The organism is Bacillus sp. JFL15 (assembly GCF_001184225.1).
Classification (GTDB): Bacteria; Bacillota; Bacilli; order Bacillales; family Bacillaceae; genus Bacillus; species Bacillus siamensis.
Map to the genome: position 1 here is coordinate 1,147,137 of NZ_KQ236689.1, position 114,010 is coordinate 1,261,146.

Below are 114,010 nucleotides of genomic sequence, written 5' to 3' on the forward strand. Positions count from 1 at the left end.
CTTCGTTTCATTAAAAGACGGCGTGGTAAAAGAAGCCAAAAAACGGGGCATGAAGGTCATCATTGTCGATGCCCAAAATGATTCATCAAAACAGTCGAATGACGTAGAAGACCTGATCCAGCAGGGAGTCGATGCGCTGCTGATCAATCCGACCGATTCATCAGCGATTTCAACCGCCGTCGAATCTGCAAATTCCCTCGGCATTCCCGTCATTGCGCTTGATCGTTCAGCCGAACACGGCAAAGTCGAAACGCTTGTCGCTTCTGACAATGTCAAAGGAGGAGAAATGGCGGCCGGCTACCTCGCCGATCAGCTCGGAAAAGACGCCAAAGTCGCGGAATTGCAGGGAGTTCCGGGCGCATCCGCAACCCGGGAACGCGGTACGGGCTTTCATCATATCGCCGACAAAAAGCTGAATGTCGTAACGAAGCAAGCGGCCGATTTTGACCGTACTAAAGGATTGACCGTCATGGAAAACCTGCTCCAGGGCCATCCTGACATCAAAGCCGTGTTCGCCCATAATGATGAAATGGCGCTCGGTGCGCTCGAAGCGATCAACAGCTCAGGCAAACACATTCTGGTTGTCGGTTTTGATGGAAATAAGGATGCGATTTCCTCCATTAAAAACGGGAAGCTGACAGCCACGGTCGCCCAACAGCCGGAGCTGATCGGAAAACTGGCGGCGGAAGCGGCGGAACAGGTGCTGAAAGGAGAAAAAATCAAAAAAACCATTTCCGCTCCATTGAAACTTCAAACGCAAAAGTAACCGTCCGATGTTTAGATTTCCGGAAAAACGTGAAAAGAAGATGTAAAAGGAGAGATAGAGATGAAGAAAACAGCCAAAGCGGCATCCATCCTGACCCTTGCAGCGGGGATATCAGCGGCTTCAGCTGCCGGAATAACGCCTCTTCCTGAGACACACGCGCAAGAAGCGGTCAAGATTGACGATCTGTACAGCTATCCGCTTGACTCTTATCTCGTTTCCGCGGAAGCATTGAACGTCAGAACAAAAGCATCGGCTGTCAGCCCGAAAGCTGATGTCCTTCATTTAGGCGAAAGCTTAAAAATCGTTTCATTCCAGAACGCAGACTGGGCAAAAATTCATTATAAAAACGGAAAAACAGGATTTGTATCTACTCATTATATTGTTAAAGCAGCAACAACCGTAAAAACGACCGCAAAAACTAAAGTATTTACAGAAAACCGAGCAGTCAAAGCTTCCCTTGCTAAAAATACGAGCGTTTCTTTCTTAGGATGGAAAAAAACTGCCGGCGGCGGCATTGATTTTGGCTGGGCGCTTGTCGATTACGGCGGCGCAACTGGATACATCAGCACAAAAGATCTGCAAAAACTGACATAATTTCAAAAACGGATTTCGCACATTCACCGCGAAATCCGTTTTTTTCTTTCTGACAGTCAAAATTGTCGAGAATTCGAAATATTTCTCAGGAAATATTGTCACATAAAGACGAATGCATACTGCATCAGCGGATCATTTTAAAATGATTTCTTTATGTAATCCGCCAGACTTCTCGCATTGTCACGAATATCTGCCGCACCCGCCCCATTTACACCGTACAGCGCGAAAGCCGGCAAATAGGTCATACCCGTAAAATTAGCCATTGCCTGAAACGGCCTTAAAAGCTCGCTCAATGTAAAGTGGTTGGAACCGCCTGCCTGGTATGCATCCTCTCCGGCACCTACGGAAACAGCCAGCAGTAATTCTTTGCCGTGCAGCGCCTTGCCTTTGGAGCCGTAAGCCCAGCCGTACGACAGCACATGATCCATCCATGTTTTTAAAAGCGGAGGCGCACTATACCAGTACAGCGGAAATTGAAATACGATCCGGTCATACTGTTCACACAGCTGGCGTTCCTTTTCCGCATTGATTTTCCCGTCCGGATATTCTTTATAAAGCTCACGGACCGTAATGTCATCGTGATTTTTTAACTCTTCTGTCCACGCCTTATTGACCACTGAGTTTTCCATGTCAGGGTGAACCGCCAATACCAAAACTTTCACAGCTACCACACCTTTCCCTTTTGACTGTATTTTACCTAATCATTGCCGATTCAGCCAAATAAAAAGAAAGCCCGGGAGAAAAACGGGCTTTCTTTTTTCATTTATTCAGGGCTTCCTTCGGTTGTTTCAATATCCTTCGCGAAATTCGGATTATCTAAATTCGCGTTGAAAAAGTCCGCCGTATTCGGAAGCTTGAGATTCATGTTCATTTTTTGAGAAATGGTCACTTTGCAATCTTTAATGATATAGTCAAACACATGTCCGCCGGAATTGCGGCCTTCATCAATGAAGTGCAGGTGATACCCGGAAACAGCGATGCCGTTTGCGTAGCCTGGCGTCCAGAAGCCGGCAATCGTTCCCTGAATGTCGTCAAAGTTGAACACAGGCTGTGTTTTCACCGCTTCGATCATCGGAACGTACGGTTTCTCCTGACGTTCTACCGTTCTCGTCTGCACCTTTTTAAATACACCGTCTAAACGGATCGCATAAAATAAGTTTTTACTAGGGAGAAGGCTTGCCATTTCCTGTTCGAATTCTTCACGGGTCATTTCGCCGTCGATCGTATGCGTCATATCCGGTGTAAAAAATGTGAATGAACAGAATGGTGACAGGTCCCCGCCTTTCACAGGCGTAGCCGTTCCGTCGCCGCGCAGACGGTAAAATTGTCCGTCAAATCCGATTAATTCCCCGTCCAGTTTGTTGAAAGTGCCGATTCCGAAATCACCGAACTTCGGAATGTCAGCCATATCAAAATCTCCGTCATATACTCCGTCCAGCAGAGATGTCATTGTTGATACTTGATAGATCTGATCCTCAGGTGAGCCTTTTTCTCCGCGGCTCATCACTTGGATGTCGTTTGCATTTTTCATTCTCTTCACTCCTTTTAAATTAGGCTGTTTTAGAAAACAGGTCATGGTGCGCAGAGTGCTAGAGAGCTTTTGCTTTCATTCTTTCTTTGAATTGCTTCGGAAGCATGTCACTTGATAAATGAACGTTGTCACTGTAATCGACAGGAATGTCGATGATGACAGGGCCTTCTGTGTTCAAGCCTTTTTGCAGCACGTCTGCCAGCTGTTCCGGTGACTCGACACGCAAGCCGGTGGCGCCGAAGCTTTCTGCATATTTTACGATGTCAATGTTTCCGAAATCTACGCATGATGTACGGTTGTATTTTTTCATTTGCTGGAATGCGACCATATCATATGTGCTGTCATTCCATACAAGGTGAACGATCGGCGCTTTTAAGCGGACTGCCGTTTCAAGTTCCATTGCGGAGAACAGGAATCCTCCGTCTCCTGAAACGGATACGACTTTTTCACCCGGATTCACCAATGTGGCGGCAATCGCCCAAGGAAGCGCTACGCCCAATGTCTGCATGCCGTTGCTGATCATCAGCTTCAGCGGCTCATAAGCGCGGAAGTAGCGGGACATCCAGATCGCGTGAGAACCGATGTCACAAGTAACGGTCACATCGTCAGCAATTGCGCTGCGAAGTTCTTGGACGATTTGCAGAGGATGCACTCTGTCGGATTTATGATCGCTTGGCGCCTTCTCGCTGTCTGTCAGCATTTGTTTTAATTCGCTCAGCACTTCTTGTTCACGGCTGCCCATATCGAATGTCACCGCATCGTGCTCGATTTGTTTAACCGTTGCGGCGATATCCCCTAATAACTCTAATTCCGGCTGATAGGCATGATCGATATCGGCCTGAATTTCGTCAAGATGGATAATAGCACGGTCGCCGTTTACGTTCCAGAACTTCGGATCGTATTCAATCGGATCATAACCGATCGTTAATACGACATCCGCCTGTTCAAGCAGAAGATCGCCAGGCTGGTTGCGGAACAGTCCGATCCGGCCGAAATATTGGTCTTCAAGCTCTCTGGACAATGTGCCGGCCCCTTGGTACGTTTCAACGAAAGGCAGTTTTGTTTTGGCAAGCAGTTTGCGGATTTGTTTTACCGCTTCCGGTCTTCCGCCTTTCATGCCGACTAACAGAACGGGAAGTTTCGCCGTCTGGATTTTGGCGATAGCCGCGCTGACCGCTGATTCCGGTGCAGGGCCTTGTTTCGGCGTCGGCACGCTGCGTACGTTTTTAACATTTGTGATTTCATTCACAACATCCTGCGGAAAGCTCACAAAAGCCGCGCCTGCCTGACCTGCTGACGCTGCCCTGAAGGCGTTTGTTACCGCTTCTGGTATATTCCCTGTTTCCTGTACTTCTACACTGTATTTTGTGATCGGCTGAAATAGTGCCGCATTGTCTAATGATTGGTGTGTCCGTTTTAACCGGTCCGCGCGAATCACGTTTCCCGCCAGTGCCACTACCGGATCACCTTCTGTATTAGCCGTTAACAAGCCGGTCGCTAAGTTGGATGCCCCCGGGCCTGAAGTAACGAGACAAACGCCAGGTTTTCCTGTCAGTCTTCCGACAGCCGCTGCCATAAACGCAGCGTTCTGTTCGTGACGGCATAAAACCAGTTCAGGTCCTTTATCTTTTAACGCATCAAATACTGCATCAATTTTTGCACCCGGAATGCCAAAAACATGTGTGACACCTTGCTCCACTAAGCAATCAACAACAAGCTCCGCCCCGCGATTTTTTCCAGAGGTTCTCAGTTCATTTGTTGCTTTTGCCAACACCCTCACTCCTTATTATGCATATTAAATATAAAATTTTAAGTAATTTGTGATATTATTCACTATACACCCTTTGGAAATTGACCTCCAATATCAATTCGCCGTATGATTAATATGTTTCACGAATAATTAACAAAGGGAAAGGAATGGATAAGGATGGAGCTTCGCCATCTTCAATACTTTATTGCTGTTGCTGAAGAACTTCATTTCGGCAAAGCCGCGCTTCGGTTAAATATGACACAGCCGCCTCTCAGCCAGCAGATCAAACAGCTTGAGAAAGAAGTCGGCGTGACTTTATTAAAGCGCACGAAACGGGTTGTAGAGCTTTCTGCTGCCGGAGAAAGTTTTTTGAAACACAGCAGAAACGCGATCGAACAAATAGAAAAAGCGATTGAAATGGCGCAGAGGACAGCGCGGGGAGAGCTCGGCCGGCTTGTCGTCGGTTTTGTCGGCTCAGCCACATATGAATTTCTGCCGCCGATCATTCGGGAATTCCGCGAAAAATTCCCCTCCGTCAAGCTTGATCTGCGTGAAATCTCTTCTTTCAGACAGCAGGAAGAGCTTCTGAAAGGCAACATTGATATCGGCATCCTTCATCCGCCTTTACAGCATTCGGCTTTACATATGGAAAAGGTGCAGAGCAGTCCTTGCATTCTGGCCTTGCCGAAGCAGCACCCGCTTACCGCCAAAGAGACAATCGACATTCAGGATTTAGAAAATGAACCGATTATCACACTGGCGAAAGAAACATGGCCTACTTTATACCTGGAATTTGTAAACTATTGCGAGCAGGCGGGCTTTAAACCGAAAATTGTTCAGGAAGCGACGGAGTATCAAATGGTGATCGGATTGGTAAGCGCCGGAATCGGTGTAACCTTCGTGCCTTCTTCAGCTAAAAAACTGTTTAATCTCGAAGTCGCCTATCGCGACATCAATCAGGTTCAGCTTACCGCCGATTGGGTCATCGCCTACCGCAAGGACAACCAAAACCCGATCCTGAAACATTTCTTGGAGATTATCAATAAACGCCAGGCTTTATTGCAGGCGGATAAGGAAAAAGTATAAAAAAGAGGACGCCGAGAAGCAGCCTCTTTTTTTTTGTGCTTTAATGGAATTTTACTAAATTAGTAGAAACGCTCAGTACACCTTTCGGCCTGTACTCGTATACATACAGTACAACTGATCAGGAGGGATAAAAATAACGGGGCGGCAATGACCCATCCAAAAAGGAGGCAGAACATATTACACATATTAGCGTCATATTGACCCTGATTTCTTTCTTTGTGACCATTATTCTTATTTTTTGGAGACCCCGGGGATTAAATGAAGCCGTTCCGGCATCGCTGGGCGCCATTTTCGTTTTGTTATGCGGAACCGTTTCCTTTCATGATTTAGGAGATATAGGGTCTAAAGTCACCGGAGCATCGATCACCATTATTTCCACAATGATTATGGCGATCGCGCTCGAAAGCTTCGGTTTTTTTAATTGGGCGGCAGCCAAGCTGCTCCATCGCGCTAGAGGATCAGGCATCCGGCTGTTTTGGCTGACCAACCTGCTTTGTTTTTCAATGACGCTCTTTCTGAATAATGACGGCAGCGTCTTAATCACCACTCCTATTTTACTGTTGGTATTAAAGTATCTCGGACTTAAAAAACATCATAAAACGCCCTATTTAATCAGCGGCGTCTTAATTGCGACGGCGGCAAGCACTCCTATCGGCGTCAGTAATATCGTCAATTTAATTTCTCTCAAAATGATAGGCATGGACCTTTATTTGTACACCAATATGATGTTTATCCCCGGCACGCTGGGGCTCGTGTTTATGGCCTTTCTGCTGTTTGCTGTTTTTTACCGCCGCTTGCCGAAACAGCTCCCCGATATTCCGGTTCATTTTGATTCACTGGAACACAAAAGATATCATCCGCTTCAGCCTCCGCCGGATCAGGCCCAAAACAGCCGTACGAAAATCATGTTTTGTGTTTTAGCGTTTGTATTGTTAGTGCGGGTCAGTCTGTTTGCCGCTTCATACAGCGGCATTTCCGTTTCACTTGTGGCAGTCATCAGTTCAGTCATCCTGCTTGCCTGGAGATGGTTTCATTTAAAAATCGGCCCAGCAGACTTATTAAGGAAAGCGCCCTGGCATATCTTTGTTTTTGCCTTCACGATGTACATTATCATCTACGGACTGCATAATATCGGACTGACCGCATTGCTTGTTCAGTATATTGAGCCTTATGTCTCACAGAGCATTGCCCACGCGGCTTCTATTATGGGTATTGCTACATCCGTCCTCTCTAATTTGTTTAATAACCATCCTGCCCTAATGATCAGCACCTTGACATTAACTGAAATGTCAATTGACCCATTAACCGTAAAAATCATTTATTTAGCTAATATTATCGGCAGTGATATCGGATCATTGCTTCTGCCGATCGGGACATTAGCCACGCTGATCTGGATGCATATCATCAGACAGCACGGCGAAAAAGTCTCTTGGTCAGAATATATCAAAACGACCATTGTCGTTGTCCCTCTCACCGTTGTATTTACCATTACCGTTTTATATGTTTGGATCAGCTGGATCTATCTTTAGCTCCGATGAAAAAAACTGCCTGCTGTATAAGAGAGGCAGTTTTATTATTTATGGGAGGTGCATGGTTTTTAAATGATTCAATTTCCAAAAGACCGTATCTCCGTTCGCATTGGTCAATTCAAGAATGTTATCTGAGACGTCCTGTAACAGCCCCACTTTATTCGGTATATCTCCTAAATCCAGAATAATCAATTTGCCGGTATATTTTTTTAATTGCTCCTCAAAATTCCGGACAAGGGGCACACTGGCGGGAACGACCGGCAGTTCTGAGCTGTTTAATGTATACGGCGTCTGCTCATCGGAATATGGTGTCAGCCATTTTAAATGATGCATTGAGATGAAAAGCGTCTTATAAACCGGAGAGAAGAAAACAAAATAATCGTTTAAAACACTTGTTACATAGCCATGAATGGACCGGTCTCCCGTAACGAATATTTCTGTAAATCTGCCTTTTATATGCTGGAGGGTATTCCGGTAAGAAAATGAATGTTCCTGTTTTTCAGGATGCGGACTTTCTTCTCTTGTGTGCGGCCCTTTATTCTCATCGTCCGGCACAGTCAAAGTCATCCGCTGCAGATGCAGCAGCGGGATATAAAGAAACGTCCGGCCGTCATGGATCACAATGATATCATGCCCGATATCCAAAAGAGTTCCTGAAAATGTTGTATTTCCCGATATCTCAATATCGACTTGTTTATCCAGAAATCTGCTTAACCCAGCCATTTCATTCCCCCCTCTCCCGCGTTTACGGACAATCTTTCCGGTCATTTACGGCCGCGTTTCCACCGGTAATCTATTGTTCTTAATACAGTGGCGTAGCTATAAGATTCATCTTCTTCCCGTTTTGAGGATCGTACGGACTTTGATGATCTTTTCGATTTTTTAGAGGACGTCTGCTGCTCTTCATGTGATTCTTCTTCAGTGCACTCTTTCTCATCTTTATTCTCGTCTTGATTCTCGTCTTTTTTAGCCGCTCCTTTTGCCCCTGCGCTGATGCTCTTAATATGAAAAGGATAGATCCGCAGCACTTCTTTATCTTTCACAAGAGTATAGTGGCCGTCAGAATTATCCACAAGTATACCTTCAACGGCTTCAGGACCTCCGCGGTTGATGGAAACCCACTTGTGGATCAGGCGTTTAAATATGCCGTGAAAATCATCAGCCATTTCAAATTCCGGGCGCTCCTCCTCTTGGCCGTCCTCTTCTTGTTCCGCGCTGATGCTTTTGACATGGTCGGCATTAAAATAGACGATTCCGTCATCTTCTGTTTCCAGCACGAGAAAATCATCCCCTGTTTCGTGAAGCTTTCCTCTTTTCGATTCCGGACCTCCCTGATTCAATTGCACCGTGCGATTGGTCATCCTGCTGATCAGGTCTTGAAAATCATCAGCTCTCTCGCATTCTGCCGGCTCAACCGGCGATAAGGTCTCACTCGTATTTTCCGTAACGCTTTTCACGTGCTTCCATTGATAGTAAACGATTTTATTATCAACCTGAAGAGCGATATAATCCGATTGAATGTCTGCCAATCTTCCTGTCTTGGACTCCGGGCCTCCCCGATAGACAGTAATCACTTTTCCTTCCATCGCATGCAGAAAGTTGTCATCAGACCGATGCCGATTCGTATTGCGTTTCATCTATTGTCCTCCTAGTCATATTTCTCATTAATGTCAAACATAATGCATATATACGTATCACGATTCTTTTCGGGAACTGGTTCACCAGCCTATTTGTAAAAAATCTTTCTTCCTCCCCAAATCAGATATTCCACTGCTCTAACTCGCTGCTGATGAAAGCAGACCGTTCCTTAATGTATTCGCAAATCACATCAGGCTCCCGGTCAAAGCGGTCAAGCTCATCTTTTTTATAAGGGTCCTTCGCGACATGCGGCCTGATCTGCTCATACAGCGACATGACCTTCGGCTTCATATGTTCAATGGTAAACCGGGTCTGAAGCGTCTCTTCCAAAAGCCGTTTGTACGCTTTGCGGAAATACGGTTCATCCAGAAGTCTTGCGGTCAAGGTATTAAACCCTTGTATTCTGACATAATCAGCCTCCATCCGGTCACCGTGAATGTCTCGTCCCCACGTCGCATCGTAATCCCACGGAATGACTTCAAAAAGTCCCGTTTCATGGCTGCGGTACAAGGCGTAATTATGAACAAACCCATCGTAGTTTGAGGTAAACACGATGCCCGCAAGCCACCGCAAATACTTATCCGCGTCCAAGTGTTTGATAATCTCCCCCTTGAACTCTGACTTCGGCACGGTATTAATTTTATAAATCATATCCTGCAGATAAAAATCGTCTTCTTTCGTTCCCGTTTTCTTTTCATAGCCAAGTTCGAGCGATGTTTTCGTATCCCGCTCCAAATCACTGACGAGGGAGAAATTTGCATCATCATCCACCGCGTAAAATACAGCGCCGTCAGCTAGGTTCCGTTTCGCCAGATAATATTCATCTACTGACTCCAGCTCAAGGTACACACCCTCATATTTGCCGTTGATCTGCAAGGATACGAAATTCGCCTTTGGCGACAGCGTTCCAAGCTCCGCGAAGAAATCGAGAGACAGCTTATTCCGCATCATCGACGGATCTTTGTACTCGGCGTTTAAATGTATTTCTTTAGCCCTGCGAAATGTTTTCGGCGAATAAAAAGTGACGTGATACGATTTTTTCTTAAAGTCTCTTATATGAGAGCCGCGGTACGCCAGATCAATGTCAAGGCGTTTTTGATTCACTCTCAGCACCGCGGGCACCGGATCATCATCCCAAATGTCTTTTTTCAGCTCCAACAAGTCCTTCGGGTGAATAAACAGCTGATATAAAGGCAATGCTGATTGGTCTTTCACCTGAAAACCTCCTTGTATTAATTTAGGCTGTGCTTTTTCGATAAAACTCAGCGGAACACACATACACTTTTTTTATCCATGCGTACTATGTGGTAGTAAGGATCGCATCCTTAAAACATATATCAAGAGGAGGTTTCAAAATGGGCCACTATTCCCATTCTGATATCGAAGAAGCAGTAAAGTCCGCAAGCACCGAGGGATTGAAAGATTATTTGTACCAAGAACCAAAAAGCAGTAAGAAAAGAAAGTCCCGCAAAAATAAAAAATCTCGCAGCCACAAGAAATCACGTTCTCACAAAAAATCTCGCAGCCATAAAAAATCACGTTCTCACAAAAGATCCCGCAGCCATAAAAAATCACGTTCTCACAAAAGATCCCGCAGCCATAAAAAATCACGTTCTCACAAAAAATCCCGCAGCTGTAAAAAATCACGTTCTCACAAAAAATCCCGCAGCCATAAAAAATCACGTTCTCACAAAAAATCTCGCAGCCGTAAAAAATCGTGCCGTTCTCACAAAAAATCACGCAGTCAGAAAAAATCGCGTTCTCACAAAAAATCTCGCAGTCAGAAAAAATCGTGCCGCCGCAAGAAAAAACGCACTCAGAAAAAACCTTACCGTTCTCATAAAAAACAAAGCCATAAAAAAGACGATTACTGCACCAAAACAGAGTACTGGAAAGACGGAAATGTCTGGGTTGTAAAGAAAAACTATAAGAAGTAATCCCCCAACAACCTAATATCACTTGTAAATAGGCTGCCGGCTAAACGGAAGCCTTTTTCCTCAAACAGATATATGCCACGAAATAAGATATGCATCCGGGTTTCTTTTGTTGTGCTTCCGAATTTTCTTTCGGTATAATCAGGTCATACGAAAAAGAAAGGCGGCTGACATGATGCATATCTTACGAGCAGACGAATTGAACGCGAAAGATACCTACAAATTGCTTTCGGGCACAGTAGTTCCCCGGCCGATTGCATTTGTCACTACGCGTTCATCTATCAACGGCGCCGTAAACGCGGCGCCCTTCAGTTTTTATAACGTTGTCTCCGCAGATCCGCCGCTTCTTGCCATTTCTGTAAACCGCGCGGAGGGACCGCAGAAAGACACTGCGAGAAACATAATCGCTCATCGGGACTTCGTCGTGCATGTCAGTGATGAGTCCATCATTGAAGACATTAACAAAACGGCGGCAAGGCTTGGCCCTGATGTCAGCGAGCTTGACTTGACAGACCTTTCCGTAACAGACAGCACCTGCATCAGCGTTCCCGGTATAAAAGAAGCGAAGGTCAGGTTTGAATGTATACTCGAACGCCACCTTCCGTTCCAAAATGACGGCGGAGAAACGACGACAGACCTCATCATCGGCAGAGTCGTTTGTTTTCATTTGAATGATCAAGTATATGATGCCGATAAGGGCTACATACGGACCGATGAACTGCAGCCTGCGGCGAGGCTCGCGGGGAATGAATACGCCAGACTCGGGAAGACATTTACACTTGTCCGCCCGACCTGAAACAGGAGCCAATATAATAGAAGAAACTAGTCAAAAAGCCCCCTTTTAAAAGGGGGCTTTTTTATCTGTTGACCGTTTAACTCAGTCTAATGTCTTATAAAAGATTGAAACTTACAAGGTCCTAAACGAATGACCAGTTTTTAGGGGGCAGACGATCGATTTCATTCAGTTACTGATTTTTTCAGCCGTATTTATTTTGCTCAGCCTTATGTTTCACGTATTTGCCGTCAAAGTTCTCCATTTGCCAAAGCCTGTTAAAAAGCAGAAGCCGATAAACGGCACACATCAATTAATCGAAATCACACTGCTTATTTCGGGCATCGCAGCGGTGTCATTATTCAATGAATGTACGTATTTGCAGGAGTTATTTCTATGCTTTTCTGCTGCAGCGGCTTAATGGAGCGGCGGCACCGGCGGGAGAAAAAGCAATATGTGTACGATTCGTTTTAGGCGGGTCTATCGGCCGCACTCGGCGTACTTATTTTTTTCATCCGTTAACGGATCATGCTCTATACCCCTGCGGCCGCTCCGTCGCCGCGCGGGTCGGCCCCGCCTTGGAGAAAACCTTCGTCATCAATGACGATCGCTGCCGCATGTCCCATGATCCGGTCAAAATCGCTAACCGTCTCAACGCGGTGGCCGCTTTGCTTTAATGCTTCTCTCGTTTCACGGCTGATCCGGCTTTCGACCCTCAGCCCTTCATACGCCTCTCCCCATGTCCGCCCCCACACCCAGCGCGGCTCACTGACCGCCTGCTGCGGGTCCATGTTGTAATCAATGATGCGTGTAATCAGCGCCGTCTGAGTTTGCGGCTGGCCTTCTCCTCCCTGGGTGCCGTACAGGATGTGCGGCTTCCCTTCTTTACAGGCCATCGCCGGCATGAGGGTGTGGAAGGTCCGTTTGCCGGGTTCGAGCGTATTGACATGAGATTCATCCAGCGAAAAAAATGACCCGCGATTTTGCAGCAGAATGCCCGTCTCCCCCGCCGTAACGGCTGATCCGAACTCAAAATAAAGGCTCTGTATAAAGGAAACGGCATTTCCTTCCGCATCTCTGACGGCGGCATAAGCAGTGTCGCTTCCGACCGGACGGCTTAGCGCCGGCGCAGCCGTGTAACCGATGTCTTCCGCCAGCTGCTTTGCATACCGTTTATCAAGTAACCGATCCAGCGGAATATGAGAAAACGCCGGATCAGTCAGCACTTCATTCCGATGCTGAAAACTCTTTTTCAGCGCCTCGATCAGCAGATGATAATATTCAAAGGAGCCGTGTTCGATCTTAGAAAAATCATAGTTTTCCAATATATTGAGCGTCATTAAGCCTGTAAACCCCTGTGAATTCGGGGGAGCCTGATAGATGCGGTACCCGCGGTAATCGGAGGATACCGGGTCCGTCCACTCGCCGCGATGGGCTTTAAAGTCATCAAGCGTCAGACGGCCGCCGTTGTTTTGCAAAAATGATGTGATGCTTTGGGCGATATCCCCTTCGTAAAAAGCGCTCCTGCCTTTTTCAGCAAGCTGCTCCAAGCTGGCCGCCAGATCCTTCTGGACAAACCGCTCGCCAGGCATGGGCGCTTTTTTGTTTCTCGTAAAAATGGCTGAGGTATAAGGTGTTGAGGCTAAAAGAGCGAGATTTCGTTCTGTGTGGGCGCACTGGTCGGCGGACACCGGGAATCCGTCTGCCGCATAATCAAGGGCGGGCTTCAGCACCTCAGCGAGCGAAAGACGCCCGTACGCCGAAAGCACGGCATCCCAGCTGTCCGCCATTCCCGGAACGGTAATGGCGCTTTCTGTCCCTCGCATCGGTATCGCTTCTCTGCCTCGATACAAGTCTCTCGTCACATGTTTTCCTGAGCGGCCGCTCCCGTTGTAAGCTTTGATTCGCCCCGTTTCTTGATGGTATGTAAGCCAAAATGAATCTCCGCCAAGCCCCGTCATATGCGGATAAACGACTGCCAGGCAGGCGCTGACCGCCACCGCTGCATCAAACGCGTTTCCCCCCTTTTCAAGAATGCCGGCCCCCGCCTGGGAAGCAAGATAATGCGGACTGACGACCATTTGTTTCGTTCCGATGGTAGAAGTATTCATGGCAAGCCCCTTTACAAATTTTCTCAAGTATAAAAAGCGGCACCGACGGCATCCACTTTTCTGAGAGAAAATCTCACACACTATTTTCTTTCCGATAATAAAAAATCAATATTTATTACGTAACGAAAACAATTAAAAAATTTATCCTTCATACCGTAAGATTTCATGATACAATAATGTCTACCAGATGAAGGAAGGTGAAGCCGATTGGAACATGAGTACAGCATTCCGAACCTTGTACTTGATGAAACGGATAAACATATTCTCTCGATTTTGCACGAGGAAGGGAGGATTTCCTATACAGACTTAGGAAAGCGGGTTAATCTGTCGCGTGTGGCGGTTCAGCACCGCATCCAGCATTTAATGGATGCCGGCGTAATTGAAAAATTCACCGCTGTCATCAACCCGGCGAAAATCGGCCGCCATGTGTCCGTGTTTTTTAATGTGGAAGTGGAGCCGCAGTATTTGGAGGAAACAGCGTTAAAGCTTGAAAAGGAGCCGGCCGTGACAAGCCTTTATCACATGACCGGACCGAGCAAGCTGCATATGCACGGCATTTTCGCAAATGATCAGGAGATGGAAGAGTTTTTGACAAAACGGCTCTATACGCAAAAAGGCGTCGTCAGCGTCGATTGCCAAATGCTGATTAAACGGTATAAAAGCAGAATGGGCATGAAGCTGTAAGGAGGACACGGCAATGAAAAACCCCTATTGGGACATTACCGCGGCAATGGTGCGAACAGGCATTCTCGGATTCGGGGGCGGCCCGTCCGTGATTCCGCTCATCCGCCATGAAGCCGTCAATAAATACAAGTGGATAGATGATGATGAATTCGGAGAAATATTAGCGATCGCAAATGCGCTTCCCGGACCGATTGCCACAAAAATGGCCGCGTATCTGGGCTTCAAGCTGAAAGGCACGTTAGGCGCAATCTTGGCAGCCCTCGCCCACATTCTGCCTACATGCCTTGCGATGGTAGGCTTGTTTGCCGCTGTAAATGTGTTAAGCCACTCAGCGGTTGTTGCCGGCATGATTGGCGCCGTCACGCCGGTTATCGCCGTCATGCTCGGCATTATGGCGTACGAGTTTGGCCAAAAAGCGCTAAAAGGTTTCGGCTGGGTCACCGGCATCTTGTTTTTTATCATCGCTTTTATCGGCCTGCAAACGCTGCAGATCAATCCCGGCTTTGTCATTATTATTTTCTTAGCGTACGGCGCGTTTCATTTTAAATTGAAAGACAAAATCACAAATAAACGTTCAAAAGATAAAGGAATGTCGGCTTCATGATGATGATCTATTTATTTATGGCGTTTTTTATTGCAAATGTACTCGGATATGGCGGCGGCCCTGCGTCTATTCCGCTCATGTTTGAAGAAGTCGTCAACAGATACAGCTGGCTCTCAAACGATCAATTCTCAAACATGCTCGCCCTCGCGAACGCATTACCCGGCCCGATCGCCACAAAAATCGCCGCGTATGTAGGCTACAGCGCAGGCGGATGGCCCGGCTTCCTGATTGCGCTGATCGCAACCGTCGTACCGTCGGCGCTCGCATTGATCGTGCTTCTTCGCATCATTCAGCGCTTCCGCCAATCACCCGTCATCAAAGGCATGACGCTGTCCGTCCAGCCCGTCATCGCCGTCATGATGCTCATTCTTACGTGGCAAATCGGCGCAGACGGCATCAAAGCGATCGGCTGGATTCAATCACTAGTCATTGCGGGGATTTCTCTCCTTGCCCTGACAAAATTCAAGCTGCATCCGGCCTTTCTGATTATCGCAGCGTTTTTGTATGGAGGCCTTGTGGTTCCTCATTTGTAGAAAAAAGCACCTGGACAGGTGCTTTTTTATTTAGGCCCGGAAATGCCGTTTGATATGACAGTTATTTCTTCTCCTGCATCACTCTTGATGATGTGCTTGACTTGCAGCGTAGTTCCTGCCATTCTCACAGATTGCTTCAACTGAGGCGAATTGGTTTCAACCTGTATCCAAACAGGAGGCTGGACCTTCCAAAATAAAAACAATGCAAGAATCAGCATGCCAGCAATGACCGACAGCAAAAACTTCATATCTCATCGCTTCTTTTCAGTAAGCTGCTCGCAGCGTTCAGCGCCTGATGATCATGAAGAATATCACCGGGACGATTGCCTTCTCCCAGCACATAGCCTTTAAAGGGCATCCCCATAAAATGAAAAATATGTTCAAATTGCTGAATCAGCGGCAGCCCTTTTAGTTTAGGATTGTCTCCTCCCACTGCTGTTACATAGGCCTGCTTCGCTGACATTTGCTGTATAAAATCAGGAAATCTCGGGTCTCTCAACGTCTGTGACCAGCGATCAATAAACAGCTTTAATGTCCCTGACATGCCAAACCAATAAATTGGGGTGGCAAAGACGAGAATATCACACTGCAATATCCGTTCAATAATAGAATCGTATTCATCTTGAACAGGACGAAAGCCGCCTTGGGCGTGGCGCAGATCTTCAATTGGCCGGATCTGATATTTCCGCAAATGAATGTGCTCCGCATCGAATCCTTGAACAGCTTTATCCGCAAGAATATCCGTATTTCCGCCAGACCGAGTTCCGCCATTAATAACCGCAATTTTCATGATGCATCTGCTCCTTTGTTTACGAATGATTTTCTTCATCATATAATGGATTCATCAATCAATACAGATGATTATTTCGATTGTTTCAATCGATAAAACCGATTTAGAAAGGGCGAGATCAAATGGAATTGAAGCAGCTGATCACCTTTATTACCGCAGCAGAACATGTAAACTTCACCCTAACCGCCAAGATGCTTAACTATGCACAATCAAGCGTTACCTCTCAGATCAAATCACTTGAAGAAGAAATCGGGACTCCTTTATTTGAACGGCTCGGCAAGCGGCTTATCTTGACAGAAGCCGGCAAAACATTCAAATCCTATGCGGAGAAGATCATTGCGTTAACAGAAGAAGCAAAAATGGCCGCAAATCAAGTAAGAGAAACAACCGGAACCTTGAAAATCGGGGCGACGGAAAGCCAGTGCACATATCGCCTTCCGCCTATCATAAAAGAATTCAAACAGGCTTTTCCTCAAGTAAAGCTCATATTCAAACCGTATATTTCCAACGAACAAGCGAAAGAACAGCTCTTACAGGGCCAGCTTGATATCACCTTCATTTTAGATGTGAACCGAACGGAAGACGCACTGCACGTTGAATCTTTGATTCAGGATGAGATCAAAATGGTAGCCGCCAATGACCATCCTTTTCCAGCAGACTCACCAGTAACATTGAAGGATCTTCAAAACGAAACCCTTCTGCTGACAGAGGACGGCTGCTCATACCGCACGCTCTTTGAGGACACTTTACAAGACGCCGGAGTCTACCCTAATAAATTAGAATTTGTCAGCATAGAAGCCATCAAACAATGCGTGATGGCCGGACTTGGAATTGGACTATTGCCTGAAATGACAGTAAAAGACGATATTGCAGAAGGACGGATGAAAGAGCTCAACTGGCAGAATGAATGCCCTGTTTTTACTCAACTGGCATGGCATAAGGACAAGTGGATGTCTGCACCATTAAAGGCTTTTATCGATTTGACGCGAAAAACATTCAAATAGAAACCTTATCCGCAAGGTCGACAAGGTTTTTAATAAAGCAGACACCAGGCATACAAAAAAACACTTGGCGGCTTAGAGCCCCAAGTGTTACACGTGATTTTTCTGATAAAACGTTCGCAAGACATGTGTTTCAAGGTCAGCCAGACGAACAGAGACCGGCAGTCTGCTTTCATGATTGATCAAACTCATCGTGATGTGATAGCTGCTTTCTAAATCAATGTTATGTCCGCAAGACAAGAAAATAGGCTTCACATCCCGCCGCGTCCGCAGCGCCCGGCCATATACTTCGCCGTCAATGATAATATCGGTGTATGCGCCGACTTCATTTTCAGGCATCTTGAAATCACAGCCTTTGATTTTGAGATAGGTTTTCGCAATCCCGATCGTCGGCTTCCCCAGAAAAAAAGCCGCATGGGTGGCAACGCCCATATGATTGTAATGCAGATACCCGTTGCCATCAAACAGAAACACATCCGGCTCCGTCTCCAGCTTTTTCGCCGCCTCGATGATCAAAGGCAGCTCACGAAACGCAAGAAAACCGGACACATACGGCACGCTGATTTTCCCCATACTGTGCACCTTTTCAATGACTTCTTTTGTATCAGCGTCAATCACGATGATACTGCACACCCCGTACGGTTCCCCGTCCTGCTCCCAATAAGCGAGGTCGACGCCTGCGCAGGTGTTGATGGAGTTTGGATGGATGACGGGGGATAGGTTGATTTTATGTATAAGGGATTGTTGTATTTGACTAAAATCCGCTTCATCATTTAGATCAAAATCGTGAATTTGATGTATTTTCATTTCATTGGTTTTCCTCTCTTCGCGCTCAATTGTCCTGCATGTCGATTCTAGCAATGACTCCAAATTATATCATTGAAAAAAGCAGATAGTATAAGCTGCTTTTTTATTAATATTCATTTTTCATTTCTTTCATAAAAATATAATCCAATTGTTTAATTAATTCTTTACGTTCAGTACACATCATATCCTCTAAAGGATTTTCCCAATCTTCGTTTTTTATCAGTTCAATGCCATAACTTCCAGTGGGATCCCCTTCTGGGTACCATCCTACGTCAAGCAGCAAATTTTTTGTCTTATGAGAAATCTGCAGGAGATCTTGATTAAAGTCAAATAACCAAGCATCATCATTTTCCTCTAAAGTTTTAGGATCAGTATCTTTTAATGTAATATAATCAACAGTCCAACCCGCCGGTATCTTAAGCCTTAAGAAATTGGGAACATGTTGGTTTAGCGGCTGCAAACCCTCTAAAACCCCGCTTCCCACAGTCCAGATTTGATATTCTAACTCTTCTAATAATTGTTCTATCTCATCAAAAGATTCATCTTCATAAATCTTATCTGTTTTTAAGCCCGTTACTATGACATGGTATTGATCATTTTCATAAATTACCTTAATTAAAGCGTTACGTTTTTCATTTTGCAGTTTTAGTAGTTCATATTTTTCTTTTTTTTCTGGGTTTAAATTATTTACTACCACAGTCCATCCATCTAGGAACTTTAATGGTTGTATTCTTAAAAAGTCAGCAATTCTCAAAGCGTATTCACTTCCTATTTTGAATATACTCTTCTCTCGAAATCATTTTGTTTAAATAATTTTTTATTCTGTCATCATTCATTGGATGTCCGTGATATTTTCCTCCACTTGTTAATTCTGCTCTTACCCAGTTACATGGTTTTCCTAAGTCATAACCAACAGGCTGGTCAAAGCGATGAAAAAAGTAAATAGTTCCTTTTCCTTCATCAACAATTTTACCTTGTTGTAAAACTAATTTCTCTAAAGTCTTATTATCTACAGACGCTAAATACTGTGCTTGTTTCTTTCCAGTCTCACTGAATTGTTTTGCCTGATCATCAGTCTTAGCTTTTATGTGTTTTTTTCCATGATCAAAGTATTCTGCTTCGTTTATCATTCTTCTAAATTTTTTAGAGCTATAATAATTATTATGAGCGACATAATCATGAAGTTTAGAAAAATTAGGAGTTTTACCACCGACCATCTTCACAATCCCAAGATCCTTAACAGCCGTCTTTTCCACATCTACACGTACTGTCGGGATTCCGAATGTGAAGCCATCAGGAGTTACAGGGCGTTCTGCGTACACGCGGACGTTTGTTGGGACTTTGAATTGTTTTACTTTTTCTAGTGTCTTGTTAGCTGTTTGAACTTTTGAATGGGTTGCAAGCGGGATGCCTTTGTTTACATGCTTCGCCAATACACCAGCACCAACCAAACTCAACGCCGCTTCCAGCGCACCCGTTTTCCGCTTCTCCTCAGACACTTTGTTTCCGAACATATCTCTGCCTGTGACGGCTTCTGAGAAACCGTTTGAGGCGACGAGGCCGTATGCGCCCATTTCTGTCATTTTGAGAATGTCTAAGGATTTTCCGGTTTTATAGACGTCTAAAGCGTGTTCTGCGGCCATGACGGTTTTTCCGGTTTTGTAGATGGCTTTTCCGCCTTTGAAAGCGCGGCCCGCCCAGCCGACGACCGGTATGAATCCGGCGGCGGCCATCGCTCCCGCTGTGACGCGTTCGGCGGTGGAGAGTTTTTCTCCGGTCACCGGATCGACGCCTTCGGCTGCTCTTTTATAATCATAATAGCCAGTGACTTCTCCGGTAAAGTTGCAGATACCGTCCCATGTTTTCTCGTACCATGGTTTATTGGCTTCTTTTTCAGCCTTTTCCTGAAGCCGTCTTGCTTCGGCCTGCTGGGCTTTTGCATCAATATAGTCCGTTCCCTGCTTTTCTGCTTCAATGACGCTTTTGTAGATTTCATTGCTGTGGAAGGCTTTTTTGTCATAGTACATAGGGGATGCGCTTTTCCCGTTGCTGGTGGCTTGCATGAGAGCGGAATATTTGCTGAGAACCGCGTTGTCCAGAGATTCTAAATTTTGATATTCAGTGGTCAGGGATTCATCAAGCTTATCGACTGCCGTGATCGTGTCACGTCTGGTTTTCTGGGCATCGCCCATTTTATCTGCGTAATCATCAAGCGTATACGTGTCGAGATGAATAATATCGCTGATGCCTGACAAGATGGAGTCGATTTCGGCTTTATGGGCGGAGACAATTTCTGAAGCCTTCAAGTCCGCGTTGGGCAGCTCATGCTCCAAAAACGAAGTCTCCACATATGAATCGCTGAGTTCTTGATCTTTAATATCACCTGAAATGCCGTTTAAAAACGCAATTTGAGCAGAAACAAGCGTCAGCCAGCTTTCGGCGATTTCCGCTTGTCCCTGAAAGAAATCCTTTATATTGTCTGCGCCTTTTCCTTTCAAAGCATCACCCAGATCAGCCATGCCTTGAAAGGCTTTTTTGAGCGCATTCAGCTGTTCTTCAAGAGCTTCGTATTGTTTCTTTCTCTTGTCTGCTTCATCCGTTAACGATTGTGATTCAAACACTTTGCTCATCGGCAAGTCCTTTCTTTCGTTATTTTACGGCGATCGCCTCGTCCTGTTCTTTCAGGGAGTCTACATTGTCTTTTACGTCCGAGATGTTCTTATGAACGGCTTGCTTATATTCGCTGATCATGGATACAAGCTTTGCCTCGCGGGAGTGGTACTTGGAGGTATAGTCAAGCTTGTTTTTCCCGTTTGAACCCGCATTCCCGATCGAAACGGCCTCCAGCGCGCTGCTGACGGATTCAAGCTGTTTCATGACGGCTCCGTATTTGAGTTTTATTTCTGTCATTAAAACCAACTCCAGCTTCTTTTGATTGATTGTATTTTGTCTCCCACGGCGTCAAGGGCTTCTTCACCAAGCGTCAGCAGGTGCTCTGCTTCTCTCGCGATGCTTCTGGCGGCAAGGAGCCCTCCTTTTTCAATTTCAAGCTGTGTCATCTTTAAGCCGATCCGATAAATATACCCGTCGTATTTGTCTGTAACGATTCTGTATGCCTCTGTATGGGCCTGATCGCGCCGCTCATCAAATTCCTCAGCGAAAGTGCCGGTCCAATGATGATCCAAGTGCGGTCTGAGGATGTCTTTGATTTCAGACATGCCCTCTTCCTGCAGAGATTCTATATCTCTCTTCGCTTCTTTTAATTTATCAATTTGGTGTTCGATCTCGCCCAGTTTATGGCTGATTGTGCTGTTAATATGGCTTAATGTGCTTGAATGGCTCATCTGTTTTCACCTCGTCTTACGCAAAAAGTCGTACAAAAAGCACAGACTTTTCCATACTATATTTCCATATATTATATTTTAAAATAGACAGAAAGCAGCTTAAATAGGTTAAATGGCTTATTTTCAGCAGCCGAGGTGCTCTTTATTAACGCCAAAAGACTCATGCAATCGGCACGTTCATTCACAGACCTCCTCTATATATCCATGATAAATTCCCTAAAAAAAGGAGCCGGTTATCAATAACCGTCTCCTTTGCCGTGTATCATCATTATAAATATAATAAAGGCCGGCGCGGAGGCCGGCCTTTCAAGTGACAGAATCAGTCTGAGGCAGGACGGCTCTTCTTCCGATTGAGATATATTCCACGCCCGCCTGTTCCGCTTCTTTAAGCGAGTGGCAGTTTCTCCCGTCGAAAATAACCGGAGTTTCCATCAGCTCTTTGTAGGCTTCAAGCGGAAAATGCTTAATATCTTCCCAGTCTGTCAAAATCAACACGGCATCAGCTCCCCTGACCGCTTCTTCTATAGACTCCCGATAGGAAACCCCGGCCGGAAGCAGCTCGGAAGCCCGGAATGAAGCGATCGGATCGTACGCTGTCATCCGGGCGTCAAGAGCCGCCAGACGATCCGCAATGACAATGGACGGCGCATCCCGCATATCATCAGTATTCGGCTTAAAAGACAGCCCTAATAACGCTATGGTTTTTCCCGTAACTCCGCCGAGCCTGTTCAGCACTTTATCAACCAGCATGGACTGCTGGTTATTGTTGACTTTAATGACGGACTTCAGCAATTCAAAATCATGCTCCACATGTCCCGCGATCTGCACGAGGGCGTTTGTATCCTTCGGAAAGCAGGAACCCCCGTAGCCGATGCCGGCTCTTAAGAATTGATTGCCGATCCGTTTATCCAATCCCATTCCGTGTGCGACTGATTCCACATCCGCACCGACTTTTTCGCATATATTGGAAATTTCATTAATAAAACTGATCTTTGCCGCTAAAAAAGCGTTCGATGCATATTTGATCATCTCGGCGCTTCTGATATCCGTATGATAAACCGGAATGGCAAACGGCGCGAAAACCCGGTCAAGCGTTTCTCCCGTCTGCCGGTCTTCAGTTCCGATTACGATGCGGTCGCCGTGAAAGGTATCGTGAATCGCCGAACCTTCACGGAGAAATTCCGGGTTCGAGGCGATTGAAATATTTACGTCCGATTTCAGCCGTGAATGAATAACTTCGCTGATCCTGTCATTCGTTCCCACGGGAACCGTGCTTTTTGTCACGACGATCGCATCTTTAGAAATAGATTCGGCAATCCGTTCGGCGACATTTTCAATATAGGTAAGGTTTGCGTGCCCGTCTTCTTTTTGCGGCGTTCCGACCGCTATAAAAATAACCTTTGCTTCCGCAAGCCCTTTTTCGTAGCTCGTTTCAAAGGCCAGCCGATGCCGGCCGATATTTCGTTTCATCATATCTTCAAGGCCCGGTTCAAAGATAGGGGATATTCCCTTTCTCATCTGCTCAACCTTACGTTCGTCAATATCTATGCATGTTACGTCATGGCCGATTTCTGAAAGAGACACTCCTGTCACAAGACCGACGTAGCCTGTTCCGATCACTGTTATTTTCATCGTGTTCCCCCAACCGTTTAGAAATTGCTGCTGGGCAGCTTACCGTTATTAGCATATGATCCCGGCGCCGGCAGAATGCCGGAAGCCTGCGGTCATGATAGAAAAAACGGCGCCGGCCGCTGATTATAGCATAAGCATAAAAAGATCATCTTGCAAAACAGCCGCTTATGCTTCATTTAAACGGGGTAGGGAAGATGGTTAAAAAAGACCCCAGCGCTTACGGCGGGCCACAGGCAGCGGAGGTTCCTTATAAACGGCTTTGTTTTCAACGAGAAGCGCAGCGTTTTCCGTAAGCATGTAAACCAGCTCCGCCCCGGCTTCTTTTTTCAGAACGCCGAGCGCCTCCTGATAATAAAAATTTCTCGACCCGAGATTATGAGCGTCAGATGCGAGAAAGTGGATCAAATTCGCTTCAATAAGCTGCAGTGAAAAGCTCTTCGCTTTCCGCCCGAATGCTCCGGCAAGGCAGCCGGCCGTCACTTGGGCAGCAGCGCCTTTCTTTACAAGACTGTAAAGGACGGACGGATTTTCGCGGATTTCTCTGTTCCGCTCCGGGTGGGCGATGACAGGGACATATCCCCTCAGCTGCAATTCATAAAAAAGCCGTTCGGCGTAGGCCGGAACATGATCGGCCGGAAACTCCGCCAGTACATACTTTGTATCATGGAGCGGGATAAGCGGGCCGCTTTGAAGACCTGCCAGCAGATCTCCGTCTGTTCTGATTTCCTGGCCGGGCAGAACGGTGAGCGGTATGCCTTCCTTATTCAAACGTTTGTTTAACAGTCTGACCGCTTCTTTGACCGTATGCCGGTCCGTGTCATAGCGGTATTTCACGTGATGCGGCGTCGCAATGATCGTATCAATTCCCTGTCTGACCGCTTCTCTCGCCATCTCGAGGCTTTCTGTATCATCCGCCGCGCCGTCGTCTATGGAAGGAAGGATGTGACAATGGATATCTATCATATTTTAATCCCTCCTTCTTAAAAAGAATGGACCGCGCCCATTATGACATTACTGTCCATAATAGGCGTAGCCCGAGTGTTTCGTTTGTTTTTTCCCGTTCATCACGGCCCCGAGGAGCTTGCACGGGCAATAATCGAGCGCTTCTTTCGCCTTGGCCGCTTTTTCCTTGTCCGTTTTCCCGCTTGAGATCACCATAATGGCCCCGTCAGTATAGCTGCCTAATATTTTCGTATCGGCTACGGCCAAAACGGGAGGCGTGTCCAAAATCACCTTATCGTAAACAAGGGCTGCTTCTGACAGAAGATCCCTCATGGCCCCCGTCGATAAAAGCTCCGCCGGATTGGGCGGGATCGGCCCGCTCGTTAAAATATCGAGATTGGCTTCCTCAGCCCGCAGGACGGCTTTCTGAAACGGAATCTGTTGTAACAGCAGCGACGTTAAGCCGGTTCCGTTATCCAATTTGAAGGTGAAATGAACCGTCGGTTTGCGCAGATCCGCATCAATTAAAAGCACTTTTTTCCCCTGCTGGGCAAATACGACGGCAAGATTGGCCGCGGTAGTCGACTTTCCTTCTTCCGGACCTGCGGATGTGATTAAAAGGGACTTCACCTCCGTATCGACGGAAGAAAATTCAATGTTTGTACGGATCGTCCGATATTGTTCTGAGTTGATGGACTTCGGCTCTGACATCGTAATCACGCTTCGTTTTGCCGGCTTGTCTTTTTTACGCGTCAACTTGTCCGCCTCCCGCTTGTTTGGTTTCTGCCATCCTCAAATTTTTGGCAACGCTGTCTTTTGCGCTGATTGAAGTAACCGTTCCCAAGACCGGGATGCCGAGCAGCGATTCCAGCTGTTCCTCCGATTTGATCGTATTATCCAGATGTTCCAGCAAAAAGGCGAGACCGATTCCGCCCAAAAGTCCGGCAGCAAACGCAATCGCGATGTTCAGCTTACGGTTAGGCTCTGCCGGTGACTGGCTGTCCGCCGCTTCGGCCTTTGAAAGAATGCTGACATTATCCACATTCATGATGGCCGTGATCTTGTCCTGAAAAACGGCTGCAACCGTATTTGCCATAACGGCCGCCCGCTTTGCATCCGTATCCCGCACGGCGATCGTCACGACTTGTGAATCCTGCTCGCTGGATACCGTGATTTTCGATTCCAGCTCTTTCGAAGTCATGGACAGATTCAGCTCTTTAATCACCTCATCGAGGATGACCGGGCTTTTGATGATGACATTATACGTGTTGATTAATTGGAGGTTGGTTTGAACGTCATTGAATTGGACTTCTTTTTGATTGTTTTTGGATTGACTGACCAAAATTTGCGTTGAATTTTCATAGACCGGCGTAAGAGCGAAGAAACTGATGAGTCCGCCTGCGGCAGATGCCGACGCGGTGATAATAAGTATAAACAGCAGACGCTTTCTCAGTATTGCGAATATTTCTTTTATGCTTGCGGATTCTCCCATATAACCTCCATATCACTTTCCGTGTATTCCTATTCCCTCCAATGAACTTTTCCAATTACGATTATACAGATTTGAACTGTCATTTCTAACCTTTTCAAATGACAATATTCGACAAAAATATATAAACACTTCTATTCGGTTTATTTTTGTAAGCGTTTTACACACTGTTATTACAGGAACAATAAAAAATCCCGCGGTCAAGAGCCCGCGGGACTTTATGTTGCATATCCATTTTTAATATGAGAAATCAAATTCTCAAGCATTTCTTTTGTGGTCATCTCAGAGGACTGCTCACCGATGTCGTGCGCATGCATTAAAATCTTCAGAAACTCCTCTTGATCTAACTTCGTTTTCTTCATCATTCGTTTCCTTTCGGCTTCCATTAAATTGAAAACAAGATTATTATATGCTGTCGGGTGCTGTTTTGCAATCTCTAATACATCATTCGACACACTCAGGTTTTTATGTCCTTTTTTAGGAAAAACTTTTTCCGGACCATGTGTTGCGATATAATAGAGGAATTGGAATCTTTTTATTTTGTGACTCGTTAGGAGCGATAATCATGCTTCAGGATATGATTGCTAAAGAAGATGTGCTCGCAGCGGCTGAACAGCTTAAAGAACTTCTTCCTTACAATGAAGACAATGTTCAGCTGATGAAGAAAGCACTCATTTTATATCGGCAGGATTCCGTCTATCGTATACAGGTTCAAACCCCGACAGAGATTTCCGCGTATGTGCAGGATGTTGTGCCTGTAAGGGTCACGCTGAACTTATTTTTCATGGTGAAAAGCGGCTGCGCATGCCCGTCTGAGGCGATCTGCCGCCACGTGCTGGCCGTTTTTCTTTACGTATATGCCCAATTTGAACGGGTCGGTTCCTTTACCGAGCATTGGCTGGAAAGAGAAAAGCTTGAGGAAAGCAAGGAGCTTGTCCGCAGGCAGTTTCAGGAAAAAGTGCTGCCGAATGAAGAGTCGCTGTCAAGCTGGCTCGCTTTTTTTGATTCGGAATTCTCGCTGTGGGAGGCGCGGACGCCGGCCGGAAGCCAGACGATGCAGGGGCTTTATTACGGCTATTTGTCAGCGCTCAAAAAACACGCCCCGAAAAAACCCGAGCTCAAAAGCTTATATCAGATTCACTCGGCGCTTGCCGTCTGGCTTCATATGTTTACTTTGATTGAGTCAGGCAGACTGGATGCCGAAAAAGATTATTACAGCATCAATCCATACGTCGAACAGCTGATGGATACGATTTACTCCTCCATTGACAGACTGAAAACGTATGCCTTGTCTTTCTCGCTTGATCCCTTTTTGGACCGGACGCCTCCGGTGATCCGCAGGCTTCTGCTGAAAGAGGAGCTTTTTCAATACGAACGCCTCCGGGTATTCGGTGAAGTTTGGAGCTCGCTTTTGAACCGGCCGAAATGGGTCGCGCGTGAACAGGAGATTCTCGCACAGGAAAGCGGCCGCCGTTTTTCGCCGGAAGTACGGTTCGGACGGCTTCATTTGGCCTTTTTGCAAAAAGATGATGCAGCGGTCTTTGAAGATATGTCTCGCTTCCCTTCCGAAGCGCTGCCTTATACCTTTCAATGGCTCAGTGAGCTCACCGCCAAAAAAGACTGGAAACGGCTGAAAACATGGTACGGTCAGATCGAACCTCTTGCCGTGAACTACACGAAACTTGATAAGCCGTTTAAAGAAATGCGCGATATTATCGGAGAGCTGTTTGTGCTGCTGGCGGATTATGCGCGGCACTCACGGGATGATCAGCTGTTTGAACGGTTTGCCTCCGGCTGCCTTCCCTATACCTTTACAGAATACAGCCAGTATCTGTACGAAAAACGGCGGTATGCGGAGTGGGTGGAGATTCACAGCCTCGTCGGTTTTTCCGTATGGGAAATCGAAAAAGACATTTTGAAGGAGATTGCCGCCAGTGATCCGGAAGCGCTCATCCCCTCCTATCACCGAGCGGCGGCCTTTTTTATCGATCAAAAAAACCGCAGCGCCTATAAAGAGGCTGCGCGCCATCTGAAAAAACTGCGGACGCTTTATAAAAAGGCAAAAAAACAGCAGGTTTGGGAGCGGTATATCAGCCAGCTGAGCGCAAGCTACAAGAGGCTGCGCGCCCTTCAAGAAGAATTGCAGAAAGGAAAGTTGATTGATGGCGAGTCTTAAGGAAATTTTCATTCATGTAGAACAAATGGAAGATTGGACATTTACGCTGTCAAGCCATGATGAGAAAGAACAGCCGCTTACGCTCAGTCAGATGAAGACTCATCTGTTCCAATGGCATGAGTCCACCTTTTACGGAACGTTTCTTGAAGACGTCAGCTTCATCGGCACTCCGGCTGTTCTGCTCAGCCCGTGGATGACCGTCGAGCTGCTCGGAAAAAACTCGTTCAATTCATTCAGCACCGTTCAGCTGACAAAGGAAACGGAACCATTAATCGAAGCGGCTTCGACGATCTACGAATTTATAGCCGACGGCGATTTTCTTCCGGATTATGAGGCGTGGCAAAACGGCGTCCTGCGCTTCAAAGACCGCGAGCTTTTGCTGGAAGGCTTTACGGCAGACTGGTTCTCGGCCGCGGTTCAGGACTACATTCAGTACAATGATGACCTGCGGGAAAAATGGCAGCAGATCGAAACCCGTTCGCCGGCCGTTCATACGTTTAAAGGCTCCTTTTTGGACGAAGATGATTTTCTCGAGGGAATCGGCTGGAATGATGACCTGACGCCGTTTACCGTCGGGCTGCGATTAAACGAGCCTGATTTTGACGGTGACGACTGGAAAATCGAAATGTTTTTACGCGAGAAAAAAACCGGAGCCATCACCTTTTTCGACGGACTGAAGGGGCTGAAAAAAGCGTGGCAGGCATACAGCGGAAAAATCGCGCGTGAACAGGACCGCTTCCGCCGAACAGTTCCCTGGCTTTCATTTGATTCGGGAACGACGCTCATTTCTGAAGAAGAAGCTTGGATCTTCTTATCGGAAGCGAGTGAGACGCTTGTCGATATGGGCGTGGAGATTCTTCTTCCATCGTGGTGGCAGATTGTCCGGGAAAGCAATATGATGCTCAAAGCAAAAGTGTCATCCTCGCCGCGGGGCGAGTCCTTCGTCGGCATGAACGCCCTGCTTGATTTCAACTGGAGATTCGCCACAAACGGAATTGAGCTGACAGAGGATGAATTCAATGAGCTTGTCGCAAACAACAGACGTCTCGTCAACATCCGCGGCCAATGGGTGAAAATTGATCCGCAATTTATTAAACAGATGAAAAAACTGATGGAAAAAGCGGAATCTGAGGGTCTCCACATGTCCGACGTGCTGGCGCGCGAACTGATGGATCACGGGGAAAACGGAGCCGAGGACACGGACATCATTGACTCATCGGCATTTGCCAGGATCAAGATCGAATTATCAAAGCAGCTCAGAAGCCTGATCCGCAAACTGACGGATGCCCGGGATCTGCCGGAGCATGAAGTCAGCTCCGCGTTTCAGGGACAGCTCCGTCCTTATCAGGTGTACGGCATGAACTGGCTTCTCTTCCTGCGGGAAAACGGCTTCGGCGCCTGTCTCGCAGATGATATGGGACTTGGAAAGACGATTCAGATGATCGCCTATTTTCTTCATGTGAAAGAAAGCGGCCGGCAAAAAGCGCCTGCCTTAATCATTGCGCCGACATCGGTGCTCGGCAACTGGCAGCGTGAGCTCCAGACCTTCGCGCCGCAGCTGAAGGCCGTGCTTCATTACGGACCCCGCCGGCCGAAGGAGGAAGCATTTGTCCCGGCCTATCAAGACGCGGATGTCGTTCTTACTTCTTACGGCCTCTCGCACGCCGATCAGGAAGAGCTTTCTTCCGTGACATGGAGCACCATCTGCCTTGATGAAGCGCAAAATATTAAAAACGCGCATACGAAGCAGTCCCGGGCGATCAGAAAACTGAAAGGCGTCCATCATATCGCGCTGAGCGGAACACCGATGGAAAACCGCCTGACAGAGCTTTGGTCGATCTTTGATTTTATGAACAAAGGCTATCTCGGCAGCCTGACCGGCTTTCATAAACGCTATGTGCTGCCGATTGAAAAAGACCGTGACGAAAAAAGAATCAACCAGCTTCAGCAGTTAATCCGGCCGTTTTTACTGCGCCGGACAAAACGGGATGAAGAAGTGGCGCTTAATCTCCCTGACAAGCTGGAACAAAAAGAGTTTATCCCGCTCTCGGCCGAACAGGCCTCCCTTTATGAGCAGCTTGTCAAAGATACATTTGAACATATGGCTTCTCTGACCGGCATGCAGCGGAAAGCGCTGATTTTGAGCATGCTCGGCCGCTTGAAGCAAATATGCGACCATCCTGCCCTCTATTTGAAGGAAGAACAGACAGAGCTGTTAAACGGGAGATCCGTCAAACTGGAAAAGCTGCTTGACTTAATGGCGGCGATCCGCGGACAAGGGGAAAGCTGCCTCATTTTCACCCAATACATTCAGATGGGCAACATGATGAAGCGCCTCCTGGAAAAAACATTTGGAGAGCCTGTTCAGTTTTTAAACGGAAGCCTGTCCAAGCAGGAGCGCGATTCCCTTGTGGAACGGTTCCAGAAGAAAGAATACCCGACGCTGATTTTGTCACTGAAAGCGGGCGGAACCGGTCTGAACCTGACGGCTGCCAATCATGTCATTCACTATGACAGATGGTGGAATCCGGCTGTGGAAAACCAGGCGACCGACCGCGCCTACCGAATCGGCCAGGAGCGGTTCGTCCACGTGCACAAATTAATTACGACGGGAACGATTGAAGAAAAAATTGATGCCATGCTCGAAACGAAACAAACGCTGAACGATCAGATTATCCAAAGTGAAAATTGGATTACCGAGCTGTCATCCGATGAGCTTGAAGAATTATTCACCCTCAGCGCATCGGCGCAATCACATTAAACGCAAAAAGACCGGCTCTCTCGGAAGAGCCGGTCTTTTAAAATGCCGTCCTTACTGTTACGCCGCATTTGCCATGAATGCGTCACGCCAGTCGTGAACAGTATCGCCAAACCTTTTAAAGTAAATTCCTGATCATATGCGCAACGCCGTTTTGATCATTTGTCAATGTAACGGCGTCAGCGATCTCTTTAATGTCTTCTCTCGCATTTCCCATCGCTATGCCTTTTCCGGCCGCTTGAAGCATTGAGTAATCATTTAAGCTGTCACCGACCGCTGCGGTTTCAGCCATCGGAATGCCGAGCTTTTGCGCCAGCCGTTTAAGCGCCTGCCCTTTAGAAGCATGTCGCGACGACAGTTCAAAATTGTGATCGGCAGAGCTGACAAGGGTGAGGTCTTTCTGATCGCTGAATCGGTCCCAGCCCGCTTTCAGCTTCCGCTCATCAAACGAAAACCCGAGAATGTTGTAAAAATCCAGACGTTCTTCTTTCTCAAAGAGCTCACGGTATGATTGAATGTAAGCAAAGCCCGACTGGCTGTATTGCACAGAAGCCGCCTGCTCCAAAATAGAAAGGTCGGTTTCCGGATTGGCGCTTTTTACGCGATCCATTTCGATATCGAGCAGCTCCCTGCCGGTTTCAGGCGTATAGATGGCTTTGTTTGTAAACACCTCATAGTAATATTGGTTCTCTTCAAGCCAGGACAAAATCCCCCGGGCCCTTGTTTCTTCAATCGCATCACAATGGTACAGGCTGCCGTCAGGAGCATGAATGGCGGCTCCGTTTGCGCTGATAATCCAAGTTTTTATGCCGAGCGGTTCGAATATGGAGTGCACGTCAAAATGCGCGCGTCCCGTGGACACCACGATTTCAATTCCCGCTTGCCGGGCTTCTCTTAAAGCCCGCTCGTTTTCATCGCTTACTTGATGACTGCTGTTCAGCAGTGTGCCGTCCAGATCTATGGCAATCAGTTTCACATGTCCTCATCCTCTTCTTCAGAATCAGTTACAAGCAATTCTACGCCGTGCCGGTCGAGCAGATCGCAAAAATCCTGATCAGGCAGCCGATCGGTGATCAGCAGGTCAACCTCGTGCAGGTCTGCATATTGATAAAAACTCGTACGGCCAAGCTTGGAATGATCGCTCAGCGCAATCACCTGTTCCGCCTGCCGGATCATTTTACGCTTGACCATGCCGTCTTCTTCATGCGGTATCGTCAGACCGTTTTCCGAGATGCCGACAACGCCGATCAGCACCTTATCGGCGTGATAATCCCCCAGTTTTTCTACCACAGAAGCGCCGTATAAAAACCGGTGTTCCTTTTGCAGCTTTCCGCCGAGCAGATGAATGTCAATTCCCTCTTTTGCAGAGAGGATATCGGCCTGATTGATCGAATTTGTAATAACAGTGCAGCCGGTGACATTTAAATGTTCGGCGCAGGCCTGCACGGTTGTGGAGGTATCCAGGATGATCCGGTCTCCTTTATGGATCAGGGAGGCGGCCAGTCTGCCGATTTTGTTTTTCTCTTCAGAAACGGTTTTCAGCCGGCCGGAATAGCCAGGCACTTCCTGATGCACAGACGGCAGAATCGCGCCGCCCCGTGTTCTGATAATGGCCCCGCGCTCTTTCAGCTTGACAAGGTCCCGTCTTGCGGTGTCTCTTGAAATATGAAGCAGCGAACATATCTGTTCAGCAGTGATCCGCCGATGCTGTTTCAAATATTCCATTATCGCAATCAGTCTTTCTTCTTGATACACGTCCTCATTCCTTTTTTCGTCACTTATCTGTAAGTAATTATAAGTTTTTATCTTAAAACATTCAATTATTTTAAGTGTTTATAAGCGAAATCACTTCTTTTTAACCATCTTTTAGACCCCGAACCAAAAAAACCAGTCTTTCGACTGGCGTATAGGAAGGGGGTATTGCGGGGCCCGCCAAAAGGCGGGAAAAAGAGGAAAAAAAGCATGTTATTCAGCCAGCGGCTCTTTCCGTTTTTGATCCATAAACCGAACGGTATCAGCCATGACCTCGGTCACATAAACTTTTACGCCGTCTGTCTTTTCATAGCTTCTCGTCTGGATTCTGCCGCTCACACCGACCAATGACCCTTTTTGGCAGTACAATGCCGTGTTTTCAGCGCTTTTTCTCCAAATGGTGCAGTTGACAAAGTCAGTCCCGGTTTCACCTGACGCGCTTTTAAAATTGCGGCTGACAGCCAAGGTAATATGAGCCACGGCAATGCCCGCTGATGTAAATCGGAGCTCCGGGTCTTTCGTCAGCCGGCCGACAAGCATCACGTGGTTAAACAAGCCGTATCCTCCTCTCTTTTCGAGGGTGGCTTCATTGTAGTACAAGAGCTCCTGAAAACAAAAAGCGGAAAAAACCGTTATCCGTTTATGCCTCTCTTATGATTTCGCTTTTCTTTCAGATAAAAAAAACTTTTTCTTTTGACCGCTTATGTAATATGTATTTTTGAGCAGCCGCGAAAAAAGTTTCGTTTTAAGCCAGTTTTTCTCAAACATCCTGACAAACTTTCCGCCGTCCCATGCGAACCAGTAAAAACTCAGCTTTTTATCAGCCAGTGAAAGCTGAATTTTATACTGTTCCATGCGGTCTTTTGTTTCATACAAAAAGACGACATTCCCTCTTCTGTTAAGATGCACCTCGCACTCTTCCTTTTTGGATACTAAGTAGGAATGATCGTCTTCCCGCCTTAAGCCGTCTTCTATATAAATTTCCTTCAGGCGCAATTGATTCATAAGCATCTCTCCATGACTATATTCTTTTACATTATAATGAAAAAATAGAAATGATTAAATGTTGACCGCCTACAAAAATGATGAAGCATGTCTTACAGCATTTTCCCGGAAAAAGTGATATGTGTTATAATAAATGAACGAAAAAACATGGACAACAGGGGTGAAAATAGAGATGAAAACCTTTAAACTGGTTGATCTGAATGTGGAACGTTTAGATAAAGACGATCGGCCGATTGAACAGTTTCCCCTTTTAGACGGATTGATTATCAATAAAGAAGACGGTGAAAACCATTGGTTAATTGAAGCTCTGGTCCCGGCCGAACACTTTTCTTTTTTTGACATGCTGATGAAAAGCCAGAAAGAAGCGAAGGTGTTTGTAACGATTACGAAAAAAAGCAACCGTCCCGCCCAGCTGACGGGAAGCATCAAAAATATCGTCGAGCTGGAAAAGAGTATACAAGTTTTAATTTACGGTCAAATGGTGTCAAGAAATCACCCCGGATCAGAAAGCATTCTGGAGTCGCTCGTGAAAGAAGGATACTCAGGCAGCCGGCTGATTGAAGCGTTCAAACAAAAATTATAATCATGAAAAAGGCCGGACGTTAATCATCCAGCCTTTTTTTATGCCCTAGTCATTGTGATGCGCCCGCTGTTTCAGCAGATCTCTGATTTCAGTCAGCAGTTCTGTCTGCTGATCTGTTTCTTCAGCTTCTTCCGCCTCTTCTTCAGCTTCTTTTTTACGTCTCAGCTTGCCTAATGTGCGAATCACAATAAAAATAGAAAATGAAATAATGAAGAAGTTCACAATCGTTTGTATAAAGCTTCCGTACTTGATATGGGCGTCGCCGAATGTCACTGCCAGTCCTGAAAAATCAAGGCCGCCAAGAAGAAGACCGACAAGCGGCATAATGATATCTTCAACGAGTGACGTCACGATTTTCCCGAAAGCGCCGCCGATGACAACACCGATTGCCAGATCCATGATATTGCCCTTCATCGCAAAGCTTTTAAATTCTGACCACATTACATTCACCCCTTTCTACACGAAATGGGCTTTTTTATAAGCCCATTTGTTTATTTTTATTCTCCGAGTGCAAAGGTTAATTCGGCTTCACACACGAGCTCGCCGTCAACTTTGGCAACGCCTTTGCCGCGTCCGATCGTCCCGCGTGCACGTGTAATGTCCACTTCAAGCTCCAGCTTGTCACCCGGTTTTACCTGCTTTTTGAAACGGCAGTTATCAATCCCCGCAAAAAACGCGAGTCTGCCCCTGTTTTCTTCTTTAATCAGCATCGCCACAGCTCCGACCTGCGCCAAAGCCTCTACGATTAATACGCCCGGCATAACAGGGTATTCAGGAAAATGGCCGTTAAAAAAATCTTCATTCGCCGTCACATTTTTATATCCCGCCGCCCGTTTTCCTTCTTCGACTTCCGTAATTCTGTCTACCAGAAGAAACGGATAGCGATGGGGAATAATTTCTTTAATTTGCTGAGTATCAAGCATTCTCTTGACATCTCCTTCATCGACAATAGTATGTATAGAAGGTATAAGTGGTAACCAATCTGTACATTTGGAAGTATATTATGAATCAATTTCTTTTTCAACCGCGCTATAAACTGTAACCAGCTGGCAATGAGCCTCGTCCATTAATGTGTTATGATAAATAAAGATTTTTACCCTAAGCAAAGAGGTTGGAAGATGATTGCTAAGTTTACTGAAAAACGCACGCTGGTGATGCTGAATGAGTGGTATGACGCCATGGGAAAACGCCAATTCGATCTAGCCCGTTCCCTTCACGAACAAATCAATCAGCATCTCCCCAAATTACAAAAGAATGCAAAGCTCAATCTCAGATATCAGCTGTTTTTTGCACGGTTTCAGCTGCTGTTTGAGAAAAAAGACGGGCTGGTTAAACTGTTCTGTGAGCTGAAGCGGCGCAAAGATGAGATGGATCATGAATTAACTTATTATTTCCATTTTTTTAAAGGATTATTCCATATGGTGAACGGCACTCCGAACCGGGCTGTCTGCCGCTTTAAAGAAGCCGAACAGTACCTGCCGGCCATCCAGAACCGTATCGAAGCCGCTGAATTTTATTATAAAACAGCGGGTGCTTATTACATGATGAAGTCGCCTCCGCTTTCCATTCAATATGTCAACAAAGCGCTGAAGATCTATCAAAATGAATTCGGCTACATCAAAAAAACGCTCAGCTGCCAGCTGCTTCTCGCCGTAAATTACATAGACGAGGCACGCTATGAAGACGCTGAACAGCTCTTCAATGAATCCATAAAAATAACAGACCGCATCAATGACAATAACCTGCTGTGCCACGCTTATTACAATTTTGGTTTTTTAAAGACCGCTCAGAAAAAAGATAAAGAGGCGCTTCCTTTTTACAAAAAGGTATTGGGCAATCAGCGTTTTGAAAAGGAGTCTCCCGTTTCCTACCTTCATTGTGTATACGAAGCGGTCAGAGCACTTTTTAAAACCGGATGCCCCGCCGAAGGACAAACCGTGCTGCAGAAAGGATTATACATAGCTGACAAAGTGCAGAACAACATCATGAAACTGAAGCTGGCCGCGCTCAAAACACTGTATACCTCTCAGGAAGATCCGTACGACCGATTGCAGAAGCTCGTGCTGGAGCTGCAGAAAATTGAAGCGTGGGTGGATTTGGAAGTGCTGCTTCAGGATATTACGGATTACTACAAAAAAAAGGGCGATTTTGAGAAAGCCGCATTTTTCATCATGCGCGGCTGATCAAAACGCCCCCTTCTTTTATTATCTGACTGAGTTGATTAAGCCCAGCATTTGGTCTCCCAATGTAATCGTGCGGCTGTTCAGCTGGTAAGAACGCTGCGACACGATTAAGTCGGTCATTTCCTTAGACATATCGACATTTGAATTTTCAAGCGCCCCCTGCTCCATGCCGATCCCCTGCCGGTTTGCGCCGGTCAGCTCTTCAATCGCTGAAGCTCCCGCACCGTTTACGGAAAACAGATTATCCCCTTCCGCATGAAGCGCCTGAGGATTATTGACATTGACGATGCCAAGATTAAACGTCTGAGAACGGGTCCCTGCCTGGTCTGAAGCTGTCAGGGTTCCGGTTTTGCTGATTTTCAGCTTAGTCAGCGAGCTGTCAATTTGGATGGGCTGACCGTTCTCATCGAGGATGGGATTGCCTCCCGCCGTCATCAGCTGCAGAACCCGGTTATTTCCGCCGGCCGGCTTGAGGGTGAGTGAGCCGTCCCTTGTATACACCCGCCGTCCGTCCGCTTCTGCCTGGAGATATTGATATGGTGATGTGAACGCGATATCAAGGTCACGGTCGGTTTTTTTGATGCTTCCCTGCCCTGAATCCAGCTGCGGCGTCATCATCGCTCCGGCGCCGAGACGCAGGCCGGGCGGTGTTTTCCGCATGTTCGGCGAATTTTCCTTTTTATCATCTATTTGATCATACTGCTGCCTGATCAGCTCGGAAAAGCGGGAGTCCCTCGCTTTATAGCCTGTCGTATCACTGTTTGAAAGGTTGCTGCTGACTGTATCCATCTGCTGCTGAAGCTGGTTTAAGGCTGTTGAAGCCGTCAGCATTGATCTGAGCATCATAATTGAACGTCCCCCATTTTATTACACTTTGCCGATTTCATTTGCGGCTTTATCCATGCTTTTATCGTAAGCCTGAATGACTTTCTGATTGGCTTCAAATGATCTGTATGCTTCCGTCATTTCTGTATACGTGCTTGTCACGTCCACGTTTGAAAGCTCCGAGACGCCTTGTTTTAAGGTATACGAGACTTGGGGATTCGCCGCCGCACTCGGCAGTTCAGAGCCGTCGGCCGTGCTGTATAGGTCATTGCCGTCCCGTTTCAGATTGCGCACGTCTTCTTCCATTCTGATGTCAATCTGTCCCGCCGGCCGGCCGTTTGTTGTGACCGTGCCGTTTTCTGATACGGTGAATTTTTCATTGTCGACTGTAATCGGCTGTCCGTTTGTTGATAAAACAAGATTTCCGTTTATCGTAAGCTGATTGTTTTCATTTAATGAGAAAGTGCTGCTTTTTGAATAGCGGACGCCGCCCGCAGTCTGAACCGGATAAAACAGCTCGGCGTTTTCATTCGTTTCAGCATTCTTGGGAACTTGATTCTCCATAAGCGCGATATCCGTCGGCTGATCGGTCGTTTTCAGGCTGCCCTGCGTGAACAATGGTTTCAGCTCCTGCATATACACGCCTGTGTTGACGGAACCGATTTTCGTTTTTTTGTCGCCTTCTATTCGGCTCAAAAGCATTTCGGGAAAAGCGCGGATTGAACCTTGATCCTCTTTGTACCCTGATGTATTCGCGTTTGCGATATTATTTGACAGCATTTCCGTTCTTCTCTGCTGTGTAATCATTGCGGACGTTGCGGTATATAATCCTTTTAACAAGTCTTCCACCTCTGAAATAGCATGATTTCCAGTTGTCTAACCGGAACATTTGTTCTATAATGAAGATCAGCATTTTTTCTTATTATCGGATTTACATTCCCTTTCGTGAAGGGTTTTACAGAAAAAACCTCATTCTTTTTCAAGAATGAGGTTTTATGATCAGCTCAGTTTGCGTTTTGGAAGCTTGTCCATGTTATCAAGCATGACGCCGGTTCCGACCGCAACACAATCCATCGGATTCTCAGCGACAAGAACAGGCACCTTCAGTTCTTCGGCAAGAAGCTGGTCAAGTCCGTTTAAAAGCGCTCCCCCGCCGGTAATGATGACGCCGCGGTCGATGATATCAGCGGACAATTCAGGCGGTGTTCTTTCAAGAACCTGCTTGGCAGCCTGCACAATGACGGCAACTGATTCACGAAGGGCTTCTTCCACTTCTTTGCTGTTTACTGTAATCGTTCTCGGCAGACCGGAAACCATGTCACGGCCGCGAATGGTGATTTCTTCATGACGTGCGTCTGGGAAAACCGTTGCGACCTTCACCTTAATATCTTCAGCGGTACGCTCACCGATCAGCAGCTTGTACTCGCGTTTGATATAATTTAAGATTTCCATGTCAAACTTGTCCCCAGCCATCTTAATAGAAGAGGAGGTGACAATATCGCCCATAGAAATAACTGCGATATCCGTCGTACCGCCTCCGATGTCAACAACCATGTTACCGCTCGGCTGGAAGATTTCCATACCTGCGCCGATAGCGGCAACTTTCGGTTCTTCTTCAAGGTACACATGCTTTCCGCCGCTTTTTTCTGCGGCTTCTTTAATCGCTTTTTGCTCAACGGACGTAATATTCGTCGGGCAGCAGATCAGCATACGCGGTTTTGAGAAAAGTCCTTTTACATTCAGTTTATTAATGAAGTGTTTCAGCATGGCTTCTGTTACTTCGAAGTCTGCGATTACGCCGTCTTTCAGCGGACGGATCGCAACAATGTTCCCAGGTGTACGTCCAACCATTCGTCTGGCTTCTTCGCCGACCGCCAGCACTTTGCCGCTGTTTTTATCAAGCGCCACAACGGACGGCTCATTCAGAACAATTCCTTTTCCTTTTACATGGATCAGTACATTTGCAGTACCGAGGTCAATTCCAATATCCCTTGCAAACATCTATTTATATCCTCCTTGATATCTGTTTCACAGTAAAATATCCACATTGTGCCCTAATTATATATATTATCATAATTTATCAAAAAAAAGCTGCTGAACGAGATAAGTTCTTGACAAAATTTTGCGGATATTCGCGAAACCGCCCGGAGGAAAAAAAGGGAGCCGGCAGACGTCAGACGCTACGGCTGCTGAACGGGCTCCCCTTCTAGAATTTCATCTTTTTTGTACTTTAATTTTGTCGCCTCTCCTCCTCTTAAATGTCTGATGGATTTATGATAATCGAGTATTTCTTTTACTTCATTCGCCAAGTCAGGATTGATTTCAGGCAGGCGCTCTGTCAGATCTTTGTGTACGGTACTTTTGGAAACACCAAACTCTTTCGCAATGACACGAACGGTTTTTTTCGTCTCCACGATATACTTGCCAATCTTGATTGTTCGCTCTTTGATGTAATCGTGCACACCACTCGACCTCCCCAGTTGGATGTGAGAAGTGTGAAATGAGATCCGTATTCTGTAACAGATTCACTGATGATGCAGCTTCTTTGTTGTCCGATTATATAAGAAGGTTTTTGAAATATGCCCACGATCCCTCACCTCAAACACTCTCTTTGATAGGTTTGTAACAGTGTATTAGCAATGAATTGGGAATATGCTAAAAACTCAATAAGGACAAGGGACGGATCGCAATTTTCTGCTTTTTGAACGGGGGGCTTTACATCCGCGCGATCCTGCTGTAGAATGAAACAGCGCAATTAGTTACTTAGGTAAGTTTTTTGAAAAGGAGAACGGAAATGATCCCCGTCAACAGACGCCTCATTCATCAAATCAATCAATGCGCCCGCCTGATTACGAAGAAAGCCAATGAGCGGCTGGAACCATTCGGCCTGTACTCCTCTCAATGGTCAATCCTATATTGCTTGAAAACGATCGGACCGATGACCCAAAAAGAAATCTGGTCCTATCTGAATGTGGAGGCGCCGACCGTTACCAGAACGATCAAACGCCTTGAAGAAAACGGCTGGATTCAGCGGGAACAGGGAGAAGACAAGCGGGAAAAGCTCGTCGTCTTGACGAAGGAAGCTGAATTGAAATACGACTGCATCAATCAAGAGATGCTGAAGTTCGAGGAAGACATGCTTGCGGATTTCCAAGATGGAGATAAGGAAGCTTTTTCTGAGTTTCTGAATGTGTTTTTAACGAAATAAAAAAGAAAGGGAAGTGCTGTACTTTTGAGTAAATCTGACTCGATCTGGACCAAAGATTTTATTATGGTCGTACTCGTGAATTTATTTGTCTTTGTGTTCTTTTATACATTTTTGGCCGTGCTGCCTATTTATATGATTCAGGAGCTTGGCGGCAGTGAATCGCAAGGAGGGCTTTTGATCAGCCTGTTCCTGTTATCTGCTATTATTACCCGTCCTTTTTCAGGGTCGATTATTGAACGGTTCGGCAAGAAAAGAATGACGATTGTATCTCTGGCGCTGTTCGCCCTGTCTTCTTATCTGTATTTGCCGATACACAATTTCTATCTGCTGCTCGGACTGCGTTTTTTCCAAGGCATCTGGTTCAGCATTTTAACGACGGTCACGGGTGCAATTGCCGCTGACCTTATTCCCGCCAAGCGGCGCGGCGAGGGACTCGGCTATTTCGCGATGTCTATGAACCTTGCCATGGCGATCGGTCCGTTTCTCGGACTGAGCCTTGTGAAAGTCATTTCATTCCCGGTTTTCTTTACGATTTTCGCCGTGTTTGTTTCTTTAGGCTTGTTAATTGCTTTCATGATTCGCGTGCCGGATCAAAACAACAGCGGAACGACTGTCTTCCGTTTTTCTTTCTCCGACATGTTTGAAAAAGGCGCGCTTAAAATCGCGATTGTCGGGTTGTCCATTTCTTTCTGTTATTCAAGTGTGACTTCATATTTATCTGTTTATGCAAAGACGATCCATCTGTTGGATGTCAGCGGCTATTTCTTCGTCTGTTTCGCCGTGACGATGATGGCAGCCCGTCCTTTCACAGGAAAGCTGTTTGACAAAATCGGACCGGGAATCGTCATCTACCCGTCGATTATCGTGTTTTCCGCAGGGCTTTGCATGCTGGCAATGACAAACAGCGCCCTCATGCTTCTCTTATCAGGCGCCGTCATCGGTCTCGGCTACGGCTCTATCGTACCGTGTATGCAGACTTTGGCGATTCAGAACTCGCCCGGACACCGTTCAGGCTTCGCAACGGCTACCTTCTTCACTTTCTTTGACAGCGGGATTGCCGGCGGGTCCTATGTATTCGGCCTCTTCGTCGCTTCGGCCGGATTCCATTCGATTTATCTGGCAGCGGGGCTGTTCGTCCTGATTGCTTTACTTCTGTATGGCTGGAGCCAGAAAAAAAGAACGCCGCTTGAAGCGGACGGAAACGTTTCAATCGCAGACTGATATGACAAAAAGCCGGGGGCAGCCCCCGGCTTTTTTTATTCTGCCGCTCTTTCCCGCACCATTTGTCCCGCCGCTTTCGCATAAGGCGGATGGAAATACATAAGCGCCGTATAACCGAGACATGACACAATCACACCCGCAAACCAGGAAATATCGTAGATGCCGGCGAACGCCGGGACGTACATCCCGATTAAGGAAATAAACGCGCCGAGAAAGGTCGCGGCAAAAGCCCGGTAATTATAGCCTTTGTAATAAGTGTACTGTCCGTTTTCCGAATAAAGGTCTTCAACTGAAAGCTGTCTTTTTCTGATGAGAAAATAATCAGCCATCATCACCCCGGCTACCGGTCCGAGCATCCCGCCGATGAGTCCGAGAAACGCATATACATTCGTGGCGCTCTCCATCAGCTTCCACGGTATTGTGAACAGGGCCAGAACGGCGGTCAAATACCCTCCCCTTCTGAACGTAATATATTTAGGCAGGGCATTCGCCAAGTCATAGGCCGGTGACACGATGTTTGCCGCCACATTGACCGAGACGGCGGCGATGCAGAGTGTGATGACCGAAAGAGCGATAACGAAAGGATTATCAAACCGGGCCAAAATCTCCACCACATCCCAAATTGGTTTCCCGAATGCAACCTGTGATCCGGATGTCACTGTAATGCTTGCAAACGCAAACAGGGCAAACGTTCCCGGCAGGCCGTAAAACTGGCCGCGGATCTGTTCTTTTTGCGACGCGGCGAACCGGGTGAAGTCAGGAATATTCAGAATCAATGTCGCCCATATTCCGATAATGCCCGTTACTCCCGCCGCAAACGGCCAAAACGTTTCAGAAAAGGTATGAAATTTTCCTGGCTGCGAGTAAATCGGACCGAGCCCGCCGGCAATATCTATCGCCCACCAGACCATGCCGCCGAATACGAGATAAACAAGCGGACCCGCCCACACTTCAAATTTTTTGATCGATTCCATGCCGTGCCTCAGCACAAGCAGATGAATGCCCCAAAAGAAAATAAACGACAGAAAGCCCGGCAGATGAAGCCCGAATATATTCCAATCTCCGCCGAGGCTTCCCCAGCCCGGCCATATGTTCAGCAGCAGAATGTTTAAAGCCGTGCTTCCGGCAAATGTTTGAATTCCGAGCCACATAATGGCCGTAAACGCCCGGAGAAGCGCCGGAATGTTTGCGCCGTATATTCCGTAAGAAGCCCTGATGATGACCGGAAAGGGAAGCCCGTATTTCGTTCCGGCATGTCCGTTTAAGGCGAGAGCGGCGAATAAAATGAGTGATGCTGTCACGATAATGGCGAGCACCTGCCATGGAGAAAGGCCGATCGCAATGAGCCCGCCTACAGTCGCATAGGTCGGGATGTTATGAATGCAGCCCATCCAGATAGATGCAAAATTCACCGCTTTCCATGTCCGTTCTCCTTCTTCTAAAGGCAGTAAATCTTTGTTGCTGAGCCGATCATTCGTTGGTTTTTTCATCTTCACCCTCCTGTATGTACGGTTTCCTCACATACCATGTTAAAGAATATAACTGAAAATTCCGTAAATAACATTGGGCGCTATCGACAATTTTCGTTTTGATTTTTGAGCACATTGCACATAAAAAAAGAGACGGGAAGTACCCGTCTCTTTTTGATGCGGCTGTTAAGAGGCCTTTTTGAGAAGAACCGAAAACCGGAACGCCATCAAAAGGCTTACGGCGCCGACAATGATAAGAATCGTGCCGAGCATATGAAAATGGCCGGCGGTTATTTCTTTCCCGAAAAGAATGCCCAAAATGACGGAAGATAAAATCGAACCGAGATACCGGCAGGTCTGAAACAGGCCGGACGTTGTTCCGACCATGTCTGCTGGACTTGTTTTCAGCATGGCCGCCTGAAACGTCACATTGCCGAAGCCGTAACCGACACCCAGCACGGACAGAATCAGCCCCTTTCCTATCATAGGCGCCTGAAGGAAAAAGAACGTTAACAGAACAGCCCCGATCGCGGTCAGGCAGGTTCCGGCAACAATCGGCTGAAGAACCCCTTTCTTATCTATCCATTTTCCGGTCAAAGGCGACACCAGAATGCTCATGCCTGACATAAACAGCATAATCATTCCGCTTGTCTGGACGGACAAATGCATTTCATCCTGAAAATAGCTCGGAAGTCCGAAAAAGATGCAGTAAAAGAATATATTCAGCAGAATAAATTGAATATACACCGACGATAGTTTCCGATGCGTTTTAAACAGCCTGACATCAATAAACGGCTTCTCCGTTTTCAGCTCGCGCCAGATAAACAGCCCGACAAACAAAAGCCCGAATACGCCTTCTGTATAGTGAGGCTTCGTACTGAAGGACAACAAAAATGACAAAAGCAGAATAATCGCCCCGGCAAACAGGAGTATCCCGATCGTATCAAGCTGGCGGAGCACGGCTTTCAAGCCGCCGATCTCGCGCTTTTCATCTTTCGGAAACATATACATCCCGAGAAAAAAGCTGAGAATGATAAACGGCAGATTGACGAAAAAGATCGCGGGCCACCCTCCCCAAACGATCAGAAAACCGCCGAGCGTCGGACCGAGCGCCGTCATAGCTGATGCAAAGATCGACAGGACGGCAAGCGCCGACGCCTGCTTCTCCTGTATATTCGAACGGATCAACCCGACGCCGGACGGATATATCGCGCTGCTTCCGATCGATTGAAACAGTCTCATCATTAACAACGTCATGAAAGTCGGCGCAAACGGCGCGCCGACGGCCGAGACGGCAACAAGCAGAAGCCCGATCAAAAACAGCTTCTTCCTGCCGAGCATATCACCGAGCTTTCCGGTAACAGGCTGCGCCACCGCACTGGCCAGATAAAAGGACGATATCAGCCAGGACACCGTTGTAAACGACAGGTGAAATTCATGCTGAATACTGTGAAGCGCAAGAGAAATCATCGACGAGTTCAATGGGTTCAGCATCGTCCCCGAAGCCACGGCTGTCAAAAACAGAACGCGGCTTTTTTTGGAGATTGTCATTTTGTCTGTGCGATAAATTCTTCCGTCGTCCGGCTTCTGCCGATTTTCGGGAAGATAAACTTGAGTGTCGCTTCATGCTGTTCATCGCTGAACGTCGCCATCGCGTCAGTCACGAAAACCTGCTGATACCCGAGCTGAAAAGCTTCCCGCGCCGTGCTTTCCACACCGATGTTTGTCGCAATCCCGCATAATACAATCGTGTCGATTCCCCGTCTTCTGAGCTGAAGATCCAGATCCGTGCCGAAAAACGCGCCCCACTGCCGTTTTGTCACCGTATAATCATCTTCTTTCACTCCGATTTCAGGCACAAATTCAGCCCAATCCGCCGCCGGAGCCGAATGGCCCGCCGCCCCTTCATCCGTCAGCGGCTTCAGCGCATCAGCCCCGTCATGAAAATCAACGTTCACAAAGCTGATAAAACCGCCTTTTTCCCGAAACACATCAATTAATTTTTTCGCGTTTGGCACAACGGCCCCGCTTTTATCCATCGGCACAATGCCTTTTTGTAAATCAATAAGGACCAAAGCCGTTTTTTCAAATTGCAGATTCAAAGTTGTCATATTCAATTCCTCCTGATGCAGTTAGTGTTTCTCACCCCGATTATTTTACTCTTTCCCGGACAGGATTTCTTCTTCCGTGCTCCGATGCTCTTTTTATGGATATAAAGTCACATGACGTTCATTTGAAAAGCGACATGATGAACGCAAAAAACCATGTCAGATAACCTTACACGAAAATGTTTTATCATTCTTTTTTCTCTATAATAATGAATTAATCACAATTACATTCTGAATGAGACGGAGGAATACAACATGCAGATGGGCGATACAGTATTTATGTTCTTTTGCGCTTTACTCGTGTGGCTGATGACCCCCGGGCTGGCTTTATTTTACGGCGGAATGGTAAAAAGCAAAAATGTACTCAGCACGGCGATGCACAGTTTTTCTTCCATTGCCATCGTATCCGTCGTTTGGGTTTTGTACGGATATTCACTTGCTTTTGCTCCCGGCAATACATGGCTTGGCGGCATTGAATGGGCGGGGCTGAAGGGAATCGGTTTTGACCCCGGAAGCTACAGTGATACGATCCCGCATTCATTGTTCATGATGTTCCAAATGACATTTGCAGTCCTGACGACGGCGATTATTTCCGGAGCATTCGCTGAACGCATGAGATTCAGTGCTTTTCTTTTATTTTCCTTTTTGTGGGTTTCCCTCGTATATACACCTGTTGCGCACTGGGTATGGGGCGGCGGCTGGATCGGCCAAATGGGCGCCCTTGATTTCGCGGGCGGAAATGTTGTTCACATCTCTTCCGGAGTTGCCGGACTCGTTCTGGCGATTGTCCTCGGGAAACGCAAGGACGGCACGGCGGCTTCTCCTCACAACTTAATTTATACGTTCTTGGGCGGGGCGCTCATTTGGTTCGGATGGTTCGGCTTCAATGTCGGCAGCGCTCTGACGCTTGACAGTATCGCGATGTTTGCTTTCATTAATACAAACACCGCAGCTGCGGCCGGAATTATCGGCTGGATTTTAATCGAATGGATGCTGAACAAGAAACCGACTATGCTGGGCGCTGTATCAGGCGCTATCGCCGGACTTGTCGCCATTACGCCGGCTGCCGGGTTCGTTACGCCGTTTTCTTCTATCGTGATCGGTTTTATCGGCGGGCTTGTCTGCTTTTGGGGCGTGTATTGGCTCAAAAAGACTTTCGGATACGATGATGCGCTTGACGCTTTCGGCCTGCACGGAATCGGCGGGACATGGGGCGGCATCGCGACCGGTTTATTCGCCACCACTTCCGTCAATGACGGCGGGGCAAATGGGCTGTTTTACGGCGATCCGGGACTGCTTTGGAAACAGATTGCGGCCATTGCGGCAACCTATGTATTTGTATTTATTGTCACTTTCGTTATCATTAAAATTGTAGGTCTGTTCATTCCCCTCCGCGCCAGTGAAGAAGAAGAATCACTCGGGCTTGATTTAACGATGCATGGGGAAAAGGCATATCAGGACTTATAAAGTGAGGAGTGACTTAGATGAGCGGTCAAATGTTCAAGGTAGAAATCGTTACGCGTCCGGCTAAGTTTGAAACATTGAAGCAGGAACTCGGTAAAATCGGAGTCACATCGCTGACTTTCTCCAACGTACACGGCTGCGGCCTTCAAAAAGCCCACACCGAACTGTACCGCGGAGTCAAAATTGAAAGCAATGTGTATGAACGGCTGAAAGTGGAAATCGTTGTCAGCAAGGTCCCCGTTGATCAAGTGGTGGAAACGGCGAAAAAAGTGCTGAAAACGGGAGAGCCCGGCGACGGCAAAATATTTGTCTATGAAATCGGAAACACGATTAATATCCGCACCGGAGAAGAAGGACCAGGAGCTTTATAAACATACAGAACGCCCGGAGACAGCATGTCCCGGGCGTTTTTTTTCGGGCTTCATTAAAAAGAAGAAGCCTTTTTTTCATGCGGGACAGGCCGCTTATGCCGTACGGTTTGTTTTTTTGAATATGTACTGATATTGACCAGTATGCCGCACAAAAACAGTGTCATAATCAATGAAGAACCGCCGTAGCTGATAAACGGAAGCGGCACACCCGTAACCGGGAGGAGTCCGCTCATCGCTCCCAAATTCAATACAACCTGAAACATCAATTGGAACGTAATTCCGATGGCGAGAAGCTTCCCGAACGGATCATCAGCACGCATGGCTGTTTTTACGCCGAGAAGCATTAACGCGAAATATAATCCCAAAACGATCAGAACACCGAATATCCCCAGTTCTTCGCTGATCACAGCCATAATGAAGTCAGTATGCGCCTCAGGCAGGTAATTCATTTTTTCAACACTGTTCCCAAGTCCTCTTCCGAAAAATCCGCCTCCGGAAATGGCGAAATAAGATTGAATCAGCTGATAGCCATCCCCGTTCGCGTCACCAAACGGATTGGTAAAGGAAACAAGCCGCTTCACACGATAGGAAGCAGAAAATGCGAGATAAACGACTCCCGACACCGCCGTTGCGCCGAGCACAAGCAAATGGCGCTTTTTCAAGCCGGCACATAATAAAATTGACCCGCACGCCGCCAGAATTAAGGAAGCCGTTCCTAAATCAGGCTCCGCCAATGTCAGCAGAAAAGCGGTTCCCAAAATGACTAAAGGCGGCAGAACCCCCTTCACAAATTGATGAATGTACGGCTGCTTTTTCGTGTAAATCGCAGCGAAATACAAAATCATCGCGATCTTCGCCAATTCAGACGGCTGTATGACAAGCGGCCCCGCTCCCAGCCATCTGCGGGAAAAATTCCGCTCCAGCCCGATTCCCGGTATCAATACGAGCAGCAGCAACACCAGTGATCCGACCACAAACAGCGGTACAAGCCGGGCATAGCGCTTATACGGCAGACAGGCTGCAAATAAAAATAAGCATATTCCGATCAGCAAAGAGGTTCTCTGTTTATGGAAGAAATAGGATGGATCTCCGTATCGCTGAGACCCCATCACATCACTGGCGCTGTACACCATTAACAAACCGAATCCGCAAAGCAGCATGATGACAAACACAAGCGGCAGATCGGCGTTTTTCAAACGTTTCAGCAACGGACAAAACTCCTTCGGCTATTCTTTTCCCTCATACTTGACGCACAGTAATACAGTCACGTTTCATTCTGTTTACTTTTTTATAATTATTTTTAATACCAATTGTGTCTCATAGAAAAAAGCATTACACTGTTCATATAAAATAAAGATAAAAGGTGATATTTGTGAATTACGAACTGTTTAAAGCGATCAATGGTTTGTCGCACCATAGTGCCATTCTCGACTCTATCATGGTATTTATAACGGAATACGCCCTTTACGCCTACGCCCTTTTCCTGCTTGCCATGTGGCTGTTTGGAAACACAAAAGGCAGACAAAACGCTCTGTACGCAGGCTTTACCGGTATTGCAGCGCTTATCGTCAACTACATCATCACAAAAATCTATATCGAGCCGCGCCCCTTTGTCGATCATACGGTTCATACGCTGATCCCTCATGCCGCGGATGCTTCTTTTCCGAGTGACCATACGACAGGCGCTTTGGCCATTTCAATTGCGATTCTGTTCCGCAACAAAAAACTCGGCTGGCCGCTGGTGATTTTCGGCCTTTTGACCGGCTTCTCAAGAATTTGGGTCGGCCACCATTATCCGATTGATGTACTCGGAAGCATTATCGTTTCCCTCGTTGTCGGATTCCTGCTGTTCAGATTTTCAAATGTGCTTCGTCCGATTGTCGACCTGATCGTGCGAATCTACGAAAGTATCGTTCATAAAAACAAATCGACAAACCATCATATATAAAAAAAAGCCGGCGTCTTTCACAGACTGCCGGTTTTTGTATGTTTGGCGGTATGTTTTTTCCTTTGTAAAACACAGAATACAGCAATGCCGAGACTGTCAATCAGCACATCACGGAGACAGCCGTTTCTGCCGAAAAAGAGCTGGACGATTTCTGTCAGGAAGGCGGCGGCCAATGCATAGAGCACCGCCCTCTTCATGCGTCTGCGCTCCCTGAAAAACAAACAGGTGAGCACAAAAAAGGAAAACGCGTGCCCGAGCTTTTGAATCACCGCTTCAGGTACGGTGAGCTCCGCCATATCGAACACAAAGAAACCGGATGCATCCGGATGGGGCGTGAAACGGAAGGCCATCGTCTGCGTCACAATCATATCGTGAAAGCTTTCAGTCAAAGCAGAAATGAAAATAAAGACGAGCCATCCCGCCGCCAGACATTTATTCATTCAGCATCTCCCTCGTTTTCTATTAGTATAAAGGCATATGAGACAAAATGAAAAGCGCCTATCAGAGCTGATAGGCGCTTAGGGATCACAGTTACTTGCCTGAATCTTTCATTGAACCGTCATCTTTACCATCTGTCTTGTCTTTTGTGCCGTCTTCTTTACCGCCGGGTTTTTCCTCGGTTTCTTGTTTAGGCGTCACATCTTTTTTCTCGGAAGACTGCTGAATAGCCCCTTCCGTTTCTTCTGTTACAGCGTTTTTCTCTTCAGCTGCCGCTTTTTCAATAGATGTTACCGGTTTGTCCATAAAGTTCAGCGGATTCATTGCTACGCCGTCTTTGCGGATTTCAAAGTGCACGTGATTTCCGCTTTCTTCACTGTAAAGGTTTTTTCCTGATTTTCCGATAACCTGGTTCTGCTTCACTTTGTCGCCCTGATCGACGCTGACTTCAGATAGAGACTGATAGACAGTAGACAGGCCGTCTGAGTGTTCAATTTCAACCACATATCCCAGTACCGGATCTTTAGCAGCTTTCACAACCGTACCGCTCAGAGAAGCGGAAACGTCAAATGATTTTCCGTCTTTCTCAGCTAAGTCAATTCCTTTACTTAGGCTGTACGTGTTATTATAGTTAACAAGTGCTGCTTCTTTCTCTTTTTTTGCGGCATTCGTTTCATAAAACTTTTTCACAACAGAAACATTTTCAGAATGAGCAGCCGGCATTGCGACGTTTTCCATTGACTTTCCTACTTCGACGGCATCGTCTTTGCCGCTGTCATACGCGGAGTTTCCGCCGTTATTCGTCAGATTGTCCTTCACATCATTTGAAACGGATTGATACCAAAGGACAGCTGTTAAAATGACGGCCGCACTGACTAAGTAAATTGCAGGGAATATCCAGCGTTTGCGAAAGAACCGCTGAAGTTTTTTGACTTGAGAAGTTTTCTTTTCTTCCTCTCTCATTTGTTCATCACCTCAGCAACATTCTGAACACTTTTCTGAAAATATATACACATCATAAAAAAACTTTTTTGGAAGTAGTATGTGCAGATTGCTCATAATTATGTAATGAAATGTGAAGGGAGATCCCGGAATATGAATTTGACCCTGCGCAAAGCCGTATTGGAAGATTTAGATGCGGTTGTGGCTATATACAACTCGACGATCGCCTCACGGATGGTAACGGCTGATACGGAAGAAGTGACGCCCGAAGACCGGATGGATTGGTTTTTGCGGCACACGGACAGGCGCCCGCTGATGGTCGCGGAAGATGAAAACGGAAAAGTGGCGGCCTGGATCAGCTTCGAAACGTTTTACGGCCGTCCGGCCTATGACAAAACGGCGGAGATCAGTATTTATCTGCATCAGGATTGCAGGGGCAAAGGAGCGGGAAGCTTTCTGCTGAAAGAAGCCCTTGAGATGGCTCCGAAAATCGGCATCCGTAATCTGATGGCTTTTATCTTCGGCCATAATGTGCCGAGCATTAAGCTGTTTGAAAAATTCGGTTTTACCGAATGGGGCGTATTCCCGGGTATCGCCGAAATGGACGGAAAACGATATGACTTGAACATTTTAGGGAGAGAACTGTCATGATCAGCATCGATAAAGAAGAAAAAGACGGTAACCAGCCGCTCAATAAAAAAGCCCGTTCCCTTGCTGACATAGCCAAGTGGGGAAAAATCACCGCCGTGTTTCTTATCATTACGGGCTCTCTTTCCGCCCTGTCAGCCATTGTGACGCTGCTCGGAGCCATACCGGGTGTTTTGCTCATCATTTCCGGCGTCATGCTGATGCGCTCGGCAAAAGCCGCAGCCGCCCTTCAGGAAGAATCAGAAGAAAACGCGGAAGAAAATATGCTCGAACATTACGCATCCTTTATCAAAATGCAGTTTTTTTACGCAGTATCGAGTGTGGCATTGGGCATTATCGCTTTTATTTTATTCGTCATTTTCGCTGTCATCGGAATTGTGGCTTACCACAGCACTGATACGTATGACGCGCCTGATTCATATTACTATGAGAACAACCCTGTGTTTGAATGACAAAAAGAGCTGATCGCGCGTCAGCTCTTTTTTAATACAGCATTTCTTTTTTCCGGTCTTCTTCTGTTAAGAATTCAATAAAGCTTTTCATCGCAGACGGCTCCTCCGCTACCAATCGGGTATAGGCGCTTTTCCGTTCCTCGGACAGAATATTGCTTTTTCTGATTCTGTTCAGCATATACAGGCGGATCGTTTTTTGCACCTGTTTCCGCTGGTAGCCGGCTTCCTTGAAAAACGCAAGACCCAGAGCCGCAAGGAGTGCAAAAATGCCGGCCGACACGAGGGCTCCTCTCCCGGAAGGGGCCTGAATCAAAAGCGATGCCAGATGAAACAGACTAAAAGCGGCGAGCGGGAAAGCGAGAAAACGGTAAATGATGCTTTTTTTCATCAGCGGTGCGATAGCGATTTGTATTTTCTGAATTTCTTTTTTTATGAATCCCGGCAATTGTTCCGCATGTTCCAGCTTCATACCCTCTCCCCTTTGCTGTCATTTTTGTCTTCTTTTTCATATATGCTTATTCTACCGCACCCGGAACTTTCTTTGAAAGAAAACTGCATCCATCTTTGATTCCGGCTCTTTATTCTTTTAAAATGTCAATGTTATAATTTGAAATGGGAATCAGATTGCTGCACTTGTCGGAATACTAATGGGCACAGTCTTGATAAATATGATATAGCGGGGTTGCAAAGTGAGCATTTCATTTATTTTATTCGGATTTTTTTTCGTTTTAAATATACTTTTGGCCGTCATCATGATTTTCAAAGAAAGACGCGACGCCAGCGCTTCATGGGCTTGGCTCTTGGTTCTTTTTTTTATTCCCATTTTAGGGTTTATTTTATACCTGTTATTCGGCCATAACCTGAGACGCAAGCACCTGTTTCAATGGGAAGACCGTAAAAAGATCGGGATTGAAAAGCTGCTGAAGTCTCAGCTGAAAGATCTGAAGTCGAGGCAATTCCAATTTAACAACAGGGCGACCGTGGATAATAAAGATCTCATCTATATGCTTGTCATGAACAACCACGCGGTTTTTACAGAGGATAATTCGGTTGAGATTTTAACGGACGGGCGCGATAAGTTCAAACGTTTAATGCAGGACATTTCCAACGCAAAAGATCACATTCACCTTCAATACTATATTTATAAAGGTGATGAGCTGGGAAAAAAATTGCGTGACGCCTTAGTGAAAAAAGCACGGGAAGGCGTAAAGGTCAGAGTGTTATATGATGAACTCGGTTCACGATCACTCAGAAAAAAATTCTTCAAACCGCTTCGGGACGCCGGCGGCCATGTGGAAGTCTTCTTTCCTTCCAGGCTTCGGCCGATTAATTTGCGGCTCAATTATCGGAATCACCGCAAGCTCGTGATTATTGACGGCGAAACCGGCTATGTCGGCGGCTTTAACGTCGGAGATGAATATCTCGGCCTGAATCCGAAATTCGGCTATTGGCGGGATACGCACCTCAGGCTTCAAGGTACGGCGGTACATGCCATTCAGACACGGTTTATCCTCGATTGGAACCAAGCCTCCCATCACCATACGCTCACTTACGTTCCGAATCATTTTCCGGAATGCAAGCCGAAGGGCAATGTCGGGATGCAGATTGTCACAAGCGGACCGGATTCAGAATGGGAACAAATAAAAAACGGCTATATCAAGATGATCTCAACGGCCAAACGGTCGATCCTGATTCAGACGCCTTACTTTATTCCTGACTCCAGTCTTCTAGACGCCCTCAGGATCGCCTGTCTGTCAGGCATCGACGTCAAAATCATGATCCCGAACAAACCGGATCACGCTTTCGTTTACTGGGCGACTTTATCTTACATAGGCGATCTTTTGAAAGCCGGGGCCTCGGTCTACATTTACGATAACGGCTTTATTCATGCGAAAACGATTGTCGTCGATGATGAGACGGCTTCTGTCGGTACCGCGAATATCGACGTCAGAAGCTTCAGGCTTAATTTTGAAGTCAACGCCTTTATTTATGACGTCACCATCGCGAAAAAGCTCATTTCCTCATTTAAAGAAGATCTGCTCGTCTCCAGAAAATATACGTATGAAGAATATCAGGAGCGTTCGCTGTGGATCCGCATTAAAGAATCGGTTTCAAGGCTTCTGTCGCCGATTTTGTAATTCCCGGGTGCCTCCCGGGAATTTTATCATATAGAAACGGATACACGGCAGGAAAAAACACATTTTATATTCAAAAGAATGACCGAATAGTGTATAAATGAAAAGTGAGTATTTTTTTGTAAAGGAGTGCCATGTTTTGAAACCTGAATCAGTGAACCGTTCGCTTATTTCTATTTCGAAATGGGGAAAAGCGACAGGTATTTTATTCATTATTATGGGCGCATTTGCGGCGCTGGGGGGTGCGTTTTTCTTCTTAATCGGAGCCATTCCCGGCGTTTTGCAGATTATTGCCGGCATTTTTCTGATGCGCTCGGCAAAAGAAGCGGGACAGATGGCGGAACAGTTCAATGAACTGACAGAGGAACATATGCTGGAGAATTACGCAAAATTCGTGAAAATGCAGGGGATCTACCTCATTGTAACGATCGGCCTGTCCGTTCTCGGCATCATTCTCTTCATTGTCCTCATGACATTCGGCATTGTTGACGGTATGTTTGATAACATTGATGCAAATACATATTAAAAATCCCGGCGCGTGAGCCCGGGATTTTTTCTTATCCGGCTTGCAGCTCCATTATTGCCCTTTAACGAGGCTGGCCATTCCTCTGCAGGTATCGGCGATTAAATCCCCTCTTATATCGAATACAAAGTAAAACATGACAGATGACTCCGTCAGATTCAGAAACAAGAATTGTGATTCTGCGCAAAAAGAATAAGGCTATGGCGGAACAGGACCGCCCATAATGTATTTTTTGGGCCTTTGTAATTAAATTACAAATACTCATAATCTTCACTTATGCATTCGTGATATGATATTGAAGGGAGCGGTCAAAAGCTTTGGCGTTAGTCTTTAAGAAAGTTTTAAATATATACGGGTGCTGCCTCACGTCAAAGTCAGAAAAAATATTATAGGAGGTCACATATGTTTAAATTTAAAAAGAAGTTCTTAGTTGGATTAACGACAGCTTTAATGGGTATTAGCTTGTTTTCGTCAACCGCGTCTGCAGCCGGCACAGACTACTGGCAAAATTGGACTGATGGAGGCGGAATCGTAAACGCTGTCAATGGGTCTGGCGGGAATTACAGTGTTAATTGGTCCAATACCGGAAATTTCGTTGTTGGTAAAGGCTGGACGACAGGTTCCCCATTCAGAACCATAAACTATAATGCCGGAGTTTGGGCGCCGAATGGCAATGGATATTTGACTTTATATGGCTGGACGAGATCACCTCTCATCGAATATTATGTAGTGGATTCATGGGGTACTTACAGACCTACCGGAGCGTATAAAGGTACTGTAAAAAGTGATGGAGGTACATATGACATCTATACAACGACACGTTATAACGCACCTTCCATTGATGGCGATAACACTACTTTTACGCAGTACTGGAGTGTCCGTCAGACAAAGAGACCAACTGGAAGCAACGCTACAATCACTTTCAGCAATCATGTTAACGCATGGAAGAGTCATGGAATGAATCTGGGCAGTAATTGGTCTTACCAAGTCTTAGCGACAGAGGGATACCAAAGCAGCGGGAGTTCTAACGTAACAGTGTGGTAACACATTATCTTTAATCAGGGGCAGCTAACGGGCTGCTGATCGTTCCTTGAGAAATTTTAAAATCATTATGATTGTGAGTGCTAAGAGGCGACGGTCTTTTAGTTGGACTCCCAATATGGAGCCAAAACCGCAGCCTCTTGATCTTTTACGTTTGATACATGTCTCCGATGGCTGTCATTTCATGCCTGCGTTCCTTCGCTTCTATCATAAAGGCTCTTCCCGTTCTATCCCTCCTTATTCCCTGTAACCATTTTCGTTACACTCTTGACGGCATGAAGCCATCTCTTTTTAACAAAAGAGATGATTCATTACATCATAAAGAGATTTGTTCGCCAGTTCATTCTCCATTGCCCGCTGTACGCTTCCGAACGTCTCATCAAGCGCGTGCTGAATATTTTTGCCGACCGGACAGTCCGGATTCGGATTGTCGTGAACCGCAAAAAGCTCTTCCTTATTTTGTACCGCCCTGTAAACCTCTAAGAGGGTAATCTCCGAGGGATCTTTTTTCAGGCTGGCTCCCGCAACACCTGCCCGGGATGTCAGAAGACCTGCTTTTTTCAGCTGGCTGATCGTTCTCCGCACTACGACGGGATTGGTGTTTACGCTGTCCGCAATCATATCTGACGATGCCCGTTCATCCGTTGAGATCAGCGAAAGAATGTGAATGGCCACAGCAAGACGGCTGTTAATCATGTTTTTCACCACCGGTGTAACCACAATGGTTACATTTCATTTGTTTTTCAATTATTAATATACACTAAAATACGCGGCAGGATGAAATCAAGTTGACAATAGAGGTGTAAATAGGCCGGCGGAAACCGGCCGGAGAGGGATTAAAATAAGAAATAACGCTGTCCGAGCGGAACATAGCTGACAGGCTGGCATGCCAGTTCTTCACCGTCGGCGAACACCTGATAGGTTTTCGGATCGACTTGTATATTCGGCATCGCGTCATTCAGCTTCATGTCGAGCTTACTCAGCTTGCGGATATTCCGTACGGGGGAAATCATTTTTTCAAGCCCGAGCTTTTCCGGTACGCCGTTTGCGATACCAGCCTGGGACATAAATGTAATAGACGTATTGCGGTTTGCTTTCCCGTAGGATGCGTACATCTGGCGCATAAACACAGGCTCAGGCGTCGGAATGGAAGCATTCGGGTCTCCCATCTGGGCGCGGGCGATCATGCCCCCTTTGAGCACAAGTTCAGGTTTGACGCCGAAGAAAACCAGATCCCACAATACGAGGTCAGCGAGCTTTCCTTTTTCAACGGAACCGACTTCATGACTCAGGCCGTGAGTGACGGCAGGATTGATCGTGTATTTGGCGACATAGCGTTTGGCGCGCACATTATCATTGCCGCTTTCTCCTGAAAGAGCGCCCCGCTGCTTCTTCATTTTATCGGCAACCTGCCATGTCCGGATAATCACTTCTCCCACCCTGCCCATCGCCTGCGAGTCAGATGATGTCATGCTGATCGCGCCGATATCGTGCAGAATATCCTCCGCCGCGATGGTGGCCGCTCTGATGCGTGAATGACTGAACGCCACGTCTTCAGGGACTTTTGAATCTAAATGATGGCAGACCATCATCATATCAAGATGCTCGTCCATCGTGTTGACCGTATACGGAATCGTCGGCGTCGTAGAGGACGGCAGAATATTGGCGTAAGAAGCGAGTTTCATAATATCAGGTGCATGGCCTCCGCCGGCTCCCTCTATGTGATATGTATGGATAACCCGGTCGCCGATCGCATCAAGCGTATTTTCTAAAAAGCCCGCTTCATTAATCGTGTCTGTGTGGATCGCCACCTGAATATCCGCCTCATCCGCGACTTCCATGCACGCTTTAATGGCGCTTGGCGTTGATCCCCAATCTTCATGCAGCTTCAGGCCGATCGCGCCGGCTTCTGTCTGTTCAATGAGAGGCGCTTTATCAGAGGCATTCCCTTTCCCTAAAAAGCCGACATTGATCGGAAACTGCTCAGCCGCCTCCAGCATTCTCGCCATGTACCATGCGCCGGATGTACAGGTCGTCGCTTTACTTCCCGTCGCAGGGCCCGTTCCGCCGCCCAGAAGCGTGGTCACGCCTGAAGAAAGCGCGACTTCCATCTGCTGCGGGCAGATGAAGTGAATGTGCGTATCAACGCCGCCAGCCGTTACGATTTTTCCTTCGCCGGAAATGACTTCTGTTCCGGCGCCGATGACCATGTGCGGGTCCACCCCATCCATAATATCCGGGTTGCCGCTTTTCCCGACGCCGACAATCCGGCCGTCCTTCACCCCGATATCCGCCTTGACGATCCCTGTATAATCCAGGACGACGGCGTTTGTGATGACCAGGTCAAGCGCTCCGTCTTTCCCTGTGATACGGCCGTTTTGCCCCATGCCGTCCCGGATTGTTTTTCCTCCGCCGAAAATCATTTCTTCTCCGTAATTCGTGAAGTCTTTTTCGACTTCAATCCATAAATCCGTATCTCCGAGTCTGACTTTGTCTCCCGTTGTCGGTCCGAACAGCTCTGCGTATTGCTCACGTGACATTTTCATCGGATCGCTTCCTCCATCCATCCGGCTTTTTTAAGATTCGACAGAGTCTTTTCTTTTCCCCGCTCATCCATATACGTATCGGCCATGCCGTTCAGGCCTCTGACCGTTTTTCGTCCTCCGATTTCCACGAGTGTGACGGTTTTCTCTTCTCCCGGTTCAAAACGGACTGAGGTGCCTGACGGGATGTCAAGACGCATGCCGATTGCTTTCTCCCGATTGAAGGACAGAGCGCCGTTGGCTTCTGCAAAATGAAAATGCGACCCTACCTGCACTGACCGCGTTCCATGATTGGTGACTGATACCTCCAGCGTCTTTCGGCCTTCGTTAATAGTGATGGTCCCCTTTGCGACTTGAATGGCTCCCGGCTTCATGACTTCACCTCCGCTTTGATCGGCTGATGAACGGTGACAAGCTTGACCCCGTCCGGAAACGTCGCTTCCACCTGAATGCTGTCCAGCATTTCCGGAACGCCTTCCATAACGTCTTTTTCCGTCAATACGCTGCGGCCGGATTCCATCAGCTCAGCAACGCTTTTTCCGTCTCTGGCGCCTTCCATCAGGTAACAGGTCAAATATGCGGCAGCTTCAGGATAATTCAGCAGAACGCCGCGCTCTTTCCGCTGTTTTGCGAGCTCTCCCGCTGTGAAAATAAGCAATTTTTCTTGTTCAACCGGTGTCAGTTTCATCTGTATTCCCCCTTAGTGATAGTCAAACGCAATCCACATGGTCATACCGAGACGATGCAGGCGGTTACCACCCCCTTCACCTCATGAAATGTTAAGTGATAAAAAGTATTCGACGGTGAACAGCCTGATTCCTTTTGCAGAAATTCCAGATTTCTTATTTTTTTAAAACAAACGTTTAATCAAATGTGAAGAGAGATCACATTCTTTGTGAATATTATAAAGAAATTATCGTAAAATTTATAGAATATTTAAAAAGTTAGTGAATATTAACCAAACGAACTGGAATTTTTGTCATTTCTCATAACAAAAAGCCCAAAATATTTTGGGCTTTTGCTTTGTTTCGATATCAAATTAATCGTCACTGAGTTTATCTTTCGTTTCGCCGACACCCTTTTGCAGGCTGCCTTTCGCTTTGTCCTTCTTACCTTCCGCTTTTAAGTCGGACTTGTTTGCCATGTCACCTGCTTTGTCCTTCGCTTCCCCTTTCATTTTGTTCATGCCGCCTTTTACTTTGTCTTTTAACCCGTTATCTTGACTCATATCTCTTCAGCTCCTTTTTTGTTCTGTGTACTTGTTTTCTTCCCTTTCAGCATTATCGCAAACATGTAAACTCTCAATTATTGATTTCACAGCGCTCCCCGTAGCGGAGCACTTTGTAAACGGCCAATCCGTCTGACAGCTTATTATCCCCGTGTTTGACCGGCAGAAGGGCAAAGAATACATAATACGTTGAAAAATAGACAAATTGGTAAAAAAATAAGTTTGGCTCGAGAACATCTTTCATGATCAGCAGATTTATTATAAAAATAGAAGCGAGATTAAACAGACAGCCTCCGGAATAGACGAGCGCGCTCGTCAGACGGTTATCTATCCGCAATTCGCCGAATTGGCAAAAAGAATCTATAAAGTAGATACGCCGCACCTGAATCGGCCCCACTTTTAAAAAACGTTTCCCCATACCGATATCCAATGACGCCTTGCCTCCGAACAGCATTGCCATAAAGCTGTGGCCTGACACATGGATGACAGACACCATCGGTAAAATGATGAGAAAGGATACGAAAAACTTTATCATATCATTAAATCCGAACAACAAATCCCTCCTTTCAATCGTCCGTTTTTCCCTCTTTTGCGATTTTTCCGATTTCTTCAATGATCAAACCTCATAATGTGCATAAAAAAATAACCATCTGCCGATCAGATGGTTAGAAAATTTATATATCGTATAAACATTGTTCTTTTTGAATGTTTTCTCTCATGTGAATCACTTTTTCATAAAAATACGCCGCTTCTTTATATTGCTCATGGGCGCTTGTGTATATGGCAGCCTCCAAGGCGAAATCTTCAATATACACATACAGCGATTTTTCATTCATATAGTCAAACACTTCATGGATTAAGTCCATATTGAGGGATTCCAGGTAAAGCGCTTGTAAAAACTTATATTTCTCTAAACTGAATCGGTCGCCGCGTTCTTTCGCGATCGTGACCCCTTTTTCATAATAAGTAAGGGCCGCTTCGTCATCACGCAGCCTGAAAAGGGTGTGTGTTAAGCTGAACAGCGCCTTCGGAAGCTGTTCAAGCTGATGTTCTTCAAAAACGGGCACCGCTTTTCTAAAATAACGGGCCGCTTCAGCCAGATCACGCTTTTCAGAATAACAATTCCCCAGATTGTAAAGCGAAGACCCGATCAGGCGGGGCTGTCCTTCAAGCAAAGAAAGGCGGAGCGCTTCGTCTAAATGCTCAAGCGCTTTGTCGTAGTTTTTGCAGTCGATATAGTTTCCTGAGATGACGAAATGGCACTGTATTCTCCGCACTCTGTAAAAATCGTGTTTCATATATGTATCCAGCGCCTGAATCCCGTGATTCATGGAGAAATGAGTCTGCTTCATGACGTAAAACACTTCAGACATCTTGAAATGGAATTCCGCCCTCTCTATATCATCCTCGACAAATGAAAGGAGTTTTTCCGCTTTCCGGTAAAAAGAAATAGCCGCAACATAGTTATTCTGATCGAACTCATACATTCCTCTGAACAAATGAAAATAATACTCGGACAGTCCCGATATGCTGTCCGTGCTTTCGATCGTCTTTTGCAGCTCGCTGTACTGAATTTGAGATTGTTCGGTGAAATCCGGCTTGACGTAATCAAGCATAATATGATGGCGGTAGCTGATCAGCTGGTAATATAACAGCAGCAGCTGGTCTTCCTCCATACGTTGTATATCCTCATCAATTTCCTCTTTCAGCTTTATGGCATCAGCCGCTTGAAACGCTAAAATGTGCTTGTACCATTTGTTGATCTTGACTCCAACTTGAGATGACGGAATCTCGTATGCGGTCATGCCCCTTTCACAACCTTTTCTAATTTCTATTGGTTATATTTTAACATATTGTATGGCTTTGGAATTGAATAACTTGATCGTCCTGCATCAAAATTCCTATCATATATTTCGGCCGGCATCGGTTTTTTTTGAACAGGCCGGAGCTTCATTTGAATAAAAAAGCCTGCCCTTGTTCGGGCAAGCCTTTATTCATCCGCCTATATACGACATTTCCACTTTCTTTTTCCCATCTGTTTTAGAAAGCGCGCGGTCAATTGAATACTGATCCGTGCGATTTCTCCAGACAGAGGCGATGGATTCCGTCAATTCGTCATCAGTCAGGCCGCCGCGCACAAGCTTCCGCACATCGAAGCCGCTAGAAGCGAACAGGCACGTAAAAAGCTCGCCCCTTGCCGACAGACGCGCTCTGTTGCAGGAGGCGCAGAATGCATCCGAGACGGAGGAAATCACCCCGATTTCGCCGGAACCGTCGAGATAGCGGAATCTGGAAGCGACCTCTCCTTTATAATTCGCTTCTATCGGCTCCGCCGGCATGTGCTGATTGATCAGATCAATGATCTCAGCCTTCGTGATGACGTCTTTTTTATTCCATTGATTTGTATTGCCGACATCCATAAATTCAATAAACCGAAGAATATGACCCTTTTCTTTAAAATAGCGGGCCATCGGCAGGATGTCTTTTTCATTGACGCCCTTTTGAACAACCATATTGATTTTCACACCGAGTCCGGCTGCTTTTGCCGCTTCAATGCCCTCGAGCACCTTGTTCACCGAGACGCCGCGGCCGTTAATGGCCTTAAACCGCTCATCCTCTAAAGAATCAAGGCTGACGGTCACGCGATGCAGCCCCGCCTGCTTCAGCTTTTCCGCATACACGGGAAGCAGAGAGCCGTTCGTCGTCATCGCAATATCGTTAAGCCCCGGGATGCGCGAAAGCTTTTTGATCAATTCAGGCATATCTTTTCTCATCAGCGGCTCCCCGCCCGTCAGCCTGATTTTTTCAACGCCGAAGCGGCCGACAAACAGTTTGGCAAGCCGTTCAAGCTCTTCAAATGAGAGCAGTTCCGTCTTTTGCAGAAATGGATAATCCGGTCCGAACAGTTCGGCTGGCATACAGTACGTGCATCTGAAATTGCAGCGGTCGGTTACAGAGATACGGAGATCCCTGAGCGGCCTTTCCCTTTTGTCTGACACGCGGCGCGTTTCTGTATTCATAAGCCCCAAGACCCCTTTCTATTGTTCAACCCGTTCAGGATGTGTGTATACGTTAAACGATCCGTTTCTGACAAAGCCTATCGCCGTCATGTTCAGCTCTTCCGCCATTTGCAGCGCAAGCTCCGTCGGCGCCGATTTTGAAATGACAATCGACACGCCGATTTTTGCGGCTTTCAATAAAACCTCTGAGGAAATCCGTCCGCTGAAGACAATCAGCTTGTCACGGACCGGCATTCCGTTTTTCAGGCAGTTGCCGTACAGCTTATCCAGCGCATTGTGGCGCCCGATGTCCGTCCTCATGAAGAGCATCTTTTCCGTATCGCACAGCGCCGCATTATGGACGCCGCCCGTTTCCTGGAATGTGCCGCTTTCGCTTTGCATCTCCTTCATGAGGCGAAGACACGTTTCAGGAGTTATAGTGATGCGGCTGACGGCGGTTTTGGCCGTTTTTACATCCTGCTGAAAGTAAAAATGGCGGCCTTTCCCGCAGCATGAACCGATCACTCTCTTCGTATAGTCTTTTTGCTCAAGCACTTCGGGATTCGTCAGCTCCACATATGCAAATCCGAGACTTTCATCTATCGTAAAGCTTTTGATCTCTTTTTCAAAACGAATGACGCCTTCTGACGCGAGAAATCCGATAACGAGTTCCTCTAAGTGGTCGGGCGTGCAGACGAGCGTAACAAATTCCTGCCCGTTCACCATGACAGTCAATGGATACTCTGATACCATCCGATCTGCCGTTTTTGTTAATACCCCTTTTTCATAGCGGTATATTTCTCTTACCGCCGTTGTTTTTTCATCCACTGTTTTCCCCTCCGCAGTATCCTTCTCTTTTATTCTTCCATAATCCCTGTATTTTGTCGAATTTGCGGTTTAAAAAAAGAGCCCTCTTCGGACTCTATGTTTCGTTGCGATGATGTCTGCTCAAAATGGTGAATAAAATAACTGCGGCGATAATGGCCAATATACTGACAAATATGAAGGCGGCAAGCTTCAGAAAAATTCCCATCAGTACAAAAACGACTGCCGCCAGCACTAATATAATGCCTGCTCCTTTTAACAACAGCATTCATCTCCTTTTAGTCGTATCATTCCCGCGGTTCCGTTTTCTAAACAAAAAAGACGCCGCGCGGGCGTCCTTTTTCAGCCTATTCTTTTGCTAAATCCTTTGCAGCGTCTTCCCAAGCCTGTTTGAACTCGTCCGCGCTGTCAGCTGAGACATACGTCCCGCCTCCTGCTTCCGCCGCTTTTTCAAGGCTTTCGCTTCCTTTCATGCCGAAGTTGAAGCCGATGATATTGACGATTGTGTTGACGTTCGCTTTACGGAGCTTTTGAATTTCAGCCTGAGGATTACCGCCGCATGTTTCTTCACCGTCTGTAATCAGGTATACGACGTTTTTCCCTTTAGCGCCGGCCCGCTCAAATTCTTCGCGCGTATCAGAAAGCGCTTTTGCTATCGGTGTCCAGCCTGTCGGTTTAATTTTGCTGAGTGATTGCTCAAACGGAGTCACGGCGTACGGCTGAAGTCCGTATAACGTTTCTGTCGCATTACATGATACGGCTTTGCCGGAGTTTTTATTATTGCCCTTATGGCCGAATACCCGAAGCATCAGATTCGTGTCTTCAGGAAGAACTTTCGCAAAAGAGGTGACAGAATCTTTCGCAACATCTATTTTACGTTCTCCCCCCGTTTTTTGTATCATGCTTCCGCTTGCATCGAACAGCACAGCGACGTTGGTTTCCTCTTGCTTTTTCTCAGCCGCAAAAACAGGTGATCCGAGTGAGAGCGTCAAAAGTCCGACAATCCCCGCAGTAAACATTTTTTTCATTTCCTTCATTCCTCTCCATTTGTTTTTGCCGATGGGCCCCGGCTCTTCTCTATGCTAGTTTAGCTATTTGGAAAAAGATATAGGGCGTGATGCCTTTTGTGGAACGGCGATATATGACCAAAAATGAACAGAATTATGCGCATCATCCTAAAAAGATTGGCTAAATGATGACAGTTTTAATGCCTTTTTCGCCCTTTTTGTAATATAAGTCCGGGATCTGATTCTTTTTACAGTTTTCTCTTCATCTCTTCATGAAAATTTTGTTAAATCAAACATAAAAAAAGGGCCGATAAACGGCACCTTTTTCTTATTCCGCTAATGATCTCGCTTCCATTGTAAAGATACGGTTCATATCCTTTTGGCTGTGAGCTTCGTAATATTTTCCTCCGCCCGCTCCGGCAATCGCGTGCAGCTGGCCGTTGAAGCCTTCCTTAAAGTCAAAACCGATCACGTTGACTTTAATATGATGTTTGCGAAGTTCTTTCGCCGTCTTAATAGGATCTCCTCCGCATGTCTCTTCACCGTCCGTCAACAGGTAAACGGATTTAAAGCCGAATTTATGAACACCGTTAAAAGAAGCCTTCGCATCTTCTAATGCTTTGGCAATCGGTGTCCAGCCTGTAGGCCCGATTCCGTTCAAAGAGTTGAGGAAGCTTTGTCTGTCAAACTTTTGGAACCCGTACACACCGCGAATGGCTTCACATGATTGAACTTTTCCGGAATTTTTATTATTGCCTTCCGAACCGAAAACCGTCATTCTGACTTGTGATGTAGACTTAATTCGATCCGCAAAACGGATGATTTCATCTTTTGCCATATTGTATTTAGATACGCCGTCTATCCGTTTCGCCATACTGCCGCTCGCATCAAGTAAAATGGCGGTATTGTTTCTGAATAAAAGTGTGTTCTCGTCTGCTTTCTCAGCAGCAAAAGCAGGAGATGCAGCAGTCAGCATCAATCCGAACATAAGTATGAGTGAAAATGTTTTTTTCATTGCTTTTTCCCCTTTTCAATAGATTTACGTTCAACGCCGAACAATATTTATCGTAAATGAGATGAAAAGGGAAATAAATAGGACGGGCTTCCTCATTATTTTTGCGTACATTCACATAGAAGCGGCATTTTTATCAGTGATTTTCACCCGATGCGCAGCCATCTGTCCGCAATTGTCAGCCTTTAGCCTTTCGTTATATGAGTCCGTTGGTTGTTTTACCGTTTATGGAATAGTTTTCCGAAAAAAAGACGCTGATGACAGCGTCTACTTTTTCGCCATATATTTGTTTAAAAATGAAGCGGCCTCGGAAATGTTCACTCCCTGATAGTAATGCTTGACGATGTCCGCCACGGATTTTCCCTGCTCCGCCATGTAATTGGCTCCGTACTGGCTCATACCCACGCCATGGCCGAACCCCTTTGTCGTAATGGTGATGCTGCTCCCGTTTCGTTTCCATTCAAAGTCGGCAGAGCGGAGTCCGAGTTTTTCCCGGATGTCTCTGCCCTTCAGCTTCTTGCCGTTTATGACGGCCGTCGCCACTTGATGCCCCGGTGTTCTGGCCGTAATCTGCCCCACCGTGCTTTGTCCTGAAAGCTGCACGCCGAGCTTCTGCTGAAACTCAGACACACTGAAGGTCTGGGTGGCGAGATATTTAGGCGATTTCTTATCCCAAGGGCTTTTCACACTCTTTAAATAAGGAATGGCGCTTGTCCAATAGGCTTCCGCATTTTCCGTATAGCCGTTGCTTGTAGAGAAAAAAGATGCCTCAATCGGTTTGTTGTCATACGTTAAAATCTTTCCTTGGGTGCCGGCCACCGCATTTGTGATTTTCTTAAGCTTTTGAGCATACTCAGAACCCCATTCTTTTTTCAGCTGGCTCTTGCTTTGATAGACTTGGAACATCTGTGTGTCATCCACCAGCGATCCTTTAGGCGCCTGAACGGCTGAGTCAGCGACCATCAGTCTGACAATAAATGTCCGGGCAGCGAGCGCCTGGGCTTTTAAGGCTTCCGGTTTAAAGTCTGCGGGCATTTCGGAAGCTACGACTCCGGTCACGTACTCTTCAAGCGGAATGTTCTCTACAGAATGTTTGGATGTCCGATAAACCGGAATGGATACAGGTGATTCTTTCAATGTTTCTGCTCCTTTTGTCTCTCGTATGGTGTGTGCTGTTTTGTGTCCGGGCTCTTTGTTCACGGCTGCTCCTTTTTCTGCCTGAAACGGAAGAACGAGAATGGTGGGAACAAGAAGAATAAGTACACATAGCCCGGATAGTAGAAATACAATGGGTTTCATATATCAGCTGCCTCCTGCTTGGGATTCGACTCTACTTCATCTTATGGGCAGGGACAAGCTAATATGACTTCCTTTTGGACAGAATCTTTATTCGATTTTTCACGTCAAAAACGTATTCTTTTTTGAAAATCAGAGCATAATAATGATGATAAACCCTATAAAAAAACAGTATGCCAGATTGACATACTGTTTTTATAACCTTTATGCGTTTAAGTCAGTAACGGCTTCTTTGCTTTCTTGTTCAGCGGCCGTTTCATCAACGACACGCTCGATGTCAGCGCCGAGAGCCGCAAGTTTTTTATGGAAATCCACATAACCGCGATCCAAGTGCTTCAGTTCCGTAACGCGTGTATGACCTTCAGCCACTAATCCCGCAAGAATCAGCGCCGCGCCCGCACGCAGGTCCGTAGCGGCAACTTCTGCGCCTTGCAGCTGTACAGGACCGTTAATGATCACAGAACGTCCTTCAATTTTAATGTCGCCATTCATCCGGCGGAATTCTTCAGCATGCATAAAACGGTTTTCAAACACAGTTTCAGTAATCATGCTTGTTCCGCTCGCACGGAGAAGCAGCGCCATCATTTGCGACTGCATGTCAGTCGGGAATCCGGGGTGAGGCATCGTTTTGATGTCGATCGGCTTCAGCTGGGCAGGGCCGATGACACGAAGGCCTTCTCCTTCATCCGTAATTTTGACTCCCATTTCTTCCATCTTCGCAATTAAAGACGTAAGATGCTCAGGAACCGCACCTTTTACTAATACATTTCCTTCCGTGATAGCCGCAGCCACCATAAAAGTACCCGCTTCAATACGGTCAGGAATGATATTATGTCTTACGCCGCGAAGCTTCTCGACACCTTCAATTTTAATGGTGCCTGTGCCGGCTCCGCGGATTTTTCCGCCCATTGCATTGATATAGTTCGCTAAGTCAACGATTTCAGGCTCTTTTGCCACGTTTTCAAGCGTTGTTGTTCCTTCAGCTAATGCAGCTGCCATAATCAAGTTTTCTGTCGCACCCACACTTGGGAAATCTAAATAGATTTTTGCGCCCTGCAGACGGCCTTCCACTTCCGCTTCAATAAAGCCGTTGCCTACTTTGATTTTTGCACCCATTGCTTCAAAGCCTTTTAAATGCTGGTCAATCGGTCTTGAGCCGATAGCGCAGCCGCCCGGAAGCGCTACTCTTGAATGACCCGTACGGGCTAATAGAGGGCCCATTACAAGCACTGACGCGCGCATTTTACGCACATATTCAAAAGGTGCTTCTGTTTCTAAAGCGTAAGAAGCGTTTACCGTAACTTCATTATTCTCAAAATGCACATCTGCTCCTAAATGACGCAACACTTCATTAATTGTATATACATCGGAGAGCGTAGGTACATCACATATTACGCTTTTTTCTTCACTTGCTAATAAAGATGCAGCGATAACAGGTAAAACGGCATTTTTTGCTCCTTCAACTTTCACTGTGCCGTTTAACTTCTGACCGCCGCGGACGATGATTTTTTCCAAGGTATTCCCCTCCGCGTCCCTATATTCTCTATATTAATATTCAGTTGTCACGATTGGTGTGCCAACCGTAACGGTATGTTTTTCGCCCATTCCCGCACTTCTAAGCGCAATTTGCACATTCATCTTATGTTTAGATGTCATGATGTACTCTGTCCACTTATATGTAAATGCAGAAACAGAAACGAAATGAGGCTCAACTACATGTTCAACTGGACTTGCTTCAAATTCTTTCATGAGCTGTTCTGCTTTTTTTTGCAAAACAATACTCATATTATCATTTAAATGACCCTTTAGACAAGTAAAAATAAATACTTTATTTTGAAATATGTCTTGTGCCTGCCGTTCAAACTGTTCATATGTATTATTCCAGTTTTCCGGTTGCTCCGGGCTCATTTGCTCATATAATAAATACGAAGTTGGGTTCTGGTTTTTGAGGGTAGTGACGAGCTGCAGTTTAAAAGTTGTATGATTTTTTTTGTCAGAATACGTGCCGACAGCCTTTACAATCTTATCTTCTTGAGCGATTTCCCACTGATATTGCGGATTCTGCGTCTTCAGTTCTTTCACCTTGTCATCAAATTCACTCAGTGACAGGTTCAGATTTTCTTTCGCATGAAGCGTCCACTCATCTACAGTGACATGCTGCCGCTCCATTCCTTCAGCGATCTGGGCAAGCGGAGACAGCTCACTTGCATGAATGGAATGAAATACCGCAATTAAGGCGCTTAAAAAAACAAAAAACAAGATGATACGGCCTGCTCTTTTTTTCTTCATATCGATCTCTCCCCCTTACTCCCATTTTTGCCGGAGCCGGGGAAAGCGATACATGGAAAACTTCGTCAAAACTCGCCAAACGGGTGAAGAAAAATTGGTTTCTCCCCCAGCGATTCCCTTCATTTCAACTGACGAAACACCTTAAAACAAGTATGGAAGCTGCTTCGAATAGGTAAGATAATCTAAAAAGAAGTCAGCGACTGCCGTTCCGATCGCAATGGTAAGAAGAATAATCAGCAGCCTTGCCTGCACTATTTTTCCTTTTCGGATCAGCGGATCAAAGTTGACGGCCTGTAGCGCCCACCATGTCACCGCAATGCATACCAGATGAACCAGAATGCTGATTGCGGCCTGCTGCCCCAATACATTCACACATTCCATCTCCTTTCATTTTTTCCGCCCCTCATATCCTCTCTTATTATATAAGAAGAAAAGAGAAAGATGATCATTTTCACAGCAGAATTTTTATCCAAAATTAGGGGCAATCCCCGCTTAAATGTCCGTTCTCCCGCATGGTATACTTTTTTGGAAAGGAGATGGGAATATGAATCATTCCTTTTTTCATCCGGAAAAGCAGTATGGAGAATCACTGCCCGTATTTGACCACGAGTGGGAAGCGATAGCATTCTACTATGATTATAGACAGTCTCAAACAGAGGAACTGAAAGAATTATGTCAGTTTTTCAACATTTCTCTTGATTATTCACACGGAAGCCTGAAGAAATTAGAAGCTCTCTACTTCCGCAGCATAAAAGAACTGCTATTGGCGGACTGGAATCTGCCGATTGACGAATTTGAGAAAATGCTCAGTGTGTATGTCATTGATTGCGCCATCAGACACCATGACGATGCCGAATGGATCGTTAAACCTTATCCGTATACGGACGGCGCCTATACGACGGGCGTGCGAAGAGGAAACAAAACGTGGCACACCGACAACTGCTGTGAACATTTATATCTGCAAAAAGAAGAGGATCATCCGCTTATCGGCGTCTATGAATCTCTTATGCGTTAATATAGAAAAAGAATCCTTCTCAGACAGCCGAGAAGGATTCTTTTTTAGTTTCCTGCAACATCCAATCTGTTTACAGCCCGCTGTAACGCAAGCTCAGCCCGACGAATGTCAGTATCATCTGATCGTTTGTTCAAACGGTCTTCCGCCCGCTTTTTCGCAGCAAGGGCGCGCTCTTTATCAATGCTGTCCGCAGTTTCAGCGGCTTGTGCAAGGATAGTGACCTGATCAGGGCGGACTTCTAAAAATCCGCCGCTGACAGCCGCCAAGTCAGTCTGTCCGTCTTTTTTAAGGCGGACAGCGCCGATTTTAAGCGGAGCCACGGTCGGAATATGGCCCGGCAAGATACCGAGATCACCGCTCTCGGCTCTTACGCTTACCATTTCAATATCAGCATCATATACTGGGCCGTCGGGAGTAACGATATTGACTTTAACGGTCTTCATGCTTTTACCCTCCTAGGACCAGATTAAACTTCTACACCCATCTCTTTTGCATTCTCAATGACTTCTTCAATGCGTCCCACAAGACGGAATGCATCTTCCGGAAGATGGTCATATTTACCGGAAAGGATTTCTTTAAAGCCTTTAACTGTTTCTTTAACAGGCACGTAAGAACCCTTTTGTCCCGTAAACTGCTCAGCTACGTGGAAGTTTTGAGAAAGGAAGAACTGGATACGGCGTGCGCGGTGAACGACAAGCTTGTCTTCTTCACCCAATTCATCCATACCGAGAATTGCGATAATATCCTGCAGTTCTTTGTAACGCTGAAGCGTTGACTGAACTTCACGCGCCACCGCATAATGCTCTTCTCCGACAATTTCCGGAGCAAGCGCGCGGGAAGTGGAAGCCAGCGGATCAACCGCAGGGTAGATACCCATTTCAGTTAATTTACGCTCAAGGTTAGTCGTTGCGTCCAAGTGAGCGAACGTCGTCGCCGGAGCCGGGTCAGTATAGTCATCGGCAGGCACGTAGATCGCCTGGATAGATGTAACTGAACCAACGTTTGTAGACGTAATACGCTCTTGAAGCTGACCCATTTCTGTCGCAAGCGTCGGCTGATAACCAACCGCAGAAGGCATACGGCCGAGAAGCGCGGAAACCTCTGAACCCGCTTGTGTGAAACGGAAAATGTTATCGATAAAGAACAGTACGTCCTGTCCTTGTTTATCACGGAAATGCTCAGCCATTGTAAGACCAGTCAGTGCTACACGCATACGTGCGCCCGGCGGCTCGTTCATTTGTCCGAAGACCATGGCTGTTTTCTTGATAACGCCTGAATCGCTCATTTCGTAGAAAAGGTCGTTCCCTTCACGAGTACGCTCTCCTACACCGGCGAATACGGAAATACCGCCGTGCTCTTGCGCGATGTTGTTGATTAATTCCTGGATTAATACGGTTTTACCTACACCGGCACCGCCGAACAATCCGATTTTACCGCCCTTGATGTAAGGAGCGAGCAGGTCAACGACCTTAATTCCCGTTTCAAGAATTTCAACCTCAGTTGAAAGCTGATCGAATGAAGGAGCTGATCTGTGGATCGGGTCCTTTTGAGCATCCGCAGGCAGCGGTTCATTTAAATCAATTTTATCTCCCAGTACGTTAAATACGCGTCCGAGAGTCACATCACCGACAGGAACGGAAATCGGAGCACCTGTATCAACTGCTTCCATTCCGCGCTGAATTCCGTCCGTAGATGCCATGGCAATTGTACGGACTGTATCATCGCCTAAATGAAGAGCAACCTCTAGCGTTAGATCGATGCTTACTTCATTTTCGCCTGTAGCTGGCTGTGAAACTTTAATCGCATTATAAATCGCAGGCAAGTGGCCGTCCTCGAAACGTACGTCGACAACCGGTCCAAGCACCTGACTTACGCGTCCTTTCTTCATCGCTATCCCTCCTGACAAAATCTTTCTATTCTAAAGCGGCTGCACCGCCGACAATTTCGGTAATTTCTTGTGTAATCGCCGCTTGACGCGCGCGGTTATATGAAAGCGAAAGTGAATCAATGAGTTCTTTCGCATTATCAGTCGCATTTTTCATTGCTGTCATTCTCGCAGCGTGTTCACTTGCTTTACTGTCAAGAAGCGCGCCGTAAATTAAGCTTTCCGCATATTGAGGAAGCAGCACTTCGAGCACCTCTTCTTCATCCGGTTCGAACTCGTAAGAAGCCGTGCGCTTCCCGCCGCTCGTTCCGAAATCCGTTAAAGGCAGCACTTTTTTCTCCGTCACTTCCTGTGAAATCGCACTGACGAAATGGTTATACACCAAATGCAGTTCATCAAAAGCGCCGTCGATAAACATTTGAACCGTCTGACGGGTCAAATCTTTAATCTGAGCAAAAGTGACCTCGTCGCCAAGCCCCACTAACTCAGACAAAATCGGCATCTCCCGTTTTTTGAAGAAATCGCGGCCGACTCTGCCGATTGCAATCACCGTGTATTCATCTTTAGACTGATGGCGTTCTTGAATGGTGCGGTAAGCGTTTCGCAAAACCGAACTGTTAAACGCACCCGCAAGCCCGCGGTCAGACGTAATGACGAGATACGCCGTCTTTTTCACATCTCTTGAGACAAGCATCGGGTGTTTCGCGTTTTTCGCGCCTTTTCCGACGTTAAACACAACCTCCTGGATCTTATCCATATACGGAGCAAATGACTTCGCGTTGGTTTCCGCACGGTTCAGCTTCGCAGCGGATACCATCTGCATGGCTTTTGTAATCTGGCTTGTTTTTTTCGTTGACGTGATCCTTGACTTAATATCGCGTAATGAGGCCAAAGATTTCACCACCTTTATTCTTCATTTGCGTAAAAAGAGAGAAAAAGAGAACCTTTTTCTCTCATCTTCTAAGGGTTAGTTGCTTGGTGCAAATGTGCGTTTGAAGCCTTCGATTGCAGCTTTGAAGTCTTCATCAGCAGGAAGGTTTCCTGTTTTCGCAATGCCGTCAAGCAGATCTTTATGGTTTTGATCAAGGTACATGTAGTACTCTTCTTCAAAACGTCTGATATCCGCAACCGGAATATCATCAAGATATCCTTTTGTCAGCGCATAAAGAATGGCTACCTGTTTTTCAACCGGAAGCGGCTTATTCAAGTCTTGTTTCAGCACTTCAACTGTACGCGCACCGCGGTTCAGTTTCGCCTGAGTCGCCTGGTCAAGATCAGATCCGAATTGGGCGAATGCTTCAAGTTCACGGTATGAAGCAAGGTCAAGACGCAATGTTCCCGCTACCTTCTTCATCGCTTTGATTTGGGCTGATCCGCCGACACGGGATACGGATAATCCGGCATTGATCGCAGGACGCACACCTGAGAAGAATAAGTCGGATTGAAGGAAAATCTGTCCGTCAGTAATGGAAATGACGTTTGTCGGGATATAAGCGGAGATATCTCCTGCTTGTGTTTCGACGAACGGCAGCGCCGTAATTGATCCTGCGCCTTTAGCGTCACTCAGCTTGGCTGCGCGCTCAAGCAGACGGGAGTGAAGATAGAATACATCCCCAGGGAATGCTTCACGGCCCGGCGGACGGCGAAGAAGCAATGACAGCTCACGGTAAGCGGCCGCTTGTTTGGATAAATCATCATATACGACGAGAACGTGCTTGCCGTTGTACATGAATTCCTCACCCATTGTCACCCCTGCATACGGTGCAAGGTAAAGAAGCGGAGCCGGCTGTGAAGCAGACGCCGTCACGACAATCGTGTAATCAAGCGCGCCATGCTTACGAAGTGTTTCCACCACGCCGCGTACTGTAGATTCTTTTTGACCGATCGCTACATACACACAGATCATGTCTTGGTCTTTTTGGTTTAAGATTGTATCAATCGCAACAGATGTTTTACCTGTCTGACGGTCCCCGATAATCAGCTCACGCTGTCCGCGGCCGATCGGAATTAACGCGTCGATCGCTTTGATACCCGTTTGCAGCGGCTCATGTACCGATTTACGGTCCATTACGCCTGGTGCCTGGCTTTCGATCGGGCGGGTTTTGCTTGTCAGAATCGGGCCCATTCCGTCTACCGGCTGTCCGAGCGGGTTGACGATACGTCCGATTAATTCTTCACCTACAGGAACTTCCATGATGCGGCCCGTTCTTTTGACCTCATCACCTTCACGGATATCTCTGTAAGGTCCTAAGATAACGATACCTACGTTGGATTCTTCAAGGTTTTGAGCCATACCCAAAACGCCGTTTGAAAACTCAACAAGTTCACCGGCCATACAATTGTCAAGGCCGTGCACACGCGCAATACCGTCTCCGACTTGGATGACTGTACCTACGTCATGAACTTCAATTTCAGATTGGTAATTTTGAATTTGCTGCTTTATCAGCGTGCTAATCTCTTCAGCTTTGATGCTCACTTAGGTTTCACCCCTTCTATCGATTTCCTCCGGCAAGTTGACGTTCCATGCGCTCAAGCTTTCCGCTCACGCTTCCGTCATAAATCCGGTTTCCAATGCGGACTTTAATGCCGCCTATTAAATCCGTCTGCACTTCATTTCTGATTCTGAGCGAAGCGATTCCGGCTTTTTTTGCAAACACTTGAGATAATGATAACATTTCCGCTTCTGACAGCGGTTTTACTGAATAAACAACCGCATCCTCCGTCTGACGGGCCTGATTGGCAAGTTTGATAAACTCGTCTGTGAGATCAGGCACAATCGAAGACCGGCGGCGGTCAATCAGAAGAAAAATCGTATGCAGCACAGACTCAGACAGTGCGCCGAACGATTGCTGAATCAGCTCTTTTTTCTTAGCAGCCGATACCTTCGGATGGCTTAACACTTCCTGTAATCCGGCTTCGTTTCGGAAAACTTCTTTTAGTACGGTAAGCTCTTCTTCGATTTCATTGATTTGAGAAGTCTCAACGGCAATGTCGAAAAGCGCTGACGCGTATCGTTTAGAGACAGCAGATCCACTCATCGGCTCTCTCCTACCTCTTTAAGATAGTCTTGAATCAGTTTTTCCTGGGCTTGTTCATCAAGCTCTTTTTCGATCACTTTCGATGCGATTAAGACAGAAAGTGATGCAACTTGCTCGCGAAGTGCGGAAACCGCTTGTTCTTTTTCTTTGACAATTTCGGTTCTCGCCGCTTCTTTTAATCTTTCAGACTCGGCGCGCGCAGCCTGGATAATGTCTTCCTTCTGCTTTTCACCCAGTTTTTTCGCATTTTCAATAAGTGATTGTGATTCCTGTTTCGCTTCTTTTAAAAGAACGCGCTGCTCTTCAATCAGCTTCTGCGCTTCTTTATTTCTTTCTTCAGCGGACGTAATTTCGCCGGTGATATGATCTTCACGCTGTTTCATTATATTTAATAGCGGTCCAAGAGCGAATTTCTTGAGAAGCGCTAATAAAACTAACATAGCTAACAATTGGAATAGGATATCTCCGCCGTTAAACGACAGTCCTAATTCAAGAGGTAATTGAGACATCTACTACGGCAACTCCCTTCTGCAGGTTTTCTCTGCTGATAAAAGCCGTTTCAAGACGGCCTGCTTATCAGACATAAAGCAATGGCGAAGGTTCTCTTAGAGTGATCTTCGCCATTTTTAGTTCATATAAGGCTTTTATGCTTAGCCAAAGAACGCTAAGAACGCGATAACGACAGCGATAATTGGAAGGGCCTCAACCAATGCGATACCCATGAACATAAGAGTTCTAAGTTCTTTTCCTGCTTCCGGCTGACGGGCAATTCCCTCTACCGTACGTGAAACAATCAAACCGTTACCAATACCTGCACCAAGTGCACCTAAACCGATTGCAATCGCAGCTGCTATTAAATTCATGAAAAAGTTCCTCCTTTAAAATGTTATCCGAATTGGATATATGATTTTAATGATCATGACTGATTTTGTGTGACATGTACACCATCGTCAGCATCGTAAAGATAAATGCCTGGATGGTACCGATGAACAAGCTGAACGCCTGCCATGCAAGCATCGGAATAATGGCTCCGACTGTACCGACCAAACCGAGAAAGAAACTGTTTGAGTAGAAATTCGTCGCCAGATTTGCAAGAAGGCCAAGAAGAATTTCCCCGGCGAAAATGTTACCGTAAAGACGAAGTCCGAGTGTCAGCGTATTCGCAAACTCCTCGATGATCTTCATCGGGAACATAAGCGGAACCGGTCTGAGGTAATCCTTAGAATATTCCTTCAAACCTTTCATCTTCACGCCGTAATAGTGTGTTAATGACACGACCATAACGGCTAGAGTCAGAGTAATAGCCGGATCGGCCGTCGGTGATTTCCACCAAAGCTCGTGTCCGACCGTTACAGAAAACGGCAGCCCCAGCATATTTGATACAAATATGTACATCAGCAAGGTTACACCAAGCGCCAAGAAGTTAGCCCCTGTCTTTAAATCCATTGTACTGCCTATAATATTGCGGACAAAATCAACAATCCATTCCATGAAGTTCTGGGCTTTTCCCGGACGGATGGACAGCGTTCTCGTAGTAAGAATCGCAATCAGCAGCACAATCACACTTGCCACAGTAATCATCAGAATGTTTGTCAGATTAAAAGTAAGACCATACAAATCAATAGTTCTGTAATCGTGATTCAATGGGTTTTCACCTCTCTTCCATTGATGAACGTTTGAGCTGAATAATGGAATCTATCATAATGACGGGATAAATTGTCATTAATCCAATAATCACACTTGCCACACTGACTTTGTCGGGATATTTAAAGGCGATAGCCATCGCAAGTATCGCATTGCACCAACGCGCTGCGCTCCCGAGTGATCGTATGGACTTTCCTTTCGCTACGGCCTTGTCAAAAGCATTCATTCTTCTGGTCAAGAGCCACAGATTAAACAAACTGAAAACAGTTCCCAAAAAGAGGCCTAGAAAAACAGTTTTATACGCCGTAAGACCATATCCCAGCAAATAGATTGCCAAGATCACAAATACATATCTCCGTTGTCTGCTGAATGTAAGATTGGGATCGTCCATCAACTATCTGTCTCCTGATGAAAAAGTAATATAATTCCTGGATACGGCATACATGCGGTTAACCCTTTGCAGAAGGCCTTTTTTGTCCCGCAAAAAAACGGCCTGTTCGAAAAAACCACTCATCCTCCTGATGCGGGATGCTGTTTCATTCGCTTAGATAAATCCTCATATAACGGGTTTTTTTGGAGGATTTAAAATGAGGATGGATACTAGAAATGAAAGGAATGAAAACCTTCTCATAATACCCTCGTTTAGCATACAATAGCCCCTAACATGTGTCAATCTGTTTAAAGTTAAAAAACTTTTTATACCGGAAGCATACACAGAATGTTCACAAATTCACCTATAAATGTATGAACTCTCCCCTTTCAGCAAAAATTTGGATAAAAAAAGAAAACCTCTGAATGAGGTTTTCCGATTTATTTTGTTCCGTACAGTCTGTCACCCGCGTCACCGAGACCCGGAACGATATAGCCTTTTTCATTCAGCTTTTCATCCAGGGCCGCGATGTAAATATCAACGTCTGAATGGTGTTTCTGCAGCTCTTCCACGCCTTCAGGAGCCGCTACGAGACACATGAAACGAATGTTTCTCGCCCCGCGTTTTTTCAGGCTGTTTATTGCTTCAACCGCAGAGCCTCCCGTTGCAAGCATCGGGTCCACGACAATAAAATCACGTTCTTCCACATCAGAAGGAAGCTTAACATAGTATTCCACCGGTTTTAAGGTTTCCGGATCACGGTATAATCCGACATGTCCCACTTTGGCCGCAGGGATTAATTTCAGCATGCCGTCAACCATTCCGAGACCCGCTCTCAGGATCGGCACGATACCGAGTTTCTTCCCTGAAATCACTTTGGATGTCGCTGTTTGAACAGGTGTTTTCACTTCCACTTCTTTAAGAGGAAGATCACGTGTAATTTCAAACGCCATCAGTGATGCAACTTCGTCCACAAGGTCTCTGAAATCCTTTGTGCCTGTATTTTCATTCCGAATATATGTCAGCTTATGCTGGATTAAAGGATGATCAAATACGTAAACCTTTCCCATACTGTGTTCAGCTCCTTTTTTGTTGTCCGAGTGACTTTTTCACACTTCTATTGATTCTACAGAAAAAGACAAACAGTTTCAAGAAAATCATAAAAAAACCCGCCGGATTAGGCTTCCGGCGGATTTCTTCCTTATCAATAGTCCAGTTCTTTATATAAAGGAAACTTTTCAGTCAAGGCAGATACACGCTGTCTTGCTTCTTCAAGCTTTGCTTCGTCTTCGTGATTTTTCAGCGCAAGGCCGATGATGGCGCCGACTTCTTCAAGTGCGTCACCGTCAAATCCGCGGCTTGTCACAGCTGCCGTGCCGAGACGGATTCCGCTTGTGACAAACGGTTTTTCCGGATCATAAGGGATCGCGTTTTTATTAGATGTAATGCCGATTTCATCAAGAACATGTTCAGCGACTTTTCCGGTCAGACCGAGAGAACGGAGGTCGACAAGCACGAGGTGGTTATCCGTTCCGCCTGATACGAGCTGAATGCCCTCTTTGGTCAGAGATTCAGCAAGACGCTTCGCGTTCGAGATGACGTTTTGCGCATATGTTTTGAAATCTTCTTCAAGCACTTCCCCGAAAGAAACGGCTTTGGCCGCGATGACATGCATAAGCGGTCCGCCTTGGATGCCCGGGAAAATGGATTTATCAATCTTTTTGCCAAACTCTTCACGGCAAAGGATCATTCCTCCGCGCGGTCCGCGAAGTGTTTTGTGAGTCGTTGTCGTTACAAAGTCAGCGTAAGGAACCGGATTCGGATGAAGGCCGGCCGCGACAAGACCCGCGATATGCGCCATGTCGACCATGAAGTAAGCGCCGACTTCATCAGCGATTTCGCGGAATTTTTTAAAGTCGATCGTACGGGGATACGCGCTTGCTCCGGCAACGATCAGTTTCGGCTTATGCGCCAGCGCTTTTTCACGCACATCTTCATAATCTATATATTGCGTGTCTTTATCGACACCGTATTCAACAAAGTTGTATTGAACGCCGCTGAAATTAACCGGGCTTCCGTGTGTTAAGTGGCCGCCGTGGGAGAGGTTCATCCCGAGCACCGTGTCGCCGTGCTCTAAAATCGTGAAGTAAACAGCCATGTTCGCCTGAGCGCCTGAGTGCGGCTGAACGTTTACATGCTCAGCTCCGAAAATCTCTTTCGCGCGGTCGCGGGCGATGTCCTCGACGACATCAACGTGCTCACAGCCGCCGTAGTAGCGTTTGCCGGGGTAGCCTTCAGCATATTTGTTTGTTAAAACCGAGCCTTGTGCTTCCATTACCGCTTCCGTTACGAAGTTTTCAGAAGCAATTAATTCGATATTAGTCTGTTGACGCTTACGCTCATTTTTAATGGCGTTAAACACTTGTTGATCTTGTGCAGGTAAATGTTTCATCAGCGAAATCCTCTCCTATCCGTTTCCTGTTCTTTATTTTTACCACCCTTATTGTACATGGTTTTTCAGGTGAATGTAACAGCTTATTTAAAAAAATCACAATATTTAATTGGAAAACACGAACATTATATAGGAAAAGCATTTTCATCATTCGCATTCATAAACGGCGCGAATTCCGCCGATCAGCTTCGGCCTTGTCCGGGCCATCGTCACATGCGCTTCTCCGAGCTCACGGCTTGATATCCGGACAGGGACGGCAACGGGTTTTAAATGCATGCCGATGAACGTATCACCGATGTCAATTCCGGCGTCAGCCTGGATCGATTCAGCGAGCACGGGAGATTGCATCTGCCGGTATGCATATGAAGCCATCGCTCCGCCCGCTTTCGGGACGGGGACGGCTGAAACGATGGGGAGCCTGAACCGCTCGGCCGTTTCCGCCTCAATGACAAGCGCCCTGTTTAAATGCTCGCAGCATTGAAAAGCAAGATGAACACCCGTTTTTTCCTTGAACCGGGCAAGTCCGCCGTAAATCAATTCAGCCCAATCGCCGCTCCCCGCGGTGCCGATCCGGCTTCCCGCGGCTTCACTCGTACTGCACCCGATGACCAGCAGACTGCCGGCCTTAAGTCCGGCCTGCTCTTGAAATTCAGTCAGCATGTCCGTCCATTTTCGCTTCATCTCTTCCATTGTCCAGCACCTCTTACAGATTTTTTTCTTCGTAATCTGCGATTTTGCCGATCCGCCGTTCGTGGCGGCCGCCCGTAAATTCAGTCGTCAGCCAGATTTTTGCGATTTCGCGCGCCAGCCCCGGGCCGATGACGCGCTCCCCCATCGCAAGAACATTCGTATCATTGTGTTCCCGCGTCGCTTTTGCGCTGAAGGTGTCATGCGCAAGCGCACAGCGTATTCCTTTTACCTTGTTTGCGGAAATGCTCATGCCGATGCCTGTGCCGCAAATTAAAATTCCCCTGTCAACTTCACCGTTCACCACTTTTTCCGCTACCGGAAAAGCGTAGTCAGAATAATCAACAGAACCGCTGCCGCATTCACAGCCCATATCAATGTATTCAATCTGCAATTCATCCAGCAGACTTTTGATTTCTTCGCGGATATGGACGCCGCCGTGATCTGACGCAATAGCTACTTTCATTCATTTACCTCCTAGGTGTGGCTGGGCGAAGACAGCCCAGTGTGCTTGTCCTTTTTTACGAAATCCGTTGATTTTATTCTACTCTTTCATATTCGTTTTGCAAATGACCTGTTTGCAGATTTTCTGACAGATTACTTGCTTTTTCCGTCAAGCAATTGGTCAGCCAAAAGGGTCAGCAGTTCCTCCAGTTCGTCCCGCGTCCTTTTATAAACATCAAGCGGACCGCCGAACGGGTCAGAAATATCGCCGCTTTTTCCCGTTACGTATTCTTTAATGGTAAATACTTTACCATGACTGTTTCGATATCGGCTTTTGATCAGCTGTTTATGCTGTTCGGTCATCGTCAGCACCAGATCGGCCGTCTCGATATGTTCTTCCGTTAAGGGAGATGAACTGTGATTGAGAGCGATCCGTTTTTCAAACAGCGCTTCCACGGCATGAGCCGACGCTTTTCCGTTCGGGGACGCGAATACTCCGGCAGAGCTTGCGCTGACGTCCAGCCCTTTCGTTACTGCAATGGATTTAAAAAGAGCCTCAGCCATGGGACTGCGGCACGTATTGCCTGTACAAACAAAGATTATTTTCATATCCGTCACCTCTTACTGCCTATTATAAATGAAGAAAAAAGAAACGGCATCTTCGTTTCTTTTTTACTCAGCCCTATATCGGTAAAAGCAGTTTCAGCCCGAATCCGATCAAAATGGCTCCGCCGAGGGCTTCGCTGTAGGAGCCGAGCCATGATTGCACCTTTCTTCCGGCCAAGAGCCCCGCCCATGTTAAAACGGTGCTGAAGATTCCGAACAGCGCAACGGCCAGCATCGGGTTGGAGCCGTTCATCCCGAGGCTGAGCCCGACAGAAAAACTGTCAAGACTGACACCGACCGCGAATAAGAACAGTCCCGAGCCTGCCGGAGATATGAGCGGCCCGTCCGATTGTTTAAACGAAGCGATGATCATTTGCACTCCTAAAATGAAAAGAAGAGACCCGCCGATGTAAACGGCAAGCATCCCCAGAAAACCGGACAGCAGATGCCCGGCCGCCATTCCTGCCAGCGGCATGATGACATGAAACAGCCCGATGACAATTCCTATATGAAAGATTTGTTTTTTCTTCAGCTGAATCATTCCCATTCCGAGCCCGACGGAAAAAGCATCCGTCCCCAAAGCAAATGCCATGATGCTTAAGGAGACAAGCTCCCCGATGAATAGATTCGACATGAAATAAAAAACCCCCTTGGACGTGCCCGCTTGTTTAGCTTATGCATGTCCGATAAGGGGTAGAACAAGTTAATGGATAACGGTGCCGCCCGCAGCCTTCATCAGCCTGTTCATAATGGCGAGTCCCACTCCGGTGTCCGGAAAGGATTCAGAAATAATCATATCCACTTTTGCATCATCAAAGCTGCGGAGCGCATCGTACAAGGCGGACGCCACTGTTTCAAGGTCGGCGCGCCGGCCGCATACCTTAATAAAATCAGCCTCGTACCTATCGGCATTCTCCTCTGTTGTCAGAATGCCGATCCGTTTTCCCCGGCTTTTATATTCGTCAGCCAGCTCTTGAATTCTCAGGGCGCCGCCGTCGGCAATAGCCATCGGCGCAGAAGGCGCATAGTGTGTATATTTCATACCGGGAGAAATAGGAACCTGATCTTCTTCGGTCAGCCCTTTATCCACAAGAACCGGACCGGCTGCGGATTCAATCTGTTCTTTTGTCACGCCGCCCGGACGAAGCAGCACGGGCTGTTTCCCCGTACAGGACAGAACGGTTGATTCCACTCCGATCCCGGTCGCTCCGCCGTCCACAATGCCGGCAATGCGGCCGTTTAAATCATGAGCCACATGCTCGGCCTTTGTCGGGCTCGGTTTTCCTGATAAATTGGCGCTCGGCGCTGCGATCGGCAGTCCGGCCGAACTGATGAGGGCTAACGCCACCGGATGATCAGGCATTCTGACCGCTACCGTCTCAAGTCCCGCGGTGACACGGGGGGACAGCACGCCGGGCTTACACGGCAAGACCAGAGTCAGCGCGCCCGGCCAAAAAAGCGTCATGAGCTTTTTCGCCGTTTCAGGAATATGGCTGATAAAACGATCAAGCTGGCTGATGTCAGATATATGCACAATCAGCGGATTATCGCTCGGCCTTCCTTTCGCCTCATAAATTTTCGTTACGGCTTCCGTATTTTCAGCGTTAGCGCCCAGTCCGTAAACGGTTTCTGTCGGAAAAGCCACAACTTCATTCTGCCGGAGCAATTCCGCGGCTTGTGTAATCTGGGGATCGGTTGTGGATAATTTTGCGGAAGAATCCACAAACCATCTTCTTGTTTTCATGTATAACCAAACTCCTTATTTTAAAGCGGTAAAACTTTATTTTCTCTCATGTATTCCTTTTGAAAGTATAAAAGATGTCCTTTAATAAAACAAGTGTTATCCACAAACTGTGGACAACACTTTTCGATAAGTGGATAACTTTGTGCATAAGTGAGGTTATGCAGAGGTTTTCACCATCAAAAACGAACCTTCTGTGCATAACGAATTGCGGAAATGCTCGGACGTATACAGTTCATCAGGCACATCGGCGCATTCTTCAAATCCCATCACACTCAGAAATTCAGCAGATGAGGGCTGATTGGCGACTAAGTAGACATCTTGAATTTCATGTTTTTTGCACAGCACATCCATACTTTGAAACAGCGTAACGATATGGCTTTGGTTCAGCCTGTCCGACATAACGAGTGAACGGAGAAGCCCTTTTCCGCCGCTGAATTTTTCGATCCCGAGACAGGCGGCAATCTCTTTCTCACTGTCCTCCAGCATGATAAACCGGCTGATCTGCTGATCGATTTCCGCATGTGCCGTATCAGCCTTTTTCAAAAAGGCCTCCAGCGCCTCCGTATCTTGATCTCTTGCCACTCTCAGCTGATAAAACATATATTTCCCCTCCGTTTCGATCAACTCTTTCTTCCAATCTATGAATCGAATCCGGATTTATGCCTTTTTGCTTCAGGAAAACAGATCTGAAATCCAATCGACGAGGAAAAACTTCACTTCTGTATCATCGTCATCTTTATTTTCTTTCTTCGCTTTATCAGCTTTCGCTTTGACGTCATCCATCACTTTTTCTGTCTGTTTTTTCGTTTCTTCCTGCTTCTGTCCGCCGTCTTCCTGATCTTTCACCGCTTCACCGTTTGAAAAATCAAGGAAGCATAGCGGCGGAAACAAGACGCACCACCAGTTGGCGCCCTCGCCATTGCCGAGGGTAATTAAAATCGCTTCATATTTTCCGGCCGGATAGACCATATTGCCGTAAAGCTTTGTCGGAAACGAAATTTTATTGAATTCAACTGAAACGGATTGATGCGCACCTTTTTCTTTCATTGTTTGTTTGGCGATGTCTTTAATTTCAGGAAGCTTTGAACGGATGAGCCGCCGCGCTTCTTCAATAGAAGTGATATCTTTCACCCAGCCTGTGATTTCCTTGTTTACAGCATCTCTGATCTGGCGCTTGAGCGTTTGATCCTCATCGTTATCACTGTTGGCTAAGATCCGAAGCCGTATCGCTTCATCCGGTATGACAACGGGCTCATTGGCTGACGCCCGCGCTGTTTCTTCTTTCGTCAAGCCCGCAAGCGCTCCTGATAATAAAAGAAAAATATATATGCAGATCATCATTGTCTGTTTCATCGGTCCCCACCGTTCCTCTCCGTGCTTTTTTATCTAGTCTCATTATGGACATGACCGAAAAGGTTTAAACCGGCGGGAAGAAAAAAATCTAGCAAGCTGATAATCTGCATTGACAGACTCAGAATATGGTACGATATTATTTCGATAGGAGGGTTTTCAGATGAAATATAATTACACCGTGCTTCTGTCGGCGGCATGTATGTCTGTCATTTATTCTATTTTGTATGTTCATCAATTTATTATCGCGGCTTTCATTTCGATGGCATTTTATTTTTTGTTTCCCTATTTGATTTTTGCGCTGCCGCTTCAATACTTTTTGAATAAAAAGCCGAAGAGATTCCATCCGCTTTATTTCCTTTATTATTTAGGAACGTCATTTGTCGCAAACGGGATCATCTTCGGTCTGTTGCAGCCGTCAGGCCAATCTCTGTTTTCTAATTCGGCCTTTTATATTTTTGCGGTTTTAACAGCCGCCATCTATTGGGTGTGGGATTCCGTATTGCTGCAAAGACAAAGTCCGGCTACAGAAGCGTAATCAGCAGACAGACGGCTGAAGGCAGAGCGGCGCAAAAGAAAACGGCTGCCATCTTTAAACGGGCGTGCCGGCCTTCTTTTGTTTCAGAATGATAATTGGCCCGCTGCTCTGCTCCGCTTACGGCCAACCCGGAAACGATGATCGCTGTGATGATAAGAATGGCCGTAACGGCACCGAAAATGCCGTCAAAGCCAAACGGCAGAACAAACCCCGCCGCATAAGCTGCGGCGGCCAGTATACATCCGAAAGCAAATGCTTTTTTCAAGGCGGATACCCCTTTCATTTTCTTTCCATTGTAACAAAAGCCTGCCGTGTGCGTCACCGGCAGGCTTTTTTCATGATGTGATGACCGCGGATACGGTTCTGTCTTTTCCATTGATGTCCTTTATGACTTCCACTTCCGCATTCGGAAAGGAATGACGGAACAGGTCTTTCACGGCTTTTCCCTGATTATATCCGATTTCAAAGACGACAAGCGCTTTATCTTTCATGACAAGAGGCAGCTCCTCCATAAACCGCTTGTAGAATTTTAAACCGTCTCCGCCGTCCGTAAGAGCATGAAGCGGCTCATGAAAACGGACGATATCGGATAACTCCGCCATCTCTTCTTCAGAAATATACGGCGGGTTGGACACAATAATATCCGCTTTTATTCCTGATGAAATAAAAGGAGTCAACAGATCTCCCTGCAAAAAGCGGACGTCCGCTCCGAGGTTTTGCGCATTTCTTTCCGCCACCTGAAGCGCTTCTTTTGAAATGTCCGAAGCCGATACTGAAAAATGTCCGCATTCAAGTGCAAGCGTCACTGCAATGGCTCCGCTCCCCGTTCCGATATCAATTACATTCAGGCGTTCTCCCTCAGAAAACACCCGCTTCTGTCTGTCCAGCAGATGAAAGACGACTTCTTCCGTTTCCGGACGCGGAATGAGAACATCGTCATTCACAAAGAATTCCCTGCCGTAAAACTGTTCTTTCCCGATAATATATTGAATCGGAACACCTTCTTTATGCATTTCCACATGCCGCATGAAACGGTATAGCTCATCCTCGCCGACAGGCTCCTGCAGACTTGCGAGAAGCTTGCTCCGATCCATTTCGGTATCATTTAACAGCAGCAGCTCGGCCGCGTTTTTTTCTCTTCCCGCTTCGGTTAAATAAGAAGAAGCCCAGCTTAGGGCTTCAAAAACGGTCTTCATCTTAATTTTCCGCCTGCTGGAGCTTGCTTGACTGGTCTTCTACGATTAACGCTTCAACCACTTCATCAAGCTTTCCTTCAAGGATTTGGTCCAGCTTTTGAATCGTCAGTCCGATGCGGTGATCCGTCACACGGTTTTGCGGGAAATTGTATGTGCGGATACGTTCAGAACGGTCGCCTGAACCGACGGCTGATTTGCGTGTCTGATCATATTCAGCCTGGGCTTCCTGCTGGAATTTGTCATAGATTCTGGCGCGGAGCACCTTCATCGCTTTTTCTTTGTTTTTAATCTGAGATTTTTCATCCTGACAGGATACGACGACACCCGTCGGCAAATGCGTCAGGCGCACGGCCGACATTGTCGTGTTTACGCTCTGTCCGCCCGGTCCGCTTGATGCGAATGTATCGACGCGGATATCCTTTTCATGGATGTCCACTTCTACTTCTTCCGCTTCCGGAAGACACGCCACCGTCGCTGTAGACGTATGAATGCGGCCGCCTGATTCCGTTTCCGGCACACGCTGCACGCGGTGCGCCCCATTCTCATACTTCAGCTTGGAGTACGCGCCTTTTCCCGTAATCATAAAGATGATTTCCTTGTAACCGCCCGTTCCGGTCACGTTTGCTTCCATGACTTCGGTCTTCCAGCCTTGGATTTCGGCATAACGGGAGTACATTCTGTAGAGATTTCCCGCAAACAGCGCGGCTTCTTCTCCGCCCGCTGCGCCGCGGATCTCCATGATTACGTTTTTGTCATCGTTCGGGTCTTTCGGGATGAGGAGCACTTTCAAACGCTCTGATAAGGTTTCGGTCTCTCCCTGCAGCTCAGAGATTTCTTCCTTCACCATTTCTCTCATATCGGCATCAAGCTTATCCTCAAGCATTGCTTTCGCATCGGCAAGCTGTTCTGATGCGTCTCTGTATTGTCTATAGACTTCAACAGTTTCCTGTATATCAGATTGCTCTTTCGAATATTCTCTAAGCTTTTTCGGATCGTTGACCACTTCCGGATCACTTAAAAGCTCATTTAATTTTTCGTATCGTTGTTCAATTGACTGTAAACGGTCTAACACGGTCTTCACCTCTGTTTTCCTGTGCGTAACATTCTCATTATAGTATAGGGCTTATCACCAGTCAAAAGCAATCGGCCTCTGCTATACTGAAACAAAAAAGGAGGAGCGGATATGCTGAAATCCATCCACCATATAGCAATCATATGCTCTGATTATGAAAAGTCGAAAGCTTTTTACACGGAAACGCTCGGTTTCGGCATTATAAAAGAAACCTATCGAAAGGAGCGCGGGTCTTATAAACTCGATCTGGCGCTGGACGGCACATATGTGATTGAATTGTTTTCCTTTCCCGATCCGCCCGAGCGGCCGACCCGTCCTGAAGCAGCAGGTCTCCGGCACCTCGCCTTCACTGTTAACGATCTTGAAGCGGCTGTCAGGGAGTTAAAGGAAAAGGGCATCGACACAGAACCGGTCAGAACCGATCCGCTGACAGGGAAACGCTTTACCTTTTTCTTCGATCCCGACAAGCTTCCGCTAGAATTGTATGAAGCGTAACGTTTTTTGAAGAAATATTGCTTTCTTTGGCGAATTCCTTCTTGTTTTGTCTAACATGAAGGGAACGCCGCATCATGGTCGAATACCTAGCTGAAAAGGAGGTATGTGATCATGAATACAAACATGGCCGCGAAAGAACTCGGTGTCTCCGCAAAAACGGTGCAAAGGTGGGTCAAGCAGCTGAATCTTCCGGCTGAACGGAATGAGCTCGGGCATTATTCCTTTACGCCTGAGGATCTTGATGTGCTGAAATCGGTCAAACGGCAAATTTCTGAAGGCACTGCTCTGCTGGACGTGCAAGTGCCCCGGCAGCCGAAAAAACGGACGGGCTTTATTTTGCAGCGGCCGAAAAACAGCGGCGGCGCCGAACAAAGGTTGGCAGAGCTGGAACGCAAACTGGATATTCTCATGAAAGAGAAACAGGACGGGGACCAACTGCTATCAAGAATAGCTGAGCTGGAACGCCAGCTGAAACAAAAGGCGGATGAAGGTGTGTCTTATCAGCTTCTACAGCACAGACGGGAAATCGACGACCTCAATGCCGAATTGCAGACATTGGCCTCCCGCATCCAGGAACTTGCCCAGACAGCTCCCCTCTCAGAAACAGCCGCTTCTTCAGAACATAAGAAACCCAGAAAAAAAACGAGATTTTCGCCTTTTAAATTTCAATTCTAATTAAAAAAGCTCCCTGAAGCAGGGAGCTTTTCATTATGCAGTCAGCGCAATGATGATCGGCAGTGAGATTAGAGATAAAATCGCACTGATCACGAACGCAGACGCAGTTTCTTCCTCTTGTTTTTCGAAACGTGTGGCAATCATCGCCGCTACCGCAGATCCAGGGAATGCAACAAGCAATACCGCTTTTGTGATCTGGTCAGCCGGAAGTCCGACTGCAAGAGCGATCAAGTACATCAGTGCAGGCTGAACGGCAACTTTTAACAAAGCGATACCGAAAGCCGGCACACTGAGCTTGATGTTGCGGATACCGACAGTTACACCGACGGCGAAGAGCGCAACACCTGATGTTGTGCTTCCGAGCTGCTCAAGCATTTTATCGCCGAGCTCAGGAAGACTTACACCGAACAGCACAAGGATGATACTGATGAGCGGTGCAGCCGCAAGCGGTTCGGAAAGACCGTGAAGAATAGACTTACCAGTCATTTTCCAGAAATTCTCATTTTCACTGTCTTGCTTCTTAGATGACTCACCGACAGTAGCGATAATGATCGCAATCGGATCAAGCATAGCGTTAACCACGATACCCGTTACGGCAATAGGAATCGCTACTTCGTTTGCGCCGAATAAGCTTCCGAGTACAGGAATACCCATAAATGCAAATGTCGGCTGTGCTGAGTTTAAAGAAAATACAGATGAGTTCGTTAAATCATACTTAAAGATGAATTTACAAACCAGCAGAATGACGATATAGAATCCGACGATCCCGATGATCAAAGCGATCATTAAAGGAATCTGTGTTAAAAACGCACTTCTTGAAGTGGTTAAAATACTGGCGATAAAATGCGCCGGAAGCGCGTACTTCGTAACTAAGGTGCTTACCCCTTTTGCTGACTTCGCGTCATAACTTCCGAAGCGACCTGCGAACCAACCCAGCACGATCACGAAAAAGATCGGTGCCAGGAGGATTAAAATATCTAAGAAGCTCAAAATATTCTCCTCCAAATCCTTAATGTCCGTATACTTTAGCCTTTATATAAAAGCTTTCCCTCGGACTGTAAAATTAATCGTAAAATTATTTAGCTACAACTTGTTTGTATTGCGGTTTCCACATTGCATCAAGAACGGCTTGTTCTACATTTTCAGGAATGCGGTTTGCCACGCCTTCTTTAATTGCAGTTTCTGCTACGGCGATCGCAACTTTAATTGAAACTTCTTGTAAGTCGCTCATGCTCGGCAGAAGGCCTGCACCCGGTGTTTCAAAATCAACGCTTTCTGCGATTGCGTCAGCAGTTGCCGCAAACATTGCAGGAGTAATCACTTTCGCTTCTACAACGATTGAACCGAGGCCAAGTCCAGGGAACGCGAATGCGTTGTTAGATTGTCCGATTTCATGAGAAACGCCATTGTACTCAACATTGTCAAACGGGCTTCCTGTTGCCACAAGAACTTTACCGTCAGTCCATTTGAAAAGATCGCTAGGAACGGCTTCAGCAAGCGGTGTCGGGTTAGACATCGGCATGATGACCGGACGCTCAACATGTTTTGCCATTTCTTTTACGATTTCTTCACTGAATGCGCCGCTTTGGCCTGAAGTACCGATTAAGATCGTCGGTTTTGCTTGACGGATCACTTCAATGAAAGGAATTTGTCCATTTTCATCGCGTTTCCAATCTTTAATTTCTTCAGCTGTGCGCAGGTACGGCTCTTGGAAATCAAGAATGTTTTCCATACCTTCAACTAACAGGCCTCTGTAGTCCATTGTGTAGAATGCTTTGTTAGCTTCTTCTTCAGAAAGACCTGCAAGCACCATAGTGTCGCGGATTTGGTCAGCGATTCCGATTCCGGCAGATCCCGCACCGAAGACAACCACACGCTGATCTTTAATAGAAGCACCTGTTTTCTTCATCGCTGCAAGCACACCTGCAAGCGTAATCGCACCAGTACCTTGAATATCATCGTTGAAAGTAAGAATTTCATGATTGTATTTCTTCATGATATTGCGCGCGTTTTTGTTTCCAAGGTCTTCCCAGTGAAGAAGAGCTTTAGGGAAATATTTAAGCGCAGCTTTTACATAAGCGTCAATGAAAGCTTCGTAACGTTCGCCTTGGATACGTTCATGGCGGTTACCGATGTATAAAGGATCGTTCAGAAGTTTTTCATTGTTCGTACCGACGTCAAGAACGACAGGAATAACACGGCTTGGGTCAATACCGGCAGCGGCTGTGTATACAGCTAATTTACCGATGGCGATGTTAATTCCGCCTACACCCCAGTCACCGATTCCGAGGATGCTTTCTGAGTCTGTCGCAACGATCAGATCAATATCGCCTGCAGTGGCATGAAGGTTTTCAAATGCTTCTTCAATGCCTTCCACATTGTCGATAGAAAGGTAAATCCCTTGAGGTCTTCTGTACTCATGGCTGTATTCTTGAATCGCTTCACCGACAGTCGGTGTGTAAACAACCGGCAGCATTTCGCGAAGATGGTTTTGAAGCAATTTAAAGAAAAGAACTTCGTTACGGTTTTGCAAATCATTCAAATACACGTTTTGGCGAAGGCGGTCCGGCTGAGCCTGAAACTGCTCGTATGCGCGTTTAGCCTGCTCATCAAGAGACAGAATTGTCGGAGGAAGCAGCCCGTCTAATCCAAGGCTTTTTCTTTCCTCTGCTGAAAACGCAACGCCTTTATTTAAAGTAGGGATAGATAGAACTTCTTTTCCTCTTAAAGTAGTTTCTAAGTTGCCTTCCTTCGTTACTTTAATATTATTCAAGAAAATCTCCTTCTTTCTTCAAATAGTTAACAAAGTTAAGTAATTACCCAATTTGGCTAATGTGATCGCGATCTGCTATATCTTTTTTTGACAATTATTCGAACAATGTCTCATAACTATTTACATTACTTAGTCATTTTATGCCTGTAAAAATGAAAATTCAAGAGATGAAAATTACTTAATTTTTTCATACTCTTTTTTAAGTTATTTAACTACAATATTTGAAAAAACGTCAAAAAAACACCGGATCTTTTACCGATGTTTTCATGAAAAGGGTTATTTATCAGTCTGTTTATTCGGCACTTCGTGATGGTGTCTGCATCTCGCTTCGTATGACTCTGATGCGCCGACTAAAATGATCGGGTCATCATAGGAAGCGGGCTTCCCGTCAATTAAACGCTGCGTACGGCTTGCCGGCGACCCGCAGACAGAGCATACCGCCTGCAGCTTCGTTACCGATTCGGCAACCGCCATCAGATTCGGCACAACGCCGAACGGCTCTCCGCGGAAATCCATATCAAGTCCGGCCGCGATGACACGATAGCCTTTATCGGCAAGCCGGGATAAGTCGTCAATGATCGATTCGCCGAAAAACTGCACTTCATCTACCGCGATGACGTCCGTGCTTTCACTGATATGATCCCATATTTCAGCCGAAGACGAGATGACGTGGCTTGTCATGGATGTGCCGTTGTGGGAAACGACGGCTTCCTCACTGTAGCGATTATCAATGGCAGGTTTGAATACCTTAACCTCCTGCTTCGCATATGTCGCTCTTTTCACTCTGCGGATCAGCTCTTCTGATTTCCCAGAGAACATGCTGCCGCATATCAGCTCAAGCCATCCGCTTTGCTTCATTATGTACATAGGCTATCCGCTCCCCTTTTTTCCTGTTTATAGACATAAAAAACAGGCAAGAAGCAATTCTTGCCTGCCTGTAAAATCTATTATTACTTAAGACCGTATTTTTTGTTAAAGCGATCAACACGACCATCAGCAGAAGCGAATTTTTGACGTCCAGTGTAGAATGGGTGGCATTCAGAGCAAATCTCAACGCGTACCTCTTCTTTTACTGAGCCTGTTTCAAATTCATTTCCGCAAGCGCATTTAACTGTTGCTTTTTTGAAATTAGGATGAATTCCTGCTTTCATTGTATCCATCTCCTTCCGCCCTGAATCCCATGTGGAAACAGAGTTATTATTCCGGAGCGAATCCGGAACGCATATGAGAGAATTATATCAGTCATTTACTGCATTTGCAAATACATTTTTTATCAGCGGCGGGCTGATGATGACAGGTTCGCCTGCTTCCATTCTTGGTTGATCAGATCGAAGAATTCCTGATTCGTTTTCGTTTTTTTCATTTTTCTCATAAACTTCTCTGCGAAGTCCGGAGAATCAGACATCGACTTGCGGATCGCCCATAAACGGTCAAGATGCTCTTTCGGCACGAGCAGCTCTTCCTTCCGTGTGCCGGAGCGGCGGATATCGATCGCCGGGAAAATCCGTCTTTCCGCAAGAGAACGGTCAAGGTGGAGCTCCATGTTGCCCGTTCCTTTAAATTCTTCATAGATGACGTCATCCATCCGGGAGCCCGTGTCTACGAGTGCCGTCGCTAAAATGGTCAGGCTGCCGCCCTCTTCAATGTTTCTCGCGGCACCGAAAAAGCGCTTCGGACGATGGAATGCAGCCGGGTCAATACCGCCGGAAAGCGTACGTCCGCTTGGCGGGATAACGAGGTTGTAAGCGCGTGCCAGGCGGGTAATGCTGTCCATCAGGATGATAACGTCTTTTTTGTGTTCAACGAGTCGCATCGCCCGTTCAAGCACAAGCTCCGCTACCTTAATGTGATTTTCCGGCACTTCATCAAACGTGGAGCTGACGACATCGCCCGCTACGGAACGTTCAATATCCGTTACTTCTTCCGGTCTTTCATCAATTAAGAGCACGATTAATTCAGCGTCAGGCTGATTTGTCGTAATGCTGTTAGCGATTTCTTTTAACAGCATGGTTTTACCGGCTTTCGGCGGCGCCACGATCAGACCGCGCTGGCCGAAACCGACAGGAGCCATCATATCGAGAATCCGTGTTGAGAGATAATTCGGTTTCGTCTCAAGCACCATTTGGCGGTCGGGATAAAGCGGTGTCAGCGCAGGAAAATGAACGCGCTCCTTCGCGGATTCCGGATCATCGCCATTTACCGCTTCAACGTGCAAAAGTCCGTAATAGCGTTCGTTCTCTTTCGGCGGGCGCACCTTGCCGGAAACTTTGTCACCGTTTCTTAAATCAAAGCGGCGGATCTGGGAAGCAGAAATGTAGATGTCTTCTGAGCTTGGCGAGTAATTAATCGGTCTGAGGAAGCCGAACCCTTCCGATTGGATGATTTCGAGCACGCCTTCCATAAACAGAAGATCCTCCTGCTCGGCGTTGGCTTTCAGTATGGCAAAGATTAATTCTTTTTTGGTCAGTTTGCTGTAATAGGAGATTTTATAATGTCTTGCCAGTTCGTACAGTTCTTTTAATTTCATATTTTCCAAAGAGGAAATAGATACGTCTTTCATAAAAAACACCACGCTTTTCATAGTCAATGTATTGCTGTTTTCATTCAAATCGGCTGCTTTGCATGATTCCGCCAAAGCACATTCTTTTATAAAACATTCAGGAACTTCTATCGGTAACACTTCCACCCATGATCGGCGCTTTTTTTAAAAAGGATTGTCTTAATGAGTTTTGAAGGAAGCGAGGACAAAAACTTGAGAAGATCAATATTTATATCGTCTGTATGCGGTAGAATTTGAAAATTTCCCAGTACTCAAAAGAAGGAATGACACAGAAAAATCGCAGCACTCTTTATTTTTACCTCATTTTAAAAAATTATTCAACTTAAATAATGCTTTGACATATAAATGATAGGGTTGACTCTTTTTTGCAAAAGAAAAGCGGGACGGAAAGTCCCGCTTTTTTCTCTATTTATGGCCGGATCACAAGATTTGGTTTTTTCTTCAGGCTGTGTCTTCCGTCAACGAATCGGACTGTTCCTGATTTCGCCCGGATAACCAGACTTTCGGTCGTGCCGACTGTGCCTTTGAACTGAACGCCTTTCAAAAGCTCTCCGTCCGTTACGCCCGTTGCCGCAAAAATGGCGTCGTCCCCCCTCACAAGGTCCTCCATCCGGAGCACTTTGGAGACATCGAGGCCCATCCGCTCACAGCGGGCTTGCTCTTCCGCACTTTGCGGCAGAAGTCTGCCGATGATTTCACCGCCGAGCGCTTTTAACGCAACGGCAGACAGCACGCCTTCAGGTGCCCCTCCTGAGCCGAAGAGAATGTCTACGCCCGTATGGTCAAAGGCCGTATTGATGGCGCCCGCGACATCACCGTCGTTGATCAGTTTGATTCTGGCGCCGGCCTCACGCAATTCAGAGATGATTCTTTCATGTCTGTCGCGATATAAAATGGTTGCCACGACATCTTCAATGTCTTTGTTTTTCGCTTTCGCAACAGCTTTTAAGTTATCAATGACAGGAGCTTCGATATCGATGCAGCCTACCGCTTCAGGTCCGACCGCGATTTTTTCCATATACATATCAGGAGCGTTCAGCAGTGTTCCATGGTCAGCGACCGCGATCACCGTCAGCGCATTCCAGCCACCGCTGGCTAAGATGTTTGTGCCTTCAAGAGGATCGACGGCGACATCGACGCGGGGGCCGTAGCCGTTTCCGAGCTTTTCGCCGATGTAAAGCATCGGCGCTTCGTCCATCTCGCCCTCCCCGATAACGACCGTGCCTTTCATCGGCACCGTGTCAAACACGTCACGCATGGCGCTTGTCGCCGCATCATCGGCTTCATCCTTTTTCCCGCGGCCCATCCATCTGGCAGATGCTAAAGCCGCCGCTTCAGTAACCCGAACCAATTCCATTGATAAGCTTCTTTCCATTTCAACACGATCTCCTCTCAAAAGTCCGCATTTCTATGAATTTTGGAGCTGTTCTATCTCTTCGTCCGTCAGCCTCTGCCGCCAGATTGTGGCGCCCAGGCCTTCGAGTTTTTTCTCAAGATTGCTGTAGCCGCGGTCCAAATGCTCAAGACCGGTAATTTCCGTTACGCCGTCGGCCATCAGCCCTGCTACGACCAGACAAGCGCCTGCACGCAGATCGCTCGCCTTTACTTTTGCGCCCTGCAGCTCGGCCGGACCGGTGATAATCGCCGACCTGCCTTCCACTTTCATGTTGGCCCCCATCCGTCTCAGCTCATCAATATGCTTAAATCTGGCCGAGTAGATGGTGTCAGTCACGACACTCGTGCCGCCCGCTCTCGTTAACAGAGAGGTCATCGGCTGCTGAAGGTCAGTCGGGAATCCCGGGTAAACAAGCGTTTTTACGTCGACCGGTTTTATCTGCTTCTGCCCGCCGAGCATAAGAAGCTGGTCGTCACTCGTCTCGATGTGAAAACCCATTTCCCTGAGCTTCGCCGTCAAAGACTCCAGGTGGGTCGGTATGACATTATCAATAATGACTTCTTTCCCCATCGCCGCGCCGGCGATCATAAAGGTGCCCGCCTCAATTCTGTCCGGTATGATGGTATGTCTGCACCCGTGCAGCTCTTTCACGCCGTCGATTCTGATCACATTGGTTCCCGCGCCTTTTATCTTTGCGCCCATGCTGGTGAGCAGTGTGGCAACATCAATAATCTCAGGTTCCTTGGCGGCGTTTTCTATCACGGTTTTTCCTTCAGCGAGCACAGCGGCAAGCATGATATTGATCGTCGCCCCGACGCTGACGACATCTAAATAAATCCGTGCGCCTCTCAGCCTTTCGGCGCGCAGATAAATCGCGCCTTGTTCATTGGTGACTTCAGCCCCAAGCGCCTCAAACCCTTTTATATGCTGGTCAATCGGCCGAGGCCCGAGATGGCACCCGCCCGGCAGTCCGATGACCGCCTGTTTGAAGCGGCCGAGCATCGCGCCCATTAAATAATAAGAAGCACGGAGTTTTTTCACTTTGCCGTTGGGAAGCGGCATGCTGATCATCGGTGAAGGGTCCACGACCATTTCTCCTTTTTCAAAATGGACGTTTCCGCCGATTTCTTTCAGCAGGTCACGCAGCGTTTCAATATCTGAGATCTCCGGAAGCCCTTCGATCGTTACTTCGGAATTTGCCAGAATGGTTGCGGGTATCAATGCGACGGCGCTGTTTTTCGCACCGCTGATATGTACGGTTCCGTTTAACGGATCGCCGCCGGCAATATTCAACTTTTCCATGATAGTCTCCTTCCATAAGAAGATAGCTGCGGAGCATAAATAAAATGGCATTTTATTCTGTCTCTGCAAATAAAGCTCTTGTCCAAAATGTAGCCAATTCGAAGAGAAAGAATACAAGGACATTATAAAATAACAGGAAGAAAATAGCGAAGCTTTACGGGGCATTTTTTACACAGGATGCACAGAGACCCGCCGGGTTCACATTCCGGGGAACTTTGATATGAAGGCCCGCCGTCAAACAGGAAATAGGGTGCGGCAAACGGATGCAACCGGTTTGCCGCCCATTACACCCTTATTTATTCCAGTCTGCCAAAAATTGCTCAATGCCTTTATCCGTTAACGGATGTTTTGTCAGCTGGTGAATGACTTTCAGCGGCATCGTACCGATATGTGCACCGCGCAAAGCCGCTTCAGTCACGTGCTGCGCATGACGGATGGAAGCTGCGATGATTTGTGTATCAATGTCATGAAGGTCAAAAATCTGTCTTACTTCTGAAATCAGGTCAAGGCCGTTATGGCCGATATCATCCAGGCGGCCTAAGAACGGAGATACATAAGTCGCTCCGGCTCTTGCGGCTAAAAGCGCCTGGTTGGCGCTGAAGATGAGCGTTACGTTTGTTTTTATGTTCAGGTCGCTCAGCGCTTTTACGGCTTTTAACCCTTCAGACGTCATCGGGATTTTCACCGTGATATTCGGCGCGATTTTCGCCAGTTCTTTACCTTCTTCAATCATTTCTTCAGCATTCAGGGAAATGACTTCTGCGCTTACTGATCCGCTCACGACTTCCGTAATTTCACGAAGTCTGTCATGGAAAGTCACGTCAGCTTCTTTTGCTACTAAACTAGGGTTTGTCGTCACTCCGGCAAGAACGCCAAGTTCGTAAGCTTCTTTAATCTCGTCAATGTTTGCTGTATCAATGAAAAATAACATAAGGAAAGCCTCCCCAGTAATAAGTTTTCAGAACTGTAAAACATGATTGCGCTTTCTAAAGGTAAGACATAAAACCGCCTGTCAATGCTGTCAGGCGGTTTATGGATGTTACACCGGATTAAGCTTGGTTTGAAGAACCGAACTCACGCATTTTACCGATAACCGTTTCTTTGATCGCTTCACGAGCAGGTCCAAGATATTTACGAGGATCGTATTCGTCCGGCTTAGCTGCCAATGTTTCGCGGACAGCTTTTGCAGAAGAAATTTGGTTTTCAGTGTTTACGTTGATTTTAGCCGTACCAAGTGAGATTGATTTTTTAATGTCGGCAGTCGGAATTCCTGTACCGCCGTGAAGTACTAACGGAAGGCCGGTTGATTTGCCGATGTCTTCCATTTCTTTGAAACCGAGGTTCGGTTCGCCTTTGTAAGGGCCGTGAACAGAACCTAATGCAGGTGCAAGGCAGTCGATGCCAGTGCGCTCTACAAGTTCTTGACACTCTTTAGGGTCAGCATAGATTACGCCTTCAGCGATAACGTCATCTTCCTGTCCGCCGACAGTTCCGAGCTCAGCTTCAACTGAAACGCCGTGGAAATGAGCAAGCTCAACCACTTTAGATGTAGTTGCTACGTTTTCCTCAAACGGATGGTGAGATGCGTCGATCATTACAGAAGTGAAGCCTGCATGAATCGCTTTCGCACAAGATTCAAAGCTTGAACCGTGGTCTAAGTGAATGGCAACAGGTACTGTCACTTTGTATTCTTCCATAAGAGCTTTAACCATGGCAACGACTGTTTTGAAGCCGCCCATGTAGCGTCCCGCGCCTTCTGAAACACCTAGAATAACCGGGGATTTTTCCTCTTCTGCTGCTTGTAAAATAGCTTGAGTGAACTCAAGGTTATTTAGGTTAAATTGTCCAACAGCATAACCTTTTTCTTTAGCTGTATTCAACATTTCCGTCATTGAAACTAAAGGCATGTCGAAAGTCCTCCTTATGTAGCCTGATTTGCTTCTTCTCGAAAAAAGCTTTCCACCCTATAGCATGACCATAAAAACCTGTCATATGTAAAACAACAGATCGCTTTTTCTCCATCTCTAGGATACCAACTTTTCGACAAATCGGCAACACAATGACATAATTGTTTCTAATTTTATTAATTCGATTTTAGAGGTAAATACTTTTTCACCGCGTCTCTGATCTCGTCAATGTCGAAAGGTTTTGCAAAATGAGTCAGCGCTCCGAGCTCTTTTGATTCCTTAATCATATCGAGTTCTCCGTAAGCGGTCATAATAATGACGCGGATGGAGCCGTCGATCATTTTCATGCGTTTGAGAATTTCGATTCCGTCCATGCCGGGGATTTTCATATCTAAAAGCACAAGATCCGGCCGTTCTTTCGTTACGATGTCCAGCGCCTGTATGCCGTTGGCGGCCTGAAACGTCTGGTACCCTTCTTTATGAAACACTTCATTGAGCAATATACGTATACCATATTGGTCATCTACGATTAAAATCTTTTCATTCATCATTTTACACCCCAATATTATCATTTTCGTCAAAAGGAAGCAGTTGTTAATGTATTCTGTTTGATTTTCACATTTCCTTTAATTATAATAGTCTACTTTCCGACATTTTCTGAGCATTTTCTCTTTTGTTGTATACTGTTCTTGTTAGTGTAAAGGAGGTTTCACTCATGTTAAAGATCTTTACGACGCAGCTTGCAGGCATTTTTTCCCGCATTCAGGATAAGGAATCCGAAGCAATAGAAGACGGCGCACGGCTGCTGGCTCAGGCTGCCGTCAGCGGCCATTCCATCTATTTATACGGCGCAAATGAGATGCAGGGCATTTTGTGCGAGGCGGAACTCGGCTCTGAACCGATGCCTTCGGTCAAGGCGTTTCCGGATACAGCTGATTCGATTACAGAAAGCGACAGGGTGCTGATGTTCTGTTCAGGCCCGGGTACGGCTGAAGAACAGGCGCTGGCAAAAAAACTTTATGAAAAAGGGATCGGCCTTGTGTGCGTGTCTCCCGTCATCAAGGATCAAACCGGGATTGAGGCATTTTGTGATGTTCATATTGACAGCAAATTAAAAATGCCGCTTCTGCCCGATGAAGACGGAACAAGATACGGCTTTCCTTCATTAATGACAGGCCTGTATGTCTATCACGCACTGTCCTTTACATTAAAGGAAATGGTGCAGGAATATAACTGATGAAGAAAAAAGACTTGCCGCTTTTAACGGAGGCAAGTCTTTTTTTATTACTTCTGTTCGGCAGCTTGTACGGAAGCGCCGATAAAGTCTTTGAATAAAGGCTGAGGTCTTGTCGGTCTTGATTTGAACTCAGGGTGGAATTGGCAAGCGACATACCAAGGATGGTCTTTCAGCTCGATAATTTCCACAAGGCGGCCGTCAGGGCTTGTGCCTGAGAACACAAAACCGTTCTCTTCCATTTGCTGTCTGTATTCATTATTGAATTCATAACGGTGGCGGTGGCGTTCGTATACCACTTCATCCGCATATGCTTCGAAAGCTTTCGTGTCTTCCTGAAGCTTACAAGGGTACAGACCGAGACGAAGCGTTCCTCCGAGATCCTCGACATCTTTTTGTTCAGGAAGAAGGTCAATGATCGGATAAGGAGTGGACGGATCGATCTCCGCAGAGTGAGCCCCTTCCAGACCTAATACGTTTCGCGCATATTCAATGGATGCAATCTGCATACCGAGGCAGATGCCGAAGAACGGAATTTTATTTTCACGCGCGTACTTGGCGGCGATGATTTTCCCTTCTACACCGCGGTCTCCGAAACCGCCGGGCACGATGATTCCGTCTGTGCCGTCAGTCAGCTCTTGAATATTGCTTTCTGTCACTTCTTCGGCGTTAATCCATTTGATCTTCACATCAGCGTCAAACGCATAGCCCGCGTGGCGCAGTGATTCAACGACTGAAATATAAGCGTCCTGAAGCTCGACGTATTTTCCGACGAGGCTGATTGTAATGGTTTTAGACAAGTTTTTCACTCTTGTGACAAGGTCTTTCCATTCCGTCATATCCGGATCTTTGCACTCTAATTTCATATGATCGCAGACAAGCTTATCGAGTCCCTGCTCCTGAAGGTTAAGCGGGATGGAGTAAAGGTTGTCCGCATCTTCACATTCAATAACGGCTTTCGTGTCAATATCGCAGAAGAGCGCGATTTTATCTTTCATATCTTGAGAAATCGGCATTTCTGTGCGCACGACGATGATATTAGGCTGAATGCCGAGGCTTCTCAGCTCTTTTACGCTGTGCTGCGTCGGTTTTGTTTTCAGCTCGCCCGCCGCTTTGATGTACGGAACAAGCGTACAGTGAATGTACATTACGTTTTCATGGCCGATGTCGCTTTTCATTTGACGGATGGCTTCAAGGAACGGAAGGGATTCGATATCTCCCACGGTTCCGCCGATCTCAGTAATGACTACATCTGCATTTGTTTCTTTGCCGGCGCGGTAAACGCGGTCTTTCAGTTCATTTGTGATATGCGGAATGACCTGAACCGTTCCCCCGAGGTAGTCCCCGCGGCGTTCTTTCTTCAATACAGCAGAGTAGATTTTACCGGTCGTCACGTTGCTGAATCTGTTCAGATTAATGTCAATGAAACGCTCGTAGTGCCCTAAGTCAAGGTCAGTCTCGGCGCCGTCATCGGTTACGAACACCTCACCGTGCTGGTACGGGCTCATCGTTCCCGGGTCAACGTTGATATAAGGGTCAAATTTTTGGATGGTGACGCTCATGCCTCTGTTTTTCAACAGGCGGCCCAGTGATGCTGCCACAATTCCTTTTCCGAGTGAAGATACAACTCCCCCGGTTACAAAAATATATTTCGTCATTTCGTTTGCTCCTCTCTTCGGTCTGCGCTACATTCTTTAAAATGTGCCGTTTTATAGAAAATCATTTCACTAAAAACAAATGATGTATAAAAGAATTTGGGAGATGAAAATAAGAAAGCTCCCTTTCAATTTCTTGAAAGGGAGCGTAGCACTCTTATGAATTCTCTTCTTTTTGAAGAGCCCAAAATACATACTACATAGTTCGACAATGAAAGTCAAGATCGTTTTGCTGCTATGAAATCAGCGTTTTTGATCCTCGTCTTCATCTTCATCATCTTCCTCATCTTCTTCAATCATATCCTCTTCGATCTCAAGATCGTCGTCATCTTCTTCATCGTCGATATCTTCGTCGTCAAAGCTGTCTGCTTCAAGATCAATATCTTCTTCCAATTCATCGAGATCGATGTCATCTTCATCAACTTCCTCGAATTCGTCAAGATCAAGATCTTCCTCAACGGCTTTTTTCGCTTTTTTCTTTTTCGCTTTTACAGTCGGCTGTGTTTCTTCGTCCAGCTGATCGTACGGATACCAGCTGCGAAGCCCCCAAGTCTGATCTGACAGAGCAATAAAGCGGCCGTCAATGTTGAGGTCGGTATAAAATTGGGCGATGCGGTCACCCAGTTCCTCTTTCGTAACACCGAGCAAGGAAGTAATTTCATTCAGCAGCTCCTGGAACGGAACCGGTTTTTTATGTTCTGAGAAAATTTCGTGAGCGATTTCAACTAAAGCCATCTGCTTCAGCTGTTCCTGAGAATATTGTTTGATACTCAAGGTCGGACACTCCCTTTCTATTACTTATATGTATCTGTTTCTATCCTATAATAAGAACGATTTTGTATTGTTTTGTTCATAAACCATACCTCTCATTATAAACAAATTAAAACAGAATATGCTACCCTTAACAGTGTAATTTAAGAAATTTTAGAGGCGTCCCTTCATAATTCGGCCGATGTGCGAAAACAAAGCCGCCGGCATATGCGCGGGCGGCCTGCTTCCCTCTATGAAGACTCTTGTTTTTCCGTACCGAATACAGACATGGCGAGCAATTCACTGACATCATAAGTGCCGATCGCGTCTTCGGCTTCTTTCGCTTTTGTACCGTCACCGAGCATGGTCAGGCAGTAAGGGCAGCCGGAGCTGATGACCGTCGGGCTGACAGAAAGCGCCTGCTCAGTCCGGGCCGTGTTGATTCTCACTCCCGTTTCTTCTTCCATCCACATGAGGCCTCCCCCGGCGCCGCAGCACATTCCATTTTCGCGGCTGCGCTCCATTTCCTTCAATTGAACGCCCGGGATGGCTTTTAAGATCGCTCTCGGCGGCTCATACACTTCATTGTATCTGCCTAAATAGCATGAGTCATGGAAGGTGATCGTTTCATTCACCGGATGAAGCGGTTTTAGTTTCCCCTGCGACACCAGCTCGGCTAATAATTCAGTATGATGATAGACTTCAGCCTGGAATCCGAAATCCGGATATTCATTTTTGAACATATTATAGGCGTGCGGGTCAATCGTGACGATTTTTTTGATCCCGTGTTTTTCAAATTCGCCGATGTTGTGTTCCGCCAGCTCTTGGAACAGAAACTCGTTGCCTAATCGGCGCGGCGTATCGCCTGAGTTTTTTTCTTTATTGCCGAGTATCGCAAAGGATACGCCCGCTTCATTGAGCAGTTTTGCAAATGAGACAGCGATCTTTTGGCTTCTGTTGTCATAAGAACCCATTGAACCGACCCAAAACAAATAATCAAACTCTTTCTCTTGTTTTTTCATTTCTTTCACTGTCGGAATCTCTGTATCCGTCTGCTCCCGCCAGTTTTCCCGCTCTTTCCGGTTTAAGCCCCACGGGTTTCCCTGTCTTTCAATGCTTGTCATGGCCCGCTGCGCATCGCTGTCCATCTTCCCTTCCGTAAGCACAAGATAGCGGCGCAGATCGATAATTTTATCAACGTGTTCATTCATGACCGGACATTGATCTTCACAGTTGCGGCATGTGGTGCACGCCCAGATTTCCTCTTCCGTAATGACCTCGCCGATTAAGCTCGGGTTGTAGTCAATGGCTGCCGCCGCTTCACGCGACCCTCCCCCTGAGGAAGCCGCCGCGAGCTGATTCGCCTTCGTATGCTGAAAAACGGGCGCGGGCACCCACGGAGATTTTGATGTCACGGCAGCGCCCTTTTCCGTCAGGTGGTCTCTCAGCTTTAAGATGAGATCCATCGGTGAAAGCATTTTGCCCGTACCGGAAGCAGGACACATATTTGTACAGCGGCCGCATTCGACGCAGGCATAAAGATCGACAAGCTGGGAGCGGCGGAAGTCTTCAATCTTTCCGACACCGTAGCTTTCTTTCGTTTCATCGGTGAAATCAATTTTTTCCAGTTTCCCTTTTGAATCCAGCCTGCTGAGGAACACATTCGCCGGACCCGCAATTAAGTGTGCATGCTTTGACTGCGGCACGTACACTAAAAAGCTGAGCAAAAACAACAGATGAAGCCACCATGAAACATAAAACACGGCGGCTGCGGCCGGTGCTGAAAGACCGCCGAGCACAAACGCAATGGAGGAAGCGATCGGCTCCGTCCAGGACAAAGAATGATCGTGCCATAAAAGGTTCATGGCGTTCCCGAGAAGCACCGTCACCATCAGTCCGCCGATGAACAGCAGGACAAGCCCCGCTTTAAACCCGCGTTTCAGTCTGACGAGTTTTTCAATGTAGCGCCGGTAAAACGCCCAAACCACGGCAATTAAAATAAGAAACGTGACGATTTCCTGAAAAAACGTAAACGCCGGATAAAGCGGGCCGAACGGCAAATGCCGGTCGGGAAGCAGCCCTTTCAGAATAAAATCAATTGCGCCGAACTGAACGAGTATAAACCCGTAAAAAAACAGAACGTGGATGATTCCGCTTTTTTTATCTTTCAGCAATTTTTTCTGTCCGAACACATTCACCCATATCATTTGCAGACGTTCTTTCAGGCGTTTATCAAATTCTTCCCTTTGGCCGAGCTTAATATAAGCGATCCTCGTTCTGATCAGGTAAACGAATAAATAAACGGCGTAAGCGGTTACAGCTAAGAACAGCAGCGCGTTTACCATGAGAAAAGCGTTCATCTTGTCTCCCCCTTTGTTCTGATTCCCCTCTGCATTGTCATATCTTTACTTTATCATAAATAATGAATGAGTGTTCAGTCAATAATTAAATTCGCATTCTCAGGGCACACTACGGATACTTCGGAAAGGAGCGTCGGTATGAAGGTCTTTGTTGTGTTGCTTATCATTTTCATCATTTTAATCGCACTTATGCTGCTTGATATGCTGCTTGGCCGGGCGGCGTACAAAAAACAGGCGTATGAGCCCGTTTTTGACCCGAAAAAGAGTGATATCAGACTCATTCACTGCGGCGGCGAGCTTGTGCAGCAAATGACGGCCGATATCCGCCAAGCCGTCTCTTCTATTCATATGATGTTTTTTATTATGAAGAACGACCAAGTCTGCCTTGATATGTTTCATTTATTGAAAGAAAAGGCGCAGGCCGGCGTCTCCGTATATCTGCTGCTTGATTGGGCGGGCAGCCGCCAAGTGAAAAAGCCTTCTATTCAAACGATGAAAAAAGCCGGCGTTCATGTTCATTTTCTGAACAAACCCGGATTTCCGTTTCTTTTTTTCAAGCTGCAAAAACGGAATCACCGGAAAGTAACCGTCATTGACGGCAAAATCGGCTATGTAGGCGGATTCAACATCGCGGAAGAGTATCTCGGCAAAAAAGCGAAGTTCGGAAACTGGGAGGATTATCATCTGCGGATGACCGGCGAAGGCACGGCGGATCTCCAGACTCTTTTTTTAAGCGACCTGAAACGAAACACCGGAAAAACACCCGAGTCACCCGAGGTTTATCCGCCGTTGCCGGAAGGGAATATCTCTCATAGAACATATGCGTCGGACGGTTTTTCGCTTGAATCGCATTATGAAAACTGCATCCTTAAGGCGGAGAAAAAAATCATAATCGGCACGCCTTATTATGTACCGAGCAAAAGGCTTCAGGCAGCGCTTATTGCAGCCTGCCGAAAAGGCGTCAAAGTCACCTTGATCGTGCCGATGAAGTCAGACCATCCGCTCGTTCGGGAAACAGCGTTTACCTATTATCCCGAGCTTTTGAAAGCAGGCTGTCTCATCTACCGGTATTATCAAGGCTTTTATCACGTCAAAGCCTTCATTATAGACGACCGCATCAGCATTATCGGTACGCCGAACTTTGATAAACGGAGCCTGTTCTTGAATGAAGAAGTGAATGTCATCATTAACGATGAGGCCTTTACGGAAGAAGTGCTCTCAACCATAAAGCAGGACATCGAAAAATCCGAGCTTCTCACATTAGAAAAAGTGAAACAGCGCTCCTTCAGACAGCTTCCTGCAGAATGGCTGGGAAAAGCCATATCTTATTTTTTATAAAGGAGAAACCATATGCTGTTCAGATTCGGTTTCGTTTCAAACGCCATGTGCCTTTGGGACGCATCCCCCGCCAAAACCTTAACATATGCGCGCTATACAAAACTTTCACCCGGCGAGCGGAAAGAGGCCCTGCTTTCTGTGACGAAAGCAAATCTTACCAACACGCTGCGCACCCTCCACTATGCGGTCGGACACGGCATCCCTTTGTACAGGTTCTCAAGCTCGATTGTGCCGCTCGCCACGCACCCGGATGTACTGTGGGATTTTGTCACGCCGTTTCGCCAGGAGTTCCGTGAGATCGGCGGGCTGGTCAGAAAATATGATCTCAGAACGAGCTTTCACCCGAACCAATTCACCCTTTTCACAAGCCCGAAACGGGACATTACCGCTAATGCGGTCAAGGATATGGCCTATCATTATGACATGCTGGACGCCATGGGCATCGCGGACCGCTCCGTCATTAACATTCATATCGGAGGCGCTTATGGCGACAAACAAAGCGCGCTTGACCGTTTCAGCATGAATCTGAAAGAACTCCCCGATATCATCAAACAGCGGATGACTTTGGAAAACGATGATAAAACGTATACATCTGAAGAAACACTCAGTGTATGTGAACAAGAGGGCATTCCGTTTGTGTTTGATTATCATCATTTTTACGCCAATCCGGCCGATGACGCTGATTTAGATGACATTCTCCCGCGGATGATGAAAACATGGCAGCGGATCGGCTTAAAGCCGAAGGTCCACCTCTCCTCGCCAAAATCAGAAGCAGCCGTGCGCAGTCATGCGGACTATGTGGATGCGAATTTTATTCTGCCGGTGCTGGAGCGGTTCAGACAATGGGAGACGGATATCGACTTTATGATTGAAGCGAAAGAGAAAGACCGGGCGCTGCTTCGGCTCGTCGAAGAATTAAGCGCTATCCGCGGAGTCAAACGCCTGGCGGGAGGCGTGCTGAGGTGGAAAGCATAACCAGGTTTATCACCGGTTTATATGGGGAATTTCCGAAATAACAGACCATCAGACGGAGGAGAAAACACATGAAAAACATTACATCTTTGAAAATAGCCGCTAAGAAGTTCACTTTACGAAACATGCTTCAGCTTTATCAGCTTTGCCACACGGGAGGCCACGAGCTGTATATCTACTCTAAAAAAACGATGTGCAAAATCAAAGACATCATCGAACTGGAAACGTTCAGAATGGCGCATAAAGAACAAGAATACTTAATTGTAGTGGAAGGAAAGAAAGCGGTGCAGCTCATTGACCGTTTCAAACATATCATCGAACCTGCGCAAAAAGAAGCCCATTAAATACGGACTACATAAAAAAGGATAGACAGGAGGCGCCTCGGCCCCCGTTCGTCTATCCTTTTTCTATATTAATGAATCAGTTCGCCGAATTGCGCCTGATGGAGTCTTTGGTACATGCCGCCGGATGCCAGCAGTTCCTTGTGGTGTCCTTGTTCGGCGATGCCTTCTTTCGTGACGACGACGATCCGGTCCGCATCCTTAACCGTAGCCAGCCGATGGGCGATCACAAGTGTCGTGCGGCCTTCAGAAAGTTCCTGCAGAGACTTTTGAATGGCGGCTTCTGTCTCTGTATCGAGAGCCGATGTAGCCTCATCCAAAATTAAGATCGGCGGGTTTTTCAAAAACATTCTGGCGATGGAAAGCCGCTGCTTCTGTCCGCCTGACAGCTTCACTCCGCGTTCGCCGATCACCGTGTCTAAACCGGCAGGATACCCGTTTACCAAATCCTCTAAATGCGCCTGGCGGACGGCCTGCCAGATTTCTTCCTCGGACGCGTCCAGCCGTCCGTAAGCAATGTTTTCCCGCAATGTGCCGGAAAACAGAAAGACATCCTGCTGGACGACGCCGATTTGCCCGCGCAGAGATGACAGCGTCATGTCTTTAATATCAATTCCGTCGATGGAAATCGCGCCTTCAGACGGTTCATAAAAACGCGGCAGCAGACTTGTCAGCGTTGATTTCCCCGCTCCCGAAGGCCCGACAAATGCGACCGTCTCCCCCGCTTGAATGGACAAATTAATGCCGGACAGCACCGGATTGTTTTCTTCATAGCCGAATGACACATGATCATAGCGGATATTCCCTTTTAAACCCGACACATGTTTCGCATTCGGGGCATCCTTGATGTCAGGCTCCGTTTCCAGGATTTCCATAAAGCTTTTAAAACCGGCAATGCCCCGCGGGTACATCTCTATAATCGCGTTGATTTTATCAATCGGACGGAAGAGAACGTTCGTCAGCAGCACGAAAGCGACGAATTCCCCGTAGGATAATGATCCGCGGATGACAAACCATGTGCCGCACAACAGGACGAACAGCGTGACGAATCTTGTCAGCATGTAACTGATCGAGCCGTTTTTCGCCATGATTTTATATGACGTCAGCTTTGTTTTGCGGAAACGCTGATTGTTCACGTCAAACCGCTGCTGTTCAAACGCTTCATTACTGAAAGCCTGGACAAGGCGGATGCCGCCGATATTGTTTTCGACCCTCGCGCTGAAATCCCCGACGTCTTTGTTCAGTTTTGTAAATGCAGAGGTCATTTTTTTATTGAAATACAGAGCGAGCCAAATGACGACCGGCATGATGATAAACGTCAACAGCGCGAGCTGCCAGTTAATGAACAGCATGACGCCGAACGCGCCCAAAATCGTCATGATGGCGATAAACAGATCTTCGGGCCCGTGGTGGGCGGTTTCTCCGATATACATCAAATCATTGGTGAGCTTGGACATTAAACTGCCCGTTTTATTGTTATCGTAAAATTTGAAGGAAAGCTTTTGCAGATGGTCAAAAAGCTTTTTCCGCATATCGGTTTCAATGTTAATGCCGAGCATATGGCCCCAATACGTCACAACATACTGAAGTGCCGAGCTGAGGGCGTAGACCCCGAATAAAGCAGCGGAAGTCAAAATAATCAGACTCCAATCCCGCCCCGGGAGCAATGTATCGATAAAGTAATTGACAATCAGAGGAAAACTCAGCTCCATTAATCCGCCGGCAATGGCAGAAAAGAAGTCGAGAAAAAACAGCTTTTTGTACGGTTTATAATAAGAAAAAAATTGTCGCAGCACGATTCCGTCCTCCTTGTGCCTCGTTCTTAATGATAATATTTCTCAATTATACTATACACAAGGCGTTTTTAAAGCGCTTTTTATAAAACGCCTGAAAATAACCGCGCGAAGGATTCCTTCGTTCTTTCCCATAATGTGCGCTTATAGAAACGGACGGGGCTGATTTTCTCAGACTCTCTCATATCCTCCAGATAATGCGCTTCAAGATCTTTGATCGCCTTTTGATCTGTAAAAAAGACATTGACCTCAAAGTTCAGCTGAAAGCTTCTCATGTCCATATTCGCCGTCCCGACAGAAGCGAGGTTTCCGTCAGTGATGAGCACCTTTTGATGCATAAAGCCTTTTTGATAGGAATAGACTTCGATTCCTTCGCGAAGAAGCTCGGGGAAATACGATCTCGTCGCGTACTGGGTTAAAAACCCGTCATTGGTTTCCGGCACCATCACACGCACCTGGACGCCTCTGGCAGCTGCCTCCTTTAACGCTGTTCGGATCGGCTCATTCGGCACAAAATAAGGCGTCGCAATCCATACAGACGATTCGGCTGCCGCAATCATGGCATAATACAGATCGCTCATCCGCTCCTTCATATCAGGGCCTGTCGGAACGACTTGATAGATGCCGCCGCTTTCTGCAGGGACCGGGCGGCTGTATGCTTTCTGATCAATAAGCACCTCATCCGAAACGTATTCCCAATCAAGCATAAAAATGCTGTGGAGCGTCTGAACAATTTCTCCTTCGACTTTCATATGGGTGTCACGCCAAAAACCGACATTTCGGTCTTTGCTGATATATTCCTTGCCGACATTCAGCCCGCCGACAAAACCGGTTTTCCCGTCAACGATGACGATCTTGCGGTGATTTCTGAAATTGAATTTCTGGTTGAAAAAGCCGTATTTCAGCGGCAGAAACGGGACGATATTCACGCCCGCATGTTTCAGTTTTTTAATGTCTTTTCCGGCCAGCTTCAAGCTGCCGGCCGCGTCGAACAAAAACCGCACTTCCACGCCTTCACGGGCTTTTTCCATCATAATCTCCATCATCTTGTGCCCGAGCATGTCTGATTTGAACATGTAATACTCAATATGTATAAATGACGTTGCCGCCCGAAGCGCCTCAAACAGCTCAGGGAATGTTTCATCCCCGTTTTTGAGCACCGTCAGCCTGCTTTTTGTATTGATATTCATATGGGCCGCTTTGATTGAATACTGAAAGAAACGCTTTTGATTTCCTTTCAATCCGGACAAGTCGGGAGTTTGCTCCATATCAAATATCGTCCTCAGCTTTTCCCGGTTATATGTCCGTTTCGACCTGAACAGCTTGCCTTTTTCATAAAGCTGGCCGGAAAAAAGGTAAAATAAGTACCCGGCGATCGGAAAAAAGACAAGAATGTGAATCCATAACAGTGTATGCTGCGAGGTGCGGTTTTCTAGGATTAACGAATAAATGCTGAACAAAATAATGCTTGCATAGCAAAGCAATCCGCCGTAAAACTCAAGCCTGGAAACCGGAAAAAACCATATGACATATGCTCCGATAAGCATCATATATAAAAAGCAAAATTCCAGTCTCCTTTTCAGCATCCCGACTCTCCCCCATCTGATCCGATATCTCTGTATACCCTCTGTTTTCCGGCCTGTAAACATATGAAAAGCCTCTCCGAACGAGCGGAAAGGCTTACGATGAGGCTTCCTGTGATTGCCCCGTCGTGAGGTTATGAAGCAAAACCGGCTTGAGGGAGCTGCTGTTTTTGATTTTATTTTTAAAAATGCCGATGATCAGGCCCGTGACCGCAATCGACACTAAGGAGAAGAACCCTCTCAGCAATCCGACGGAAAAAATGCCGGCCAGCACTACGCCAAAATCGAAGAGGAAATTAACCGCACCCGGATTCCATCCGCAGCGCTTTTGCAGAAATAAAGCGAGGATATTGGCGCCGCCGAGCGATGCCTGATGGTAAAACATGAGCGACAGGCCGAACCCGATCAGCGATCCGCCGCAAATCGCCCCGGCAAGCGGTGAAACAGAGAACGGCGGCAGCCAGTGATCTGCGCCTGTAAACATAGTCAGCACTGTGACTGCAAAAACGGTAGATAGAGTGAATTTGATGCCCATTCTGATGAGGGAAAATACATAAAATGGGATATTAATCAGAAAGAAGATAACGGCAAACGAGGGTTGAAACAAATATGACAGGCTTAGTGACAGTCCGGCCGTGCCGCCGGTTAATATATGAGAATGTCTGAGTGTCAGGACGCCGGCGCTTGTCATGAGACAAGCAGCTAAAATGAAGAAAACCCGCTTCATTCTTCACTCTCCTTTTGTTCATGTTATTTCACATCAAACATAACAGGAATCCCGGCTGCCCAGCCATTACATTGGCAGAAAATATCTTATATTTTTATTTTTTTCACCATAAAAATCCCCCTCTTGCAAGGGGGATTTTTATGAACGTTTCCGATAAACAACATAGCTGCGGGTCAAATACTTGAGCGGCAGGCTGAACACGTGAACCAATCTTGTAAACGGCCAGAGGATAAAAACAACATACCCAATGATGATATGAAACTTAAACCATAGCGGGACACTCTCCATCAAAGAAGCGTCAGGCCGGAACAAAACGATTTCCCTGAACCACGGCCCGACTGTCGCCCTGTAATCAAAGCCTTTCGAATCAATGTTGAGAAACGTGGCCGCAACGCCTGACAGCATCATGAACAGAAGCAGGATAAGCGTAAGGATATCCGATGGCGAGCTGGTTTTGCGGATTCTTTTGTCAAACAGTCTTCTATACGTCAGGATCACTAGTCCGGTACACGCCGCGATCCCCGCCGGCAGTCCCGCGCCAATCGCTATTTTGTGATACATATGCTCTGAAATGCCGATGGAAGCGTACACGGCTTCCGGGATCAAAATTCCCAAGACATGGCCGCCGACAACGCACAGCAGTCCCCAGTGAAAAAGTGTGCTGCCCGCCGCGAGTTTTTTCTTTTCTAACAGCTCGCTAGATTTCGCCGTCCAGCCAAACTGGTCATGCTGATAGCGGTAAATATGCCCGCCGATAAAGATCGTCAATACAATGTACGGCATAATCCCCCACAGGACCCGCTCGCTCATGCCTGAACAGCCCCTTCTTCAATGCATTCACGCACGCCGAGAATGTCCAGCGCGGCCAGCAGGGCATGCAGGAGCCCGGCGTATATGCTGTCATTTTTTTCGAGGCGGGATGCCAGCTCCCTCACATTGGACAGATATTTCTCAAACACGCTTCTCGCCGCTTCAGTCTCCGCAGCCGCCGCAAATTCCAGCATCAGCGGCAGGTAATCAGGCAGTTCTTTCTCTGTCGGCAGGAAACCGGATTGCTGGTAGGTGTTTTTTAAATGCAGCAGTTCAATCCCGCGTTCCCTTTGTTCGCCTGAGTTAAAGTAGGTGACGTACATATTCGTTTTTTTCCCGAAATCGAACGTATAGACATAGTGTTCAATCAGCGCTTCCGGAGAAAATCCGGCTGCCGCCTCCAAAAAGTGCAGCAGCTTCTCTCTGATTTTCCGGCTGCTGATTTCAACAATAAGAGACTTCCAATCAGGAAGCTCGGCTCTCCATTCTTCATCAGGATAAGAAAGAAGACAGGAAAGAGCAGAAAACGTAATTTGCCGGTCCATGGTGTTCATCTTGTTCCACCTCATTTATCAAAAGTTAGAAACAAGAGCCGGGGCCGCCTGAAAATGATAAGCCGCAGCTCCCTTGTTCAGCGTATAAATCAGACACTTCTTCCCGATGGCTGCTTGGAATCACAAAGCGGTCATCATATTTGGCGATCGCCAGCAGCTGGTACATGTCTTTAATTTGCTGTTCTGTTAAACCGACACCGGAGATCAATGCCGGGTCGATGATTTTATTCGTCTGGACTGCTCTCATATACTGGCGCATGACAGACATTTTCTTTAACGTTGACCGAATATGATCCGTATCACCAGCTGTTAATAGCTGCGCCAAATAGTCAATCGGAATTCTCATTTGGTCGATAGCCGGGAAAATATCTTCCGCTGTTTGCTGGCTGCCTTTTCCTTCAAAGAGATTCATAATCGGGCTCAGCGGCGGAATGTACCAAACCATCGGCAGTGTGCGGTACTCAGGGTGAAGCGGCAGCGCAATCTTCCAGTCGATGATCATTTTGTAGATCGGTGATTGCTGTGCGGCCTCTATCCATTCAGCCTGGATGCCTTGTTCTTTTGCCAGTTTGGCAACCTCAAGATCATTCGGATCAAGAAAAATGTCTAATTGGGAATGATAGAGATCCTTTTCATTTTCAACAGATGCCGCTTCCTCCACTTTGTCCGCATCATACAGCATGACACCGAGATAGCGGATTCTGCCGACACATGTCTCGGAGCAGATGGTCGGCAGCCCCGCCTCTAAGCGCGGGAAGCAGAGTGTGCATTTTTCCGCTTTGTTCGTCTGCCAGTTAAAATAGACTTTTTTATAAGGGCAGGATGACACGCAATATCTCCATGAACGGCACGCGTTTTGATCAACGAGCACAATGCCGTCTTCTTCGCGTTTGTACATGGCGCCGGACGGACAGGATGACACGCATGCCGGATTGATGCAGTGTTCGCAAATACGCGGCAGGTACATCATAAAGACCTCATCGAACTCCGTTTTGATCGTTTCCTCCATCTTTTGCACGTTTGGATCTTCAAGCCCTGTAATGTGGCCGCCCGCGAGATCATCCTCCCAGTTCGGGCCCCATTCGATATTCATGAAATCCCCCGTCAGTGACGATTTCGGCCGTGCCACTGGCTGGTGTTTTTTCTGCGGACTGTTTGTTAATGTTTCATAATCATAGTTCCAAGGTTCATAGTAATCATCAATTGACGGCTGATTCGGATTATAGAAAAGGCCTGCAAGCCTGTTTGTTTTCGGGCCGGATTTTAGTTCAAGCTTCCCTTTTTTCAATGTCCAGCCGCCTTTATATTTGTCCTGGTCCTCCCATTGCTTCGGGTAGCCGATGCCCGGCTTTGTTTCTACATTGTTGAAATACATATATTCCGCACCGGAACGGTTTGTCCACGTGTTTTTGCAGGTGACGCTGCACGTGTGGCAGCCGATGCATTTATCCAAGTTCATGACCATCCCGATTTGCGCTTTAATCTTCAAGCCAATCGACCTCCTTCAGCTTGCGGATGACGACATTCAGGTCGCGCTGGTTCCCCGTCGGGCCGTAATAGTTAAAGCCGTAGCTGAGCTGGGCGTAGCCCCCGATCATCTGTGTCGGCTTGACGTGAATCCTTGTCGGGCTGTTATGGGTGCCGCCGCGGTTATTTGTCAGTTTTGTGCCGGGCACGTTGATGTGACGGTCTTGGGCATGGTGCATAAACGCCATTCCTTTAGGAATCCGGTGAGACAAAACCGCCCTCGCCACGACAACGCCGTTTCGGTTAAAGCATTCAATCCAATCGTTGTCTTTGATATCCGTATCCGCGGCGTCATCTTTATTCATCCACACGGTCGGCCCGCCGCGGAACAGCGTCAGCATCGGCAGGGAATCAAAATACATGCTGTGGACGGACCATTTATTATGCGGCGTCAAATAATTAAGGACGATTTCTTTGCCCTCTTGGTCAGGCCGTTTGCTTAGAAACGGGCGATGCTGGAGGATCGGTTTAAATGTCGCCATCGTTTCACCGAATTCCATCATCAGTTCATGATCGACATAATAAGATTGTCTGCCGGTCAGTGTCCGCCACGGAATTAATTTTTCTACATTCGTCGTAAACGGCGAGTACCTGCGTCCCCCTTTTTCTGAGCCGGTAAAGGCCGGAGAGGTGATGACCGTTTTCGGCTGGGCTGTAATTTGTTCGAACGTAAAGCATTCTTCCTCCCGTTCTTCCGCCAGATCTTTCAGCTCCAGATTGGTGATGTTTTCAAGTGATTCCCATGCTTTCACGGCGACTTTTCCATTTGAAGTAGACGACAGGGTTAAAATCGCTTCCGCCGCCTGCTTCGCTTCACTTATATTCGGACACCCCTTTGCGACTCTGTCCGAGGTGATTTCTCCAAGTCTCTTTTTGAGTGATTCATATTCATCGGCTATCGACCAGCTCATGCCTTTCGTTCCGCTCGGTTTTAAACCGGTGTAAGGCCCGAGCGCGGTCATTTTATGAAAGATGTGCTTGTAATCCCGTTCAACAACATGGATGTTCGGCATTGTTTTTCCCGGAATGGCTTCACATTCACCCTGACTCCAGTCATTGATTTTGCCGAACGGCTGGGCCAATTCCTGCATCGTGTCGTGGAGGAGCGGCGTCGCAACCACTTCTTTCACCGGCTCCATCTCGACTTCTTCCGCCAGATCGGAAACGGCTTTTGACAGTGCCTTGAAAATATCCCAGTCTGACTTCGATTCCCAAGGAGCCGAGATCGCCG

At 46.7% G+C, this 114,010-nt stretch carries 125 protein-coding genes and 2 pseudogenes (2 of these 127 only partly in view); 33 read left to right on the plus strand and 94 right to left on the minus strand.

From position 1 onward, the window contains the following. Both rbsB and AD710_RS05760 read left to right on the plus strand, forming a co-directional pair. Window positions 1-766: the 3' portion of a ribose ABC transporter substrate-binding protein RbsB gene (gene rbsB, locus AD710_RS05755; protein ID WP_049627534.1), read on the plus strand. It extends 152 nt beyond the left edge of the window; only the last 766 of its 918 coding nucleotides appear in the window; the start codon falls outside the window, past its left edge; it ends in the stop codon at window positions 764-766. A 60-nt stretch (window positions 767-826) separates the two neighbouring features. Further along, window positions 827-1,360: an SH3 domain-containing protein gene (locus AD710_RS05760; protein WP_049627535.1), complete on the plus strand. Its 534-nt coding sequence runs from the start codon at window positions 827-829 to the stop codon at window positions 1,358-1,360. Window positions 1,361-1,497: 137 nt separating this feature from the next. On the opposite strand, the gene AD710_RS05765 is transcribed toward AD710_RS05760, so the two are convergent. The 3 genes from AD710_RS05765 to alsS all read right to left on the minus strand — a co-directional run bounded on the left by AD710_RS05765 (window position 1,498) and on the right by alsS (window position 4,662). After that, window positions 1,498-2,022: an NAD(P)H-dependent oxidoreductase gene (locus tag AD710_RS05765; protein WP_049627536.1), complete on the minus strand. Its 525-nt coding sequence runs from the start codon at window positions 2,020-2,022 to the stop codon at window positions 1,498-1,500. A gap of 101 nt (window positions 2,023-2,123) precedes the next feature. Continuing rightward, window positions 2,124-2,891: an acetolactate decarboxylase gene (budA, locus tag AD710_RS05770; RefSeq protein ID WP_016937721.1), complete on the minus strand. Its 768-nt coding sequence runs from the start codon at window positions 2,889-2,891 to the stop codon at window positions 2,124-2,126. A 58-nt stretch (window positions 2,892-2,949) separates the two neighbouring features. Beyond that, entirely contained in the window at window positions 2,950-4,662 is a 1,713-nt protein-coding gene (alsS, locus tag AD710_RS05775; RefSeq protein WP_045926539.1) for an acetolactate synthase AlsS, read from the minus strand. 156 nt (window positions 4,663-4,818) lie between these two features. Between alsS and alsR the strand changes: the two genes are divergently transcribed. Both alsR and AD710_RS05785 read left to right on the plus strand, forming a co-directional pair. Then, window positions 4,819-5,727 carry an acetoin biosynthesis transcriptional regulator AlsR gene (gene alsR, locus AD710_RS05780; protein ID WP_016937719.1) on the plus strand — a complete coding sequence of 303 codons (909 nt, stop codon included), beginning with the start codon at window positions 4,819-4,821 and terminating at the stop codon, window positions 5,725-5,727. A gap of 197 nt (window positions 5,728-5,924) precedes the next feature. Continuing rightward, window positions 5,925-7,256, plus strand: a complete 1,332-nt coding sequence (locus tag AD710_RS05785) for an arsenic transporter (RefSeq protein ID WP_049627537.1) — start codon at window positions 5,925-5,927, stop codon at window positions 7,254-7,256. A gap of 48 nt (window positions 7,257-7,304) precedes the next feature. On the opposite strand, the gene AD710_RS05790 is transcribed toward AD710_RS05785, so the two are convergent. The 3 genes from AD710_RS05790 to AD710_RS05800 form a co-directional block, all read right to left on the minus strand. After that, complete coding sequence (locus AD710_RS05790; RefSeq protein WP_049627538.1) at window positions 7,305-7,979, minus strand: hypothetical protein; 675 nt, start codon at window positions 7,977-7,979, stop codon at window positions 7,305-7,307. Between the two features lie 41 nt (window positions 7,980-8,020). Then, window positions 8,021-8,893, minus strand: a complete 873-nt coding sequence (locus AD710_RS05795) for a hypothetical protein (protein WP_049627539.1) — start codon at window positions 8,891-8,893, stop codon at window positions 8,021-8,023. A 121-nt stretch (window positions 8,894-9,014) separates the two neighbouring features. After that, the gene (locus tag AD710_RS05800; protein ID WP_047475830.1) at window positions 9,015-10,109 is read right to left on the minus strand and encodes a CotH kinase family protein; all 1,095 of its coding nucleotides are present in this window, start codon (window positions 10,107-10,109) and stop codon (window positions 9,015-9,017) included. A 140-nt stretch (window positions 10,110-10,249) separates the two neighbouring features. Here AD710_RS05800 and cotG point away from each other — a divergent pair, with 140 nt between their 5' ends. The 3 genes and pseudogenes from cotG to AD710_RS20260 all read left to right on the plus strand — a co-directional run bounded on the left by cotG (window position 10,250) and on the right by AD710_RS20260 (window position 12,074). Next, a complete protein-coding gene (gene cotG, locus AD710_RS05805) occupies window positions 10,250-10,831 on the plus strand; it encodes a CotG/ExsB N-terminal domain-containing protein (protein ID WP_049627540.1) in 582 nt (193 codons plus the stop codon). Between the two features lie 172 nt (window positions 10,832-11,003). Beyond that, entirely contained in the window at window positions 11,004-11,624 is a 621-nt protein-coding gene (locus AD710_RS05810; protein ID WP_049627541.1) for a flavin reductase family protein, read from the plus strand. 154 nt (window positions 11,625-11,778) lie between these two features. Further along, window positions 11,779-12,074: pseudogene (locus AD710_RS20260) on the plus strand (DUF4181 domain-containing protein). A gap of 59 nt (window positions 12,075-12,133) precedes the next feature. On the opposite strand, the gene ggt reads toward AD710_RS20260, so the two are convergent. Then, complete coding sequence (gene ggt, locus AD710_RS05820; RefSeq protein ID WP_049627542.1) at window positions 12,134-13,711, minus strand: gamma-glutamyltransferase; 1,578 nt, start codon at window positions 13,709-13,711, stop codon at window positions 12,134-12,136. A gap of 207 nt (window positions 13,712-13,918) precedes the next feature. Here ggt and AD710_RS05825 point away from each other — a divergent pair, with 207 nt between their 5' ends. The 3 genes from AD710_RS05825 to chrA are packed head-to-tail and all read left to right on the plus strand — an operon-like array spanning window position 13,919 to window position 15,532. After that, the gene (locus AD710_RS05825; RefSeq protein ID WP_016937711.1) at window positions 13,919-14,395 is read left to right on the plus strand and encodes a chromate efflux transcriptional regulator ChrS; all 477 of its coding nucleotides are present in this window, start codon (window positions 13,919-13,921) and stop codon (window positions 14,393-14,395) included. A gap of 13 nt (window positions 14,396-14,408) precedes the next feature. Continuing rightward, window positions 14,409-14,999 carry a chromate efflux transporter subunit ChrB gene (gene chrB / locus AD710_RS05830; RefSeq protein ID WP_049627543.1) on the plus strand — a complete coding sequence of 197 codons (591 nt, stop codon included), beginning with the start codon at window positions 14,409-14,411 and terminating at the stop codon, window positions 14,997-14,999. Beyond that, entirely contained in the window at window positions 14,996-15,532 is a 537-nt protein-coding gene (chrA, locus tag AD710_RS05835; protein ID WP_049627544.1) for a chromate resistance efflux protein ChrA, read from the plus strand. The genes chrB and chrA overlap by 4 nt, the downstream gene beginning before the upstream one ends. Before the next feature lie 26 nt (window positions 15,533-15,558). Here chrA and AD710_RS05840 read toward each other — a convergent pair whose 3' ends face one another. Both AD710_RS05840 and AD710_RS05845 read right to left on the minus strand, forming a co-directional pair. Further along, window positions 15,559-15,780 (minus strand): hypothetical protein, encoded by a 222-nt coding sequence (locus AD710_RS05840; RefSeq protein ID WP_049627545.1) that lies wholly within the window; start codon window positions 15,778-15,780, stop codon window positions 15,559-15,561. Then, window positions 15,777-16,322, minus strand: a complete 546-nt coding sequence (locus AD710_RS05845) for a flavodoxin family protein (protein WP_049627546.1) — start codon at window positions 16,320-16,322, stop codon at window positions 15,777-15,779. The genes AD710_RS05840 and AD710_RS05845 overlap by 4 nt, the downstream gene beginning before the upstream one ends. A gap of 122 nt (window positions 16,323-16,444) precedes the next feature. On the opposite strand from AD710_RS05845, the gene AD710_RS05850 reads away from it, so the two are divergent. Beyond that, on the plus strand, window positions 16,445-17,326 hold the full coding sequence (locus AD710_RS05850; RefSeq protein WP_045926388.1) for a LysR family transcriptional regulator: 882 nt from the start codon (window positions 16,445-16,447) through the stop codon (window positions 17,324-17,326). 87 nt (window positions 17,327-17,413) lie between these two features. Here the strand turns inward: AD710_RS05850 and AD710_RS05855 are convergent, their stop codons facing one another. The 10 genes from AD710_RS05855 to AD710_RS19510 all read right to left on the minus strand — a co-directional run bounded on the left by AD710_RS05855 (window position 17,414) and on the right by AD710_RS19510 (window position 25,899). Beyond that, complete coding sequence (locus AD710_RS05855) at window positions 17,414-18,130, minus strand: endonuclease V (RefSeq protein WP_049627547.1); 717 nt, start codon at window positions 18,128-18,130, stop codon at window positions 17,414-17,416. Between the two features lie 106 nt (window positions 18,131-18,236). After that, window positions 18,237-18,884 (minus strand): hypothetical protein, encoded by a 648-nt coding sequence (locus AD710_RS05860; protein WP_049627548.1) that lies wholly within the window; start codon window positions 18,882-18,884, stop codon window positions 18,237-18,239. 7 nt (window positions 18,885-18,891) lie between these two features. Continuing rightward, a complete protein-coding gene (locus AD710_RS05865; RefSeq protein WP_049627549.1) occupies window positions 18,892-20,760 on the minus strand; it encodes a ribonuclease YeeF family protein in 1,869 nt (622 codons plus the stop codon). 19 nt (window positions 20,761-20,779) lie between these two features. After that, entirely contained in the window at window positions 20,780-21,040 is a 261-nt protein-coding gene (locus tag AD710_RS05870) for a YwqI/YxiC family protein (RefSeq protein ID WP_049627550.1), read from the minus strand. After that, window positions 21,040-21,474, minus strand: a complete 435-nt coding sequence (locus tag AD710_RS05875) for a DUF5082 family protein (protein ID WP_049627551.1) — start codon at window positions 21,472-21,474, stop codon at window positions 21,040-21,042. The genes AD710_RS05870 and AD710_RS05875 overlap by 1 nt, the downstream gene beginning before the upstream one ends. 306 nt (window positions 21,475-21,780) lie before the next feature. Then, entirely contained in the window at window positions 21,781-23,106 is a 1,326-nt protein-coding gene (locus AD710_RS05880; protein ID WP_049627552.1) for a UDP-glucose dehydrogenase family protein, read from the minus strand. A gap of 198 nt (window positions 23,107-23,304) precedes the next feature. Then, complete coding sequence (locus AD710_RS05885) at window positions 23,305-24,069, minus strand: tyrosine-protein phosphatase (protein ID WP_016937694.1); 765 nt, start codon at window positions 24,067-24,069, stop codon at window positions 23,305-23,307. Window positions 24,070-24,117: 48 nt separating this feature from the next. Then, window positions 24,118-24,759, minus strand: coding sequence for a CpsD/CapB family tyrosine-protein kinase (locus AD710_RS05890; RefSeq protein ID WP_049628774.1), 642 nt, complete (start codon window positions 24,757-24,759; stop codon window positions 24,118-24,120). A 34-nt stretch (window positions 24,760-24,793) separates the two neighbouring features. Beyond that, window positions 24,794-25,540 (minus strand): protein-tyrosine kinase activator TkmA, encoded by a 747-nt coding sequence (locus tag AD710_RS05895; protein ID WP_049627553.1) that lies wholly within the window; start codon window positions 25,538-25,540, stop codon window positions 24,794-24,796. A gap of 215 nt (window positions 25,541-25,755) precedes the next feature. Then, entirely contained in the window at window positions 25,756-25,899 is a 144-nt protein-coding gene (locus AD710_RS19510; RefSeq protein ID WP_014471134.1) for a YwzD family small protein, read from the minus strand. Window positions 25,900-26,102: 203 nt separating this feature from the next. On the opposite strand from AD710_RS19510, the gene AD710_RS05905 reads away from it, so the two are divergent. Beyond that, window positions 26,103-27,713 (plus strand): SWIM zinc finger family protein, encoded by a 1,611-nt coding sequence (locus AD710_RS05905; RefSeq protein ID WP_049627554.1) that lies wholly within the window; start codon window positions 26,103-26,105, stop codon window positions 27,711-27,713. Continuing rightward, window positions 27,700-30,474, plus strand: coding sequence for a DEAD/DEAH box helicase (locus AD710_RS05910; protein WP_049627555.1), 2,775 nt, complete (start codon window positions 27,700-27,702; stop codon window positions 30,472-30,474). The genes AD710_RS05905 and AD710_RS05910 overlap by 14 nt, the downstream gene beginning before the upstream one ends. A gap of 115 nt (window positions 30,475-30,589) precedes the next feature. Here the strand turns inward: AD710_RS05910 and AD710_RS05915 are convergent, their stop codons facing one another. From AD710_RS05915 to AD710_RS05930, 4 genes are all read right to left on the minus strand, one after another. After that, entirely contained in the window at window positions 30,590-31,447 is an 858-nt protein-coding gene (locus AD710_RS05915; RefSeq protein ID WP_049627556.1) for a Cof-type HAD-IIB family hydrolase, read from the minus strand. After that, window positions 31,444-32,226 carry a transcriptional regulator GlcR gene (locus AD710_RS05920; RefSeq protein ID WP_016937688.1) on the minus strand — a complete coding sequence of 261 codons (783 nt, stop codon included), beginning with the start codon at window positions 32,224-32,226 and terminating at the stop codon, window positions 31,444-31,446. The genes AD710_RS05915 and AD710_RS05920 overlap by 4 nt, the downstream gene beginning before the upstream one ends. 210 nt (window positions 32,227-32,436) lie before the next feature. After that, complete coding sequence (gene ssb, locus AD710_RS05925) at window positions 32,437-32,778, minus strand: single-stranded DNA-binding protein (RefSeq protein ID WP_045926379.1); 342 nt, start codon at window positions 32,776-32,778, stop codon at window positions 32,437-32,439. A 96-nt stretch (window positions 32,779-32,874) separates the two neighbouring features. Continuing rightward, on the minus strand, window positions 32,875-33,228 hold the full coding sequence (locus AD710_RS05930) for a hypothetical protein (protein ID WP_016937686.1): 354 nt from the start codon (window positions 33,226-33,228) through the stop codon (window positions 32,875-32,877). Window positions 33,229-33,400: 172 nt separating this feature from the next. Between AD710_RS05930 and AD710_RS05935 the strand changes: the two genes are divergently transcribed. Then, on the plus strand, window positions 33,401-33,811 hold the full coding sequence (locus tag AD710_RS05935; protein ID WP_016937685.1) for a YwpF-like family protein: 411 nt from the start codon (window positions 33,401-33,403) through the stop codon (window positions 33,809-33,811). A gap of 45 nt (window positions 33,812-33,856) precedes the next feature. Here AD710_RS05935 and mscL read toward each other — a convergent pair whose 3' ends face one another. Together mscL and fabZ are read right to left on the minus strand one after the other, a co-directional pair. Continuing rightward, complete coding sequence (mscL, locus tag AD710_RS05940; RefSeq protein WP_049627557.1) at window positions 33,857-34,252, minus strand: large conductance mechanosensitive channel protein MscL; 396 nt, start codon at window positions 34,250-34,252, stop codon at window positions 33,857-33,859. 56 nt (window positions 34,253-34,308) lie between these two features. Beyond that, a complete protein-coding gene (gene fabZ, locus AD710_RS05945) occupies window positions 34,309-34,734 on the minus strand; it encodes a 3-hydroxyacyl-ACP dehydratase FabZ (protein ID WP_003151242.1) in 426 nt (141 codons plus the stop codon). Window positions 34,735-34,929: 195 nt separating this feature from the next. On the opposite strand from fabZ, the gene AD710_RS05950 reads away from it, so the two are divergent. Then, window positions 34,930-35,994, plus strand: a complete 1,065-nt coding sequence (locus AD710_RS05950) for a tetratricopeptide repeat protein (protein WP_049627558.1) — start codon at window positions 34,930-34,932, stop codon at window positions 35,992-35,994. A gap of 21 nt (window positions 35,995-36,015) precedes the next feature. Here AD710_RS05950 and AD710_RS05955 read toward each other — a convergent pair whose 3' ends face one another. The 4 genes from AD710_RS05955 to spoIIID all read right to left on the minus strand — a co-directional run bounded on the left by AD710_RS05955 (window position 36,016) and on the right by spoIIID (window position 39,281). After that, entirely contained in the window at window positions 36,016-36,837 is an 822-nt protein-coding gene (locus AD710_RS05955; RefSeq protein ID WP_029575297.1) for a flagellar hook-basal body protein, read from the minus strand. 24 nt (window positions 36,838-36,861) lie between these two features. Beyond that, window positions 36,862-37,659: a flagellar hook-basal body complex protein FlhO gene (locus AD710_RS05960; RefSeq protein WP_047475848.1), complete on the minus strand. Its 798-nt coding sequence runs from the start codon at window positions 37,657-37,659 to the stop codon at window positions 36,862-36,864. Between the two features lie 159 nt (window positions 37,660-37,818). Next, window positions 37,819-38,820, minus strand: coding sequence for a cell shape-determining protein Mbl (gene mbl, locus AD710_RS05965; protein ID WP_016937680.1), 1,002 nt, complete (start codon window positions 38,818-38,820; stop codon window positions 37,819-37,821). Between the two features lie 179 nt (window positions 38,821-38,999). After that, the gene (spoIIID, locus tag AD710_RS05970) at window positions 39,000-39,281 is read right to left on the minus strand and encodes a sporulation transcriptional regulator SpoIIID (RefSeq protein ID WP_003151236.1); all 282 of its coding nucleotides are present in this window, start codon (window positions 39,279-39,281) and stop codon (window positions 39,000-39,002) included. Window positions 39,282-39,613: 332 nt separating this feature from the next. On the opposite strand from spoIIID, the gene AD710_RS05975 reads away from it, so the two are divergent. Both AD710_RS05975 and AD710_RS05980 read left to right on the plus strand, forming a co-directional pair. Continuing rightward, complete coding sequence (locus AD710_RS05975; protein ID WP_016937679.1) at window positions 39,614-40,027, plus strand: MarR family winged helix-turn-helix transcriptional regulator; 414 nt, start codon at window positions 39,614-39,616, stop codon at window positions 40,025-40,027. Between the two features lie 24 nt (window positions 40,028-40,051). After that, window positions 40,052-41,248, plus strand: a complete 1,197-nt coding sequence (locus tag AD710_RS05980; protein WP_045926376.1) for an MFS transporter — start codon at window positions 40,052-40,054, stop codon at window positions 41,246-41,248. Between the two features lie 35 nt (window positions 41,249-41,283). Here AD710_RS05980 and AD710_RS05985 read toward each other — a convergent pair whose 3' ends face one another. The 3 genes from AD710_RS05985 to AD710_RS05995 form a co-directional block, all read right to left on the minus strand. After that, complete coding sequence (locus AD710_RS05985; RefSeq protein ID WP_045926375.1) at window positions 41,284-42,738, minus strand: NCS1 family nucleobase:cation symporter-1; 1,455 nt, start codon at window positions 42,736-42,738, stop codon at window positions 41,284-41,286. Between the two features lie 165 nt (window positions 42,739-42,903). After that, window positions 42,904-44,268 (minus strand): MFS transporter, encoded by a 1,365-nt coding sequence (locus AD710_RS05990; protein ID WP_045926374.1) that lies wholly within the window; start codon window positions 44,266-44,268, stop codon window positions 42,904-42,906. After that, entirely contained in the window at window positions 44,265-44,828 is a 564-nt protein-coding gene (locus AD710_RS05995; RefSeq protein WP_049627559.1) for an isochorismatase family protein, read from the minus strand. The genes AD710_RS05990 and AD710_RS05995 overlap by 4 nt, the downstream gene beginning before the upstream one ends. A gap of 252 nt (window positions 44,829-45,080) precedes the next feature. Here AD710_RS05995 and AD710_RS06000 point away from each other — a divergent pair, with 252 nt between their 5' ends. Next, window positions 45,081-46,292, plus strand: coding sequence for an ammonium transporter (locus AD710_RS06000; RefSeq protein WP_016937674.1), 1,212 nt, complete (start codon window positions 45,081-45,083; stop codon window positions 46,290-46,292). A gap of 17 nt (window positions 46,293-46,309) precedes the next feature. Beyond that, on the plus strand, window positions 46,310-46,660 hold the full coding sequence (locus AD710_RS06005; RefSeq protein ID WP_003151222.1) for a P-II family nitrogen regulator: 351 nt from the start codon (window positions 46,310-46,312) through the stop codon (window positions 46,658-46,660). Between the two features lie 53 nt (window positions 46,661-46,713). On the opposite strand, the gene ftsW is transcribed toward AD710_RS06005, so the two are convergent. Continuing rightward, window positions 46,714-47,868: a putative lipid II flippase FtsW gene (ftsW, locus tag AD710_RS06010; RefSeq protein WP_045926372.1), complete on the minus strand. Its 1,155-nt coding sequence runs from the start codon at window positions 47,866-47,868 to the stop codon at window positions 46,714-46,716. A gap of 164 nt (window positions 47,869-48,032) precedes the next feature. Here ftsW and AD710_RS06015 point away from each other — a divergent pair, with 164 nt between their 5' ends. Further along, on the plus strand, window positions 48,033-48,608 hold the full coding sequence (locus tag AD710_RS06015; protein WP_047475852.1) for an undecaprenyl-diphosphatase: 576 nt from the start codon (window positions 48,033-48,035) through the stop codon (window positions 48,606-48,608). A 17-nt stretch (window positions 48,609-48,625) separates the two neighbouring features. Here AD710_RS06015 and AD710_RS06020 read toward each other — a convergent pair whose 3' ends face one another. Further along, a complete protein-coding gene (locus tag AD710_RS06020) occupies window positions 48,626-49,048 on the minus strand; it encodes a VanZ family protein (RefSeq protein WP_049627560.1) in 423 nt (140 codons plus the stop codon). A gap of 91 nt (window positions 49,049-49,139) precedes the next feature. Next, on the minus strand, window positions 49,140-50,009 hold the full coding sequence (locus AD710_RS06025; RefSeq protein ID WP_045926369.1) for a stage II sporulation protein SpoIIQ: 870 nt from the start codon (window positions 50,007-50,009) through the stop codon (window positions 49,140-49,142). A 138-nt stretch (window positions 50,010-50,147) separates the two neighbouring features. On the opposite strand from AD710_RS06025, the gene AD710_RS06030 reads away from it, so the two are divergent. Both AD710_RS06030 and AD710_RS06035 read left to right on the plus strand, forming a co-directional pair. Next, window positions 50,148-50,639: a GNAT family N-acetyltransferase gene (locus AD710_RS06030; protein WP_095241277.1), complete on the plus strand. Its 492-nt coding sequence runs from the start codon at window positions 50,148-50,150 to the stop codon at window positions 50,637-50,639. Next, complete coding sequence (locus AD710_RS06035) at window positions 50,636-51,088, plus strand: DUF5362 family protein (protein WP_049627561.1); 453 nt, start codon at window positions 50,636-50,638, stop codon at window positions 51,086-51,088. The genes AD710_RS06030 and AD710_RS06035 overlap by 4 nt, the downstream gene beginning before the upstream one ends. Before the next feature lie 31 nt (window positions 51,089-51,119). On the opposite strand, the gene AD710_RS06040 is transcribed toward AD710_RS06035, so the two are convergent. Then, window positions 51,120-51,557: a DUF5392 family protein gene (locus AD710_RS06040; protein WP_016937666.1), complete on the minus strand. Its 438-nt coding sequence runs from the start codon at window positions 51,555-51,557 to the stop codon at window positions 51,120-51,122. A 220-nt stretch (window positions 51,558-51,777) separates the two neighbouring features. Between AD710_RS06040 and cls (AD710_RS06045) the strand changes: the two genes are divergently transcribed. From cls (AD710_RS06045) to xynA, 3 genes are all read left to right on the plus strand, one after another. Beyond that, complete coding sequence (gene cls, locus AD710_RS06045) at window positions 51,778-53,226, plus strand: cardiolipin synthase (RefSeq protein ID WP_049627562.1); 1,449 nt, start codon at window positions 51,778-51,780, stop codon at window positions 53,224-53,226. Window positions 53,227-53,362: 136 nt separating this feature from the next. Continuing rightward, the gene (locus AD710_RS06050) at window positions 53,363-53,749 is read left to right on the plus strand and encodes a DUF5362 family protein (protein WP_045926366.1); all 387 of its coding nucleotides are present in this window, start codon (window positions 53,363-53,365) and stop codon (window positions 53,747-53,749) included. A gap of 399 nt (window positions 53,750-54,148) precedes the next feature. Next, window positions 54,149-54,790 carry an endo-1,4-beta-xylanase XynA gene (gene xynA / locus AD710_RS06055; RefSeq protein ID WP_016937663.1) on the plus strand — a complete coding sequence of 214 codons (642 nt, stop codon included), beginning with the start codon at window positions 54,149-54,151 and terminating at the stop codon, window positions 54,788-54,790. Between the two features lie 288 nt (window positions 54,791-55,078). Here the strand turns inward: xynA and AD710_RS06060 are convergent, their stop codons facing one another. From AD710_RS06060 to AD710_RS06130, 16 genes are all read right to left on the minus strand, one after another. Beyond that, window positions 55,079-55,483: an Rrf2 family transcriptional regulator gene (locus AD710_RS06060; RefSeq protein ID WP_016937662.1), complete on the minus strand. Its 405-nt coding sequence runs from the start codon at window positions 55,481-55,483 to the stop codon at window positions 55,079-55,081. A 140-nt stretch (window positions 55,484-55,623) separates the two neighbouring features. Further along, complete coding sequence (gene ureC / locus AD710_RS06065) at window positions 55,624-57,333, minus strand: urease subunit alpha (protein ID WP_049627563.1); 1,710 nt, start codon at window positions 57,331-57,333, stop codon at window positions 55,624-55,626. Further along, window positions 57,330-57,704, minus strand: a complete 375-nt coding sequence (gene ureB, locus AD710_RS06070; protein ID WP_016937660.1) for an urease subunit beta — start codon at window positions 57,702-57,704, stop codon at window positions 57,330-57,332. The genes ureC and ureB overlap by 4 nt, the downstream gene beginning before the upstream one ends. Next, window positions 57,701-58,018: an urease subunit gamma gene (gene ureA, locus AD710_RS06075; protein WP_016937659.1), complete on the minus strand. Its 318-nt coding sequence runs from the start codon at window positions 58,016-58,018 to the stop codon at window positions 57,701-57,703. Before ureA ends, ureB begins: the two co-directional genes overlap by 4 nt. Window positions 58,019-58,369: 351 nt before the next feature. Then, window positions 58,370-58,558, minus strand: coding sequence for a CsbD family protein (locus tag AD710_RS06080; protein WP_016937658.1), 189 nt, complete (start codon window positions 58,556-58,558; stop codon window positions 58,370-58,372). A gap of 73 nt (window positions 58,559-58,631) precedes the next feature. Beyond that, complete coding sequence (locus AD710_RS06085) at window positions 58,632-59,111, minus strand: hypothetical protein (RefSeq protein ID WP_016937657.1); 480 nt, start codon at window positions 59,109-59,111, stop codon at window positions 58,632-58,634. Between the two features lie 121 nt (window positions 59,112-59,232). Further along, entirely contained in the window at window positions 59,233-60,363 is a 1,131-nt protein-coding gene (locus AD710_RS06090) for a response regulator aspartate phosphatase (protein ID WP_016937656.1), read from the minus strand. Window positions 60,364-60,552: 189 nt separating this feature from the next. Continuing rightward, the gene (gene moaA / locus AD710_RS06095) at window positions 60,553-61,578 is read right to left on the minus strand and encodes a GTP 3',8-cyclase MoaA (protein WP_049627564.1); all 1,026 of its coding nucleotides are present in this window, start codon (window positions 61,576-61,578) and stop codon (window positions 60,553-60,555) included. Window positions 61,579-61,596: 18 nt separating this feature from the next. Continuing rightward, window positions 61,597-62,385, minus strand: a complete 789-nt coding sequence (gene fdhD / locus AD710_RS06100) for a formate dehydrogenase accessory sulfurtransferase FdhD (protein WP_049627565.1) — start codon at window positions 62,383-62,385, stop codon at window positions 61,597-61,599. A gap of 94 nt (window positions 62,386-62,479) precedes the next feature. After that, complete coding sequence (locus AD710_RS19795; RefSeq protein ID WP_007407587.1) at window positions 62,480-62,644, minus strand: hypothetical protein; 165 nt, start codon at window positions 62,642-62,644, stop codon at window positions 62,480-62,482. An 85-nt stretch (window positions 62,645-62,729) separates the two neighbouring features. Then, window positions 62,730-63,410 (minus strand): VWA domain-containing protein, encoded by a 681-nt coding sequence (locus tag AD710_RS06105; protein ID WP_049627566.1) that lies wholly within the window; start codon window positions 63,408-63,410, stop codon window positions 62,730-62,732. A 307-nt stretch (window positions 63,411-63,717) separates the two neighbouring features. Next, window positions 63,718-64,404 (minus strand): vWA domain-containing protein, encoded by a 687-nt coding sequence (locus AD710_RS06110; protein WP_049627567.1) that lies wholly within the window; start codon window positions 64,402-64,404, stop codon window positions 63,718-63,720. 264 nt (window positions 64,405-64,668) lie between these two features. Next, on the minus strand, window positions 64,669-65,700 hold the full coding sequence (gene spoIID / locus AD710_RS06115; protein ID WP_049627568.1) for a stage II sporulation protein D: 1,032 nt from the start codon (window positions 65,698-65,700) through the stop codon (window positions 64,669-64,671). A 201-nt stretch (window positions 65,701-65,901) separates the two neighbouring features. Further along, window positions 65,902-67,212: a UDP-N-acetylglucosamine 1-carboxyvinyltransferase gene (murA, locus tag AD710_RS06120; protein WP_016937650.1), complete on the minus strand. Its 1,311-nt coding sequence runs from the start codon at window positions 67,210-67,212 to the stop codon at window positions 65,902-65,904. A gap of 33 nt (window positions 67,213-67,245) precedes the next feature. Further along, entirely contained in the window at window positions 67,246-67,986 is a 741-nt protein-coding gene (locus AD710_RS06125; RefSeq protein WP_049627569.1) for a YwmB family TATA-box binding protein, read from the minus strand. A 141-nt stretch (window positions 67,987-68,127) separates the two neighbouring features. After that, window positions 68,128-68,358 carry a DUF1146 family protein gene (locus tag AD710_RS06130; protein WP_007614366.1) on the minus strand — a complete coding sequence of 77 codons (231 nt, stop codon included), beginning with the start codon at window positions 68,356-68,358 and terminating at the stop codon, window positions 68,128-68,130. A 172-nt stretch (window positions 68,359-68,530) separates the two neighbouring features. On the opposite strand from AD710_RS06130, the gene AD710_RS06135 reads away from it, so the two are divergent. Further along, on the plus strand, window positions 68,531-69,001 hold the full coding sequence (locus tag AD710_RS06135; protein ID WP_045927227.1) for a hypothetical protein: 471 nt from the start codon (window positions 68,531-68,533) through the stop codon (window positions 68,999-69,001). 44 nt (window positions 69,002-69,045) lie between these two features. Here the strand turns inward: AD710_RS06135 and AD710_RS06140 are convergent, their stop codons facing one another. From AD710_RS06140 to spoIIR, 18 genes are all read right to left on the minus strand, one after another. Next, window positions 69,046-69,444: a F0F1 ATP synthase subunit epsilon gene (locus AD710_RS06140; protein WP_013353907.1), complete on the minus strand. Its 399-nt coding sequence runs from the start codon at window positions 69,442-69,444 to the stop codon at window positions 69,046-69,048. A gap of 23 nt (window positions 69,445-69,467) precedes the next feature. After that, entirely contained in the window at window positions 69,468-70,889 is a 1,422-nt protein-coding gene (atpD, locus tag AD710_RS06145; RefSeq protein ID WP_045927226.1) for a F0F1 ATP synthase subunit beta, read from the minus strand. A 25-nt stretch (window positions 70,890-70,914) separates the two neighbouring features. Then, the gene (atpG, locus tag AD710_RS06150) at window positions 70,915-71,778 is read right to left on the minus strand and encodes an ATP synthase F1 subunit gamma (RefSeq protein ID WP_049627570.1); all 864 of its coding nucleotides are present in this window, start codon (window positions 71,776-71,778) and stop codon (window positions 70,915-70,917) included. Between the two features lie 75 nt (window positions 71,779-71,853). Beyond that, window positions 71,854-73,362, minus strand: coding sequence for a F0F1 ATP synthase subunit alpha (gene atpA / locus AD710_RS06155; protein WP_016937645.1), 1,509 nt, complete (start codon window positions 73,360-73,362; stop codon window positions 71,854-71,856). A 16-nt stretch (window positions 73,363-73,378) separates the two neighbouring features. Further along, on the minus strand, window positions 73,379-73,924 hold the full coding sequence (locus AD710_RS06160; protein ID WP_003151169.1) for a F0F1 ATP synthase subunit delta: 546 nt from the start codon (window positions 73,922-73,924) through the stop codon (window positions 73,379-73,381). Continuing rightward, window positions 73,921-74,433, minus strand: coding sequence for a F0F1 ATP synthase subunit B (gene atpF / locus AD710_RS06165; RefSeq protein ID WP_016937644.1), 513 nt, complete (start codon window positions 74,431-74,433; stop codon window positions 73,921-73,923). Before atpF ends, AD710_RS06160 begins: the two co-directional genes overlap by 4 nt. A 141-nt stretch (window positions 74,434-74,574) precedes the next feature. Then, window positions 74,575-74,787 carry a F0F1 ATP synthase subunit C gene (atpE, locus tag AD710_RS06170; protein WP_003151167.1) on the minus strand — a complete coding sequence of 71 codons (213 nt, stop codon included), beginning with the start codon at window positions 74,785-74,787 and terminating at the stop codon, window positions 74,575-74,577. A 46-nt stretch (window positions 74,788-74,833) separates the two neighbouring features. Further along, entirely contained in the window at window positions 74,834-75,568 is a 735-nt protein-coding gene (gene atpB / locus AD710_RS06175; RefSeq protein ID WP_016937643.1) for a F0F1 ATP synthase subunit A, read from the minus strand. 7 nt (window positions 75,569-75,575) lie between these two features. Next, the gene (gene atpI, locus AD710_RS06180; protein ID WP_013353910.1) at window positions 75,576-75,959 is read right to left on the minus strand and encodes an ATP synthase subunit I; all 384 of its coding nucleotides are present in this window, start codon (window positions 75,957-75,959) and stop codon (window positions 75,576-75,578) included. Between the two features lie 419 nt (window positions 75,960-76,378). Next, entirely contained in the window at window positions 76,379-77,008 is a 630-nt protein-coding gene (upp, locus tag AD710_RS06185) for a uracil phosphoribosyltransferase (RefSeq protein ID WP_016937640.1), read from the minus strand. A gap of 134 nt (window positions 77,009-77,142) precedes the next feature. Further along, window positions 77,143-78,390: a serine hydroxymethyltransferase gene (glyA, locus tag AD710_RS06190; protein ID WP_049627571.1), complete on the minus strand. Its 1,248-nt coding sequence runs from the start codon at window positions 78,388-78,390 to the stop codon at window positions 77,143-77,145. 147 nt (window positions 78,391-78,537) lie between these two features. Further along, window positions 78,538-79,080 (minus strand): TIGR01440 family protein, encoded by a 543-nt coding sequence (locus AD710_RS06195; protein ID WP_047475862.1) that lies wholly within the window; start codon window positions 79,078-79,080, stop codon window positions 78,538-78,540. 13 nt (window positions 79,081-79,093) lie between these two features. Further along, entirely contained in the window at window positions 79,094-79,543 is a 450-nt protein-coding gene (gene rpiB / locus AD710_RS06200) for a ribose 5-phosphate isomerase B (RefSeq protein WP_016937637.1), read from the minus strand. Window positions 79,544-79,674: 131 nt separating this feature from the next. Beyond that, window positions 79,675-80,130 carry a low molecular weight protein arginine phosphatase gene (locus tag AD710_RS06205; RefSeq protein ID WP_049627572.1) on the minus strand — a complete coding sequence of 152 codons (456 nt, stop codon included), beginning with the start codon at window positions 80,128-80,130 and terminating at the stop codon, window positions 79,675-79,677. Between the two features lie 73 nt (window positions 80,131-80,203). Next, complete coding sequence (locus AD710_RS06210) at window positions 80,204-80,761, minus strand: manganese efflux pump MntP (RefSeq protein ID WP_016937635.1); 558 nt, start codon at window positions 80,759-80,761, stop codon at window positions 80,204-80,206. Window positions 80,762-80,830: 69 nt separating this feature from the next. Beyond that, window positions 80,831-81,871, minus strand: a complete 1,041-nt coding sequence (locus AD710_RS06215) for an L-threonylcarbamoyladenylate synthase (RefSeq protein WP_047475864.1) — start codon at window positions 81,869-81,871, stop codon at window positions 80,831-80,833. A 156-nt stretch (window positions 81,872-82,027) separates the two neighbouring features. Further along, window positions 82,028-82,471 (minus strand): GNAT family N-acetyltransferase, encoded by a 444-nt coding sequence (locus AD710_RS06220; RefSeq protein WP_029575296.1) that lies wholly within the window; start codon window positions 82,469-82,471, stop codon window positions 82,028-82,030. 72 nt (window positions 82,472-82,543) lie between these two features. Then, complete coding sequence (spoIIR, locus tag AD710_RS06225; protein ID WP_049627573.1) at window positions 82,544-83,224, minus strand: stage II sporulation protein R; 681 nt, start codon at window positions 83,222-83,224, stop codon at window positions 82,544-82,546. A gap of 160 nt (window positions 83,225-83,384) precedes the next feature. On the opposite strand from spoIIR, the gene AD710_RS06230 reads away from it, so the two are divergent. Continuing rightward, the gene (locus tag AD710_RS06230; protein WP_049627574.1) at window positions 83,385-83,759 is read left to right on the plus strand and encodes a UPF0715 family protein; all 375 of its coding nucleotides are present in this window, start codon (window positions 83,385-83,387) and stop codon (window positions 83,757-83,759) included. Here the strand turns inward: AD710_RS06230 and AD710_RS06235 are convergent. The 3 genes from AD710_RS06235 to prfA all read right to left on the minus strand — a co-directional run bounded on the left by AD710_RS06235 (window position 83,746) and on the right by prfA (window position 86,027). After that, window positions 83,746-84,024 (minus strand): DUF5316 family protein, encoded by a 279-nt coding sequence (locus AD710_RS06235; RefSeq protein WP_049628775.1) that lies wholly within the window; start codon window positions 84,022-84,024, stop codon window positions 83,746-83,748. The two genes, AD710_RS06230 and AD710_RS06235, sit on opposite strands and share 14 nt — an antisense overlap. 70 nt (window positions 84,025-84,094) lie before the next feature. Then, window positions 84,095-84,955, minus strand: a complete 861-nt coding sequence (gene prmC, locus AD710_RS06240; protein WP_049627575.1) for a peptide chain release factor N(5)-glutamine methyltransferase — start codon at window positions 84,953-84,955, stop codon at window positions 84,095-84,097. 1 nt (window position 84,956) lies between these two features. Next, on the minus strand, window positions 84,957-86,027 hold the full coding sequence (gene prfA / locus AD710_RS06245; protein ID WP_029575294.1) for a peptide chain release factor 1: 1,071 nt from the start codon (window positions 86,025-86,027) through the stop codon (window positions 84,957-84,959). Window positions 86,028-86,138: 111 nt separating this feature from the next. On the opposite strand from prfA, the gene gloA2 reads away from it, so the two are divergent. Both gloA2 and racA read left to right on the plus strand, forming a co-directional pair. Beyond that, a complete protein-coding gene (gene gloA2, locus AD710_RS06250; RefSeq protein WP_045926575.1) occupies window positions 86,139-86,522 on the plus strand; it encodes an SMU1112c/YaeR family gloxylase I-like metalloprotein in 384 nt (127 codons plus the stop codon). 111 nt (window positions 86,523-86,633) lie between these two features. Continuing rightward, window positions 86,634-87,197: a chromosome-anchoring protein RacA gene (gene racA / locus AD710_RS06255; protein WP_049627576.1), complete on the plus strand. Its 564-nt coding sequence runs from the start codon at window positions 86,634-86,636 to the stop codon at window positions 87,195-87,197. A gap of 33 nt (window positions 87,198-87,230) precedes the next feature. On the opposite strand, the gene AD710_RS06260 is transcribed toward racA, so the two are convergent. The 11 genes and pseudogenes from AD710_RS06260 to spo0F form a co-directional block, all read right to left on the minus strand. Next, window positions 87,231-88,187, minus strand: a complete 957-nt coding sequence (locus tag AD710_RS06260) for an AEC family transporter (protein ID WP_049627577.1) — start codon at window positions 88,185-88,187, stop codon at window positions 87,231-87,233. Between the two features lie 85 nt (window positions 88,188-88,272). Further along, window positions 88,273-89,970, minus strand: coding sequence for an oxaloacetate-decarboxylating malate dehydrogenase (gene malS, locus AD710_RS06265; RefSeq protein WP_016937624.1), 1,698 nt, complete (start codon window positions 89,968-89,970; stop codon window positions 88,273-88,275). Window positions 89,971-90,246: 276 nt separating this feature from the next. Further along, window positions 90,247-90,837, minus strand: coding sequence for a thymidine kinase (locus tag AD710_RS06270; protein WP_047475873.1), 591 nt, complete (start codon window positions 90,835-90,837; stop codon window positions 90,247-90,249). A gap of 83 nt (window positions 90,838-90,920) precedes the next feature. Next, window positions 90,921-91,121: a 50S ribosomal protein L31 gene (rpmE, locus tag AD710_RS06275; RefSeq protein WP_003151132.1), complete on the minus strand. Its 201-nt coding sequence runs from the start codon at window positions 91,119-91,121 to the stop codon at window positions 90,921-90,923. A gap of 122 nt (window positions 91,122-91,243) precedes the next feature. Continuing rightward, window positions 91,244-92,530 (minus strand): transcription termination factor Rho, encoded by a 1,287-nt coding sequence (gene rho / locus AD710_RS06280; RefSeq protein WP_003151107.1) that lies wholly within the window; start codon window positions 92,528-92,530, stop codon window positions 91,244-91,246. A gap of 66 nt (window positions 92,531-92,596) precedes the next feature. After that, window positions 92,597-92,736, minus strand: a pseudogene (locus tag AD710_RS19975) (hypothetical protein); the annotation flags it as partial. 203 nt (window positions 92,737-92,939) lie between these two features. Continuing rightward, window positions 92,940-93,905, minus strand: coding sequence for a class II fructose-bisphosphatase (glpX, locus tag AD710_RS06285; protein ID WP_049627578.1), 966 nt, complete (start codon window positions 93,903-93,905; stop codon window positions 92,940-92,942). 33 nt (window positions 93,906-93,938) lie between these two features. Beyond that, window positions 93,939-95,228: a UDP-N-acetylglucosamine 1-carboxyvinyltransferase gene (locus tag AD710_RS06290; RefSeq protein ID WP_016937620.1), complete on the minus strand. Its 1,290-nt coding sequence runs from the start codon at window positions 95,226-95,228 to the stop codon at window positions 93,939-93,941. Window positions 95,229-95,520: 292 nt separating this feature from the next. Further along, window positions 95,521-96,159, minus strand: a complete 639-nt coding sequence (gene fsa / locus AD710_RS06295) for a fructose-6-phosphate aldolase (protein ID WP_016937619.1) — start codon at window positions 96,157-96,159, stop codon at window positions 95,521-95,523. Between the two features lie 118 nt (window positions 96,160-96,277). After that, window positions 96,278-97,135 (minus strand): class II fructose-bisphosphate aldolase, encoded by an 858-nt coding sequence (locus AD710_RS06300; protein WP_016937618.1) that lies wholly within the window; start codon window positions 97,133-97,135, stop codon window positions 96,278-96,280. A 176-nt stretch (window positions 97,136-97,311) separates the two neighbouring features. Continuing rightward, a complete protein-coding gene (gene spo0F, locus AD710_RS06305; RefSeq protein ID WP_095241197.1) occupies window positions 97,312-97,686 on the minus strand; it encodes a sporulation initiation phosphotransferase Spo0F in 375 nt (124 codons plus the stop codon). A 164-nt stretch (window positions 97,687-97,850) separates the two neighbouring features. Here spo0F and AD710_RS06310 point away from each other — a divergent pair, with 164 nt between their 5' ends. Beyond that, entirely contained in the window at window positions 97,851-98,372 is a 522-nt protein-coding gene (locus tag AD710_RS06310; protein ID WP_045926576.1) for a DUF2529 domain-containing protein, read from the plus strand. A 47-nt stretch (window positions 98,373-98,419) separates the two neighbouring features. Here AD710_RS06310 and pyrG read toward each other — a convergent pair whose 3' ends face one another. The 3 genes from pyrG to AD710_RS06325 form a co-directional block, all read right to left on the minus strand. Then, complete coding sequence (pyrG, locus tag AD710_RS06315; RefSeq protein WP_016937615.1) at window positions 98,420-100,027, minus strand: glutamine hydrolyzing CTP synthase; 1,608 nt, start codon at window positions 100,025-100,027, stop codon at window positions 98,420-98,422. A gap of 240 nt (window positions 100,028-100,267) precedes the next feature. Further along, window positions 100,268-100,798: a DNA-directed RNA polymerase subunit delta gene (rpoE, locus tag AD710_RS06320; RefSeq protein WP_049627579.1), complete on the minus strand. Its 531-nt coding sequence runs from the start codon at window positions 100,796-100,798 to the stop codon at window positions 100,268-100,270. 227 nt (window positions 100,799-101,025) lie between these two features. Further along, a complete protein-coding gene (locus AD710_RS06325) occupies window positions 101,026-103,134 on the minus strand; it encodes a (Fe-S)-binding protein (RefSeq protein ID WP_049627580.1) in 2,109 nt (702 codons plus the stop codon). Between the two features lie 138 nt (window positions 103,135-103,272). Here AD710_RS06325 and cls (AD710_RS06330) point away from each other — a divergent pair, with 138 nt between their 5' ends. The 3 genes from cls (AD710_RS06330) to AD710_RS06340 all read left to right on the plus strand — a co-directional run bounded on the left by cls (AD710_RS06330) (window position 103,273) and on the right by AD710_RS06340 (window position 105,788). Then, window positions 103,273-104,472 carry a cardiolipin synthase gene (cls, locus tag AD710_RS06330; RefSeq protein ID WP_045926578.1) on the plus strand — a complete coding sequence of 400 codons (1,200 nt, stop codon included), beginning with the start codon at window positions 103,273-103,275 and terminating at the stop codon, window positions 104,470-104,472. 12 nt (window positions 104,473-104,484) lie between these two features. Continuing rightward, entirely contained in the window at window positions 104,485-105,447 is a 963-nt protein-coding gene (uvsE, locus tag AD710_RS06335; protein WP_049627581.1) for a UV DNA damage repair endonuclease UvsE, read from the plus strand. Window positions 105,448-105,515: 68 nt separating this feature from the next. After that, the gene (locus AD710_RS06340; RefSeq protein ID WP_007407620.1) at window positions 105,516-105,788 is read left to right on the plus strand and encodes a hypothetical protein; all 273 of its coding nucleotides are present in this window, start codon (window positions 105,516-105,518) and stop codon (window positions 105,786-105,788) included. Between the two features lie 68 nt (window positions 105,789-105,856). On the opposite strand, the gene AD710_RS06345 is transcribed toward AD710_RS06340, so the two are convergent. From AD710_RS06345 to AD710_RS06375, 7 genes are all read right to left on the minus strand, one after another. Further along, window positions 105,857-107,581, minus strand: coding sequence for an ABC transporter ATP-binding protein (locus AD710_RS06345; RefSeq protein WP_016937609.1), 1,725 nt, complete (start codon window positions 107,579-107,581; stop codon window positions 105,857-105,859). Window positions 107,582-107,661: 80 nt separating this feature from the next. Further along, window positions 107,662-109,164: a cardiolipin synthase gene (cls, locus tag AD710_RS06350; protein ID WP_016937608.1), complete on the minus strand. Its 1,503-nt coding sequence runs from the start codon at window positions 109,162-109,164 to the stop codon at window positions 107,662-107,664. Window positions 109,165-109,258: 94 nt separating this feature from the next. Then, window positions 109,259-109,888, minus strand: a complete 630-nt coding sequence (locus tag AD710_RS06355; protein WP_049627582.1) for a YitT family protein — start codon at window positions 109,886-109,888, stop codon at window positions 109,259-109,261. A gap of 138 nt (window positions 109,889-110,026) precedes the next feature. After that, window positions 110,027-110,698, minus strand: a complete 672-nt coding sequence (narI, locus tag AD710_RS06360) for a respiratory nitrate reductase subunit gamma (protein WP_049627583.1) — start codon at window positions 110,696-110,698, stop codon at window positions 110,027-110,029. After that, window positions 110,695-111,252, minus strand: coding sequence for a nitrate reductase molybdenum cofactor assembly chaperone (narJ, locus tag AD710_RS06365; RefSeq protein WP_049627584.1), 558 nt, complete (start codon window positions 111,250-111,252; stop codon window positions 110,695-110,697). The genes narI and narJ overlap by 4 nt, the downstream gene beginning before the upstream one ends. A 25-nt stretch (window positions 111,253-111,277) precedes the next feature. After that, the gene (gene narH, locus AD710_RS06370) at window positions 111,278-112,741 is read right to left on the minus strand and encodes a nitrate reductase subunit beta (RefSeq protein WP_049627585.1); all 1,464 of its coding nucleotides are present in this window, start codon (window positions 112,739-112,741) and stop codon (window positions 111,278-111,280) included. Beyond that, window positions 112,731-114,010, minus strand: the 3' portion of a protein-coding gene (locus AD710_RS06375) for a nitrate reductase subunit alpha (RefSeq protein ID WP_049627586.1). It continues 2,407 nt past the right edge of the window; 1,280 of the gene's 3,687 nt are visible here — the last part of the coding sequence; the start codon falls outside the window, past its right edge; the stop codon is at window positions 112,731-112,733. The genes narH and AD710_RS06375 overlap by 11 nt, the downstream gene beginning before the upstream one ends.

Excerpts from the sequence above, each read along its gene's own strand:
- AD710_RS05760 (WP_049627535.1), top strand. The coding sequence starts at position 827 with ATGAAGAAAACAGCCAAAGCGGCATCCATCCTGACCCTTGCAGCGGGG.
- budA (WP_016937721.1), bottom strand. The coding sequence starts at position 2,891 with ATGAAAAATGCAAACGACATCCAAGTGATGAGCCGCGGAGAAAAAGGC.
- alsR (WP_016937719.1), top strand. The coding sequence starts at position 4,819 with ATGGAGCTTCGCCATCTTCAATACTTTATTGCTGTTGCTGAAGAACTT.
- AD710_RS05790 (WP_049627538.1), bottom strand. The coding sequence starts at position 7,979 with ATGGCTGGGTTAAGCAGATTTCTGGATAAACAAGTCGATATTGAGATA.
- AD710_RS05795 (WP_049627539.1), bottom strand. The coding sequence starts at position 8,893 with ATGAAACGCAATACGAATCGGCATCGGTCTGATGACAACTTTCTGCAT.
- cotG (WP_049627540.1), top strand. The coding sequence starts at position 10,250 with ATGGGCCACTATTCCCATTCTGATATCGAAGAAGCAGTAAAGTCCGCA.
- AD710_RS05810 (WP_049627541.1), top strand. The coding sequence starts at position 11,004 with ATGCATATCTTACGAGCAGACGAATTGAACGCGAAAGATACCTACAAA.
- ggt (WP_049627542.1), bottom strand. The coding sequence starts at position 13,711 with ATGAATACTTCTACCATCGGAACGAAACAAATGGTCGTCAGTCCGCAT.
- chrB (WP_049627543.1), top strand. The coding sequence starts at position 14,409 with ATGAAAAACCCCTATTGGGACATTACCGCGGCAATGGTGCGAACAGGC.
- chrA (WP_049627544.1), top strand. The coding sequence starts at position 14,996 with ATGATGATGATCTATTTATTTATGGCGTTTTTTATTGCAAATGTACTC.
- AD710_RS05840 (WP_049627545.1), bottom strand. The coding sequence starts at position 15,780 with ATGAAGTTTTTGCTGTCGGTCATTGCTGGCATGCTGATTCTTGCATTG.
- AD710_RS05845 (WP_049627546.1), bottom strand. The coding sequence starts at position 16,322 with ATGAAAATTGCGGTTATTAATGGCGGAACTCGGTCTGGCGGAAATACG.
- AD710_RS05850 (WP_045926388.1), top strand. The coding sequence starts at position 16,445 with ATGGAATTGAAGCAGCTGATCACCTTTATTACCGCAGCAGAACATGTA.
- AD710_RS05855 (WP_049627547.1), bottom strand. The coding sequence starts at position 18,130 with ATGAAAATACATCAAATTCACGATTTTGATCTAAATGATGAAGCGGAT.
- AD710_RS05865 (WP_049627549.1), bottom strand. The coding sequence starts at position 20,760 with ATGAGCAAAGTGTTTGAATCACAATCGTTAACGGATGAAGCAGACAAG.
- AD710_RS05870 (WP_049627550.1), bottom strand. The coding sequence starts at position 21,040 with ATGACAGAAATAAAACTCAAATACGGAGCCGTCATGAAACAGCTTGAA.
- AD710_RS05875 (WP_049627551.1), bottom strand. The coding sequence starts at position 21,474 with ATGAGCCATTCAAGCACATTAAGCCATATTAACAGCACAATCAGCCAT.
- AD710_RS05880 (WP_049627552.1), bottom strand. The coding sequence starts at position 23,106 with ATGAAAATAACAGTGATCGGAACAGGCTACGTCGGTCTTGTGACAGGA.
- AD710_RS05885 (WP_016937694.1), bottom strand. The coding sequence starts at position 24,069 with ATGATAGATATCCATTGTCACATCCTTCCTTCCATAGACGACGGCGCG.
- AD710_RS05890 (WP_049628774.1), bottom strand. The coding sequence starts at position 24,759 with ATGTCAGAGCCGAAGTCCATCAACTCAGAACAATATCGGACGATCCGT.
- AD710_RS05895 (WP_049627553.1), bottom strand. The coding sequence starts at position 25,540 with ATGGGAGAATCCGCAAGCATAAAAGAAATATTCGCAATACTGAGAAAG.
- AD710_RS19510 (WP_014471134.1), bottom strand. The coding sequence starts at position 25,899 with ATGAAGAAAACGAAGTTAGATCAAGAGGAGTTTCTGAAGATTTTAATG.
- AD710_RS05905 (WP_049627554.1), top strand. The coding sequence starts at position 26,103 with ATGCTTCAGGATATGATTGCTAAAGAAGATGTGCTCGCAGCGGCTGAA.
- AD710_RS05910 (WP_049627555.1), top strand. The coding sequence starts at position 27,700 with ATGGCGAGTCTTAAGGAAATTTTCATTCATGTAGAACAAATGGAAGAT.
- AD710_RS05930 (WP_016937686.1), bottom strand. The coding sequence starts at position 33,228 with ATGAATCAATTGCGCCTGAAGGAAATTTATATAGAAGACGGCTTAAGG.
- AD710_RS05935 (WP_016937685.1), top strand. The coding sequence starts at position 33,401 with ATGAAAACCTTTAAACTGGTTGATCTGAATGTGGAACGTTTAGATAAA.
- mscL (WP_049627557.1), bottom strand. The coding sequence starts at position 34,252 with ATGTGGTCAGAATTTAAAAGCTTTGCGATGAAGGGCAATATCATGGAT.
- fabZ (WP_003151242.1), bottom strand. The coding sequence starts at position 34,734 with ATGCTTGATACTCAGCAAATTAAAGAAATTATTCCCCATCGCTATCCG.
- AD710_RS05950 (WP_049627558.1), top strand. The coding sequence starts at position 34,930 with ATGATTGCTAAGTTTACTGAAAAACGCACGCTGGTGATGCTGAATGAG.
- AD710_RS05955 (WP_029575297.1), bottom strand. The coding sequence starts at position 36,837 with ATGCTCAGATCAATGCTGACGGCTTCAACAGCCTTAAACCAGCTTCAG.
- mbl (WP_016937680.1), bottom strand. The coding sequence starts at position 38,820 with ATGTTTGCAAGGGATATTGGAATTGACCTCGGTACTGCAAATGTACTG.
- AD710_RS05975 (WP_016937679.1), top strand. The coding sequence starts at position 39,614 with ATGATCCCCGTCAACAGACGCCTCATTCATCAAATCAATCAATGCGCC.
- AD710_RS05985 (WP_045926375.1), bottom strand. The coding sequence starts at position 42,738 with ATGAAAAAACCAACGAATGATCGGCTCAGCAACAAAGATTTACTGCCT.
- AD710_RS05990 (WP_045926374.1), bottom strand. The coding sequence starts at position 44,268 with ATGACAATCTCCAAAAAAAGCCGCGTTCTGTTTTTGACAGCCGTGGCT.
- AD710_RS05995 (WP_049627559.1), bottom strand. The coding sequence starts at position 44,828 with ATGACAACTTTGAATCTGCAATTTGAAAAAACGGCTTTGGTCCTTATT.
- AD710_RS06000 (WP_016937674.1), top strand. The coding sequence starts at position 45,081 with ATGCAGATGGGCGATACAGTATTTATGTTCTTTTGCGCTTTACTCGTG.
- AD710_RS06005 (WP_003151222.1), top strand. The coding sequence starts at position 46,310 with ATGAGCGGTCAAATGTTCAAGGTAGAAATCGTTACGCGTCCGGCTAAG.
- AD710_RS06020 (WP_049627560.1), bottom strand. The coding sequence starts at position 49,048 with ATGAATAAATGTCTGGCGGCGGGATGGCTCGTCTTTATTTTCATTTCT.
- AD710_RS06025 (WP_045926369.1), bottom strand. The coding sequence starts at position 50,009 with ATGAGAGAGGAAGAAAAGAAAACTTCTCAAGTCAAAAAACTTCAGCGG.
- AD710_RS06035 (WP_049627561.1), top strand. The coding sequence starts at position 50,636 with ATGATCAGCATCGATAAAGAAGAAAAAGACGGTAACCAGCCGCTCAAT.
- AD710_RS06040 (WP_016937666.1), bottom strand. The coding sequence starts at position 51,557 with ATGAAGCTGGAACATGCGGAACAATTGCCGGGATTCATAAAAAAAGAA.
- xynA (WP_016937663.1), top strand. The coding sequence starts at position 54,149 with ATGTTTAAATTTAAAAAGAAGTTCTTAGTTGGATTAACGACAGCTTTA.
- AD710_RS06060 (WP_016937662.1), bottom strand. The coding sequence starts at position 55,483 with ATGATTAACAGCCGTCTTGCTGTGGCCATTCACATTCTTTCGCTGATC.
- ureC (WP_049627563.1), bottom strand. The coding sequence starts at position 57,333 with ATGAAAATGTCACGTGAGCAATACGCAGAGCTGTTCGGACCGACAACG.
- ureB (WP_016937660.1), bottom strand. The coding sequence starts at position 57,704 with ATGAAGCCGGGAGCCATTCAAGTCGCAAAGGGGACCATCACTATTAAC.
- ureA (WP_016937659.1), bottom strand. The coding sequence starts at position 58,018 with ATGAAACTGACACCGGTTGAACAAGAAAAATTGCTTATTTTCACAGCG.
- AD710_RS06080 (WP_016937658.1), bottom strand. The coding sequence starts at position 58,558 with ATGAGTCAAGATAACGGGTTAAAAGACAAAGTAAAAGGCGGCATGAAC.
- AD710_RS06090 (WP_016937656.1), bottom strand. The coding sequence starts at position 60,363 with ATGACCGCATACGAGATTCCGTCATCTCAAGTTGGAGTCAAGATCAAC.
- moaA (WP_049627564.1), bottom strand. The coding sequence starts at position 61,578 with ATGAATACAGAAACGCGCCGCGTGTCAGACAAAAGGGAAAGGCCGCTC.
- AD710_RS06105 (WP_049627566.1), bottom strand. The coding sequence starts at position 63,410 with ATGAAAAAAATGTTTACTGCGGGGATTGTCGGACTTTTGACGCTCTCA.
- AD710_RS06110 (WP_049627567.1), bottom strand. The coding sequence starts at position 64,404 with ATGAAAAAAACATTTTCACTCATACTTATGTTCGGATTGATGCTGACT.
- spoIID (WP_049627568.1), bottom strand. The coding sequence starts at position 65,700 with ATGAAACCCATTGTATTTCTACTATCCGGGCTATGTGTACTTATTCTT.
- AD710_RS06125 (WP_049627569.1), bottom strand. The coding sequence starts at position 67,986 with ATGAAGAAAAAAAGAGCAGGCCGTATCATCTTGTTTTTTGTTTTTTTA.
- AD710_RS06135 (WP_045927227.1), top strand. The coding sequence starts at position 68,531 with ATGAATCATTCCTTTTTTCATCCGGAAAAGCAGTATGGAGAATCACTG.
- AD710_RS06140 (WP_013353907.1), bottom strand. The coding sequence starts at position 69,444 with ATGAAGACCGTTAAAGTCAATATCGTTACTCCCGACGGCCCAGTATAT.
- atpD (WP_045927226.1), bottom strand. The coding sequence starts at position 70,889 with ATGAAGAAAGGACGCGTAAGTCAGGTGCTTGGACCGGTTGTCGACGTA.
- AD710_RS06160 (WP_003151169.1), bottom strand. The coding sequence starts at position 73,924 with ATGAGTGGATCTGCTGTCTCTAAACGATACGCGTCAGCGCTTTTCGAC.
- atpF (WP_016937644.1), bottom strand. The coding sequence starts at position 74,433 with ATGTCTCAATTACCTCTTGAATTAGGACTGTCGTTTAACGGCGGAGAT.
- atpE (WP_003151167.1), bottom strand. The coding sequence starts at position 74,787 with ATGAATTTAATAGCAGCTGCGATTGCAATCGGTTTAGGTGCACTTGGT.
- atpI (WP_013353910.1), bottom strand. The coding sequence starts at position 75,959 with ATGGACGATCCCAATCTTACATTCAGCAGACAACGGAGATATGTATTT.
- upp (WP_016937640.1), bottom strand. The coding sequence starts at position 77,008 with ATGGGAAAGGTTTACGTATTTGATCATCCTTTAATCCAGCATAAGCTG.
- glyA (WP_049627571.1), bottom strand. The coding sequence starts at position 78,390 with ATGAAACATTTACCTGCACAAGATCAACAAGTGTTTAACGCCATTAAA.
- AD710_RS06195 (WP_047475862.1), bottom strand. The coding sequence starts at position 79,080 with ATGGAAGAGATGAAGCGAAAATGGACGGACATGCTGACTGAATTTCAA.
- rpiB (WP_016937637.1), bottom strand. The coding sequence starts at position 79,543 with ATGAAAGTAGCTATTGCGTCAGATCACGGCGGCGTCCATATCCGCGAA.
- AD710_RS06205 (WP_049627572.1), bottom strand. The coding sequence starts at position 80,130 with ATGAAAATAATCTTTGTTTGTACAGGCAATACGTGCCGCAGTCCCATG.
- AD710_RS06210 (WP_016937635.1), bottom strand. The coding sequence starts at position 80,761 with ATGTCGAATCTATTCATCGGGGAGCTTGTCTCCTTAAGCATCATGGCA.
- AD710_RS06215 (WP_047475864.1), bottom strand. The coding sequence starts at position 81,871 with ATGAAAACAAGAAGATGGTTTGTGGATTCTTCCGCAAAATTATCCACA.
- AD710_RS06220 (WP_029575296.1), bottom strand. The coding sequence starts at position 82,471 with ATGTTTTATCAGCTGAGAGTGGCAAGAGATCAAGATACGGAGGCGCTG.
- spoIIR (WP_049627573.1), bottom strand. The coding sequence starts at position 83,224 with ATGAAACAGACAATGATGATCTGCATATATATTTTTCTTTTATTATCA.
- AD710_RS06230 (WP_049627574.1), top strand. The coding sequence starts at position 83,385 with ATGAAATATAATTACACCGTGCTTCTGTCGGCGGCATGTATGTCTGTC.
- prmC (WP_049627575.1), bottom strand. The coding sequence starts at position 84,955 with ATGAAGACCGTTTTTGAAGCCCTAAGCTGGGCTTCTTCTTATTTAACC.
- gloA2 (WP_045926575.1), top strand. The coding sequence starts at position 86,139 with ATGCTGAAATCCATCCACCATATAGCAATCATATGCTCTGATTATGAA.
- racA (WP_049627576.1), top strand. The coding sequence starts at position 86,634 with ATGAATACAAACATGGCCGCGAAAGAACTCGGTGTCTCCGCAAAAACG.
- AD710_RS06270 (WP_047475873.1), bottom strand. The coding sequence starts at position 90,837 with ATGTACATAATGAAGCAAAGCGGATGGCTTGAGCTGATATGCGGCAGC.
- rpmE (WP_003151132.1), bottom strand. The coding sequence starts at position 91,121 with ATGAAAGCAGGAATTCATCCTAATTTCAAAAAAGCAACAGTTAAATGC.
- rho (WP_003151107.1), bottom strand. The coding sequence starts at position 92,530 with ATGAAAGACGTATCTATTTCCTCTTTGGAAAATATGAAATTAAAAGAA.
- glpX (WP_049627578.1), bottom strand. The coding sequence starts at position 93,905 with ATGGAAAGAAGCTTATCAATGGAATTGGTTCGGGTTACTGAAGCGGCG.
- AD710_RS06290 (WP_016937620.1), bottom strand. The coding sequence starts at position 95,228 with ATGGAAAAGTTGAATATTGCCGGCGGCGATCCGTTAAACGGAACCGTA.
- fsa (WP_016937619.1), bottom strand. The coding sequence starts at position 96,159 with ATGTTATTTTTCATTGATACAGCAAACATTGACGAGATTAAAGAAGCT.
- AD710_RS06300 (WP_016937618.1), bottom strand. The coding sequence starts at position 97,135 with ATGCCTTTAGTTTCAATGACGGAAATGTTGAATACAGCTAAAGAAAAA.
- spo0F (WP_095241197.1), bottom strand. The coding sequence starts at position 97,686 with ATGATGAATGAAAAGATTTTAATCGTAGATGACCAATATGGTATACGT.
- AD710_RS06310 (WP_045926576.1), top strand. The coding sequence starts at position 97,851 with ATGTTAAAGATCTTTACGACGCAGCTTGCAGGCATTTTTTCCCGCATT.
- pyrG (WP_016937615.1), bottom strand. The coding sequence starts at position 100,027 with ATGACGAAATATATTTTTGTAACCGGGGGAGTTGTATCTTCACTCGGA.
- AD710_RS06325 (WP_049627580.1), bottom strand. The coding sequence starts at position 103,134 with ATGAACGCTTTTCTCATGGTAAACGCGCTGCTGTTCTTAGCTGTAACC.
- cls (WP_045926578.1), top strand. The coding sequence starts at position 103,273 with ATGAAGGTCTTTGTTGTGTTGCTTATCATTTTCATCATTTTAATCGCA.
- uvsE (WP_049627581.1), top strand. The coding sequence starts at position 104,485 with ATGCTGTTCAGATTCGGTTTCGTTTCAAACGCCATGTGCCTTTGGGAC.
- AD710_RS06340 (WP_007407620.1), top strand. The coding sequence starts at position 105,516 with ATGAAAAACATTACATCTTTGAAAATAGCCGCTAAGAAGTTCACTTTA.
- cls (WP_016937608.1), bottom strand. The coding sequence starts at position 109,164 with ATGCTGAAAAGGAGACTGGAATTTTGCTTTTTATATATGATGCTTATC.
- AD710_RS06355 (WP_049627582.1), bottom strand. The coding sequence starts at position 109,888 with ATGAAGCGGGTTTTCTTCATTTTAGCTGCTTGTCTCATGACAAGCGCC.
- narI (WP_049627583.1), bottom strand. The coding sequence starts at position 110,698 with ATGAGCGAGCGGGTCCTGTGGGGGATTATGCCGTACATTGTATTGACG.
- narJ (WP_049627584.1), bottom strand. The coding sequence starts at position 111,252 with ATGAACACCATGGACCGGCAAATTACGTTTTCTGCTCTTTCCTGTCTT.